Genomic DNA, 115,343 nt, shown 5'->3' on the forward strand with positions numbered 1-115,343 from the left:
GTCGGTCAACCTGGAGATACCTGACAACCCGTCGAAGGCTCGGCTCTCCGGTGGTTCGACGATCGAGACCGAAGACGTCGTGGTGGAGCTGAACACCATCTACCAGCGGCTCGTCGACGTGCTCGCCGAGGTGCAGCCGGAAAAGCTCAACGCGACGATCGGTGCCATCGACACCGCGCTGTCCGGACGCGGTGAGCAGATCGGCCAGGGCTTCGCCGACCTGTCGGATCTGCTGCGTAAGACCAATCCGCATCTGGATGCGCTGAGCCGAGACATCGAGGCGGGCGCGGAGTTCACCAACGTCTACGCCGACGTGATGCCGGATCTGCTCAATGTCGTCGACAACTTCACCTTCACCGGAAACACGCTGGTGGACAATGCGTCCGATCTCGACGCACTCCTGATGAACGTCACCGGCATGGCGGACACGATCAACGGGGTGATCGCGCCGTCGAAGGCCGACATCATCTCCACGCTCGCGAACCTGAACCCGACTGCGCGATTGCTCGGCTACCAGTCCCCGGGGCTTGCGTGCTTCATCGAATCGACGGCGGCCGCCGGCCAGAAAGCCTTGCCGGTCTTCGGTATCGAGACCGGATACGTGGCCCTCAACGCAGGCCTGCTCCCGGGTAAAGAACCGTACAGGTATCCCGAAGACCTGCCGCGTGTGAACGTCGACGGACCACCGACGTGCCAGGACGGCCTGAGCGATCCGGACTCGGCTGTTCACACCGACTTCTACGTCGGCGACAATGCCGCGTACCCGTACCAGCCACGGACCACCCCGAAAGCCGACCCGACCAAGCTGTTCCAGGTCATGTTCGGGCCTGCGCCGCGGGGATGAGAACCAGGATGACGATCAACATGCGAACGGAGGTGTGAGATGGCAGTCTCGAGGGAGCGCGCGTTTCGCGCCACCGTCATCAAGCTGGGCACCTTCGCAGTGGTCATGCTGCTGATCTTCGTGGCCCTTGTCGTCGTGTTCAGCCAGTACCGCAGCGGGTCCACCTACGGCTACCAGGCGACTTTCACCAGTGCGTCCCAGCTCAAGTCGGGTAGCAAGGTGCGAATCGCCGGTGTCGAGGTCGGCAAGGTGGGCTCTGTCGGTCTCAACCCCGACAACGAAGCCGTGGTCGAGTTCGACGTCAGCGAGAAGTACCGGCTCCCGAAGGCTGCCCGAGCGCTCATCCGTTACGAGAACCTCACCGGCGATCGGTTCCTGGAATTGCAAGAGGGGACCGGGGATCCCACCGATCTCATCGGCGACGGCGGGTCGATCCCGATCACCCAGACTGAGCCGGCGCTCGACCTCGACAAGCTCCTCGGCGGTTTCAAGCCACTGTTCCGCACCCTTGATCCGAAAGAGGTCAACGAGCTGTCGGCATCTCTGGTCCAGGTGTTCCAGGGACAGGGACCTGCGTTGAACGAGTTGCTGCGCAACACAGCGACATTCACCGACTCTCTGGCCGACCGCGATCAGTTGATCGGCCAAGTGATCGACAACCTCAACACCACGCTCGGCATCATCGACGCCGACAACGCCGGATTCGACAGTTCGCTCAATCAGCTGCAGTTGCTGATCTCGGGGCTGGATTCGCAGCGGGACGTCATCGGAGAAGCGGTCACCAACACCTCTGAGGTCACCAACGACCTGACCGACGTACTGGCCACCAATCGGGCGGACCTCAAGTCCATGATCACCGCGACCGGACAGGTCTCGAGTGAGGTCCTCAAAGGCGAAGACTACGTGCGCGGTCTGATCAGCAGGCTGCCCGGCGACTTCAAGACGCTGTCGAATCTCGGTAGTTATGGCGCGTGGCTGCAGATTTGGCTGTGCCAGGTCAACATCATCTTCACCGCCCCCGGTGGCCAAGAGATCGTGTGGAACAACATCGACACCACCGGTGTCAAACAGAATCCGGGCGGGAGGTGTGATCCCAAATGATGGCCGCTCTGTTCAAAGGACAACGCACGGCGACCGACGAGGCCGATGACGCCCGCCGGCGCAAGCGCGGGGAGCCCGATCGGGCTCGCGTCGGTTTCATCGGAGTCGTCATCGCCGCCCTGGTCGTCATCGTCGCGCTGCAGATGGACAAATTGCCGTTCCTGGCAAACGGCAGTGTCTACACGGCCTACTTCGATGATGCGGGCGGTCTGGCCAGCGGTGACATCGTGGTCGTCTCGGGAGTGAACGTCGGTACCATCCAGGGGATTTCACTGGCGAGCACCGACAACGGCACCAAGGCCAAGGTCACCTTCAACATGAGCGACACCGTGCGGGTCGGCAAGAACAGCGAAGCTGCCATCAAGACCGAGACCGTGCTCGGCCGTCGAAATTTGACGTTGATACCCCGCGGAACCGGCCAGCTGAAGCCAGGTGATGAGATCGGCAGCCAGAACACCGTGGCGCCCTACTCTCTCACCGATGCGCTCGAAGGCGCGACCGATACGATCGAAGAAACGGATACCGATCAGCTCAACGACGCGTTGAACACGCTGTCGGACACGTTCTCCGACACTCCGACGTCGGTGCGCTCGGCCGTCGACGGCATCGCACGGCTGTCGAAGGCGATCGCTGACCGGGACGAGTCGCTGGAGCAACTCTTGAGCCGGGCCAGCAACGTCACCGATGTGATCGCCAAGCGCAGTGGACAGATCAACACCCTGCTGCTGGACGCGAACTCGTTGCTCGGCGAGTTGCAGGCCCGTCGATATGCACTCGGACAACTGATCTCGGGCACCGAGAACGTCACGGCTCAGATCAGTGGCTTCATCGCCGACAACAACGCTCAACTCAAGCCGGTCCTGGAACAGCTGAACGGTGTCCTCGCGATCCTGCAGGACAATCAGGTGGAGCTGGGACAGACCCTCGATGAATTGGGACCGTACGCAAACACTCTCGGTGAAGCGGTGGCCAGTGGTCCGTACTTCTCGTCGCTGGTCGGCATCGCCACCTTTGGCGACTACACGGACGTCTTCTTGAACATCATGCAGCAGAAATATCCTGAGGCGTACCGGGCATTCCAGTTCGCATTCCCGATCCCGCCGGCGATCACGACCCGACCGGATGCGGCCAACGATCCGAACTCGACGATCGCGCCCGCCCCGGCACCCCGCTATCCAGGACCGAACGGGTGATGGGGATGGGACGACTGAGCAAGCGTTTCTGGATGTCGACCGCGATCGTGGTGGCCGTGGTCGTGGCACTCGCTGTCGTGTATGTCGGCTACCAGAAGGTCAGCTACAAGACGTACAACGCGTATTTCTCCACCGTCAACGCGATGTACGAGGGCGACGCCGTCAAGGTTCTCGGTGTCACGGTGGGGACGGTCGGGAAGATCACCCCACGCGACGGCGACGTGAAGGTGGAACTCAAGGTCGATCGCGATCAGGAGATTCCCGCCGACGCGGAGGCGGTCGTGGTCGCGCAGTCACTGGTGTCCGGCCGGTTCGTCCAGTTGACACCGGTGTTCGAAGGCGGTCCCGCTCTGAAGGACGGTGGCTCCATCCCCATGGAGCGGACCGCGGTTCCGGTCGAATGGGATGAGGTCAAGGCCGAGTTGAGCAAACTCACCGAGGCCGTCGGCCCCGATGGCGCCGATCCCGGCTCCGTCGCGAACCTCGTCGACGTCGCCGACGAGAACCTGAACGGGAACGGCACGGCCATCCGGCAGTCACTGCAACAACTCTCGGACGTGACGAGCACGTTGGCGGACGGTCGCGACGACCTGTTCAACTCCATCCGGAACCTCCAGGCGCTCACCGAAGCGTTGTCGAAGAGCTCCGAGCAACTGGTCCAGTTCAACGGCCGAATCGCGTCAGTCAGTCAGGTTCTGGCCGACAACACCGACAGTCTGAACGGCGCGCTGACCAACCTCGACACCGCGTTGACCGACGTGAAATCGTTCATCGAGACCAACGGCGCCACCCTCAGCGACTCCATCGCCCGACTCGGCGACGCTACGAACGTGCTCGCCCAGAAGGACCAGGAAATCCGGGGATTGCTCCACTCCGGACCTACTCAGCTGTCGAACTTCTACAACATCTACAACCCGCTCCAGGGCTCGCTCTCCGGCATCTTCGGACTCGGTATGGGAGGCAACCTGATCAACCTGTTGTGCGGGTCCATCCAGGCGAACGATCGTCCCGGCCAGGAAGCCGACGTCGAGAAGTGCGTCGACGTGCTCGCGCCGGTACTCGCGTCCATCTCGGTCAACTATCCGCCGGCCCTGATCAACCCGGTGTCCGGCATCGACGCCAGGCCCGACCAGATCCAGTATCAGAACGCCAGTGTGAAAGCCCGCGCGCAGCAGAGCATTCGCGATCAGGACGCGGAGACCCGCAAGAAATACAACAACCCGGGGCTCGCGCAGTTGCTGGTGCCGTTCGGGGGTGAGGGCTGATGCGCGGGATGTCGCGTCGCAGCAGCGCTCTGCGCAACGTGATCGGTGCAGTGGTGGTCAGTTCCGCCCTCGTCGTCACCGGCTGCTCCTTCGACGGTCTCAACTCTTTGCCCGTCCCTGGGGCCGAGGGCACGGGCGACGGTTCCTATGAACTGATGGCCATGATCCCGAACGCTGCCAACCTCGTTCAGAACGCACCGGTCCTGATCAACGACGCCACCGTCGGCAGCGTCGGCAAGATCGAGGTCAAGAACTGGCAGGCAGAGCTGACCCTGCGACTGAACAAGGGCACCCAGGTCCCGGTCGGCTCCTATGTCATGGTCGGCCTCACCAGTGTGCTCGGGTCCTTGAACCTGCAGATCGTGCAGCCCGAGAACGCGGACAAGGGCACCATGTCGCCGGGCGAGCAGATACCTGCGACGAGTTGTCCCGAGCAGGACAACATCGCCCCGCCGACCAACGAGGAGCCGATCCCGGACATCAACTCGGCGCAGCAGGTCGCCGCATGCACGTACCCGACCACTGAGCAGGTTCTCAGCTCGCTGTCGGTCGTTCTGAACGGTGGCGGGCTGGCGCAGGTCGGCGACATCGTTCACGAGATGAACGCCGCCCTGGCCGGGCGGCAGGATGTATTGCGGGATCTGGTCCCACGCTTGAACACCCTTGTCGGCGAGCTGAACGACCAGCGCGAGAACATCATCCGAGCGATGGAGGGGCTCGACCGGCTGACGGGAAAGATCAACGAGCAGGCGCCTGTCGTCGAGAAAGCGCTGGCCGACGGGCCGAAGATCCTGAAACTACTCGTCGATCAGCGGGTGCATTTCACCGACGCGCTGGGCGCATTGAGCCGGATGAGCCGCACCACCGATGACATCCTGCAGGCGAACTCCGAGGACATCGAGGTGCTCACCAGCAACCTCGTCCCGGTTCTCGATCAATTGCAGTCCACAGGGCCGTCGTTGACCCAATCCCTGGGCATCCTGCTGACCTTCCCGTTCGCGGAGCAGGCCATCCCGCAGGTTGTCCGCGGTGATTACCTCAACGCCGTCATCAACCTCGACCTCACGTTCGGACGCCTGCAACGCGGCGCCCTCGCCAGCGTCGGGGTGGCCAGCCAGTTCTACGGTCCAGAAGGCATGTTCGGCAAACCCGCCGGCGCCGCGGGCCGAGGCGACAACCCGTTCACCGGACCGTTGACCGATGATCCGCCGCCCCAAACTCCAGCGCCTGTAGCAGGAGCGCAACCGACAGGGGAGGAAGGCCCATGAGAATCACGCCTTTCGTCCGCATGCAGCTGATCATCTTCTCGATCGTCACCGTGATCGCGGTGATCGCGGTTGCGGTCTTCTACATTCGCGTCCCCAGCATGGTGGGTGTCGGGGAATACAACGTCGAGGTCGAACTCCCCAGCACCGGTGGGCTGTACCAGAACGGAAACGTCAGTTACCGCGGCGTGGACGTGGGCAAGGTGCAATCGGTGACGCTGACCGAAGAGGGAGTGGTGGCGAAGCTGTCGATCAACTCCGACACCAAGATTCCGAACAATTCGATTGCGTCCGTGCACAGCGTCTCCGCGGTCGGCGAGCAGTACCTCGAGTTTCTGCCAGACCCGGAGACTGAGGCCACTGGCAACATCAAGAACGGTGCGGTGATCGAGAACGGCACGGTGCCGGTCGAGGTGGGCACCTTGCTGGATCAGACCAACAATCTGCTGGAGCAGGTGCAGGATACGAAGCTGCGGCGGGTGATGGACGAGGCGTTCAACGCGTTCAACGGCACCGGCGAGGACCTGCAACGGCTACTCGACTCGATGGCGTTGCTCGTCGGCGACGCGAACGAGAACTCCGAGGCGATCGTCAAGTTGATCGAGCAGGCGGCTCCCTTGCTCGAGTCCCAGACCGCAACCGTCGGAGACATCCGCGCGTGGACGGCGAACCTGTCCGCGGTGACCGATCAGCTGCGGGCCAACGACCCACAGCTCAAGGACATCCTGAACAAGGGCCCGGGTGTTGCGAAGCAGACCCAGGAGCTGTTCGCGTCGATGAATCAGACGCTGCCGCTGCTGTTCTCGAACCTGAATACGGTTTCTCGGACCCTGGCCATCTATCACCCGAATCTGCGCCAGATCGTGGTGATCTACCCCCGGCTGATCGCGGCGCTGATCACCGCGCTCAACTCGGAAGACGCCCGTAACGGCGCCAACGTCGACTTCGCGCTCGGATTCCAGGATCCGGGTACCTGCACGGTCGGATTCTTGCCGATGACCTCGGACCGCAACGCGTCGGCACAGACTCCTCGCGATCTACCGCCCGGAATGCTGTGCCGCGTGCCGCAGGACTCCAACCTCGGGGTTCGCGGTACCCGAAACTACCCGTGTGTCGAACTCCCCGGCCGTCGTGCATCGACCCCCGCAGAATGTGAGACCGGCTACGTGCCACTCGGCGAGAACGTTCCGCTGCCACAGGGACTCCCGGGAATCGATGTCCCGCAGGGATTCTTGACCAACGCGAATCCTGGAGCGGACGACGGCAGCCCATCGGTGTACGCGACCACCTACGACCCCGTCAGCGGCGATTACATCGGTCCCGACGGCAAGACCTATAACGCTGGAACGGGGTCTGCGACGACTTCTGGTACGAGTGGTGGGACCGGTGCACCACGTTCCGGAACCTCCGATCCCGGCGCACAACCTCAGGAAGACAACAGCCAATGGCAGAGCCTGATCACGGGGACCGTGAGGTGACTCGCCCGTCGACGCAGCGTCGCCGGGCTCGTCGCCCCGCGGGTCCACCGGAAGACGCCCAGCGCAGCAGGTCGACCCCTGCCGGTAAATCGAGTCCCACAGGGAAGCCCAGCCCCTCAGGTAAACCGAGCCCCTCAGGTAAACCGAGCCCGACAGGTAAGCCGACTCCCGCCGGTAAGCCGGTCAAGTCGGCGCCGCTGGGCCGCAAGCGCAAGCCGGCCCCGAAGTCCGAGCCGGCGGCGACCACTCCTGTGGTTCCCGCCGTGGACTTGAACAAAGCCAATGAGCCGGTACCGGAGTCGGCGTCGGAGAGCGATGACGCCGCAATCGTCGCGCCCGGAGTTTCGTACCGGGAACGTCGATCCGCGGGCCGTGGGCCCAGCGACGACGGGCCGCGCAAGAGCAGGGGATCCCTGCGCAGGGGCAAGACCGGACCGGGGAAGAAGCGAGCGAGGGTTCGTGGACTCGGAGTGGTGGTCGCGGCGGTGTCCGCCATCGCGCTCATCGCCGCGATGGTCGTCGCATCGACGTTTTTCGTTTTGGGCACAGACAAGATCGACGACCGCAACGATCTGCGGGCCGGGTATTCGGCGTTCGCACGGCAGATGGTCACCAACCTCACGACACTCAACCCGGAGAACATCGACGCCTCGATCAAGTCGTTCCAGGACGACACCAGCGGCAAGGCGATGGAGCAGGTCGGACAGTCGGTCGAGCAGACCGTCAACATGATCAAGTCCGAGAACGTCTCGACCAGGGGTGCAGTGATCTCCGAGGCCGTCACCGCAAGTGACGCCGACACTGCGACCGTCATCATGGTCTTCAGCTGGGAGATGAACCAGCCCAACGTCCCAGAGCAACAGACCGTGTTGCAGGTCTTCCGGTGGAAACTGGAAATCACCATGATCAACGGCGAACCCAAACTCACCAACGTCGAGTGGGTGACCTAGATGTCGCGTCGATTCTGGATGTGGACCGTGTCCGTGCTGACCGTCGCCTTGCTGGTGGCCGGAGCGATCATCACGACGATCGTGGGTCTCGACTACCGCGACACCAAACTGGCCGAGGATGCGCGCGGCGAGGCGCTCGACGCCGGGAAGCAGACCGCGGCAGTGATGTTCGGGTATCAGCCCGACAACGTCGAGCAGCATGTGGCAGACACCAAGAAGTCTCTGTCGGGCGCTGCCGAGCAGCAATACGACGAGATCATCAAGGAGTCGAACCTCGTTGCCGAAGTGCAGAAGCAACAGGTCAAGTCGGAGGTGTCCATCCAGGACGCCGGCGTGGTCACTTCCACCCGCGACACAGCACTGCTGCTGATCTTCATGAACCAGTCGGTCACCAAAGGCGGCAAGGACCTGGTTTCGGTCAATGCGAGCCGGTTGCAGTACTCGATGGAGCGGTCGGGTGATCAGTGGAAGGTCACGAACATCGACATCCTCACCGATGACTCGGTGAAGGCCCGCCTTGCGGAGGAAGCCGACAAGCCCGGTGCGTCCACCGTCCCGGCCCCGGCACCCGCGTCGTCGGCCCCGGCACCGGCTCCCACGCCTGAGCCGGTTCCCACTCCCTGAGTGCGATACCCCCAGACACCAGTCAGGCCCTCCGATCGAAACCGGAGGGCCTGACTGCAGTCGGAGGAGATGCTGACTACGCGTTCGGGTCGTATCCCATCGGCAGGATGACCGACTTGTGCTCGAGGTAGGACTCGAGGCCCTCGGGTCCGTTCTCACGTCCGATGCCGGAGTTCTTGTATCCACCGAAGGGGGAGCCCGGATCGATTGCGTACCAGTTGACGCCATAGGTTCCGGTGCGGATCTGGGCGGCGATCTGCAGTCCGCGTTCGACGTCGGCGGTCCACACCGTACCTGCGAGACCGTATTCGGAATCGTTGGCGATCGCGACGGCCTCCTCTTCGGTCTCGTAGTCGATCACCGAGATGACCGGTCCGAAGATCTCCTCCCGGGCGATGGTCATGTCATTGGTGACGCCGGTGAAAATTGTTGGGCTCAAGTAGTATCCGGATTCCAGGCCTTCCGGCCGGACGCTGTCGAGGACTGCGGTGGCGCCGGCTTCCTTGCCCTGGCGGATGTAGTCCTCGACCTTGGTGCGCTGCTTCTCGGTGATCAGGGGTCCCAGCTGGGCCTCGGGATCGTCGGGCAGTCCCGGCTTGAGGAGTTTGGCTGCCTCGATCATCGCGGCGACGATCTCGTCGCGCTTGGCGCTCGGCACCAGGACGCGGGTCTGGGCGACGCATGCTTGCCCGGTGTTCATCAGGCCGGTGAACGTCAACATGCCTGCGATCTCGGCGGGATCGGCGTCGGCCAGCACGATGGCGGCAGACTTGCCGCCCAACTCCAGGGAGCAACGCTTGAGCTGCTCACCACATGCTGCGCCGATCGCACGGCCGGCTGCGGTCGATCCGGTGAAGGTGATCTTGTCGACGTCGGGGTGTGCGACGAGCGCCTTACCGGTGTCGGGGCCGCCGGGGATCACCGACAGAACCCCTTCTGGCAGGCCGGCTTCGGTGAACAGTTCCGCGATGAGGTTGGCCGACAACGGCGTTTCGGGGGCAGGCTTGAGCACCACGGAACAGCCCGCGGACAGGGCGGGGCCCAGCTTGTTGCAGATGAGGAACAGCGGTACGTTCCAGGCGGTGATCGCGCCGACGACGCCTACCGGCTCGCGGGTGATCTGAGTCTTGCCGAAGAGGCCGTCGCGATACTCGTGCCAGGTGTAATCAATTGCAGCCTTGGCATATTCGCGCAGGACACCGGTCGCCGGTAGCTGCTGCAGGGTTGCGACCGCCAGTGGGGGAGCGCCCATCTCCGACGACACCAGCTCGGCGATCTCCGCACCGCGCTCGTCGATCAGATCGGCCACCTTCGCGACAACTGCGGCCCGATCCTGCGGCGAGGTGTTCCGCCAGACGCCGGATTCGAAGGCGGCTCGAGCGGTCTGCACTGCGGTGTCGACGTCGGTGGCGTCGGCCGGTGGAGTGCTGCCGACGCGCTGCCCGGTGGCCGGAGAGTAAACCTCGAGGACGTCGGACGAATGCGGGGCGACCCAGGTGCCGCCGATGTAGAGCTGAGAGAAGTCATGCGAGGTCGTGGGTGCGGCGTGCGCAGTGTCCGTCATTGGTCCTCCGTTGGGTTATTGCGTTCCCGCCAATGTTAGAACACGTTCCAGTTCTGGGGAATGGAGTTGGCGGCACCCACATGCGCTACCTTCGGGTGAATGACGGAAACCGCCAGGTCTGAGGCGTTGTTGGCAAGTCTTGTCGCTCGTCTGCGAGCGGCCGGCTGCGTCTTTGCCGAGGATGAAGCACAGATCCTGCTCGCCGCCGCCGCGGATCCGGTGATCCTCGAGCAGCTGGTGCAACGCCGCATCGCAGGCGAACCGTTGGAGTACATCGTCGGAGCGGTCCAGTTCGGCGGACTCCGGGTGTCGGTGATGCCCGGGGTGTTCGTGCCGAGGCAGCGGTCGGTGCTGCTGGTCGAGATCGCCACCGAACTCGCTGCCCCGGCGGGGACGGTGGTCGATCTGTGTTGCGGTTCCGGGGCCCTCGGGACGGTACTCGCCGCCCGGCTGCCTGACGCGGCGATCATCGCCGCAGACATCGACCCGATCGCGACGGAGTGCGCCGGCGTCAACCTGGCCGGCCGCGGCCGGGTCTACCTCGGCGATTTGTTCGAGGCGCTACCGCAGACCATGCGGGGCCGGATCGATCTGGTCGTGTGCAACGCACCGTACGTCCCGACTTCAGCCATCGCGACGATGCCGCCCGAGGCCCGCGTTCACGAACCGCAGGCGACTCTCGACGGCGGTGCCGACGGGCTCGATCTGCTGCGGCGGGTTGCCGATGAATCGGCGCCGTGGATGGCCCGGCCGTCGCACCTGGTGATGGAAATCGGTGAGAGCCAGGCAGATACGGCGCGGCAGATTTTTGAGGTCGCCGGGTTCGAGGCGTCGATCCGCCGCGACGACCACAGAGGGGCCGTCGCCGTCGTCGGGACCCGCGACGCTACTGGCCGGGCTTGACGTCCAGTACGACTTCGAATTCGAGCAGGTCGGCGCCGCTGGAGACAGGCTTGGCGCGTTCCCCGGCGTGTGCTTCCCGGGCGGGTCCGGCGGCCCAGGCAGCGAAGGCCTCTTCCGACTCCCATTGCGTCACGACGAAATAGCGATCGTCGCCCTTGACCGGACGCAGGAGCTGAAATCCGAGGAACCCCGGCGACCCGTCCACCGAGTGGGCGCGATGGGCGAACCGCTTCTCCAATTCGGGTCCGGAACCTTCCGGAACTGAGATCGCGTTTATCTTCACAACAGCCATGCGCGTCACATTACCGCCGCGGGCGGCGCTCCCGACGCCTGCTGCAAGGTGCGATGGGCGATACCGTCCCGTCCGGATAACGTTCTACCTCGTGAGTGCGGACACGGGATTCATCGACTACGGCGGGATGCCAGATCAGCCGCCGATCGTCTTGGTGCACGGGCTGATGGGTCGCGGACGGACGTGGCGGCGGCAGATCCCGTGGTTGCGGCGGTACGGCCGGGTCTTCACCTTTGATGCGGCCTGGCACACGGGCCGCGACGTCGCACCGCCCACATCGCCCGAAGAACTCTCCACCGAACGGTTCGTCGCCGATCTCGCCGAGGTGCTGACCTGGATCGACATGGGGCCCGCGGTCCTCATCGGCCACTCGATGGGCGCATTGCATTCGTGGTGCGTGGCGGCGGAGTATCCGGAATTGGTGTCTGCGCTCGTGGTCGAGGACATGGCGCCTGATTTCCGGGGTCGCACCACCGAGGGCTGGCAGCCCTGGTTCGACTCCTGGCCACCTGAGTTCACGTCCCTGGAGCACGCGCAGACGATGTTCGGCGACATCGCCGGGCGCTATTTCTACGAGGCGTTCGACGACGGAGTCCTGCACGGCCGCCTCGACATCTGGGCGCACATCGCCGAAGAGTGGGGCCGGCGGGAGTTCTGGGACCAGTGGCGCCAGGTCTCGGCGCCGAGTCTGCTGATCGAGGCGGGCAACAGCGTCGCACCTCCGGGTCAGATGGAGGCCATGGCAGCAGCGAAAGAGGAATCGATCTACATCAAGGTCGCGAACGCGAGCCATCTCGTGCACGACGATGCCCCGGACGAATACCGCGGCGCTGTCGAGGCATTCCTGTGTGGGCGTCCCGCCCCCTGGCGGAACAAGTACTTCAAACCCTGATCGCGCAGATCACCCCTCGCCCGCGAGCGCGAATCGGCCGTCGGCAGTGATCTCGGCGAGGCCGTCGACGAGCAGTGAATCCAGTGCGCGGTCGCGCTGCCCGGTGTCCTTGGTCCACACCACGTCGAGCTGATCTCGCGGGACGGGGATGTCGCTGCCGCGCAACACATCGAGCAGTAGACCACGGACCTGTCGATCGGTGCCGGCGAACTTCTGAACCTTGCGGGCCGGCCCGGAATGCGCAGGCGACCCCGCTGCCACCCACCGGCAGTCCGTCAGTGGACAGCGCTCGCACCGCGGATTCTTCGCGACACACACGAGTGCGCCGAGCTCCATCAAGGCGGCCGAGAAACGTGGGGCCCGAGAATCGTCGGGCAGCAGCAGTTGGGCGTCGACGAGATCAGCGCGGGCCGGATTGCCTGGTTCGGCGCGGGCATGAACTGCCCTGGCGATCACCCTTCGCACATTGGTGTCGACCACCGGAACGGACTGTCCGTATGCGAAACAGGCGATTGCCCGTGCTGTGTAATCGCCGATTCCGGGCAGGGTCAGCAGCACGTCCACGTCCGAGGGCACCACGTCGCCATGGTCGGCGGCGAGGACCGCGGAACAGGCGTGTAGCCGCATCGCCCGCCGCGGGTAGCCGAGCTTGCCCCACGCGCGCACCACCTCGCCGACCGGCGCAGCCGCCATGGCCGACGGCACGGGCCACCGCTCGACCCATTGCTCCCAGATGGGCGCCACCCGCGACACGGGGGTCTGCTGCAGCATGATTTCGCTGATCAAGATGTGCCAGGCGGTCACGCCGTCCCGGCGCCACGGCAGGTCTCGCTCGGCGACGTCGAACCAGCCGAGGAGCTTGCCCGGCGCGACCGGATCGGGACGAGGCACAATGTCACCCATGGCTCAGACAACTCCGGCGCAGGCGTGGACACAGCTGCGCGAAGGCAATGAACGTTTCGTGGCAGGCAAGTCGGCTCATCCCAGCCAGGGTATCGAGGACCGCCACCGGCTCACCGGCGGCCAGCACCCCAAGGCGGTGCTGTTCGGTTGCGCCGACTCGCGCGTGGCGGCCGAGATCATCTTCGATCAGGGACTCGGCGACATGTTCGTCATCCGCACGGCCGGTCACGTCATCGACTCGGCGGTGCTCGGATCGATCGAGTACGCGACCGAGGTGCTCGGCGTGCCGCTCATCGCGATCCTCGGCCACGACAGTTGTGGTGCGGTGCGCGCGACACTCGACGCACTCGACGACCTCCAGATCCCCGGCGGCTTCATCCGCGACGTCGTCGAACGCGTGACGCCGAGCATCCTCGCCGGCCGCAGTGAAGGGCTCACCCGCGTCGACGAGTTCGAGGCGCGCCACGTGAAAGAGACCGGGCGGCTGATGGTCCAGCGCAGTCGCTTCATCGCCGACCGGGTCGAGAAAGGTGAGGTCGGCATCGTCGGCCTGACCTACGAACTGGCCGAGGGCAAGGTCCGTCTCCGCGGCACCCTGGGCGACGTCGGCGAAGACACCAGCGACCCGGATACGCCCAGCATCAACGCGTGAGCTGAGACGCCTGACACTCGCCTAATTGCGACACGCCGCGCGTGGTCAGCCCTTGGGTGACTACCGGCCACTAGCGTCAGGGTGTGCTAGATCCTCAGGGCCCTTTGCCACCGGAAATCTACTGGCGCCGACGCGCACTGGCGGTCGGCGTCCTGGTGGTCGTGCTCGCAGTGATCATCGGCCTGATCTTCTGGGTGACCAGCGACGGCGGTGGCAAGAACACCGCGAACTCCACTGACCTCTCAGGCACCCCCAGTTACGCGCTGCCCTCGGCATACAGCGATCCGTCGGCATCGGCGTCGGGTGTGCCCGGGGTCAGCGGCGGTTCCGGCGGTGGCGGCGGCGGCGATGTCGCGGCCCCCGGTGAGTCCCCTGCAGCAGGTGAACCGGGCATCCCCGGCGGCACCCCTGCCGGTGAGACACCGCAACCTGTCCCCGCAAGCGGACTGTGCCCCGACCAGAACATCTCGGTGGTGCTCTACACCGACAAGCCCGCATACACAGAAGGTGAACAGCCGATCTTCACGATCGCCGTCACCAACGCCGGGCTCTCCGAATGCACGCGGGACGTCGGCAAGGCGATGCAGAGCGTCACGGTGCTCAACCTCGCAGGCGACCGCCGCATCTGGGCCTCCGGCGACTGCGCACCTGTCGAAGGTGTGAACAACCAGCTGCTCAAACCCGGACAACAGGTCAAAGACACCATCGACTGGTCCGGCACCACGAGCACCCCCGGTTGCGAGACCCCGCGGCAGCCGGTCGCGCCGGGTTCGTACCAAGCCATTGCGAGGATCGGCGAAAAAGCCAGCGCACCCATCACATTCAACGTGGACCGCCCCGCCGCGCAGTAGTGTTGGCTCGCTCCGCTCGCTTGTCGGTGTGGCCGCCGATCGCGAGCTCTTCCTACGTCGACTCAGTCGCTGCGCTCCATCGCTCCTCCGTCCAGAGCACGCGGGCCACACCTCCCAGGTCCTCGCGTCGCTGCGCTCGCTCTGACCTTCGGGCGTCTCAGTCGAAGCGTTCGATGCTCAGCTCGGCCAGGCGGGAGAGGCCCTCACGGATGTGGCGGGCCCAGATGCTGCCGATGCCTTCGACGGCTTGTAGATCAGCCGCGGTGGCCGCCAGCAACGCTTGCAGCGTCCCATAGCTACGCACCAGGCGGTCGATGTGCGCGAACTGCAGCCGGGGGATCCGTGCGAGCAAGCGGTAGCCGCGGGGGCTCATCGCGATGTCCTGGGCGTCGATCGTGTTGGGATAACCAAAGGCCCGGGCGAGTGCGGTCAGGTCCAGCAGGTCTTCGTCGGTGAGTTCTTCCACCGCGGCCAACGCCTGCTCGACTTCTTGCGTACTGGCGGGTTCAGGGCTCGCGAAGTAGTCCCGGACCACCAGCTCTCGCTGAGAGTCGTTGTCGCCCACCAATTCCTCCAGCTGCAGACTGAGCTGACGGCCGTTGACACCGAGTTCGAGGACGTAGTGCTGGATCTCGTCGCGAACCCGCCGGACCATCTCCAGGCGCTGCACGACGGTCATGGCGTCGCGCAGCGTCACGTAGTCCTCGATCTCCGATCGCGACAGCTGTGCGCTGACCTCGTCGAGGCGGGTCTTGTACCGCTCCAGGGTTGCCACCGCCAGGTTCGCGCGGGAGAGGATCGCGTCCGAACCCTCGACGACGTAACGGATCCCGGCGACATAGGCGCTCACGATCGACATCGACGCGCTGACCGAGATGACGGGATAACCGGTCTGGATCGCGGTCCGCTCGGCCGATCGGTGCCGGGTTCCGGACTCCTCGGTGGGAATTGACGGATCGGGGACGAGTTGCACGTTGGCGCGCACGATTCGGCTCCCGTCGGTGGACAGCACCACCGCACCGTCCATCTTCGAGAGCTCGCGAAGCCGGGTCGGGGCGAACGCGACGTCGAGGTGGAAGCCGCCGGCGCAGATGCGTTCGACCTCGGGATCGTGTCCGATGACGATCAGGGCACCGGTACGGCCGCGCAGGATACGTTCGAGGCCGTCTCGCAACGGGGTGCCGGGCGCCAGCCGGGCAATCGTCGTGCGAAGCAGGTCCGAGGCCGGAACCTCAGCCATGAGGCGCCTTTCTGTCATGAAGCAGGTGGAGACTAGATTAGCTGTCTGTGAAAACCTCTTTCGTGTTGCCCGACGACCTGGTCCCCTCACAGCGCTCGCCGAAGGCTCCTGCGGCGGGTGGGGCAGTGCGGGCGCACAACCCGATGTGCTTCGGATGCGGAGAGGATGCGCCGACCGGTCTGCAGCTCAAGGCCGTTGCAGGCGAAGGGGTCAACCTCACCGCTCGCATGCAGGTCGAGGCACGTTTCGAAGGCGGACCCGGGGTGATCCACGGCGGCATTCTCTCGACCGCGTTCGACGAGGCAATGGGCCTGGCGCAGTGGATGGTCGGCGCAATCGCGGTGACCGCCCATCTCGAGATCGACTTCGCGAAGCCGATACCGATCGGCAGCGAGCTGCGCATCGAGGCCGAATGCATCGGTGAGGTCCGTCGCAAGCTGTACACCCGCGCGGTTGCGTACCTGGGCGACGACACGGAACCGGTCGGGGCCGCCCACGCGCTCTTCATCAAGATCAAGCCACTCGAGCACTACAAGGACAGTTTTGCCGCCAGCAGTGCCGCGGACTTCTATGCCGACAAGGTGGCCCGCAGAGAACGAAGCGGCGGAGCCTAGAGGAAGCCACACACTAGAACGAGTAGGGGCTCGAGGGGCCCCTGAGGGCGACGCGCATAGCGGTCTGCAGATCAGCGACCTGGGTGATCTTTATGCCGGAGGGAAGATCGAGTGATCCGGCCGGGACGATGGCGTGTTTGAAGCCCAGCCGCTTCGCCTCTGCCACCCGCCGACCTACCCCCGCGACGCGGCGCACCTCACCGGCGAGACCGATCTCGCCGAGCGCGACCATCGACCCGGGCAGTGACCGCTCGGCGAGGATGGAACTGAGAGCGAGCGCGACGGCGAGGTCTGCGGCGGGTTCGCTGATCTTCATGCCCCCGACAGTCGCGACGTAGACGTCCTGATCGAACGTCGGGAGATTGGCGCGGGCGGCGCAGACCGCCAAAATCATTGCCACTCTTGCCGAATCGATACCGACGACGGCGCGGCGCGGGTTGGCCAGGCTCGACTTCGAGACCAGCGCCTGCACCTCTCCGAGCAGTGGCCGCTTGCCGTCCATCGCCACGGTGATCGCAGTGCCCGCCACACCGATGTCGCGGTGGTGCAGGAACAATTCGGACGGATCTGTGACCTCGTGGATGCCGTCTTCGCGCTGTTCGAAACAGCCGACCTCATCGGCCGACCCGAACCGGTTCTTGATCCCGCGGACCATCCGCAGGGTCGAGTGCTTGTCTCCCTCGAAGGACAGGACCACGTCGACGAGGTGCTCGAGGGACCTCGGCCCGGCTACGGTGCCGTCTTTGGTGACATGCCCGACGAGGACGACGGCGATACCAGAGTTCTTCGCCAGTGACGTCAGAGCGGTTGTGACAGCGCGGATCTGGGTGACTCCACCGTTGACGCCATCGACGCTCTGCGCGACCATCGTCTGGACGGAGTCGACGATCATCAGCGAGGGCATGACGGCCTCGGCGTGGCCGAGGACAGCGCCGAGATCGGATTCGGCGGCGAGGTAGATCTCGTCGTGGACGGCTCCGGTGCGTTCGGCGCGCAGACGCACCTGTCCCGCGGATTCTTCGCCGGTGACGTAGAGGGCGCGCCTGCCCTGTAGTGCCCACTGCTTGACCGCCTCGAGCAGCAGCGTGGACTTGCCGACACCGGGTTCCCCGGCGAGCAGTAGCACCGACCCGGGGACGATCCCTTTGCCCAGAACACGATCCAGCTCACCGATACCGGTGGAGAAGGCCGCCGCATTGGTGGCGTCGATCTGGGACATCGGCCGCGCAGGCGTGCCGGGAACCGTTGCAAGCGTGGGCGATTTGCCGCCGCCGATCCCGGAGGTACCGGCAGCGATGGTCGCGACCTCGCCTACCGAACCCCACTCGCCGCAATCAGGGCAACGTCCAAGCCATTTCGCGACCTGATAGCCACACGCGCTACACCGGTACGTTGCTTTGGTCTTGGCCACCGGGCAACTCTAGCGGCGCCGTCCGACAACCCGGAAATGGTGGCTTCTGGCGACACCCACCTGGGGAAATAATCGCCAGAACCCACCAAGATCGGAGTGCTAGTGGGCTTCGCCCTCAGCCTCTTCGACCCCGCGCGGATGGTCCTGGCGCGGGAGGATGGCACCGGCGTCGACCGGGACGGAGATGGTGGTCTCGCCGGCCTTCTCGAAGTCGAAGACCATCGGGACGGTCAGGCCGGGCGTCAGGCTCGGCGGTGCGCCGGTCACGGTGACGGTGATGCGCTCTTCGCTGGGGTCTGTCGGCTCGTTGCTCGTGGTGAGCAGCAGCGCGGGCTCGCCGGCGCGCAGGGACTGGTTGGGTCCGATCGTCCTGCGGCCTTCGATCTCGACCTGACCGCTGCCGTCGGCGAACGAGATGCCTTCGAGCGTGTCGGTGGTGTCGGGGCTGCCATTGGAGATCAGGAAAGCCATCTCCAGGGGTCCGCCGTCGACGAACGCCTGAGTGCTGCCGTCCTTCGGGAAGACGATGTGTACATCACGGAGTGCCAGAGGTCCGGCGTCGATTTCGTTGCCGTTGATCGCGGGGGCCTGGTCGGCCGTCTGCGCGATCTGCCCGGCGCCGCACGCGGTGGTGCCGATCAGCAGGCCTGACGCGATGGTTGCGGCGGCCACTGCCGAGACGAATCGACTGCGCCGGACGTTCCGCAGCGACCGAGAACCCGTGGGTTGGGCCGAAACTTTCTGCACTGACACCGGTTTTCCTCCGAGGTAGGTCCTGATGCAACGCGCGCCCTGTCCCGGTTCGGTCGCCGGGAGATCCCGGTGCGTCCGAACACACAGTGCGTGCACTACGGAGCGTAGTGGGCGTTGCCCGGGAAAGTCTGTCCGGGTCGTGAAATCGATGCATTTTCGTCTTTCGCCCGGTCTGCGGCTCGTTGCTGACCTCGGTTGGTTCGTTCTCCGACCGAAGAGGCATGATGATTCTCATGAACGAGAATGTCACTACCGAGATCGTGTCGTCGTCGCGCGTGACGTTGAGCAGCCGCAGCTTCGCCTCCGACTTCGGTCTCGCCTCGTTCCAGCCGACCCGTGAGCGCTCGTTGATGCGCAGCGAGTTCACCGACAAGATGCGGTCGCCGGCCGGCACCGCCTCGCTGGGCTTCCTGCTGACGTTGGTCGACTACGTGACCTCGGATCCGGCATTGTCGGTCTCCGCACCCGATTGGACTGCCACCCAGAATCTGTCGTTGCACGCTTCGGAAGCTGTGCGGAAAGGTCCGGTCCTGATCGACAGCAACCTCGTACGGGTCGGCAAGAAGGCGGTCGTGGTGTCCGCCGACGTGTACGACGGACGCGGTATGACCGATCTCGGTGAGTTCGCGCGGGCGATCGACGGCGCTGCAGCGTCGGGGGAGGGGCCGGTTCTCGCCGGCCGGGCGCTGGTGACCTTCGTCCGATTGCCTCGGACCGCGGCGACCGGCGCCGACGACTACAAACCCGAGGAATGGATCGGCAAACTCCGCGAGCGCGACATCGAACCTGTTGAAGGGGACATCTACTCCCGTCTGGGGATGCGGGTCGTCGACCCGGCGGCCGGGATCATCGAACTCGACCTCTCGCCCTTTGTCGCCAACATGATCGGCACCATCCAGGGCGGTGCTCAGGCGCTGCTCGTCGAGGCGGCAGCGCACGCGATACGCCCGGGATTCGTCGCGACGGACATGCAGTTGCACTACCTCTCACAGGTGCGGGTCGGACCGGCGAGGTCGTACGCCGACGTGGTCCGTGACGCGAGCGATCACTGCGTCGTGAACATCGGTCTGGTCGATGCCGGCGACGGCGGCCGGCTACTCGCGTTGACGACGGTCACCATGCGGGGTTCAGCGGGCTTGGACAAGCGTGTGGACAGGTGACCGATCGACGACCGGCGCCTAGCCTCATCCGGTTCGTCGGCGGCTTGGTTCGGGCTATGTGCCAGCACACTTTTCAGGTGCCGTCAAGGTTTGCGAAACCGCTGGTATGCCGCTGACCTGCACCGTTGGCTGATGACTTGGAACGTCCCGTGCTAGACTGGGCAAATCGAAAGGGGCATGGAACATTGAATTTCAAAGTTGGTGACACCGTTGTCTACCCCCATCACGGTGCCGCACTGGTCGAAGACATTGTGACCCGAACCATCAAGGGCGAGGCCGTCGAGTACCTCGTTTTGAAGGTGGCCGATGGTGACATGACAGTTCAGATTCCATCCACGAAGCTCGAGTACGTGGGTGTCCGCGACGTCGTCGGGGAAGAAGGACTGGGCAAGGTCTTCGACGTCCTCCGGGCGCCGCACACCGAGGAGCCCACGAACTGGGCGCGTCGGTTCAAGGCCAACCAGGAGAAGCTCATCTCGGGTGACATCATCAAGGTGGCCGAGATCGTGCGTGACCTGTGGCGTCGCGAGCAGGATCGGGGATTGTCCGCAGGTGAGAAGCGGATGCTGACCCGCGCTCGCCGTGTTCTGGTCGACGAGCTCTCGTTGGCACAGAACACCAACGACGAGAAAGCCTCCATCATCCTCGATGAGGTTCTCGCCGCCGCTTCCTGACCGAAGCAGCAAGGTTCTGGTGTCTACAGTCGCGTTGATCCCGGCCGCCGGCCGCGGAGAGCGGCTCGGCGCGGGACTTCCCAAAGCTTTCGTCGACCTCGCCGGTCACAGCATGTTGCATCACGCAGTGCGTGGTGCGCAGGCCAGCGGGGTCGTCGACGCATTGGTTCTCTCTGTACCGCTCGACCTCGTCGAGCAGGTGCAATCTCAATTCCCCGAGGTGATCGTGGTCGCCGGCGGTGCGGAGCGCTCAGACTCCGTACGTGCGGCCCTGGCTGCGGCACCTGCGTCCGACGTGGTGCTCGTCCATGACGCTGCCCGCGCTCTGACCCCTCCTTCTCTTTTTGCCGACGTCGTTGCGGCCGTGACGGCCGGCGCCCCCGCGGTCGTGCCCGGGTTGCCCGTCGTCGACACCATCAAGTCCGTCGATCCCGCAGGTGCGGTGACCGGCACGGTGGACCGCGGCCCTCTCCGGGCAGTACAGACGCCGCAGGGGTTCGACGCCGCCATGCTCGACGCCGCATACGCCGCAGCGAGTGCCGACTTCACCGATGACGCCGGTCTCGTCGAGGCGCAGGGCATCCCGGTGCAGGTCATCCCCGGCGATCCGCTGGCGTTCAAGATCACCACGCCGTGGGACCTGCGGCTCGCGACGTGGCTGCTGCACGAACGGGCCCGTGCATGAGGGTTGGTATCGGGACCGACGTGCACCCGATCGCCGTGGGCAAACCGTGCGCGATGGCAGGGTTGTTGTTTCCCGACGACGACGGCTGCGAGGGCCACTCCGACGGCGACGTGGCTGCTCACGCCCTGTGCGACGCGCTGCTCTCCGCTGCCGGACTCGGCGACCTTGGGTCGGTGTTCGGTACCGGCAGGCCGGAATGGGACGGGGTCAGTGGCGCCGCGATGCTCACGCACGTCCGGGAGCTCTTCGACGCAGCCGGATTCAGATTGGGTAACGCTGCTGTCCAGGTCATCGGTAATCGCCCCAAGATCGGCCCTCGGCGCGCCGAGGCCCAGCACGTTCTCGGGGAGTTGCTCGGCGGACCGGTTTCGGTATCCGCCACCACCACCGACGGTCTGGGTTTGACCGGCCGCGGTGAGGGGATCGCTGCCGTGGCCACAGCCCTGCTACTCGACAAGTAGGATTGCGGATCGTGACCCTGCGCCTTTACGACACCGCCACCCGAGACGTGCGTGAATTCACGCCGTTGCGTCCCGGCCATGTTTCGGTGTACCTGTGTGGCGCCACCGTCCAGGGGGTCCCGCACATCGGGCACGTCCGCAGCGGTATCGCTTTCGATGTGTTGCGGCGCTGGTTGGCGTACAAGGGCTTCGACGTGGCATTCGTGCGCAATGTGACGGACATCGACGACAAGATCCTCCGCAAGGCCGCCGACAACGAGCGTCCCTGGTGGGAATGGGCGGCGACTCACGAGCGCGAGTTCAACTGGGCCTACGACCAATTGGGTGTCTTGGCGCCGTCGGCCGAACCGCGGGCCACCGGGTTCATCACCCAGATGGTCGAATACATGGAGCGGCTCATCGAGCGCGGGCATGCGTATGCCTCCGACGGCAATGTCTACTTCGATGTGCTGAGCCTGCCCGCGTACGGGTCCTTGTCCGGGCACCGCCTTGACGATGTCCATCAAGGGGAGAGTGCCGGCACCGGTAAGCGCGATGCCCGCGACTTCACCCTATGGAAGAGTGCGAAGCCCGACGAGCCCTCGTGGCCGACTCCGTGGGGTCGCGGCCGGCCGGGCTGGCATCTCGAATGCTCGGCCATGGCGACGTCGCTGCTTGGTCCGGAGTTCGATATCCACTGTGGCGGAATGGATCTCGTCTTCCCTCATCACGAGAACGAGCTGGCGCAGAGCCACGGGGCCGGGGATCCGTTCGCACGCTACTGGTTGCACAACGGCTGGGTCACCATGGGGGGCGAGAAGATGTCGAAGTCCCTCGGCAATGTCGTCGCCATTCCCGCCATGTTGCAACGCTTTCGGGCAGTCGAACTGCGGTACTACCTCGGTAGTGCCCACTACCGGTCGATGCTCGAATACTCCGAACATGCCGTCGAAGACGCTGCACGAGGTTATCGCGGCTTGGAATCGTTTGTGCAGCGCACCGTTTCGCGAGTGGGTGCGGTTCCGGTCGGTGACGTGCCCGCGGAGTTCGCGGCTGCGCTCGACGATGACCTCGGGGTCCCGGCTGCGCTGGCGCACATCCACGGCACGGTCAAGACCGGCAACATCGCGCTCGAGAACGGCGACCATGCGACCGCGCTCGAATCGGCGTCGTCGGTGCGGGCCATGCTCGACATCCTCGGGGTCGACCCGCTGGCCGAGCACTGGGCCGATGGCGGCAGCGATACCGACCTGACCGAGGCGCTCGACGTGCTGGTGCGGGCCGAGCTCGATCGGCGCACCACCGCGCGTTCTGAGAAGAACTGGGCGGTCGCCGACGAGGTGCGAGATCGGTTGGCACGGGCGGGCATCGATGTCATCGACACCCCGGATGGCCCGCAGTGGTCGTTGACCGAGAAGAAAGACAATCCAGAGGCAGGCCGATGATCGGCGGGCCACAGGGCACATTCAGCGGAAGGTGGTTGGCTGATGGCCGGCAATTCACGACGTAAGGGCGCGGTCCGTAAGGACGGCACCAAAAAAGGTCAGTCAGTGGGCTCGGGCGGTCAGCGCCGCCGCGGCCTCGAGGCCAGGGGTGCAACCCCGAAAGCCGTTGACCGGACCTATCATCAGGCCCACAAGAAGGCCAAGGCCGCCGCCAGGAGCAATGCGACCTCCGGAGGACGGACGCCGCGCGGCAAGACCCTGACGGAGCAGCCCGAGTACGTGCTCGGCCGCAACCCGGTGGTCGAATGCCTGCGCGCCCAGGTGCCCGCGACGGCACTGTACGTCGTCCTCGGTGGCGACGCCGATGAACGCGTCTCGGAGGCCGTGCAGCTGGCCGGGAACATGGGTATCTCGATCCTCGAGGTACAGAAGCCCGAACTCGACCGGATGAGCACCAACGGCATGCACCAGGGCATCGCGCTGCAGGTGCCGCCGTACCGCTACGCCCACCCGACAGATCTGATGCAATACGCGATCGATTCGGGTCAGCCCCCCTTGCTGGTGGCGCTCGACAACATCACCGACCCCCGTAATCTGGGCGCGGTGATCCGTTCGGTGGCTGCGTTCGGTGGACATGGAGTGGTGATCCCCGCTCGCCGCAGTGCGTCGGTGACCGCCGTCGCGTGGCGGACCAGCGCGGGCGCCGCGGCCCGGCTGCAGGTGGCTCAGGCCACGAATCTGACCCGCACCCTGAAGGAATGGGCTGAAACGGGTGTTCAGCTCGTCGGCCTGGACGCTGACGGTGATGTGACGCTCGACGACTACGACGGCTCCGGCCCGACGGTCATCGTCGTCGGCTCCGAGGGCAAGGGGCTCTCACGCCTGGTGCGTGAGTCCTGCGACTCGATCCTGTCGATCCCGATGGCCGGCGACGTCGAGAGCCTCAACGCCTCCGTCGCAGCCGGGGTCGTCCTCGCGGAGTTCGCGAGACAACGCCGCTCCTAGCTCCCGCCCAAAATGGGTCCTTCTGGCGAACAAAGCCGCAGGTCGGCTTCGCCAGAAGGACCCATTTCCGGATAGACGGGAGTCAGGCGGGGGTCTTTTTCGGCGTCGGCCAGATCCTGCCCATGACGACTTTGATGATGATGCCGACGACGATGATGACGATGCCGGTGACCTCGTGCAGCGAATCGGTGACCAGACCCGCGATGCCGGTGACGATGACGAAGATGGGCACCCAATCCCACAGGCGGGCCAGGGACTGCGGACTTACGTCCTCGCCTGCCTTCTGCTGTGCGCGGTCGGAGGCGTAGTCGGGATAGAACTCGGTGAACGACAACGCGAAAACCGTTCCCGCGAGCTGGATGATCCAGGCCGTCCAGAAGTTGTTGTTGTCGTCGAGAACCGCATCACCGTAGAGACCGGCTGCTGCAGCGACACCGAAGCCGAACACCCATGACCAGGTGATCATGTAGTTGATGTGGCGGAACAGTGGGTGGTCCCACACTTCCTTCGGCGCTTGCTCCTTCGCGTACTGCAGCGTGAACGGCTGCCTGATGATGATCGACACGAGCGCAAACGAGACCAGGGCGATGTTGGTCATCTCGCCGCCCCACTTCTCGAGCCAGTCGATGATGTCTGCCGATGCGAACTGGGCGAGCAGCACCATGGCCGCGAAGTAGGTGACGTCGAAGACTTCGAGCAATTTGATCTTGCTGCCTCGTCGATGCCCGCCGATGACGAACAGGAGGGAAAGGCCGAAGGCTGCTGCAGCCGCTTCTTCAAAGCGCCCGGGTCCATTGAGGAAGGCCATCAGGATCCAAGGCGCAAGACCGGCAAACGGCGAATTGAGGAACGCCGAGAGAATACGACGACCTTTCGACTGTTCGACGATATGGGTCTCGTTGGTTGTGGAATTGTCTGTCACGGCTACGGGGGCCCCATCTCGGGTCGATACTCAGGCAGTTCGGATGTCTGCTCAGGTGATCGTAGCGGGGTGGGGCACCCGTTACCGGGCAAAGGCGTTAGGCCGGATCACCATTGAGGAAATTGATGATGACCGGATTGACAACGCCGGGGGTTTCGATCGGTATCAGGTGTGTGCCAGGCAAGACCGCGAGACGCGCGTTGGGCAATACCCCGACGATTTCCGCGCTGTGCTCGAGCGTCACCTCGTCGTGATCGCCCTGCATCACCAGAGTCGGTGCGGTGATCACACTCAGATCTGAGAGCGCGATTTCGGGTTCATTCGCGATCATCGTGGTGGTCTTCTCGAATACGACAGGGAAATGGTCGTCACCCTCGGGTGCGGCCGCGGCGTAATCAGGGCGGAGGAATTGCACGATTTCGGAGTCGATGTCGTCGATGCTGTCGAGGAGTCCACCGGCAGCGCGGCCGGATGAGTTCAGGTATTGCCCGAGCACGACCATGCGATTCACCAGATCGGGTCGTTTGAGAGCAACCAGGAATGCGATGACGGCGCCGTCGCTCCAGCCGACGAGGTGAGCCGGACCGCCCACGACCTCATCGAGATAGACGATGGTCTCGTCGGCCATCGCCTCGTAGTGGAACTCGTCCATGACGTCCGCGCTGTGTCCGTGGCCGTGGCGCTCGGGTACGTACACCTTGAAGCCGGCGTCGACGATCGGTCGGTACTGGCCGCCCCAGTCGGCTGCCGCGGAGAACGCGCCATGCAGGAGGACCACGGGGGCGCCGTCGCCGTCGACCTGGTGCCAGATCTCCGTGTCGGGAACGGGATGGTTGATTTTCACGTATCCGGTGTACTCGGTGCTCATGTCGTCGATCTTTGCAGAAAACCGGACAGTCGACCTCGCAAATCAACCCGTAGCGGGCGAGCGTCCGCTATCAGACCGATAGGGTCGAAAACATGGTGAGTGCAAGCACGAAGGTGATCCTGTCCGACGGAGTCGTCGAAGGTGTCCGAGACGGGGATTTCATTCGCTGGCGAGGCATCCCCTATGCCGCGCCTCCCGTGGGTGAGCTGCGATTCCGATCTCCGGAACCGGCGATTCCGTGGAGTGGGGTGCTGGCCGCCGACAGCTTCGGCAACGCTGCTCCGCAGAACCCGAAGTACGCCGTCGTCGAGCGCGGCAAGCACCAGCCGGTGAGTGAGGACTCGCTGATCATCAACGTGGTGGCGCCTGGCCGGACGTCGGAGAAGCCGCGCGCGGTGATGGTCTTCATCCACGGCGGTGCGTACATCCTGGGCTCCACCGCGACTCCGCTCTACTACGGTCACGACCTGGTCAAGCGGGGGGACGTGATATTTGTGTCGATGAACTACCGGCTCGGGCCGCTGGGTTACGGCGACTTCACCCAGTTCTCCACCGAGGACCGGGTCTTCGAGTCGAATCTGGGTCTGCGTGATCAGGTCAAGGCCCTCGAGTGGGTACGCGACAACATCGCCGATTTCGGGGGCGACCCCGGCAACGTGACGATTTTCGGTGAGAGCGCGGGAGGCAACGCGGTCACCACGCTGATGGCGACCCCGGCGGCGGGTGGACTCTTCCATCGAGCCATCGCCGAGAGTTCGGCCCCGATGCTCACCCTGCACAAACATTATGCAGATCGTTGGGCCCGCAAGCTCACCGAATTGTTGTGCGCCGATATGGGTGTCGACGATGTGGTCACGGCGCTGACCACGGCGTCCCTCGCGCAGATGGGTCGGGCCGGGCACCGGCTCGCGCGCTGGGTCACCAAGGACACACCGGGGTTGCTGCCGTACGGGCCGGTCGTCGACGGTGACTACCTTCCGGTGGCCCCGGTGGAGGCGTTTGCGGAGGGGACGGCGCATCAGGTCCCGATGATCATCGGGACCAACCGAAACGAGGGCACACTCTTCAAGCGGCTCCCGGACGGGATGTTGTCGACAGAGGAATCGATCTCGGCGATGTTCGCGAACACCGAACCAGATGCACAGGAACGGATCACCGGTTCCTATGGGGAGAAGCTCACCTCCCGGAAAATGGTGCAGTTCGGCGGCGACTACATCTTCTGGGTCGGCACGATCGCGGTCACCCAGGGCCACTCCGAGCATGCCCCGACGTACGCCTATCGATACGATTTCGCGCCGCGTCTGATGAAGTGGCTGGGTCTCGGAGCCACGCACGCTTCCGAGTTGTTGGCCGTTTTCGGTGTCTACCGGGGGCGGGCCGGCCGGTTGCTGACCGCGGTCGGCGACCGTCGTGATGCCCTGCGGGTCACCTCGGAGATGCAGGACCACTGGCTCTCCTTCGCCAAAACCGGTGAACCGCTGGCGAGTTGGCCCAGGTACACTCCGAAGGTCCGGGCTACCCGGATCTTCGATCGGCATTCCTATGTGGAGGTCGACCCGTGGCGGGCACGTCGCGAGGCGTGGTCCGGGTTCGGCGATTATGCCGCCAAGATTCCCGGTGCGGAGAAGGCAACCGAGGAGATGGAGAACGTCTGATGCGGGTTTTCACGTCGGCTGAAGAAATCTTGGCCGCTGTCGGGACCGAGATCGGCAAGAGCGAGTGGCTGACCATCTCGCAAGAGCGGGTCAACCAGTTCGCAGAGGCCACCGGTGATCACCAGTGGATCCATCTCGACGTCGACCGGGCCAAGAAGGAGAGTCCGTACGGCGGGACCATCGCGCACGGTTTTCTGACCCTGTCCCTCGTCCCCTTCCTCAGTGCCCAGATCTACAAGTTCGAGGGCGTCAAGATGGGCATCAACTACGGCAGCAACAAGGTCCGCTTCCCGTCGCCGGTGCTCGTGGGTTCGGCCATCCAGCTGACCAGCACCCTGTCCGAGGCGACCGACCTCGGAGACGGTGCGCTGCAGAACACCTTCACCCAGACCATCGCGGTCGAGGGTGGCAGCAAGCCCGCGCTGGTCCTGGAGATGGTCACCCGGGTCATCTTTTGAGACGTGGCGTGGTTGCCGTGGGCCTCGTCCTCGCGGTGCTGACAATCGGCGGGTGCGGCGACGAGACCGCGTCCGCCGGTCGTTCGACCATGAACACGACCACCACCCCCGCGACCACCAGCTCCACGACCACCGCCTTCACACCGACGCCGGCGGAGCCGGTCTACGGTGCACCGTTCATCGACCGCGTCGAATGGACGGCCACCGAGCAGGGCCCGAGCCTGCAGGTCTTCCCGACCGAGGCGGGCCGGAACGTCCAGGGCGAAACCGAACTCGATCCCGCCTGGGCGGAAGTGGTGGCACTCGATCCCACCGCCGACAGTCCCGGGATGCGCGAACAGTTCGCTTGTCATTGGCGGTTCGCGAGGATCGTCGCGCCGGACAAGACGAGCTGGAACCTGGAACCGTGGCGTCCGGTGGTCACCGACGAAGAGATGATCGCCTCCCGCTGCAATCCCGGCGGCGCGGAAGAACAGATTCCCTGAACCCCGGCGGGACGCGGGCGCGGTCAGGCAGGAGTGATCGCCCGAACCACCTGACCGACGCGCAGGACGCCTGCCGGATCGTGCTGGTCGGCGAGCGCACTGAGCCAGGCGAGGGTGTCCTCGTCGTAACAGCGGGCGAGACGCGCAGGATCGCTACCGGGTGAGAAGTTGGGCAGCTGACCCACCGACCACGGGGCGACGGAGTCCATGATGGCAGCCGCATGGGGCGCGACATGCTCGGCGATCGGCGGCGCCAGAACGCCGATCGTCACCAGGTTGTAGGCGGCTCCGCGATGGCAGAAGGCGCTGCGCTGCGCTGCCGGCCGTGACATCGCCCCACCGAGCAGCCGCACCTCGACGACGACCTGAGGTGACTGCGAGTTCGGGCCAGCCAGGGCGAGCAGGGCTTCGACGGCCTCGTCGCCGAGCTCGCCGAGCAGGGTGCTGTTCTCGTGTACGGGCATCGGGTCCACCGGGTCTGCGTGGATCGCTCCCATCGCTGCGTAGGGCATCGGGCCGACGATGTCGATCAACGGCTCGGCGATCGCGCGGATGGGCGCGATCAGCGCTTCCGCCTCCGCATGGTCGGCCAGGGAGGCGTAGCGGACGGCGAACGTGAGCTTGCCTGCCAACAGAGGTGGAACGTCCGGGAGTGGCGGCAACTGCAGGAAAGCGATGGATGTCGTGGCATGTTCGGGCAGGTCGACACTCCACTCGCGCCACGCCCGCAACACGGCCGGCGCATCGGATCCGTCAAAGTAGATTGCCCCGCCGTAGATCTCGGAGATGGGTAGCAGGTCGATCTCGACCGACGTGACGATGCCGAGAGTGCTCTTGCCGCCGCGCAGTCCCCAGAAGAGTTCGGCGTGGTTCTCCGGGGACACGAGCAGGATCTCGCCCTGTCCGGTGACGAGCTCGAAGGAACGGACGTGGTCGGACGAGAGCCCGACGCTGCGGACGAGGGGTCCGATGCCCCCTCCGGTGAGGAAGCCGATCACCCCGACGCCGGGTGCCGAGCCGGCGAGCGCCGCGAGCCCGTGCGGGGCGGCCGCGTCGATGACCTGCTGCCAGCGCACGCCCGCGCCGACTCGTGCGGTCCTTGCCTCGACATCGATGTCGAGGCCGCCGAGGCCTGCGGTGTGCACGAGGATGGTGCCGTTGTCGATCGGCAGCGCCCCGTGCCCGGTGGACTGTACCCCGACGGTCAGGCCGTGGCGTCCGGCGATCCGGAGCGTCGCAGCGACGTCGGCCGCGGATTCGGGGAACACGATCGCGCAGGGATCGACCGGAACCGCGACGTTGAAGGGGATCGCGCGCTCGGATCCGGGTTCGCCCGGGCGGGTGACCAATCCGGCCACTGCTGCCTGCAGTTCCGCAGTGGGGTCTGCATTGGTGCTGTTGGGGGTCGGGGGCGAGATGGTCATCGTCGGTGGGCCTTTCATCAATGGTCTGCGAGCTGGTGAAAGCCAGCATGCGCCGAGGCCCTTGGCGGGTTCTTGGTCTGCTCATCCAAGAATGTTTCAAGAAAGCGGGCGCCTTCACGCCGGGTGCGTGATTCGCTGCACCTCAGTGACCAGGCCATTCATGCCCAGTGCAAGGGCGGCCCGCGCGATCTCGTCGAGTTCGCGCGTCCGCGCATCCGACGCTGGACGCAGCGAGCAGTCGAGTAGCCGACATCGCAGCACCGAGGGGGCCCCGCCGGTGTCCATCGCGAGGGTGCGAGCCTGATCGTTGAACCGGTGGGCGAGGTCGTCGTCGCCGGCGCAGGCGTGCAGGCGCGCGAGCGCGAGTGCGACCGGTCCGACGACCCCCACCTGACCGATGATCGCGATCCGATCGGCGAAGGGCTCGAGTTCGGTCCGGAATGCGTCGGCGTATTCGACGAGTCCGTGGTCGGCGACGAGATGGGCCAGCAGGACAGTGTGCCCGAGTGTGGTCCAGACATGGGCGGTACGCGCGCCGAGCCACTGCCGGATCATGGCGTCGGCGAGGTCGCGTTCGACCGGGGTGCCGGTCGTGGTCGCCGCGCCGGCGGCCACCACCCCCGCCAGCCCGGTGTCGCCGCCGGTGGCTATCAGCCCCCGAATCCATTGCAGCAGTTCGGATTCGTCAGAGGCGGGACCGATGGTCACCAGACCCTGATCGCGGGACAGGGTCATCGTCGCGACCATGCCGCTGCCCGCTACATACAGTTCGGTCTGTTCGTGGACGTGCGCGGCGATCTCGTGGTGGCGGCGAGCTTCTGCGAAATCGCCGCGCCAGAAAGCGATCACCGCCTCCATCCACCGGAGTTGTGCTCGCAGCACCGGAAGGCCCAGGTCTTCGCTGCCCTCGATGCCGTGCCGCAGATGTCGGGCGGCGGCGTCGACATCGCCGAGATTCATCGTCGCCATGGTGGCGATCGAGTGGGCGATCACCGTGTCCACCCGGGACTGCCGATGACCGAGGGCGAAGAGTTGCTCGATCAGTTCCGGCACCTGGTGGCTGTGGGTCGCGACACCGGAGTAGGTGATCAGCCGGGCCATCAGCACCTCTGCGGCGACGTCGGGATCTCCGAGTTCGGCTGCCAGATCCATTGCCCGGGTCAGGTATCCGGCTGCAACGTCGGGGTCGGGGTTGTAACAGTGACCGACGCTGAGGGCGCCGAGGACCTGGGCGTGGGCGACGGGGTCGTCGGCGACGAAGCCGTCGAGTTGTTCGAGGACCGCCAGCAGCGAACCGGGATCTTCGCTGGGTGCCAGCCAGGGCCATCCACCACTCGAGCGCAGGAGTGAGCCCGCCAGCTTGCCCGCGGTCGCAGTGCGGCCGGCTCGCATCGCGGCGACCAACTGCGACTCGACGGTGTCGAGGACGGTCTGTCCCCGGCCGGCGCGAGAGAGGGCCTCGAGCAGCGCGAGCATCAGATCGTCGCGTTCGATGTCGACCGAACGTTGGTGGGGCAGCAAGTCATGGGCGTCGAGAGCTCGTTGCCACCAGAGAGCCGCGGTTTCCGAGCTCCATCGATCGGCCGCGTCCTCGGCGGCGGCCCGGCAAGCCCGTACCGCCTCGTCGGCGTCCACCAGCGGTAGTGCGGCCAGCAAGTGGGTGGCACGACGGCTGAGCAGGTCGGTGCCGACGCCGCCACTGTCGAGGGCGGCCGCAACCCGGGCATGGGTCCGCTTGCGCTGTAGCCCCGGCATGCTCGCGAGAATCTCTTCGCGCAGCAGCCCGTGGGCGAAGGTGTAACCATCGGCTCCGGGCGCGGGCACGATGATCCGGTCGTCTGCTGCGGCGTCGAGGTGGTCGGCGAGCTCGTCGATGTCGAGTTGTGTTGTGGCAGAGAGTAGACCGATGTCGATGTCGTCGCCGATCACCGCCGCGGTTCGCAAGATCTTCAGGACCTCGACGCCGAGCCCGGCAAGTCGGCGGCCGAGCACGGAGCGGACCGCGAGCGGGATCTCGCCGCTCATCCGTTCGTGGCTCGACAGCCGGGCGTATTCAGAGATGAAGAGGGGGTTGCCGGCGGTGCGCGCTGCCAGCACCTCGATCTCACGTTCACCGATGGCGTCGTCGGCGACCTGGGTTGCCAGCGCTGCGATGTCGCCGGGGCCCAACGCCGGCACCACGATCTGGCGGTTGCCCCCGCCTCGGGCGACCGCGCTGCTCAGCCTGCCGAGCGCCGCGCTGCCCTCGCCCTCACGGATCGTGACCACCACGGCCACCCGATGCCCGCGCAGGGCGGTGGCCATGAAGGCGAGTGCCCCGAGCGACATCGGATCCGCCCACTGGGCATCGTCGATCACGACCATCAACGGCGCCGACGCAGCTGCGTCCTCGATGAGACGTTGCACGCGTTCATAGGTGGTGAAGCGCGCGGTGTCGGGATCGACGTCGGTGGGGATGGACAACACCTCATCCGGGTCGCCGCCCAGCGCGCTGACCAGCTGTCGGGCCGGCCACCAGGCCGGGGCGCCTTCCTCTGGGCTCCGCGCCCACACGTCGCGGCCACCCATCTGGCGGAGCCGTGCGGCTGCTTCCTCGGCCAGTCGTGTCTTCCCGATCCCGGGCGGTCCCATCAGGATCATCCACCGGGTGCCGCCTGCCACGACATCGTCGAGCAGGTGATCGATCTGCTCGATCTCGCGGCCGCGACCGACGATCGAGCTGCTGCGTGGTGCTGCACTGACATCGACGGCGGTCTCCCCGGCGGGACGCACGGCACTCGGCGACTGGAGTTCGGCCGCACCGGACCAGCCGGGCCTGCGTGGCCACGCAGCCAGTTCCGGATCGTGTCGCAGGATCGCCGTGTGCAGCTCACGTAATTCGGTGCCCGGTTCGAGACCGAGCTCGGCGTCGAGGCGATCGGAGTGTTCGGTGAAGATCTCCAAGGCCTCCGGGGAGCGGCCCGCGCGGTGCAGGGCGAGCATGTGCAGCCAGCAACTGCGATCACGGAAGGGGTGGGCATCACGCAGGGTGGCCACCTCGACGAGTGCGTCGGCGATCCGGTTCACCGCAAGCAGCGCGGTGATCCGGTTCTCACGGCAGTCGCTGCGGATCTCCTCGAGTCCGCGGGCCTCGAGGATGACCCATTCTTCATCGGCCATGCCGCTGAGCAGTGGCCCCCGCCAGAGCGACAGCGCGTGGTCCGCCGCGTCGAGGGCATCCTGCCAGTCATGGGCGAGGGCGCATTTGTGCGCGGTGGCCGCGGCGTCGGTGAACTCGGCGACATCGACGTCGTCGGCGGGGACGTCGAAGACGTATCCGGGCGTCTGCCTGCGAATGGGAGACGAGCCGGCAGAGTCACTGCGCAGAGCGCGCCGTAGGTTGGAGATGTACGCCTGGAGGCTGGAGGCGGCGCTCGGTGGGGCACTCTCACCCCAGAGTGCATCGGTCAGTCGGTCGGTGGACACGACGGTGCCGCGGTGGATCAGCAGCTGCGCCAGTACCATTCGCTGTTTCGGTGAGCCGAGGTCGACCGACTCGCCGGAGTCGGTGCGGACCGCGGCGAGTGGGCCGAGCAGCTGATAGCGCATGATTTTTTCGACTTTAGCCCGCGGGCGTGCCGTCTGCCCTTGCGTTGTCGTTCGAACGGATGTCCGCCGTCAGAACGGTGGTGGCGGGCCGTCATCGTCGGTTGATGGTTTCGGCGGGGATGTCGGTACATCGAGCATCCGACGATTCAGCCAAGACGATCGAACGTGACTGACACAGGTCTATGTGCAGGCGACGTCAGTCGGTTCGGCGAAGTTGCTCGTCGAGGATCCGGCATCGTTCCATGGTTGGAACGCCGCCGGTTCGCTCGGCTATTCCCCTGGCGGTGGCGACCAACTCCACTGCCACCGCGCGGTTCCCGGTGAGCATGTGAAGTCGTGCCAGGGCAAGGGCGACGGGACCAACGGAGGCCAATTGCCCGACCACGCCGATACCGTCGGTGAACGGCTCGAGTTCGGCGATGAAATCCTGGGCGTGCTCGATCAATCCGAAGTCGGCGACGACGTGGGCCAGCGCCACGGCGTGGCCCAGTGTGAACCAGACGTGCGCGCCGCGGGTGGCCTGCCGTTGCCGGACGAGGGTGTTGGCGAGATCGCGGTCGAGGGGTGCCCCGGGGATCGATGCCAATCCTGCGGCGATGACTCCGAGCATGTTGGTGTCGGTGGGACTGGCGACGACCTCGGTGATCAGTTCGCGGGCCATGACCTTCTCCGACTCCGAGAGGAAACCCTGCTCACGGCGCAGGCCCATCAGCGACATCGTCGACTGGCCGGTCACGTAGAGCTCGGTCTGCTCGTGTACCCGCTTGGCAATGGATTGGTGGTGTTCCGCGCGCTCGAAATCGCCGTGCCAGACCGCGACCACCACCTCCATCCACCGCAACTGCGCACGCAAGATGGGCAGGCTCAGTTCTTCGGCGCCCGCGATGGCTTGCTGTAGATGGTCCTGCACCGCGGCGATGTCGCCCAGGGTGTACGCGGCCATGGTCGCGATCGAATGGGCGATGACGGCGTCGAAGCTGGCCTGGCGGTGCTCGAAAGCCAACAGTTCGCCGATCACCGTGATGACTTCGCTCGCGTGGGTCGATACACCCGAGAAGGTGATCAGCCACGCCATCATGACCTCGGCGGTGATCTCCGGGTCGTCGGCGATCGCGGCGTATTCCTGTGCCCGCCTGATCAGTTCGGGTGCGAGCGTCGGATCCGGATGGTAGCTGTGCCCGACGCTGAGTGCCCCCAGAACCTGGGCCCGGGCTGCGGGGTCGTCGGCGACCACCTTTTCGGCCCTGGCCAGCAGGAGCAGCAGTGGAGCGGGATCCTTGGTCGGTGAGACCCACGGCCAACCGCCCCCGGAGCGCAGCAGCGAGCCTGCGAGTCTTCCCACAGTCGAGGGTTTTTCGGCTCGCACCGCCACCGTCAACGCCGTCTCGACCGTTTCGAGCACGGTTTGCCCACGCCCCGACCGTGAAAGGGCTTCGAGTAGTGCGACGGTCAACTCGTCGCGCTGCTCGTCGATCTGCTCGGCGGCAGGCAATAGTTCGTAGGCTGCCAGGGCCTGCTGCCACCAGTACACAGCGGCCTCGGAGTTCCACCGGCTTGCGGAGTCGGTCGCAGCGCCGGCACAGGCGGCCACCGCATCCCCGGGATCGACGAGAGGCAGTGCGGCCACCAGATGCTGTGCCCGCCTGGTGACTACATCGGCGCCGACACTTTCGGTCAATACTTCGGCAACTCTGGCATGCGCCCGTTTTCGGCGCAGCGCGGGCATCTGGGCCAGCACCTCCTCGCGCAGCAGGCCGTGCGCGAACGCATAACCGCCGCTGCCGGGCGCGGCTGTGATGATCCGCTCGTCGGCGGCCTCGTCGAGATGATCTGCCAGCGAGTCGATGTCGAGATCAATGGTCCGAGACAGCACGCCGATATCGATGGTGTCGCCGATGATCGCCGCCATCCGGAGGGTCTTGAGCACCTCAGAATCGAGACCGGACAGACGAAGCCCGAGCACCGAACGTACCGCGAGCGGCAGTTCGCCTGTGTTGCGTTCTTCGCGGGACAGGCGCGCGTACTCGGACACGAACAGGGGGTTACCCCCGGTCCGGCGTACCAGGCGGGTGACCTCGTCGTCGGTCAGTTCACCTCCTGCCGTCTGCGTTGCCAGGGCAGAGGCTTCGTCGTCGTCGAGGGCCGGCACCACGATCTGGCGGTTGCCGGTGGCACGGGCGACCGCGCTGAGCAAACGTCCGATCGCGGGATGATGCTCGCCCTCGCGGAGCGTGATCACGAACGCGATCCGATGATGGTGGGCGGAGGTCGCCATCGACGCCAGGGCGCCGACGGACATCGAATCGGCCCACTGCGCGTCGTCGACCACCACTGCCAGAGGCTTCGTCGCCGCACCTTCCTCGAGTATCCGCTGGATCCGGTCGTAGGCAGTGAAACGGGCGGTGTCGGCGTCGACACCCTCTGGCGTGGCGAGGATTTCGGCAGGGTCGGTGCCCAACGCGTCCACCAGTTGCCGCGCAGGCCACCACGCCGGTGCCCCCTCCTCTGGGTTCCTCGCCCAGATCGCACGGCCGCCCATCGACTCCAGTCGTCGGGCCGCCTCGTCGGCGAGCCGAGTCTTGCCGATACCCGGCGGCCCGATCAGGATCAGCCAACGCGTGGCTCCGGCGACGACGTCGTCGAGCAGCCGTGCGATCAGCGCTTGTTCGCGGACCCTTCCGACCAGTCCGCCGGGTGCGGGAACCTCAGGTGCCGCAGTCGAATGATCTACGGCAGGATCGGGTTCCGGTGTACGCAGTTCACCCGCGCCCGACCAACTGGGTCTGCGGGGCCAGGCCGCCAGTTCCGGGTCGTGCCGCAGTACCGCGCCCTGGAGTTCGCGGAGTTCGGCACTCGGTTCGAGACCGAGGTCGGTGTCGAGGCGACGGGCGTGATCGGCGTAGACATCCAGCGCCTCAGCCGAACGCCCCGCGCGGTGCAGCGCGAGAATGTGCAACCACGCACTGCGGTCGCGGTAGGGCTGGTCGGTGCGCAGCGCAACGACGTCCGCAAGCGCCTGCGCCAGCCTGCCGAGCGCCAACAATGCGGTGATCCTGACTTCGCGGCACCCGCTGCGAATCTCTTCGAGGCGCGCGGCCTCGGTGTGCACCCATTCCTCGTCGCGCTGGCCGACGAGCAATTCGCCGCGCCACAGCTTCAACGCCCGTTCGGCGGTGTCGAGGGCCAGTGCCCACGCCTCGTCGTCGGACGCCTGCCGGGACTGGTTGGCAAGGTCGAGGAACTCGCTGACGTCGACCTCGGACTCGGCGACATCGAGGATGTACCCGTTCGACTGCCGCCGGATCGGTGAGGTCCCGACCGCGTCATCGCGCAGGGCTCGCCGCAGGTTCGAGATATAGGCCTGCAGACTCGACATCGCGCTCGGTGGTGCCTCCTCACCCCACAACGCGTCGGACAAGCGGTCGGTGGACACGACAGTGCCGCGATTGATCAGCAGAATCGCCAGGATCGTCTGCTGCTTCGGCGACCCGAGATCGACCGACACGGCACCGTCGCCCGCCCCCCGGACAACGGAGAGCGGGCCGAGTAGCTGGTAGCGCATGGCCTGCCTTCCGACCTCGTGTCCCGTACGCGAATCGAGTAAGAGCTTAGGCGACTCGGACGGGATGCGGGATGGATAGACCGCGGGCCCTCTCACCAGGCGATCTTCGCCCCGTCGGGGCTCACACTGTGGAGTTGTCAATGTTCGCGCCGCGCCGGTGTCATCCGGTGCTGCGGTAGTAACTTCGGACTGCGTCGTCGTGGGTAGTTTCTCGTGGATTTGTGGGCGTGTTAGGCGGCGAGTGGTTCGTTGGTCATGGTCCGTCGGGCGTGGGACCGGATTGGTTCGGTCTTCCCGGGCGCGATGAACCAGGGGTGTCCGTCTGCCACATGGGTCGAGCTCCGCTCCGCTTCGTCTGCGCCGATGAGGACGGCCCAGCCTTTGTGGTGGATGTAGTTGCGGTGCCGACGGCACACCGGTGGGGACAGGGCGATAGCCATCTCGTGGGCTCGTCGGCTCACTGCCGCCGGCGTCGACACACGAGCTTCGGTCAACAACCCACGCACGCAGTCGTTGCGGTCGGACTCCGACAGATCCGGATCACGTCGATCGATGTGACCTAGGCCTTTGACGATGGCGTCCACGTGCTCGGCGGATACCGTCGTTGATAGGTGATCGAACAGCCCCCGCAAGTTCATGACTCGAAGCTACCTCAAGACCTGGATTAGCACAAGTGTTCGATAGTAGTTATTTCGCTGTCCGGCAACATGTTTCGCACCATCGACAGTAGGCCGCAACCAGGATATCAGCGCGGTCTGACATCGCCGGAAACGAACCAATAGGGCACAGTCGACGGTCAGAAGGGCACGCTCGGCGCGGGTTTCGGCACGGTCGGCGGCCGGTTCGGCACGGTCGGCGACTGTTTCGGCACGCTCGAGGAGTGCGACCGGTCAGGCGCCGGATGTGAGCAGCGAACCCGTCGTCGGTACGCGACGCCGCCCTGAGGTCTTCGAGCGGCGGGTGCCGACCACGCGGCACACCAGATAGATGGCGAATGAGATCGTGGTGACGAACACCGACGGCGGCAGAGCAGGCGCCAGTGACAGGATGATGCCGCCGACGGCCGCAACCACACCGAACAGGATCGACAACCCCAGTACAACTGTCGGATTCGACGAAATCCTCATCGCGGCGGCCGCCGGCGTGATGAGTAGTGACATCACCAGCAGCGCACCGATGATCTGTACGCTTTGCGCGACCGCGGCACCGAGTAGCACAGCGAACACCACGGACAGCAGTTTCATCGGCACACCGCGCGCCTCGGCGACCCGCGGATCGGTGCTGGCGAACAGCAGCGGCCGGTAGATGACAGCCATCACTGCCACCACGATGACCGTGGTGATCACCACGGCCACAACACCTTTTGCCCCTGCGTTGACGGCCTGGCCGGTGAGGAGGTTGAAGCCGGTTCCGGTTCGTCCGTAGAGCGCGATGAACAGCACTCCCAGTCCCAGACCGAACGCCATCACCACGCCGATCACCGAATCCCGTTCACGCACCCGGGTTCCGAGTAACCCGAAGATCACTGACGCGATCACCGCGCCGATCAGACCGCCGAGGTTGACGCTGAAGCCGAGTAGAAGCGCGGCGGCCGCGCCGGTGAAGGTCAGCTCGCTTGTACCGTGCACCGCGAAGGACATCTGCCTGCTCACGATCATCGGACCGAGCAGGCCGCCGAGGACACCGAGCAGGGCTGTTGCGAGCAGTGCCTGTTGAACGAAGGGGTATCCCAACAGATTGGCGGTCTCACCGAAGTCGAAGAAATCGGACCAGGTGGCGCTCACTCAGCGACCTCTGAGGTGCCGGCGAAGTGCTGATCTGTGAGGTGATGGTCTCCGTGGCACGCGGATTCGTCCGCCCCGACGACTATGAGGCGGCCCTGCACGTGCAGGACGTCGACCCGGGTCTGGTACAGCTCGCTGAGGGTCTCCGACGTCATCACCTCGTTGGGCGTTCCGATCCGGAAGCGGCCGTCGACGAGATAGACGACGCGGTCGACGTACGGCAGGATCGGGTTGATCTCGTGGGTCACGAACAGAACCGCGGTGCCGTGGTCGCGCCGGCGCCGGTCGATCAGCGCAGCCACCCGGCCCTGGTTGGCGGGATCGAGGCTCAGGAGTGGTTCGTCGCACAGGAGCACTGTCGGATCTCCGGACAGCGCCTGAGCCACGCGCAGTCGCTGCTGCTCACCGCCACTGAGCAGGCCCAAGGGTGCGTCAGCGAAGTCGCGGGCGTCCACCTGGGCGACGGCGTCGTCGACAAGCTTGTTGCGGCGCTTCCGATTTCGCCATCCCAAACCCCAGGTCTGACCGTCTACCCCGAGGCCGACCAGATCCCGACCCCGCAGCGGTACGCCCTCATCGTGGGTCTGCTGCTGCGGGATGTATCCGATCGTGCTGTCGCCGCGACGGAGCGTACGACCGGCAACCGTCACCGACCCGGCATCCAATTCATATTGACCCAGCAGGGTTTTCAGCAACGAGGTCTTGCCGGAGCCGTTCGGCCCCAGGACCGCGACGAACTCTCCACGAGCGAGGGTCAGGTCGAAATCGTCCCATAGCACCCGTTGCCCGAATGACAGCCGGGCGCCGCTGATGGTGACGGCAGCGGGCCGCTGCTCGCCGAGAACGGGTGCCGGTACGGGCTGGGTCATCTGTTGGGCTGCCTACATCGGGTGGTGCTGGACGGATCAGGGCTGGCTGGATCGATCAGGGGGTACTGGGCGCGCCGGACGCCAGGGCGGACGTCAGCGTCTCAACATTAGCCCGCTGCCACGCGATGTAGTCGGTGACTCCGACAGGAAGGGTCTCGGTGAAGTCGACGACGGGCACGCCTGCGTTGCTCGCGATGTCGAGTAGGGCTTTCGCGCTTTCATCGACCGCCTGGGTGTTGTAGACGAGCGCCCGCACCGAGCGGTCGCGGAGCAGATCCTGGGTGGCGGCGACGTCGCGCGCCGACGGCGACTGCCCGGCTTCGACAGCGTCCTGGAATCCGGCAGGGGTGACGTCCTCGAGGCCGGCTTCTGCGAGCAGATGGCCGGCGAGGGGTTCGGTCTGTGCCACCCGCGCACCGGGATTTGCGGCCTTGATGGCGGCGAGTTCGGTCTTGAGTTGCGCGATCTGCTCGTTGAACGAGCCCGCGTTGTCGCGGTAGTACTGCTCATTCGCGCTGTCTTTCTCGGACAGCGCGTTCGCGATCTTGTTCGCGACCTCGCCGACGACCGTCAAGTTGTAGAACACATGCTCGTTGACCGCGCCGGGCGCATGGTCGTGGCCCTCTTCTTCGTGGGACTCACCATCTGCGTGCTCGTGACCCTCTTCCTCGGAGTGCTCGGTGCCCTCCATCAGATCGAAGGCGTTGACGACGATGGCGTCGGGACCCTTCGGGGCCTCTTCCATGTAGGCGTCGTAGTGACCGCCGTTGAGCACCACCACGCCGGCGTCGGAGACCCTGGCCGTGTCCTTCGCGCTGGCCTCGAACTCGTGCGGGTCGCCGTCCGGCGAGGTGTAGATCGATGTGACCTGAGCGTGCTCGCCGCCGATCGCCGAGGCGACCGCGCCCCAGACGTCGGTGGATGCGACCACGTCGACCTTGCCGTCAGAGGTGGTGCCCGCGTCGTCGGAGGAGCATCCGGCTACCACCCCGGTGGCCAGGGTGAGGGCCGCGGTGACCCCCAGGAATCGGGTCCAGGTGCGCATCGGGAAGAACCTTTCACGTCGTGTGTGGGCGATTCGCGCATGGGCTCGCTGCGAACTCCGCCGAACAGACGCTAATGATAACCGTTACCGACAGGGATGCGAAATCAATTCGACCCGAGGACTGACGGGGTGACGAAACGCCGTACGAGCTCTCGCTCTTCGGCGGCGTCGGCGCCCGGAGTCATCAGCAGCGACAGGATGATTCGCACCATGAAACGGCCTTGCAGGTTCGATTCGGCCCCGGGATCGTGTTCCTCTCCGTGTACGAATGCGACCGCGATGCGGTTCACCAACTCCGACGAGGTGCCGATCGCTCCTGTCAACGCGGCCGATTCGGGGAGGAACCAGGTCCGCAGCACCGGATCGGATCTGACTCCGTCGACAGCAGCCAAGATCGCCTCGGTGACCTGTTCGTGTAGGTCGGGAATCTCTGCGACCTGGTCGGCGATCTCCTTCGACAGGGTTCGCGTCTCCCGGTCGACAAAGGCCATGTAGAGGTCGCTCCGAGAGGCGAAGTAGCGGTAGAGGGTCGCACGAGAACATCCGGCAGCGGCTGCGATCTGATTCATGTTCACCGGCGCGACGCCGTGGGTGAGGAACAGGTCGGCGGCTACGTCGAGGATGCGATCGGCCGCCATGGCGGAACGATTGCTGCCTAGCCAGGAGGGTGCCTCCGGAGTCATCGACCCACGGTGGAGTTGGGTGGCGACGGGTGAAAACCCAGGGTCAGGGGACGCCGGACGTAGTTGCCCTGGGCGTAGGTGACCGACTCCGGATCGATCGTGTACTCGGGGCATCGCCTCAGCAGCTCTTCGATGGCGACCCTGGTCTGCATCCGGGCTGCGGCGGCGCCAAGGCAGTGGTGACCGCCCCGGCTGAAGGTCATGATGTAGCGGGGGCGTCGACGGATGTCGAGTACATCTGCGTCGGGGCCGTACGCTCGCGGATCCCGATTGGCCGAACCGTAGGCGAGCAACACCTTGCGGTCGGCCGGGATGGCGCCGCCGTCGAACTCGACGGGCGCTGTGGTGGTGCGGGCGAGGCCCTGAACGGGAGAGGTCAAACGCAGGAACTCATCGACCGCGTCGCCGATCAGGGCTGGATTGGCAGCGAGTTCCGCCCGCTGGCCGGGGTTCTCGGCGAGCAATTGTGTGGCGCCGCCCAAAACGCCGGTGGTGGTGTCGTTGCCGCCGGCAACCATGGTGAAGGTGAAGGCGAGGATCGACAACAACCCCTCAGTGTTGCCGTCCTCCGCAACTCCCGCCTTCACCAGATGCGACACGGTGTCGTCGCCCGGATGCTCGCGTCGGTACGAGATGAGTTGACCGAAGTAGGCCATCATTTCCATGATCGCACCGGTGGCGGCTTCGCCTGCTTGCGCGAGATTCGAGGTGTCTGCACCGACCACGGCCGCGGTCCACCCGTCGAACGCCGTCCGATCCGACTCTGGCACACCGAGATAGTGTGCGACGACCATCGACGGGAGCGGCTTGAAGAGATCGGCGACGATGTCGCCGCCGTTCGATTCGATGAGCCGATCGAGCCGCGCGGTGACGAACTCCCGGACTGCGGGTTCGATGTCGACGACCTGCTTGGGGGTGAAGCCCCGCGCGACGAGCTTCCGGAAATCCGTGTGCTGTGGCGGATCCTGCATGACCATGGGCGGGTTGTCGGCGAGGCCGATGCTCTCGAGTTCGCCGTAGGTGACGGTCAGCCCCTTGGTGGAGGTGAACGTGCGCCAATCGTCAGCTGCCCGGCTCACGTCTGCGTGTCGCGTGAGGACCCAGAAGTCCTTGTCGGGATGGTCGGTGTGTACGCGGTGCACGGGGTCGTGGTCGCGGAGATCTGCGTACATCTGCCACGGCTCGCGCCATGACTCGCCGGAAAGCAGATGGAACTGCGCGCGGTGGGACAGATGAGCTGTCATGTCTCAAGAATGAGACAGATTGGCACCTGTGTCAATGCCCCGCGGCAGTCAAGCCTTGACTGCCGCCGACAGTGAATCGTCGAGAATGCCCATCGCGCGGTCGAGGTCGTCGTCGCTGATGGTCAGCGGCGGCGCCAATCGGAAGATGCCGCCCATCCCGGGCAGCTGGACGATGTTCATGTGTAATCCGCGCTCGAGGCATTCGGTGGTGACCTGTTGTCCGAGCTGGTCGGCGGGCGCCTTGGTCAGCCGGTCGGATACGAGTTCGATGCCCTGGAACAGGCCACGGCCCCTGACGTCGCCGATCACGTCATGCCGGGACTGAAGGTCGAGGAGGTGGTCGCGCAGTCGCTTTCCGGATCGGGCGGCACGACGGACGAGATCGTCGCGCTGCACCACGCGCAACACGGTGGAGGCGACGGCGCCCGCGAGAGGGTCGGAGACATGCGTGGTGAAGAACAGGTAGCCGCGCTCGTGGCAGCGTTCCTCGACCTCTGCCGACGTGACGACCGCGGCGACCGGGAGTCCGGCTCCCAGCGTCTTGGACAGGGTGATGATGTCAGGGGCCGCACCGTCGCGCTCGAACGCATACATCGCTCCGGTGCGTCCGAGTCCGGTCTGCGCTTCATCTGCGATCAGGAGCATCTCGCGCTCGTCGCACTTGTTCTTCAACGCGGCCAGGTACCCGACAGGCAGATCGATGAGGCCGCCCGACGACACGATCGGCTCGATGATGCACGCGGCCAGCGACCCCGCGGACTGCTGGTCGATGAGATCGAACCCGTAATCGAGTTCGCCCTGCCAATCGTGGTCGCCGCCGGCCGTGCGAAACGGTGACCGATACGCGTTGGGCGTTGCCAGGGTGAAGTTGCCGGGCGGAGGCGGCCCGTAACCCTTGCGGCCCGCCGAATAGGTGGCCGCAGCAGCACCCGATGTCATCCCGTGCCAGGAACGGTCGAACGAGACGATCTCGTACCTACCCGTATAGAGCTTGGCCATCTTGAGTGCGGCCTCGTTGGACTCGGCGCCGGTCGACAGGAGCATCACCTTGTCCAGCCCGGCGGGCAGGGTCGCAGACAACGCACGGGCGAACTCGACGACGGGCCGACTGAGCATTCCGCTGAAGAGGTGATCGAGGTTTGTCATCGCGGTGTGCACGGCGTCGACGATCTCTGGATGGCCATGGCCCAGAATCGAACTCATCTGTCCCGAGGTGAAGTCGAGGATGGGGACGCCGTCCGAGTCGTAGACGTGGGAACCACTCGCGCGCTCGATGATCCGGGGCGTGAACGTGCCGCCGTAGCGGATGAGGTGGTCACGGGCGGTCGACCAGAACTCCGAATTCGTCACGGTGGACTCCTGTTGATGGTTGGCGTTTGACCAACGATCTCAGGTGCGCGCCGACTTTGTCCCCTGAGAGGTCGCCGATGGAAGATTCCCCTCGGCGGCCCTCGCGGGGGACGAAAATCGCCGAACTCAGACGGTGTGTGGCATCAGCGCGCCGGGCGGGATCTGACCGAACCTGCCCGCATTGAAGTCTTCGACCGCCTCGACCAGCTCGGCCTTTGAGTTCATCACGAACGGTCCGTACTGGAAGACCGGCTCGCGGATCGGCTGTCCGCCGAGCAGCAGTACCTCGAGGGCAGGACGATTGGAGTCCTGGTTCTGGGCCGCCGCCAGCGAGATGCGGTCACCGGGCCCGAGCACTGCGAGCTGTCCCTGCTGGATCGGAGTGCCGACCGGGCCGACCGTCCCGCGTCCTGACAGCACGTAGACGAGGGCGTTGAAGTCGCGATTCCACGGTAGGTCGAGAGCGGCCCCCGGCTGAACTGTGGCGTGAGCCAGGGTGATCGGGGTACGGGTCGAACCCGGGCCGCGGTGGTCGCCGACGTTGCCGGCGATGATGCGGACGAGTGCGCCGCCGTCAGGGGAGCTGACCAGGGTTGCCTGGTTGCCCTCGATGGCCTGGTACGCCGGGTCGGTGAACTTGTCGCGCTTCGGCAGGTTGACCCACAGCTGCACGCCGTGGAAGAGGCCGCCGCTCTCGACCAGCTCGGCCGGCGGTGTCTCGATGTGCAGGATGCCCGAACCGGCGGTCATCCACTGCGCGGCGCCGTCTTCGATCATCCCGCCGCCGCCGTGGGAATCCTGATGGGCGAAGCGGCCGTCGATCATGTACGTGACCGTCTCGAAGCCGCGGTGCGGGTGCCAGCTGGTGCCCTTCGGCTCGCCGGGCTCGTACTCGACCTCGCCCATCTGATCCATGTGGACAAAGGGGTCGAGAGCAGTTGATGGCACGCCGGCGAATGCGCGAACCACGGGGAATCCCTCGCCCTCGTGACCGCGTGGGCCGGTGGTCACCGTGCGAACCGGGCGCTGGGTGTCGGTGGCCACCGGACCGGCGACGCGGGGGAGGGTCAAGGTATTTGCGCTCACAGCGGGCATGAGGTGCTCCTTCGAGGCGGGAAGTTCTTACGACCAGTGTAACCGGACCGTGGTCCGATTTGTTCCGGTCGGGTGCCGGACGTCGGGCCACCGGTGCTTTCGGCCCACAGGATTAGTGTGGACGCATGGGCACCTTCACGCGCCAGGTCGCCGCCGGCGACGGTACGGACATCGCTTACCGGGTCACCGGCCCGGCCGACTCGGTGGACGACACCGCAAGTGCGGGCGATGTCCCGACATTGCTGTTGATCCACGGTTGGGCGCAGACCGGCGACTGCTGGGGGGATGGCCTGATCGGCGACCTCGCGGCGCGGTACCGCGTGATCGCGATGGACCTGCGTGGCCACGGTGCTTCGGGAGTGCCGACAGTCGATCGGTTGACCTCTGAGGACTTCGGCGGCGACGTCGCCGCGGTCCTCGCCGCGGAGGTGCCACCCGGCGGACCGGTGTTCTTGCTGGGTTGGTCCTACGGCGGCCTGGTGATCGGTGACTTCCTCGCCCGCGCCGGGGAGATCGTCCCCGCTGGGCTGATCTTTGTCGGTGCCATCACGTCGATCGGACGCGGACAGGCAGGGGGCAGGGTGGGGCCACAGATGCGGGCCGCGCTACCCGATGCCTACTCCGAGGACCCCGCCACAGCGGTCGCTGCGCTGCAATCATTCGTCGGCGGACTGGCCCCCGCCGGACAGGGTGCGTGCGCTCAACGCCTTCTGGGTACCTCTCTCACCGTGCCCCCACAGATCCGCGCCGGGTTGTTCGCGCGGGAAGCCGCGAACGACGCGTTGTTGGCGCAGGCGGGACTGCCGATACTGCTGATCCACGGGACCGCCGACGGCGTCGTGGACATCTCCAGCGCCGAACACCTCGCCGGACTCGTCCCGGGCGCGCTGACCCGATTCTGGGACGGCGTCGGGCACGCACCCTTCCTGGACGACCCGCGTCGCTTCGTCCGGGAGGTCGACGACTTCCTGGTCGGCGCGACCGTGCCCGGCGGTGTGCGATGACCGGTTCGCCGCCGCGTCGCGTTGCGCTGATCTCGGTACACACCTCGCCGCTGGCCCAACCCGGGGTAGGAGACGCGGGTGGGATGAACGTGTACGTGTGGCAGACGGCGAAACGGTTGGCCCAACGCGGAGTGGAGGTCGAGATATTCACCCGGGCAACCTCTTCCACAGACGAACCGGTGGTGACGGCGGCGCCGGGGGTGACCGTCCGCAACGTGGTCGCCGGGCCCTTCGAGGGACTGGACAAGCGAGACCTACCCACCCAGTTGTGTGCCTTCACGGCCGGCGTCCTGCGCGCCGAGGCGGGGCGGCCGGTCGGCTACTACGACCTGGTTCACTCGCACTACTGGTTGTCCGGCCAGGTCGGCTGGCTGGTGCGCGACCGCTGGGCGGTGCCGTTGGTTCACACCGCCCACACCCTTGCCGCGGTCAAGAACGCATCGCTTGCCGCGGGCGACACCCCGGAACCGCCCATGCGGCAGGTCGGCGAACAGCAGGTCGTCGATGAGGCCGATCGGCTGATCGTGAACACCGAATCCGAGGCGCAGCAGTTGATCTCGATCCACGGAGCCGACCCCCGACGGATCGACGTGGTCACTCCCGGCGCCGATCTCGATTGCTACACCCCGGGTTCGCGGACCCAGGCGCGGCTCGAGTTCGGCCTCGACCCAGACGAGGTCGTGGTGACGTTCGTCGGGCGCATCCAGCCGCTCAAGGCCCCCGACGTCCTGCTCCGGGCAGCGGCGCCGCTGATCAGGCGTGGCCTCGCCGACGGTAAGAAGCTGCGGTTGCTGATCGCCGGCGGGCCGTCCGGATCGGGCTTGGACAGACCCTCGTCGTTGATCGACCTGGCCAGGGAACTCGGGGTCGAATCGTCGGTGACCTTCATTCCGCCGCAGTCGCCGCAGCGACTCGTCCAGGTCTACCGCGCATCGAATCTGGTTGCAGTCCCCAGCTATTCGGAGAGTTTTGGACTGGTCGCGATCGAGGCGCAGGCGACCGGGGTGCCGGTGCTCGCGGCAAAGGTCGGCGGGTTGGGTGTCGCGGTCGAGAACGGGGTCAGTGGCATACTGGTCGACGGGCACGACATCGACGACTGGAGCGCGGAACTGGACCGGTTGCTCGGCGACCTGCCGAAGCTGGAAGCCATGGGCGCAGCGGCTCACCAACATGCGCAACACTTCTCGTGGGATCACACCGCAGACCAACTGTTGGCCGGCTACGGCAAGGCGATCGAGACCTTCCGCAGCCGTATCGCGCCGCGGGCCGGCGCTTCGCCCGTCGTGGCCGCCAACGGGACAGATACCGAAGACGATCGACCATTGACGCGGATCGCCCGCCGATTCGCAGGACGACGGAATGGAGTACGTACGTGACCACACAGGTGACCACAGACCTGAGCGGCATCATCGAGGACTTCCTCGGTGAGCGTGAATTGACTTACAGCCGCAAGGACTCCGGTGGAAAAGACGCCGATTACTTCGTGATCGAGCTGCCGGGTGAAAAGAAGCTCAAGACCACAGTGCTGCTGACGGTGGGTCCACACGGACTGCGTCTGGAAGCATTCGTCTGCCGCAAGCCCGATGAGAATCACGAGGGTGTCTACAAATGGATGCTCAAGCGAAATCGTCGGCTCTACGGGGTGGCATACACCCTCGACAACGCCGGGGACATCTATCTGGTGGGCAGGCACTCGGCCGACTCCATCACTGCAGCCGAACTGGACCGGCTTCTCGGTCAGACGCTGGAAGCAGCCGACGGCGATTTCAACGTGTTGCTGGAGATCGGGTTCATCACCTCGATCCGCAGGGAGTGGGCATGGCGGGTCTCGCGAGGTGAGTCGTTGAACAACCTCAAGGCGTTCGAGCACCTCATCGAGGGGCATGAACCCGGGGGTGTTCGGCCGGATGATGCCGGCGCTGGCAGAGCGGACGGAACCGGCGCTCCACAGGCCGGTGGCAGCAGGGCGGGGTCCGTGGTGCAAAACGGGGTGCCGCGTCGCGATCTCGGCGATGATGAGGGTGATGTGTCCGATTCTGCGGAAGCCTGACAACAATCATTGGTATGTTCTGCTGCAGAAGCAACCCACGATGCCGGAGGTCAGTCAGTCATGAGTTTCACGAGTCCGTATCCCCCTGTTGAGATACCCGACGGCTCGATCTACGAGACGCTCTTCGGCACGATCAGCGAGGAGGACCTCGAGCGGGTCGCCGTCATCGACGCCGGCGCCACCGAGGGCACGTCGTACCGGGAATTGATCGGACGGATCAACGCGTTCGCCGGGGCACTGGCCGCACGTGGTATCGCGGTCGGCGACAAGGTGGCGCTGCTGTCACCGAACACGTCGGCGTTCGCGTTCGTGTTCCACGGCATCCTGCGGGCCGGTGCGACGGCGACCACGGTCAATGCGCTGTTCACGGCGCCCGAGATCGCCAAGCAGCTCACCGACTCCGGTGCCAAGATGCTGATCACCATCACCCAGCTCGCCGACGGCGCGAAGGCCGCAGCAGAGAAGGTGGGTCTGCCCGAGAGCGCAGTGATCATCCTCAACGGGCCCGGTGAGGGCGAGAGTCCCAATCCGAACGCCATCGATCTGTTGGCCCAGGGCCTGCCCGCTCCCGACGTGAGCTTCGACCCCGCGACGCATCTCGCCGTGCTGCCGTACAGCTCGGGCACCACGGGCAATCCCAAGGGTGTGATGCTCACCCATCGCAACCTCGTTGCGAACGTCGCGCAGATCCAGCCGCTGCTCAACATGTCGGCGAGTGATGCGGTGCTGGCCGTGCTGCCGTTCTTCCACATCTACGGCATGACGGTGTTGCTCAACGCGGCCCTGTACAACCGTGCCCAACTCGTGGTGATGCCGCGTTTCGAACTGGTGCAGTTCCTGGAGTCCATCCAGCAGTACAAATGCAGCTACGTGTTCATCGCGCCGCCGGTCGCCGTCGCGCTGGCCAAGCATCCGCTCGTCGACGACTACGACCTCTCGTCGATCAACACGATCATGTCGGGCGCGGCACCGCTGGACGAAGAACTCGGCAATGCGGTCGCCAAACGTCTCGACACCCAGGTGATCCAGGGCTACGGCATGAGCGAGCTCAGCCCGGTCAGCCACGTCATCCCGACCAACCCCGGCGACGGACCCCAGGCGCCGCTGAGCTCGTGCGGCTGGCCGATCCCGAACACCGTCAACAAGATCGTCGACCCCGCCACCGGCGAGGACATCGGAATCCCGGCCGAAGGTCTGAGCGAGCCGGGCGAGCTGTGGGTGTCCGGACCGAACGTCATGGTCGGGTACCTGAACAACGACTCGGCGACCAAGGAGACCATCGACGGCGACGGCTTCCTGCACACCGGGGACATGGCGAAGGTCGACTCGGATGGCTTCGTCTACATCGTCGACCGGCTCAAGGAGCTCATCAAGTACAAGGGCTACCAGGTGCCGCCTGCCGAGCTCGAGGCATTGCTCCTCACCCACGACGACGTCGCCGACGTCGCGGTGATCGGCGTGATCGAGGCCGACACCGGTGAAGAGATCCCGAAGGCTTTCGTGGTCAAGCGTGAGGGCGCGGACCTCACCGGTGAGCAGGTGATCGAGTTCGTGGCGTCGCAGGTGGCTCCGCACAAGAAGGTCCGTGAGGTCGAGTTCATCGACGCGATTCCGAAGAGTGCCGCCGGCAAGATCCTTCGCAAAGATCTGCGCAAACCGGTCGCCTGACCCAAACGATCCACATATACGAAGACGATCCACCTACAGGTGGATCGTCTTCGTGTATCCGGCGCGTGTGCAGGCTTAGGAGACGGCCTCGGCGTTGTCGTTGGCCTCGATTGCGCCGAGCGACTTGGGCGGCCGCACGTATTTGTTCGGGATGCTCAGTGCTAGGAGCGCTGCACCGATCGCCGCGATGCTGCCGACGATGAACACCAGGCGGAAGCTCGACTCCGAGGGCACACTCTGGCCGCCGCCGAGGTCGATCACCGAGCTGGCGAGGATGGTCGCGAGCAGCGCCGAGGCGATCGCGGTGCCGATCGAGCGCATCAGGGAGTTGAGGCTGTTCGCGGCGGCCATCTGATGCAGCGGAGCCGCGGACATGATGAGCGCGGGCATCGCCGAGTATCCGATCCCCACACCCGCGCTGACGATGACGTTGGCGACGAGGATCTGCCATGGTTCGGCCATCAGGAAGACCGATGTCACATATCCGGCCGCGATCACCGAGGCGCCGATCAGCAGCGTGAACTTCGGGCCGATGACGATGTTGAGCCGCGCGGACACCGGGGAGAGGAACATCATCATGAGTCCGCCCGGAGCCAGGATGAGGCCGGTGGCCAGGATCGTCTCACCCATGCCGTAGTCGACGACCCCGGGGATGTTCGGGATCTGCAGCAGCTGCGGCGCGGACAGGCCGATGGCCATCAGTGAGAAGCCGATGAGCACCGACGCCGCGTTGGTCAGGACGATGATCGGCTGCCTGGACGTGCGCAGATCGACCAGTGGGGTCTTCGTACGCAGTTCGAACCAGCCCCAGATGGCCAGGATCGCCAGACCGGCGACGGTCAGTCCCAACGTCATGGCGCTGGTCCAACCCCAGGTGGCACCCTTCGACAGCGCGAGCAACAACGCCACGAGCGCAGTGGTGAGCCCGACGGCGCCGATGATGTCGAAGGTGCCCGGCGACTTCACTTGCGACTCGCTCACGAGTGTGAACACCAGGATGAACGTGAAGGTGGCAAGGCCGGCGGACGTCCAGAACAGCACGTGCCAATCGAAGGTCTGCGTGATCCACGCCGCCACAGGCAGGCCGATCGCGCCGCCGACACCGAGGGTCGCCGACATCGTGGCGATGGCGCCGGGGATACGAGCCGGATCGAGCTTGTCCCGTAGAAGGCTGATGCCGCAGGGGATCAGGCCCATCGCCAGCCCCTGCAAGCCACGCCCCACGATCATCGGAACCACCAGCGACGTCAGCGCACAGATGACAGAGCCGACGATCATCGCGGCGATACATCCCAGGATCACGGCGCGTTTGCCGAACATGTCGGCGAGGCGCCCGGCGATCGGCATGCCGACCGCAGCGGCCAGCAGGGTCGAGGTGATGACCCACGAGGCGTTGTCGGCGCTGGTGTCGAGGTATTCCGGCAGTTTGCCGACGATCGGGATCACCAAGGTTTGCATGAACGACGCCAGTAGACCGCCGAAGCAGAGCACAGCGATCAGCAATCGCGGGTTCGGGGACTTCTCAGGCGCGGTAGTCATTACTTGCATCATGCATGCAAATGCGCAACGCAACAAATCAGACAGGGCTGTGACCTGCGGGGCTGTGCTGCTGTGCTGGTCTGGCTCGCTCCGCTCGCGGGCAGCTCGGCCCTTCAGCGCGCGCTCTTCCTTCGTCGACTCAGTCGCTGCGCTCCCTCGCTCAGACCTTCCGCCGACCGTGCCGATAACGACGTCGACCGTGCCGATAACGCCGCCGACCGTGCCGAAGATGACGGTGCGAAACGGCCCTCAGACCAGGAGGCGGGTCCTCAGGCGCTCGAGATCTTCCTCGGTCACTCCGCAGGCGGCCAGGTAGTCCTCGAGCGACCCGTACTTCTCGAGCATCGCTCGTTGCGCGGAGGCCAGATATACGTCATTGACCCCGAGCAGGTCGTCCGAGATCTCGATGGGCTCGCCGCCGGGCTGACCATAGATCTTCTGCATATGGGCGCGCAGAGGCCCGATGCTCGCGTTGCTTCTCAAGTAGTCCTGCAAGACCTCGTCCTGGGTCACGCCCAGGGCGCCGAGCACCACGGCGACCACCCAGCCGGTCCGATCCTTCCCGGCGGCGCAGTGGACGAGCACGCGCCGATCAGGGTCGCCGAGCAGTCTGACGACCTGTTCGATGCAGTTCATCGCTCCTGGCAGCGTCGGCATCGTCGCGTACACCTCGGACAGGTACCTGGTGCGGTTCGCCATGTACTCCTCCCGAGAGATTTCGTGTGGAGCCTTACCGTCCGGGCGCAGGTCGAAGGGCAAGACGTGAACCTCGATGCCACCCGGCACCTTGTCCGAACCACTGCGCTCGATCTCGGCGTGGTCCCGAACATCGAAGACGTCGGTCACGCCGAGGTTGACGAGAGCTTGCTTGCCGGTGTCGTCCAGGGAACTCAGTTCTGAACTCCTGAAGAGGAAACCTGAAGCGACGCAACGCCCTTCGGTTGTCTTCAGGTCGGATACATCACGGAAGTTCCAGGCGCCGGACAGCATGGCGGTCAGTGTATGTGGTCACGGGCGCAGCCGCCGGGGTCGGCCTGTGGAAAACTATTGCCTCATGAGCAACGGAACCCTGATCCTGATGCGGCACGGCGAGAGCGCATGGAACGCGTCCAACCAGTTCACCGGCTGGGTCGACGTTGCGCTCACCGACAAGGGCAGGGCCGAGGCCGTGCGGGCCGGCGAGCTGCTCGTCGAGCACGACGTTCTGCCCGACGTCCTCTACACATCGCTGCTGCGGCGCGCGATCACCACCGCCGAGATCGCGCTGAACGCCGCCGATCGGCACTGGATCCCGGTGGTCCGCGACTGGCGACTCAACGAGCGCCACTACGGCGCGCTGCAGGGTCTGAACAAGGCGGAGACCAAAGAGAAGTTCGGTGACGAGCAGTTCATGCTGTGGCGCCGCAGCTACGACACCCCGCCGCCCCCGATCGAAAAGGGTGCCGAGTACAGCCAGGACGCCGACGTCCGCTACGCCGACCTGCCCGAGGTCCCGCTGACCGAATGCCTCAAAGACGTTGTGGTCCGACTCATCCCGTACTTCGAGGACGCCATTGCCGCGGATCTCAGGGCAGGCAAGACGGTGCTCGTCGCCGCGCACGGCAACTCACTGCGCGCGCTGGTGAAGTACCTCGACGGCATCTCCGACGACGACATCGCCGGCCTGAACATCCCGACCGGCAATCCGCTGCGGTATGACCTCGACGAGAACCTGAAGCCGCTGAATCCGGGTGGAGATTACCTCGACCCCGAGGCCGCCAAGGCGGGTGCAGCCGCCGTCGCCGCTCAGGGCGGCAAATAGTTCGAAATCACGCGCCCAAGAGGGCCTAAACGACGGAATCCGCAGCGCTCGCAGCAACCACTGCTGGTCGCCGCAGGTGAGGTCTACCCTGGTTCCATGGCGGGAGAAAACACATCTGGGACCGGGACCGACACGCGGGATTCCACGATTCGGGTGAGCCATTCACTCGCGCAGGAACGGTACGAGATATTTGTCGGCGACGATTACGTCGGGTATCTCGACTATGTCAGCGAACCCGAACAGGTGCTGCTGACCCACACCGTGGTGCACAGCCAGTTCACCGGCCACGGATATGCCGCTCACCTGGTCAAATACGTGCTTGACGACATCGCGCAATCGGGCAAGCAGGTCGTGCCACTGTGCTCCTATGTCGGGTATTTCATCGACAAGAACCCCGAATACGCGGGTATGGCCACCGAAGTGACCCGCTGAGCGACATCGAAAACGGTCACGGTTCGAAACGAATGCGCCACCGGGGCCATTCTGGCGACAATCGGGTGAACAACGTCCCAACTCTGGCGCGCTGACTTGTTACCGGCACCCGATGCCGAGCATTCTGCATAGGTGTCATGTTCAGCTGCCCGTAAGATTTGTCTGTGACCGCATTTGTTGTCGCGGGTGTGGCGTTGCTGGCGCTACTGATCGGCGCGACGGCCGGATGGTTCGTCGGCCGTCGCAGAGACCTGTCTGAAACGTTCGAAGCGGCCGAGATCGTCGCGCCGGCGGTCCCAACAGTTCTGCAGGCGACACCGCCGCCCCAGGCCGCCACCCGCATGACGCGCGCGATGCTGCTCGACCTCATCGTCGAAGGCGGCGAAACCGGCGTCGCGGTGGTCGACGACGTACGCGACGTCGTCTTCTACAACGAGCGGGCCGTCCACCTGGGGATGGTCCACGATCACCTGCTCGACGATTCTGTCTGGGACCATGCCCGCTGCGCCCTGGAGAGCGGCGACAACGGCCGGTTCACGTTCGTGCCGCCGCAGGGCACGGGCGCCTTCGTGTCGACCGGTCGCGCGCCGGGTCGCAAGATCCAATCGGTGTCCTGCCTGTCCGAGCTGATCGCCGACGGGGACGAGAGCTATGCGGTGATCTACGGGCAGGACGACTCCGAGCACATCCGCGTCGAAGAGACCCGCCGCGACTTCGTCGCCAACGTCTCCCATGAGCTGAAGACCCCCGTCGCCGCGATCGGGCTACTGGCCGAGGCGCTGATGGAGTCGTCCGACGACCCGTACTCGGTGGAGCACTTCGGTGAGCGGGTCCGGATCGAGGCGATGCGCCTGGGCAACATGGTGTCGGAGCTGATCGCGCTGTCCCGCCTGCAGGGTGCCGAGCGACTGCCGGATCTCGAGGACGTGGAGGTCGACGTCCTGATCGACGAGGTGCTGGACCGGGCCCAGATCAACGCGGAGGCCGCGGGTATCAAACTCACCACCGACGACGACTCGGGCCTGCACGTCCACGGCGACCACACCCTGCTGCTGACAGCGCTGAACAACCTGGTGGCCAACGCGATCGCCTATTCACCCAGCGGGACGGCGGTGTCCATGAGCAGGCGGGTGATCAACGTCGACGGCCGGCCGATGGTGGCGATCGCCGTCACCGACCGCGGCATCGGCATCGCGCCCCAGCATCAGTTGCGGGTGTTCGAGCGTTTCTTCCGAATCGACAAGGCCCGCTCGCGCGCCACCGGCGGCACCGGCCTGGGACTGGCGATCGTCAAGCACGTCGCCAGTAACCACGGCGGTGCCATCGAACTGTGGAGCAAACCCGGAACCGGCTCCACCTTCACCCTCACCATCCCACTCGCCGCGGCGGCCCGACCGTCGGCCGCCGCAGCCAGAGAATCAGACAAGACCGCAATCGTGGTCCACGAAGAGAGAGAACTGAGCCGTTGACACATGTGCTGATCGTCGAGGACGAAGAATCCTTGGCCGACCCGCTCGCGTTCCTGCTTCGAAAAGAGGGTTTCGAGGCCACGATCGTCACCGACGGCAACTCGGCGCTGCCTGAGTTCGAGAGGGTGAGCCCGGACATCGTGCTGCTCGACCTGATGTTGCCCGGAGCCTCGGGTACGGAGGTGTGCAAAGCCATTCGGGCCCGTTCGTCGACCCCGGTGATCATGGTGACCGCGCGCGACAGCGAGATCGACAAGGTCGTCGGACTCGAACTGGGCGCCGACGACTATGTGACCAAACCCTATTCGGCTCGTGAGCTGATCGCCCGGATCCGGGCGGTGCTCCGCCGCGGTGGTGATGCAGGCGAAGCGATCGATCTCGACGGCGGGCTCATCGAGGCGGGTCCGGTGTCGATGGACGTCGAGCGCCACACGGTGTCTGCCAGCGGACAGTCGATCACGTTGCCGCTCAAAGAATTCGATCTCCTCGAATACCTCCTGCGCAACGCGGGGCGGGTGCTGACCCGGGGGCAGCTCATCGACCGGGTCTGGGGTGCCGACTACGTCGGGGACACCAAAACCCTTGACGTGCATGTGAAGCGGTTGCGGTCGAAGATCGAATCCGACCCCGGCAACCCCAAGCACCTGGTGACCGTGCGAGGACTCGGCTACAAGTTCGAGCCCTGAATCTCGCGATCGGGAGCCTCGCCCCCAACCGGGATCGGGGGCAGTAGCGCCTAGGCCTCTTCCGGGTGCTGGGTGTACTTGATGTCGCCCTCTTGACGTTTGGTGGCAGCGGCGGTCGCCGGGTGGATCGCGATGAGCCCGAGCCCCTGGCGACGTCGGCAGGCCTTCGCGAGTTCCTCGTAGGCGGGCTCGCCGAGCAGCGCGATCAACTCGGGCCGGTAGGACTCCCAGACCTGCTTCGCGCCGATGTGTGCGTCGGGGGATCCGGAGCAGTACCACTCGAGGTCGGCGCCGCCGGACCCCCAGCCGCGCCGGTCGAACTCGGTGATGGTGGTCTTGAGGACCTGCTCGCCGTCGGGCCGTTCGACCCACTGCTGCTCACGTCGCACCGGGAGCTGCCAGCACACCTCGGGTTTGACCTCGAGTGGCTCGATACCTTTGCGCAACGCCATCGAGTGCAGGGCGCAGCCCTGACCGCCGGCGAAACCCGGTCGGTTCAGGAAGATGCAGGCACCCTTGTGCTTGCGGGTCTTGAGCGCGAGCTCACCGTCGAGTTCGTCCTCCTCGAGGTATCCGCGCTTGCCCAATGGGTCTTTGCCCGAACCCTTTTCGTAGAATTGCCAATCATCCGGCGTCAGCATGGCCACGCCCTTGGCAAGGGTCTTGCGATCATCGGAGTCGGAGAGGTACGCCCCGTGACTGCAACAGCCGTCGTTCTCGCGGCCTTCGATGATGCCCTGGCAGGCAGGGGTGCCGAAGACACAGGTCCAGTGCGACAGCAACCAGGTCAGGTCGGCGTTGATGATGTGTTCCGGGTTTTCGGGGTCGGCGAACTCATACCACTCGCGCGGAAAGTCCAGAGGAACTTCCGGGGCCGGGTCGATTTTGGAGGCTGCGTGCACAATCACCAACGGTAGACGCACTAAGTTGTAACCCGTGCGTTTAGGAGTGCTTGATGTCGGCAGTAACACAGTCCACCTGTTGGTTGTCGATGCCCACCGGGGCGGTCACCCGACCCCGATGAGTTCGACGAAGTCGACACTGCGCCTGGCCGAGCAGATCGATGCCGATGGCCGGCTCTCGCAGCGCGGTGCGGATGGACTGATCGAATCGGTGGACGAGTTCACGAAGATCGCCTACACCTCGGGTTGCAAGCAGGTCATGGCGTTCGCCACCTCGGCGGTGCGCGACGCTGCGAACTGCGACGAGGTGCTCGAACGCGTCGCCGAGGCGACCGGGGTGCGGGTCGTCGTGCTCTCCGGGGTCGACGAGGCCCGCCTGACCTCGCTGGCGGTGCGCCGCTGGTACGGGTGGGGGTCTGGCCGGATCGTCGCCCTCGACATCGGTGGGGGCTCGCTGGAGCTGTCGAACGGCGTCGACGAGGAACCGGACGTCGCGCTGTCGCTGCCGCTGGGAGCGGGCAGGCTCACCAGGGAGTGGCTCACGGAGGACCCACCTGGCCGGCGGCGCGTTGCAGTACTGCGGGACTGGCTCGATGCCGAGCTCGCGGCGGGCGCCAAAGAACTCATCGCAGCGGGCTCCCCGGACCTGGCGGTGGGCACGTCCAAGACGTTCCGTTCGCTGGCGCGACTCACCGGCGCGGCCCCTTCCAGCGCAGGACCCCGAGTCAAGAGGACACTGACCATCAGTGGTTTGAGACAGCTGATCGCGTTCATCTCCCGGATGACTGCAGCGGATCGAGCCGAACTGGAGGGGGTGAGTGTGGACCGCGCAGGACAGCTGGTGGCGGGCGCACTCGTCGCGGAGGCGAGCATGCGCGCGCTGTCGATCGATACTTTGGAGATATGCCCATGGGCCCTACGCGAAGGTGTCATTCTGCGCAGACTGGATCTGGAATCCAGCGATACCGAGTTGCCGGCGGGCGAACGCTAAGGATGGTGAACTAACTCATGGCCAGAGGATCGGATCCCGATTCACGTCCCATCTCGGTTGCCGAGTTGCTGGCGCGCGCCAAAGAGGCCGGTGCAACGGACGTCGTCGACGCTGCGGCCAACTCCCCGGCAGCCACCGGCCGCCGCCATCGCGGTGGCAAGGACGGCATCTCTGTTGCCGAGCTGACCGGCGAGATCCCGCGCATCGCCGAGCCCAGGACACCGCCGCCCACCCGTGACTTCAACTCAGCTGACGTCTCCGAGCGTGCCGGATCCCCGGCGCCCAAGGCGGATGCCGCCGAGACGAAGCCCGCCCCCGCGGTGACGGCTGACTCGGCAGAGCAGAACCAGACCCCGGCACCCGGGCGGGACGCGGAGCAGGAGCGTGCCGAACCGCAGGTGACGACGCCATCCGCCACTGAGGTCGGCGATCAGCCCTCGGACTCCGAGACCACAAGTGTCATCTCGTCGGTACAGGCGTATTCGGAGGTCGACGACGAGAACCCGAATCGCGACCGCCAGGACGATCATCGGGTGCTCAGTGCCGCCGAGCGGGAACGGGAGTTCGAGGCGTACCGCAACTTCGAGGACGTCGACGACGTCGCGCCGGCGCCCGGTGAGCCGAAGAAGAAACGCGGGATCCTGGGGTTCGGGCGTAAGAAGGCAGCCCCTGCGCCGCCGGTCCCCGCACCCGCGGAGCCCGCGCCGAAGTACCCGGACGAGACCGATCATGAAGTGACGCAGCTCATCCCGACGGTGACGGACTCTGCGCCACCCACGGATTCCGCGTCACCGACCACCAGCCAAGGCTCTGCGGAGCACGGCCCGACGACGCCGGCTCCGGTCGAGGTGCCCGAGCGGGCTCCGTCGACCCCGCCCGGGGTCGCGCAGGCCGATACGGGCAGATACCTGCGTTTCGACGTCGACGAGGACGCGTCGTCCCGCGTCGACATCACGAAGCGTGCGAGCGCTGATGGACCGGAATCCGGATCGGCACAGGCGGATGCCCGTGGATTCGGGGCGTTTGCGAGCGCGACCCCAGCCGCGGCACACCCGGCCCCCGAGGCCCCGGCCGAAGGGTCGTTGTCGGCAGACACTTCGGCCGACGCTGCGAACTCCGGCGGCGATCCGGTGCGGACCCGGCTGACCGGTTCCGCCGCCGCACAGGACCACCCGCCCGTCGGTGACCTCGCCCACGAGGACGCGGCGCCCGAGGAATCCGCGGACAAGTCACCGTCGATCCAGTGGCTGTTGCTCATCGGCCAGGTGCTGGCCGGATTGGCCGTCGGCGTCGCGCTCTTCTGGGGCTTCACCGAATTGTGGCGTTGGAATGTGTATTTCGCACTGATCCTCGCGGTCGCGGTGATCTTCGGGTTGGTCACCCTGGTGCATGTCGTGCGGCGCAGCCAGGACCTGATCAGCACCCTGCTGGCATTGGGTGTCGGCTTGCTCGTGACGATCGGTCCGCTGGTGCTGCTGCTCGTCGCCGGAGACTGAGGAGTCGGTGTCCGAACAGAGTCCCGACGACTCCGCGGCGACGTCGCAGGATCGGTCGCTTCGCGGTGAGATAGCAGTCGGGTTGTCGACGGCATCGGTCTACCCGCAGAACACCGAGGCGGCCTTTCAGTACGCCAACGAACTCGGCTATGACGGCGTCGAATTGATGGTCTGGGCAGAGCCGGTCAGCCAGGACATCGATCGGGTCGCGATGCTGTCGGACCGTTACCACCTTCCTGTCCTGTCGGTGCACGCACCGTGTCTGCTGATCTCGCAGGGGATATGGGGGCGCGACCCCATCGCGAAACTGGCGCGGGCGGTGACCGCTGCCGAGGATCTGGGCGCGGACACGGTGGTCGTTCATCCGCCATTTCGGTGGCAGCGCAGGTACGCGCGTGAGTTCTCGGTGCTCGTCGCGACCCTGGAAGAGGACTCCGACGTCGCGGTGGCCGTGGAGAACATGTTCCCTATCCGCACCGACCGGTTCTTCGGGAAGTACGAGGGTGCGGCCGACCGGATGCGCAAGCGCGGCGGACCCGGGGCCGCGGTATCGGCGTACGCCACCTCGTTCGACCCCACCGACGACGGGTATGCCCACTACACCCTCGACATCTCGCATGCTGCGACCTCCGGCGTCGACGTGCTCGCGATGCTCGACCGGATGGGCGCCGGACTGAGTCACCTGCACCTGACCGACGGGTCGGGGGCGGCCGTCGACGAACATCTGGTCCCCGGTGATGGGTCGCAGCCGTGTGTGCAAGTGTGTAACCGTCTCGCCGACAGTGATTTCTCTGGTTCGGTTGTGCTGGAAGTCAGCAGCAGCGCGGTCAAAACCAAAGCTGAAAGACTCGAAATCCTTTCCCGCTCATTGGATTTTGCACGTACACACCTAGAGCGGCCTTGACTTACAGGAGCACCGGAAACTTGTCTGCGCCCACTCTCGACCAACTCAACACGCTGCGGACCGACGGTCCCAGTGGTCCCGATCACATCGAATACACCGCTGTGATCGACCCTGTGTTCACCATCGGGCCGAAGGTTCACGGTGGGACCACCCAGATGCTCTCCGCGAAGGCGGCGTTGGCAGGTTTCGTCGCCACAGCCCCCGAGGGCGCACCCCCCGCCACCGGCCTCGCACCGGTGGCGATCTCCACCAACTACCTCGGCGCCCCTGACCCGGCCGAGATCACCCTCAAGGTGTGGGTCCGCAAGCGCGGCCGGACCGTGTCACTGGTCGACGTCGAAGTGCACCAGAACGGTCGTAACCTGATCCACTCGACCGTGACCATCGGCACCCTCGACACAGACGGTCACTTCTCGGCGCCCACCCCGTTGACGGCGCTGCCGATCGAACCCCCGGACGACGTGATCTGGGTCGACCAGAGCCCCATGGGCGACGTCATGCACCTGTCGGCATCGATCGACGTGGCGATCGAGGCCGACTCGCTCGCCTTCATCAAGGGGGAGAAGGCCGACCCGGTGTTCCGGATGTGGGCTCGCCCGAAGGAGGGCGTGACCGATGAGCTGTTCGCGGTCCTGAGCGGCGATCTCAGCGCCCCGGTCGTGATGAACCTGCACCTGTTCGGCTGGGCGCCGACCGTTCAGCTGACGACGTATCTGCGGCGCTTGCCCGCGCCGGGATGGCTCCGTATCCAGGCTTCCAGTACCGAGGTCGGGCACGGGTGGTTCGAAGAAGATCATCTCGTCATCGACTCCGCGGGCGACGTGATCGTGCAAACCCGGCAGCTCGCTCTCATACCGGCGTCGGGCTGACAAGCACCCGCCGGCATCCCGGCGGGCTGACGACCTCCCCTTGTGAATGACCCGTCCAGAAACGAGAAAGTGAACTCATGACCCAGCGAATCGCAATCATCGGCGGTGGAAACATCGGGGAGGCATTGCTCGCCGGCCTGATCGGATCCGGCAAACCGACCAAGGACCTGGTGATCGCGGAGAAGTCGCCGAGCCGAGGCAAGGAGCTCGCCGAGGAGTACGGCGTCCGGGTGACCGACATACCCGACGCCGTCGAGGGCGCCAACATCGTCGTGTTGGCCATCAAGCCGGGCGACGTGGACGCGGTGCTGGCGGTGATCGCCGACGTCGAGGATGTCGGTGAGGTCGAGCGCCTGACGGTCACCCTCGTCAGCGGACTGCCCACCGCCAAATACGAGAACACGCTGCCCGCAGGTGCGCCCGTGGTACGGGTGATGCCGAACACGCCCATGCTCGTGGGAGAGGCGATGAGCGGTGTCACGGCCGGACGTTATGCGACCGAGGAACACGTCGCGACGGTGGTCACGCTGCTCGAGACGGTCGGCAAGGTTGTCGTCGTGCCCGAAAAGCAGATCGATGCGATCACCGCGCTGTCCGGGTCAGGACCGGCATACCTGTTCCTGGTGGCCGAGGCGATGATCGACGCCGGGGTCTCACTCGGGCTCACGCGTGCGCTCGCCACCGAGTTGGCAGCGCAGACCGTGCGCGGTGCTGGTGTTCTGCTGACCGACTCGGGACTGTCGCCGGTCGACCTGCGGGCTGCGGTCACCTCGCCTGCCGGGACGACCGCCGCAGCGCTGCTGGAGATGGAAAAGCACGGCGTGCGGCACGCGGTCGCCGAAGGTGTTCGCGCGAGCGCGGCCAAGAGTGAGGCGATCGGGCGAGTGGTGTTGTCGGGGATCGAGTCGTCCTAGGCCTCGGCCGACCTCTGGTCGGCCACTCGTCCACCCGTTTTCGCGCCGTCCCCCTGTCGTAGCCGGTGGGTGGCGCAAAAACGGGTGGGGCAGTGCAGTCCGTGGATGTCGCGCCACCATCCGCCATCACCCACCCGTTTTGGTACCGCCCACCGGTTGTAGCCGGTGGATGGCGCAAAAACGGGTGGGCGGACGGCGCGGGTGGGCCTGATTTCGCCAAGAAATCCGAATCAGTTGCCCACTCACGTCGCTTTAACCCCACCCGCCACGCTAAGCTTCGCTGAGCACGTGCGTGTCTGGAGTCCGCCGGAGGGGAAGCCGAGCGGCCGCGACGCGTGCCCCGGAGGTATGGAATTTTCATGGCATCTGCAAGTAAGCCAGGTGACAACGCCGGTGGTGGAACTCAGTTCCTGACCGTCGCAGAGGTCGCATCCCTGATGCGCGTCTCGAAGATGACCGTGTACCGCTTGGTGCACAATGGAGAACTGCCCGCAGTACGCGTGGGTCGGTCCTTCCGCGTGCACGCCAAGGCAGTGCACGACTATCTCGAGACGTCCTACTTCGACGCCGGATAGAAATCCCGACTGACAAACTCAGAATCGCCTCCGAGTTCGGCATGTCGACCGCACCACGCGGTCGATTGATCGAGCGGGCGATTTCGTCACCGGTGCGCCGGGCGGTAAGGTTTGCAGTCGACCCGTTCGCCGGTGCTCTGGCGCGCGAAGTAAGTGAGCCAGCCTGTGTGGACGGCCAAAACCTGTAGGACCATCCGGTCAGATCGTGAGGAAGTTCCCAGATGGGTTCAGTGATCAAGAAGCGCCGCAAGCGCATGTCGAAGAAGAAGCACCGCAAGTTGCTGCGTCGCACGCGAGTGCAGCGCAGGAAACTCGGTAAGTGAGTTTTCTTTCCTCAGAACCCGCCGCTTGTCGGCGGGTTTTGTTTTGTCAGGACGCGGGTTTGAATTGGTGGAACCCGAATCCCCGTCTCACTGGGTGAACCGGGGATCGAGTCCGTACGCTGGTCGCCATGGTCGATGGTGAGGGAGTGGTGCAGCAGGCGCCACGGGTGGTTCTGGTCACCGGCGCGTCGACGTTCCTCGGTGGGTATCTGACCACGAGGCTCGCCCAGAACCCTGCCGTCGAGCGGGTGATCGCGGTGGATTCGCTGGCCCCCTCGAAGGACATGCTGCGGCGGTTCGGCCGCGCCGAGTTCCTCCGCGTCGACATACGCAGGCCCACCATTGCGAAGGTGATCGACCAGGCGGGCGTCGACACGGTCGTCCATGCCGCGACATCGGTGATGGACACGGTCGGACATTCGCCCGCGATCAAAGAGTTCAATGTCATCGGGACGATGCAGCTGTGTGCCGCATGTCAGCGCAGCCCGACCGTCAAACGATTCGTGATGCGCTCGACCGGCATGGTCTACGGTGCGAGCTCGGCGGATCCCGCGCACTTCTCGGAGAACACCTCCGCGCGCCGGGAGCCTACCGGCGGGTATGCCCGGGACCTGATCGACGTCGAGGGCTATGCGCGTGGTCTCGGACGTCGCCGCCAGGACATGGCCGTCACCATCCTGCGTCTGACCGCGATGCTCGGTCCGCAGATCTCGAGCCGGATGAGCAAGTACTTCTCGTCGACGATCATCCCCGTCGCCATCGGGCACGAGCCGAGACTGCAGTTCCTGCACGAGGAGGACGCCCTGTCGGTGCTCGAACATGCGACGCTCGCCGGCCGGTCCGGCATCTTCAACGTCGCGGGTGACGGGGTGCTGACGCTAAGCCAGGCAGTGCGCCGTGCCGGGCGGATCGCGCTGCCGGTGCCGTCGTCGATGCTGGGCACGGTCGCCGGGGTCTATCGCGGAATGCGCGTGAGCACGATGCAGCTCGATCAGATCGACTACCTGACGTTCGGGCGCGTGCTGGACACCACTCGGATGCGCACCGAACTCGGTTTCCGCCCGAGGTACACGAGCATGGAGACGTTCGACGACTTCCTTACTCGAAAACCCTTGGCGCCGGTCGTCTCTCCGGCGGCGTGGCGCCGGGTGGAGGATTGGACGAGGCAGGCCGCGAAACAGCTGACATGAGAAAATGACCGTCAAGATCTAATTTTGAGGGTGCCGAGTGACGAAGAGGTCACCGGGGCGGGGACAATCAGGATGCGAGTGCGCGAGAAGCATCACGAGCGGGGAGTCAGGCTTCGGCTTGAGGGAGGTGTGCGCGGTGCCTAATCGGGACCAGACGTCCGATGCACGGACAGCGAAAGTGATCCAGCTCTATTCGAGTTCGCCGGGTCCGGATGGTCAGCCGCGTCGCAGACATCCTTCGCAAGGCTATGGGCCCCAGGCGAGGTCGGCGGCGGCTCAGCAGAATCCGGTCGGGCATCCGAACACCGATGATTTCGACCAGGCAGCGGTCACCCCGATCAGCGACGACGTCCGCGCCCAGATCGAGGCCGGCCGGTACGCCGAGGCGGCCAAGACATCGTCGTCCTTCCTGAACCTCGACGGAGTGCGCCACGCGCTCGCGGACACCCTGACCGGCGCGGCCGGATACCTGCGGCAGCGCGTCACCGGCGACTACGAGGTCGACGACTTCGGCTTCGACCCGCACTTCACCGAATCGGTCTGGCTACCCGCGATGCGCGTGCTGTTCGACAAGTGGTTCCGCGTGGACGTGAGTGGGATCGAAAATCTCCCGCTGGAGGGTGGCGCGCTCCTCGTCGCCAACCATGCCGGCACGATCCCGATCGATGCCCTGATGACCTCGGTCGCGGTCCACGACTATCACCAGAATCGGCGCCACCTGCGTGTGCTCGCCGCCGACCTGGCCTTCGACACCCCTTTCATCAGCGAGGTCGCCCGACGTACGGGGTCGACCCTGGCCTGCACCGCCGACGCCCAGCGGCTGCTGCGCGGCGGAGAACTCACGGCTGTCTGGCCAGAAGGGTTCAAGGGCATCGGCAAGCTCTACAAAGACCGCTACAAGCTGCAGCGCTTCGGACGTGGTGGCTTCGTGACCACCGCGCTGCGGGCGGGGGTCCCGATCATCCCGGTCTCGATCGTGGGGTCCGAGGAGATCTATCCGATGCTCAACGACCTCAAGCCCATCGCGCGCCTGCTGGGACTGCCCTACATCCCCGTCACCCCGACGTTCCCCCTCCTCGGGCCGCTCGGCCTGGTGCCGTTGCCGTCGAAGTGGCAGATCCATTTCGGGACTCCGATCGCCACCGACCATTTCGACGAGCAGGCGGCCGACGATCCGATGGTTGTCTTCGACGTCACCGATCATGTGCGTGAGGAGATCCAGCAGACCCTGTTCCGGATGCTCAGTCGCCGCTCCAGCGTCTACTTCGGCTGACCGGGACCCACTGGCATGAGCGCTGTCATCGAGGAGGTGGACAGGCGACTGATGCCGTGGCGTCAGGAGCTCGGCGCCGACTGGGACGCCTATCGCAATCACGTCCGGCGCGTGCTGGCCTTTTGCGACGAGTTGCACGCGATCTCGTTCCGCGCACCGCATACCCCGGTCCCCAGTACCACCGAGGAGTTTCTGACTGCCGCGGCCTTCCACGACCTCGGGATCTGGTCGGCGGGTGCCTTCGACTACGTGCCACCGTCGGTGGAGCTGGCGCGGCAGTGGTTGCGTGAGCAGGACCGGGGAGACCTGAGAACCCTTGTCACCGAAATGATCTCGGATCATCACAAGGTGCGCAGGGCGGGTCCGCCGGCATCGCCCATCGAGGTGTTCCGGCGCGCCGACACGATGGACGTCAGCTTCGGTCTCGTGCGCTTCGGGGTCACGCGGCAGCGATATTCGGCGGTCTCGAAGCAACTGCCCGACAACGGTTTTCACCGCAGACTCGTCAGTCTGACCATCCGGCGCACCCGCGAACACCCCACCTCGCCGCTGCCGATGTTCAAGTGGTGACCTGACCCCCGGAATTGGTGGGTTCTGGCGGTTCCCACCTGGGGAAACGCTCGCCACAACCCACCAAGATGGGGGAGTGCTGGCGTCAGCGGCGGAGGTGTTTGACGGCTGCAGCGGCGCCACCGCCTGCGGCGCCGAGTAGCACCGCCGTCGGGACGCCGATCCTCGCGGCCTTCCGTGCCGTCCGATAGTCCCGGACCTCCCAGCCGCGCACGCGCGCGACATCGCGTAGGTCGGTGTCGGGATTGATCGCGACGGCGGTGCCGACCAGCGACAGCATCGGGACGTCGTTGTGGGAGTCGGAGTAGGCGGTGCAGCGTTTGAGATTCAAGCCCTCACGGATCGCGAGTGATCGGACGGCGTGGGCCTTGCCGAGCCCGTGCAGGAGGTCGCCGACCAGTCGTCCGGTGAAAACCCCGTCGACGCTCTCGGCGACCGTGCCCAGAGCGCCGGTCAGCCCGAGCCGCTCGGCGATGGTCTGGGCCAGTTCCACGGGCGTGGCGGTGACGAGCCACACCTGTTGGCCGGCGTCGATGTGCATCTGGGCCAGTGCGGCGGTCCCTGGCCAGATCTTGTCGGCGATGAACTCGTCGTAGATCTCCTCGCCCACGCGGACCAGCTCCGCGGTGGAGCGGCCCGCGATGAACGAAAGGGCCTTCTCCCGGCCTTGCGCGACGTCTTCGGAGTTCTCGCGTCCGGTGATCCGGAACTTCGCCTGCGCCCAGACGAACTCCATGATGTCGCGGTAGCTGAAGTAGTCCCGCGCGGCCAGACCTCGGGCGAAGTGGATCATCGACGACCCCTGGACCAGGGTGTTGTCGACGTCGAAAAAGGCGGCAGCGGTGAGGTCGGGCGGTACGACGGTGGGGCGGCCGGGTTCGTCCACGTCGGCATCGCCCTGGTCCAGGCGCGGATCGATGAGGGTGTCGCCGCCACCGGGCAGCGCACGCTCCCGGAGTTTCGCGTAGGCGGCGTGGGCGCTGGCCTCACCCGCAAGTGACTGACGGAGTTCCCCCGCGGACTGACGGAACCTGCCGACACGGCTGGTCAGGGGCGACAGTGGGCCGGATGCGGTCGCGGGCCGGGCTTCGGCTTCCTCGGCGTCGGCTTCCTCGTCGTCGAGGTCGTCGCCGTCGAGGTCGTCATCATCTGGGGCGTCGTCATCGGGGGAATCGTCGTCGACGAGATCGTCATCGTCGAGCGCAGGATCAAACTGGTCTTCGGGTTCGTCGAGGCGGGATCGGTCTGCGTCACCGGCGTTGTCGTCGCCCGGAGTATTTGTCACTCGCATCGCCTCCTGTGGGTCTCGTTCAGCGTAGTCGGTGCCCGGGCGATGATCGGAGGTCCCGCCGCGCGTGCGCCTGTGAGTCCCGCGGAGCGTGCCTGGCACCCACGTGGAGCGTGCCCGGCACCCACGCGGAGCGTGCCCGGCACCCACGCGGAGCGTGCCTGGCACACTGGGAGGGTGATGATCACGTTGCTCACCAGGGCGGGGTGTACCGCCTGCGCGCGGGCCCGCGCCGACCTCGACCCGCTCATCGCCGACTTCGCGGTCGAGTTCGAGGAAATCGACGTCGATGCCATCGCCGACACCGACCCGGGCGTGCGCGCCGAGTTCGGTGACCGGTTGCCGGTCATTCTCCTCGACGGTCGTGAGCACAGCTATTGGGATGTGGATATCCCCAGGTTGCGAGCCGATTTGCAGGCGTCATCTGGACAGTAGTCCAGACGGTTGATCAATTATCGGGGGGCCGAGTTTGTGAATCGATTCACAAGCGGTAACGTGATAGCGCGAGTCAGTGCGTTCGCGGTGCTTTTCGCAAGCATCATGCCTGCTCCGCGACCCGCAGAAACCGGGGTCCGCAGAGCCGCGGACGGTGGCGCCCAATGAGGAAGACGGTCGGCATGGGGAAGAGTCCTGCAGATGCGGGAGACAAGGGGAACGCGGGTTCGGCCGGTGGCCCACAACCCGACATCCCGAGCGCTGCCGTTGCCCGGCTCGCCACCTACCTGCACGTGTTGCGTTCGATGAGCGAGACCGGCGCCATGGTCGTCTCGTCCGGACAACTCGCAGCGGCCGCAGGGGTGAACTCCGCAATACTTCGAAAAGACCTCTCCCACGTCGGTTCGGGTGGAGTGCGCGGCGTCGGATACGACGTCAGTCGCCTCGTCGCCCGCATCGCGTTGGCGCTCGGAGTCGAGCACAACCACAACGTGGTGCTCGCCGGCGCCGGCCATCTCGGCAAGGCCCTCATCAACCGCGTGGGTTTCGATCGTCGCGGTATCAAGATCGTCGCCATGGTCGAAGCCGACCCGCAGTTGGTCGGCACGTCCATCGCCGCGGCCGAAGGTGAACTCCGGGTCCGCGGCCTCGCCGAGATCCCGGCGATCTGTGCGGAACACCGCGTCGAGATCGCGGTGCTGGCGACATCGGACGAGCACGCCCAGATCACGTGCGACAGCTTCGTCGCCGCCGGTGTGCAGCAGATCCTCAATTTCACGTGCGTGGCACCCCGGGTGCCCGAGCACGTCTACGTCAGGCCAGTCGACTTCGCTCTGGAGTTGCAGGTGATGGCGTTCAACGCAGCGCGCAGGCATAGCGCGGAAGCTCAAGTTGTGCAGCGTAATTCGACCCCAGGTGGTCGGACGCAATCGAAACAAAGGTCGGTGGGCGTGTGAGTATCTTCCTGTTCGGCATCTCGCACCGCAGCGCGCCGGTGCCGATACTCGAGCGGCTCGCCGTCACCGACACCGATCGTCCGAAGCTGATCGAGGATCTGCTCGACAGTCCGCAGATCAGCGAGGCGATGATCGTCTCCACCTGCAACCGCGTCGAGGTCTACGCCGTGGTCGACGCCTTCCACCCCGCGCTCGAGGCGGTGGGCGAGGTGATGGGCAGGCATTCGGGCATGACGGTCAACGAGATGACCAAGTACGCCTATGTCCGGTACTCCGAGGCCGTGGTGGAGCATCTGTTCTCGGTCGCCGCAGGCCTGGACTCGATGGTTGTCGGCGAACAGCAGATCCTGGGCCAGATCCGGTCGTCGTATGCCAGCGCTGATGCCAACCGCTCTGCTGGCCGGGTGCTGCACGAGTTGGCTCAGCAGGCGCTGCGGGTGGGCAAGCGGGTCCACAGCGAGACCGGTCTCGACCGCGCGGGCGCCTCGGTGGTGTCGGTGTCCCTCGAGCGCGCCAAGGGCGTCCTCGGCGGTGAGATCGGTTCGGCCGTCGTGTTCGGTGCGGGCGCCATGGGCGGACTCGCTGCCGCGCACCTCGCCAGGGCAGGTGTCACCGACCTCAGGGTGGTGAACCGGACGTTCGAGAAGGCGCAGCACCTCGCGGCCAATGTCACCAAGAATCACGGCGTGAACGCCCGCGCGGTCGAGATGGACGACCTGACGGACGCCCTCGCAGGCGCCGACGTCCTCGTCACCTGTACGGGCACCATCGGCACCGTGGTCGGCGTCGGCGAGGTGCATTCGGCACTCGCCCGGCGGACGGCCCCGGGCCCGCTGGTCATCTGCGACCTCGGGTTGCCTCGCAACGTCGATCCTGCGGCCGGGCGGTTGCCGGATGTGCACATCATCGACATCGAGGGTCTGCGCGGCGATGAGGGCACCAAGGCGGCCGACGCCGACGAGGTCGCGGCGCGCGACATCGTCCTGGCAGAGCTCGCCGATTACCTCACGCACCAGCGCCAGGCCGAGGTGACGCCCACCGTGACGGCGCTCCGGCAACGGGCGGCCGAGGTGGTGCAGGCCGAGATGCTGCGTCTGGAGAGCCGGCTCCCCGGTCTCGACGACCCCCAGCGCGACGAGGTCGCCAAGACCGTGCGGCGCGTCGTCGACAAGCTGCTGCACGCGCCGACCGTGCGCGTGAAACAACTCGCCAGCACCCCGCAGGGCGATCATTATGCCGAGGCCCTGCGCGAACTCTTCGAACTCAAACCCGGTGCGGCGGAATCGGTTTCTGCGCCCGAGGTCGGTCTCGGCGAGACCGACACCCATGGAAAGGCCCGGTAGCAGCAATTGAGTGAGTCCAGTCCGAATCCGATCCGGATCGGCACCCGTGGTTCTTTGCTGGCCACCACCCAGGCCGGCACCATCCGAGACGGTCTGATCGCGGCAGGCCATCCCGCTGAACTGGTCATCATCAAAACTGCCGGCGACCTGTCCGCGGCTCCGGTCCAGCAGATCGGGGTCGGTGTCTTCACGACCGCGATTCGCCAGGCGCTGACCAACCGCGAGGTCGACGTAGCGGTGCATTCGTACAAAGACCTGCCGACCGCACCCGAGCCAGGCCTCGAGATCGCCGCCATCCCGCCCCGTGAGGATCCACGCGACGCACTCGTCGCCGCGGGTGGAAAAGTGCTGGGTGAGCTGCTGCCGGGCGCCACGATCGGTACTTCCGCGCCGCGACGGGCAGCGCAGCTTAGAGCATTGGGTCTCGGTTTGGAAATCCGCCCCCTACGAGGCAACCTTGATTCTCGGTTGGGCAAAGTCGCCAGCGGGGAACTCGACGCGGTGGTAGTGGCCCGGGCCGGACTCGTACGAATCGGACGGACCGATGAGGTCACCGAAGCGTTGGATCCGGTTCAGATGCTACCGGCGCCTGCACAGGGCGCCTTGGCCGTGGAGTGCCGCGCAGACGATGCCCAACTGGTGAGCATTCTCGCCGAGTTGGACGATCCGTCCACCCGTGCGGCGATTGACGCCGAACGTGCGGTGCTTGCGGCCCTCGAGGCCGGATGCACGGCGCCGATCGGTGCTTTGGCCGAGGTGGTCGAGTCGATCGATGAGGACGGACGCGTTTTCACCGAGCTGTCGCTCCGCGCGACGGTCGTTGCCGAAGATGGTTCGGACGCGATCAAGGCCTCGGTGGTGGGTCCGACCGAACGAGCGACCGAACTCGGCCGAGAACTTGCCGCAGAACTGCTGGATCAGGGAGCAAAAGAGCTCCTCTAGAGCCAGCGGGCCGAGCTACAGCCCCACGGGGCAGGAGTGCTGAGCATGAGCCGTACCAAAAAGGCCGTTACCCCTGGTCGCATTCTCTTTGTCGGGGCAGGCCCCGGCGACCCGGGATTGTTGACCGTCCGCGCCCGCACCGCGATCGAGAACGCCGTCACGGTGTTCATCGATCCCGACGTGCCGTCCGCGGTCGTCGACCAGATCGGTGTCAAACCCGGGCAACAGGCCGAGTCGAGGACCGGTTCCTCGCGGACTGTCAAACCGAGCAAACAAGACCCTAGCGCCGCGGCAGACGGCTCCGAGCATCAGGGTGGGGAACAAGACACCCCCGCCGCCGACGCCCCTGTTTCCGACGAGCCGCTGAGCAATGTGCGTCCGGCACTGGGCGATCCGAACGAGGTGGCCAAGACGCTGGTCGCGACCGCCCGCGAGGGTGAGGACGTGGTCCGGCTCGTCGCAGGCGACCCGTTGACCACCGATTCCGTCCTCGCCGAGGTCAACGCGGTCGCTCGCACGCAGGTGCAGTTCGAGGTCATCCCCGGACTGCCCGCCACGGCCGCTGTGCCGAGTTACGCGGGTATGCCGCTGGGTTCGGGGCACACCGAGGCAGATGTCCGCGGAGAGGTCGACTGGGCGGCTCTGGCCGCCGCGCCCGGACCGCTCGTCCTGCACGCGACGTCGGGGCATCTGGCCGAGACCGCCAGCGCGCTGACCGAGCACGGGCTGGCCGCGCAGACGCCTGCCGCGATCACGGTCAACGGCACCACCTGCCAGCAGCGCACCATCGAGGCGACGCTGGCCACCCTGAACGAGAGCGGCAGCGCCCTGACCGGGCCGCTGATCGTCACCATCGGCAAGGTCGTCACCCAGCGCGGCAAGCTGAGCTGGTGGGAATCACGCGCCCTGTACGGCTGGACGGTGCTGGTGCCGCGTACCAAGGATCAGGCCGGCGACATGTCTGACCGTCTCGTCACGCACGGCGCCATTCCGATGGAGGTTCCGACGATTGCTGTCGAGCCGCCCCGCAGCCCGGCGCAGATGGAACGCGCGGTCAAGGGTCTGGTCGACGGTCGCTACCAGTGGGTGGTGTTCACCTCCACCAACGCCGTCCGCGCGGTCTGGGACAAGTTCGCCGAGTTCGGTTTGGACGCACGGGCTTTCAGTGGCGTCAAGATCGCGTGCGTCGGTGAGGCCACCGCTGAGAAGGTCCGCGGATTCGGGATCAATCCCGAATTGCTGCCCTCGGGGGAGCAGTCCTCACTGGGACTGCTCGAGGATTTCCCGCCATACGACGACGTCTTCGACCCGGTGAACCGGATCCTGTTGCCGCGCGCCGACATCGCCACCGAGACCCTGTCCGAAGGCCTGCGCGGCCGCGGCTGGGAGATCGACGACGTCACCGCGTACCGCACGGTCCGCGCGGCTCCGCCGCCCGCCGAGACCCGCGAGATGATCAAGACCGGTGGTTTCGACGCGGTCTGCTTCACCTCGAGCTCGACCGTCCGCAACCTGGTCGGCATCGCCGGCAAGCCGCATGCGCGCACGATCGTGGCCTGCATCGGACCGAAGACCGCCGAAACCGCAACCGAGTTCGGCCTGCGGGTCGACGTGCGGCCGGAGAACGCGTCGGTGCCGGAACTGGTGGACGCGCTCGCCGAGCACGCCGCTCGGCTGCGCGCCGAAGGCGCACTGCCTCCGCCGCGTAAGAAGGCTCGTCGGTCGCGCTCGTAGGCTGGCGGTATGACCGCACCTCTCAACCGTCCGCCGTTCGACCGTCCCAGGCGACTTCGCAGCACTCCGGCGATGCGTCGGCTGGTTGCCGAGACATCGCTGGAGCCGCGGCATCTGGTGTTGCCGATGTTCGTCGCCGACGGCATCGACGAACCGCGTCCGATCAGCTCGATGCCCGGCGTCGTCCAGCACACGCGGGAGTCGTTGCGGCGTGCGGCGGGTGACGCTGTCACCGCAGGTGTCGGTGGCCTGATGCTGTTCGGTGTCCCGGCCGCCGCCGACAAGGACGCCGTCGGCAGTGCCGGTACCGATCCCGATGGGGTGCTCAACGCAGCTCTCCGGGATCTGCGCTCCGATCTCGGCGACTCCACGGTGATCATGGCCGACACCTGCCTCGACGAGTTCACCGATCACGGACACTGTGGTGTGCTGCGCGACGATGGCGTCGTCGACAACGATGCCACCCTGGAGCGCTACGCCGAGATGGCAGTGGTGCAGGCCCGGTCGGGGGCACACGTCGTCGGCCCCAGCGGGATGATGGACGCCCAGGTCGGGGTGATCCGCGCGGCTCTTGACGCCGCCGGGTTCTCGGACACCGCGATCCTCGCCTACACAGCCAAGTACTCCTCGGCCTTCTACGGCCCGTTCCGTGAGGCCGTCGGTTCGTCGCTGCGGGGTGATCGCAAGACGTATCAGCAGGATCCGGCCAATGCGCGTGAGTCCATGCGGGAGCTGGCCCTGGACCTCGCCGAGGGCGCCGACATGGTGATGGTCAAGCCGGCGATGTCGTATCTCGACGTGCTGAGCAAGGTCGCGGACGCGGCCGATGTACCGGTTGCGGCCTATCAGATCTCGGGTGAGTACGCGATGATCACCGCCGCCGCCGAGCGTGGCTGGATCGATCGCGATGCGGCGATCCTCGAGTCCCTTCTCGGTATCCGCCGCGCCGGAGCTGACATCGTGCTCACATATTGGGCCCACGAGGTCGCAGCTGCGCTACATTGAACGTCACAGATGATTGGTGATCGTTCATTGGTGGGGGCTGATGATGCGAATGGGGTGCTGGGGGAACTGCCGTGTCGGATGGATCGAATCGCGTCGAGCACGTCTTCTCACGCTCGATCAGGCGACGGTGGAGCGCGCAGGGTGACATCGCGACGCGAGATGACCTGTACCGCTTCGTGAAACAGCTGCGCGACGACGGTATTCCGGTGGAGGCGTCGGCGGCGGTCCTGGAGTTCGATGCGGCAGATTTCCGGCGGTGGCTGGCCGGGGATCAGCCGGTCCGGGTCTTCGAGGCAGAGACCGCGGCGCGCGTGGAGCGTTCCCGCCAGCAGCTGAGCGGCTCGGAGACACGGCTGCGCGGAGCCGGACGCCGACCCGTGGAGCCTGTCGAAGACTGTGACAGTTTGATGCGTGCTTTTGAGAGTACGGTCCGCCTCCGCGCCCGGGAACTGGTCGCCGATCCGCCCCTGCATCAGTCCGGTTGGTTCCCCCTGATGCGGCTGCTGGCAGGCGAAGGGGTGCCCGTCGAGGTCAGTGCGACGATTCTCGGGGTCGATGTGGTGGCCTACCGGGACTGGATCTGCGACCACCGGATGCAGATCGACTCGTCGAGGGATCGGTAGTCGGGTCGGACGTCGATGGCCGGCCGAACGCCGGGAGACAACTCAAGGCGTCGGGCCGGAGCCACTAGGCTGGTGCCCATGTCCGTGACCCCGCAGCAGCCAGAGCGGCCGCCGCTCGCCAGTTCTCTCGCGATCGCCACCGAACTGTGGGTCCTGGTGACCATCGCGCAGATCGTGGCCGTGTGCGGTCAGTTCACGATGGCCTCCGATCAGATCGATCAGGTCCGCGATGACATGGCGCGTCAAGGTCAACCGGTCTCCTACGGTCTCGTCGTCACGATGGTGATCGTGATCTCGATCGTGATGATCGGCGGCATCTGCGGGACGTTGACCTGGTTCGCGCGTTCGGGACGGAACTGGGCCCGGCTCGGCCTCGGGTTCCTCAGCTTCTACCTGGTGGTGCAGACCGTCTACGCCTTCTTCGTCGCAGGGGCAGACCACTGGACGATGATCCCGACGGTGATCGGTGGCGTGGGGGCACTGGGCGCGGGGGTGTTGCTCCTGCACCGCGACTCCGATCAGTACTGCAAGGACATGGCTGCGTGGCGGGCAGAGAAGAAACGGCCGACGTCGACGTACCCGCCCGGCGGATATCCCCCAGTCGGCGGATATCCCCCGGTGGGCGGTTATCCCCCGCCGGGGCAGTATCCAGGTCAGAACCCGGGGCAGTATCCGGGTGCCGGACAACACCCGCAGTATCCGCAGTACGGTCAGCCCGGGTATCCGCCGCAGCAGTATCAGCCGCCGGGTCCCCAGAACTCCCAGCAGTCCCAGAATGAGCCCGACACAGGAGAACGCAAGTGAGCGCTACGCCCGTCGATCCGGCGGTCCCGCCGAAGCTGGTCACCAGGGCCTATTGGCTGTGGATGGCCGCAGGCGTGCTGCTGGCCCTCTACGGCGTGGCCATCATCATCGTGAGTCTGGTCGCGAATGGCGCAGGGTTCGTCATATTCGGGGTGTTCTTCGCGGCCATCGGTGCTGGTCTGATCGTGCTCGCGCGAAAGGCCTTCCCCGGTGACCCACGCTGGCGGTCGGCGTTGGCCGTCTTCACCCTGGTGCTGGTCGCGCTCGGAGTGCTGGCATCGCTGCTGGTGGCCCAGGTCGCCGCGGCGCCGCTGCTGTTCAGTCTTTGTGCATTGGTCGGGTCGATGATGGCTTACCGACCCTCGGCGGATCCGTGGTTCGCCGAGAAATGAGCGAGGAGTACCCGGACGACGATGACGTCGTCGCCGACGACGAGAGTGTGGACGAGGGCGAGGTCCTCTACGCAGAGTCGGGTGGCGCGTGGTGGGTGGTCGCTATCGGTCCAGTGCTGTGTCTGATCGTGCTGATCACCGAAATCATCGGCGGCGGCAGGCTGCATTGGCCTGCCCTGCTCGTGTTCGCCCTCGTCATCGGCGGTTTTTCACTGGTGCAGGTCTACGCGGCCAGAACCCACGTGAGCATGATGCTGACCGAGCGGTCGCTGCGGCAGGGCGCGCAGACCATTCTGCTCGACGAGATCGCCGAGATCTTTCCCGAGAACAACAGCCCCGAACCCCAGAAGTGGGAGAGCGCGCCCGCGCTCGGTGAACTGTCGGCGGTACCCCGTCGTCGTAAAGGCGTCGGGATCAAGATGACCAACGGGAAGCTGGCTCAGGCCTGGGCCCGGGACGTGTCCGTGTTCCGGTCAGAACTCGTGCAGGCCCAGCAGGCTGTCGCGCTGGGTCTGGGGCCCAAGCGCAAACCGCGACCCGACGACGACTGACAACAAAAGCACACTGTTCAGCCATTTGCACACGTTGCAACATGTGCTTTTGACTGAACAATGTGCTTTTGCGTTGGTGAGACTACTGCGCTTCCTGGTCCCCAACCATGACCGTCTTCAGCAACTCCTCGGGCACTGCAAAGGCGTCGACGAGGGTGCGGGCATGTGGCCGCAGGTCGCGGCACAGTTCGTTCACGCCGCGGCGGATGGCCTTGGCGCGTTCCACCGAGATGTGCCGGTGCATCAGGAACCAGTCGAGGTCGTCGTCGAGCGCCGAGTAGACGAACAGGTCGCACACCTTGCCCAGCAACTCGGTCCCGGCCTTGCTGTCGCACCGGTCGATCGCGTCGACGAACGCCTCGAGGACCACGCGTTCGGTGTGGGCTGTTCCGACCTTGAGCAGGTGATCTTGGGCGCCGTTGAAGATCTCGAACGGATCGTTGTCGTTCTCGGTGGCGCGCCGCAGCCGGTTGGCGCACGTCCGCAGCAGATGGTCCTCTCGGTTGCGGAAGAGCCGGATCTGCGTGCCGCGGTTCGTGAGTTCGGACTCTTCGGGATCCTCGTCGGAGCCGTCGAGCAGCGTCTGCACGACCTGGCGGGCGGCAGACTTCTCGAGGATGACGTCGCGGGCCATCCCGGCGATGAACCGGGCCCAGCCGACCGTGTTGAGACCGCGGACATCTTGCGCGTACGCCGACAGGAGCTCTTTCGCCACGAGCTGGGTCAGGACGGTGTTGTCGCCTTCGAACGTGGTGAACACATCGATGTCACCGCGCATGATCGAGAGCTGGTTCTCGTCGAGATATCCGGCTCCGCCGCACGCTTCGCGACACACGTTGATCGTGTTGGACGCGTGCCAGGTGGTCATCGCCTTCAATCCGGCTGCGGCGCTCTCGAGTTGACGCTGACGATCTTCGTCGAGGTCCTCCGCGGACTGGAGTTCATGCAGTTCCTCGATGATCTCGTTCTGCGCGAAGGTCAGCGCGTAGGACTTCGCGATGAGGGGCAGCAGTTTTCGCTGGTGACCCAGGTAGTCCATGATGGTGATCTCGTCGTCGGAGTCGGGGGACTCGAACTGCTTGCGCGCCAGCCCGTATCGGGTGGCGATCGTCAGGGCCTTGCGGCCTGCGGCGCCCGCCGTGGCGGCGACACTGACGCGGCCTCGGATGAGGGTGCCGAGCATGGTGAAGAAGCGGCGGTTCTCGTTGTCGATAGGTGAGCTGTAGGTGCCGTCTTCCGCGACATCGGCGTAGCGGTTGAGCAGGTTCTCCCGCGGGATCCGGACGTGATCGAATTCGATACGCCCGTTGTCGACTCCGGCCAGACCACCCTTGTATCCGTCGTCGCTCGTGGTGACGCCGGGCAGGTCGTTGCCCTCGTCGTCACGCAGCGGCACGACGAAACAGTGGACGCCGCGACTCGTGGGCTCCTCTCCGGGGCCTGCGGTGACCAACTGCGCGAACACCGCGGCAACCTTGGCGTGCTGCGCAGCGCCTCCGATGTAGTCCTTGCGGGCGAGATGGGATTCGGAGTGGATGACGAACTCGCCGGTCGCCGCATCGTACGTGCCGGTGGTCTGTAAGGCCTGCACGTTGGAGCCGTGGCCGGTCTCGGTCATCGCGAAACAGCCGAGTAGATCGAGATTGATGAGCCCGGGCACCAGCGTCTCGTGGTGTCGGGCAGTACCGAGATTCTCGACGGCACCGCCGAACAGTCCCCACTGCACGCCCGCCTTGACCATCAGGGACAGATCCGCGTAGCCGAGGAGCTCGATGGCGCTGATCGATGCGCCGATGTCGCCCGTGCCACCGTGCTTTTCCAAGAAGCCGGACCGCGGGAACCCGTGCGAGGTCAGCTCTTTCATGAGCTCCAGCATGCGGGCACGTGCCTCGTCCAGCGTCCGGGACGGATCAGGGAGGTACTCGGCGTGGTTCAGCTGCCCGCGTACCGTCTCACGGGTGGTGCGCCAGCGGCCGTCGAGGGCAATCCGCAGATTGTCGATCAGCAGCTCGAGATCGTCGTCAGGCGTCGCACTCGACAGGGCATCTGGTTCACCGGGAGCGGGCAGATCCGCGGAACTGGCTTCGATGGCAGTCATGATTCGAGAATACCCAGCGCTTCGCGCTGCAACCCCGGATACGTGTAGATACGCGTCACACTCAGTAGGTCGGGTTACGGCAATGGCTGACGCCCATGGTGACAACTCGTCCGGTCACGTCGAGGCGGGTGCACCGATTGTGATCGCGTCGAGGCGTTCGCCGATGAATTCGCCCGAGACGACAGGCGGTCGACCGGCTTCGACGCCGACCGGGGGCTGCAGCGGGACGACCTCCGCGTCGTGGTTGAGCTCATAGAAGAAGATCAAGGAGACGAGGTCTTCATCAGGAGCCTGGGACGGCGGTGGTAGGACCCGATGTCGACCCGCACGCCAGCGGCCGGCAGTCCAGTACTCGAGCAGATCACCGATGTTGATGGTCAGCGCAGCGGGGTCGTACGGCGCGTCGGCCCAGCCCCCCTCGTCGCTGTGGACCTGGAGTCCGCCGGCACCGGGTTCGCGGTCGAGTACCGTGACCGTGCCGAAGTCGGTGTGCGGCCCGATCCGGAACTGGCCGTCCTCGACCGGACCGGTCTGGGTCAATGCCGGATAATGATTGATGTTCGACGTCCACGTCGCATTGTCGGCAAGTCCCAGAAAGGGATTGGCCGAATCGGTCAGTCCGAGGGACGCCGACATCAGCGCAAGGAGGTCGTCGGAGAGCGACTTCATCTGGCGGCAGTATTCGATGAACAGGTCGCGCAGCGCCGGCACCTCCGCCGGCCACACGTCGGGCGGGAACCACAGGGCGTCCACGACGGGGTCGCCGACGGGTGTCTGGGCGCCGCAGTTGTACGTCTCTTTGAGATCGGGTGGGGTCTCGGTTCCCTCGGAATAGCCGTTGGCCTCCATCCCCGGGCCGATCCAGCCGCGGCCGCCGACGGCCACCGCGTACTTGTCCTTCACTTCCGTTGGTAGCGCGAAGAACTCGCGTGCAGCGGCGCGCAGGGCGCGGGGGAGTTCGGGATCGATGCCGTGGCCGGTGACCAGCAGGAACCCGGCCTTCTGCAAGCTCTCGTCGACGGCAGCACAGAGTGCCGTGGCCGCATCGCCACCGGCGCGCCACTGCGAGATGTCCACAGTCAGAACAGGACTGCTCATTCTGCCACCGCCTGGTCGAACTCCGACTCTGCGGCGACACCGATGTCCTCATTCCACAGGCGGGGATTGAGGTCGATGAACGAGGACATCATCGAGATGCAGCGCGGGTCGTTCAGCACGGTCACCGAGACGCCCAGGTCGCTGAGCCAGTTCTCGCCGCCCTGGAAGGTGGTGTTCTCGCCGACGATCACGGAGCCGATGTTGAACTGCCGGATCAGTCCGCTGCAGTACCAGCACGGCGCCAGGGTGGTGACCATGATCGTCGATCGATAGTCGGTCTGGCGGCCGGCGTTGCGGAAAGCGTCTGTTTCACCGTGGACCGACGGATCGTCGTTCTGGACCCGGCGGTTGTGGCCACGGCCGAGGAGCGTGCCGTCCGAGGCGAACAGGGCTGCCCCGATCGGGATACCGCCCTCAGCGAGGCTTTGTTGAGCCTCGGCGTACGCGATCTCGAGGAGCGTGGTCGGTGGCACATCGGTGGATGTCGTCATGCCCACAACGGTGCCCGTCTCGCGGACATGCGGCAACTGACATAGTGTCGCGGGGCAACCGGAATCCGGCGTGCAATTCGTCGGGCAATCGTAGGAGGGCCGTCGCCAGTGGTGCTGACTTTGCGTGACGTGCTGGATCGGCATCTCACGGCGGCCGACCCGCAGGTGCTCAGCGGACACGATGGCCTCGACAACGAGGTCCGTTGGGTGCATTCCAGCGAGATCTTCGAGATCGGCCCGCTTCTCTCTGGTGGGGAGTTGCTGCTGACAACGGGTCTCGGGCTCGCAGGGGTTGATTCCGGGACGCGCCGGCATTACATCCGCGAACTCGCCCAGCGTGGTGTCGCGGGGGTGGCCGTGGAGTTGGGTCGTACCTTCGACCAGGCGCCCGGCGAGATGGTGCGAGAGGCGTCGTCTGCGCGATTCCCGTTCATCGTGCTGCGTAAGGTGGTTCCGTTCATCGACCTGTGCCGGGCGGCGAACACCGATCTGGTGTCGCGGGAGGTCGGCGCCCTGCGCAGACGGAGCGAGCTCGATGCCGCGCTACATGCCGAGATGGCGGCCGGTACCGGGGCACCCGCGATACTCAAATGTATTGCGGCTGCTGTGGGTTGCCCGCTGGTGCTGTTGGGCAGGGGCAATGCGCTGATGGCTGCCGAGGGCCTCGACGACGATCACTCGGCGTGGCAGGCGGTGGATGCACAAGCGGCATCGGTGCCTGTCGGGATGCGCGGTGAAGTGATCGCGACCCTGGTCGCCGGTCCGGGTTCGCCGCTCGATGCCGATGACCTGCTGACGTTGCTCGAGGTCGGGGCGGGCCCGCTCGGTGTCACGCTGTCGTTGACCCGCGAGCTCGCCGGATTGCCACATCGCGCGGCGTCGTCGTTGGTGTCAGATCTGTTGGAGCGCCGTATCGATCGCCGATCAGATCTGGTGATGCGTCTGGGTGCGGCTGGATTTCGACCGGCCCGAACTTCGCAGATCGTTCCGGTGGCCGTCGACGTCCCGACGCCGCGGATGGCCTCTCGGATCACCGCGTCTGTAGTGAAAAACCTTGCTGCGCATTCCATGCACGCGCAGGTCCACGCGACGTCGTACGCATTGATCTCGACGGGCAGGCCCGGTCACGACGATGTGACCGTGATCGCCGATGCGTATCGGGAGTTCGCTGACGAGGCGACGGTTGTCGTCGGCGACCCGGTACAGATCGATGCGCAGGAGTTGTCGACGTCGCTGCTGCGGGTGAGGCATGCGCTGTCGTTGGCGGTGGCGGATCGACGTGTCGCTGCCGGGTCGGCTGACGCGGTGACGTCGACACGCGCGCTGGCCGCGGATCTCGCGATGGAGACGCTCGACGCCGCAGTGCGCGCCGACCTGGTGGCCGCCATCGCTCCGGTCATCACCTGGGATGCCGAACACGGCTCGGAGCTGACCCGCACACTCGAGGTGCATCTGCGGCACGGATGCAGTGCCACCCGATCGGCCGCGACGCTGAACATCGGCCGGCAGAGCCTCTATCAGCGTCTGGAACGGATCCGTGGGCTGATCGGGTTCGACTTCGCCGCTGCTCAGACCTACCCGGGACTGTTGCTGGCCCTGTGCGCACATCGCGCACAGGGCCGCAGCGGAGAATGAGGATCAGATCTGCGAGTACTCCCTGTTCAACTTGTTGCGGGACAACAGGATGTACCCCCCGAACGCGATGAGGAAGCCGATGAAGAAGGCGATGTCGCCGAGCTCGGGGACGGCTTCGGCCACCCACCCCACATAGCGCTCCTGGTTGGCGAACAACGCGACCGAGACGACGAGTGCGATGACGAACGAGAGCAGCCCACCCCAGTTGGTGTACTTGGTGTCGTAGAGCAGATCCGCAACCGGACGTCCGCGCCGGAGTAGTTGGTCGGCCAGGACGATGCCGAGCCACGGACCGATCCAGTAGGCGACGATCAGCAGGAACGTCTCGTAGTTGGCGGCCGCGTCGGCCAGTGCCCACCAGGCCACCAGGAACCCGACGACGCCGAAGACCGCGGTGACCACCGCGCGCTGGATGCCGACCGACATCTTGAAGCCCATGGTCACGAAAGCCATTGCGCCCGAATACAGATTGATGGCGTTGGCAGCGACCGCGCCGATGGCGATCGCGAGCAGGGTCAGGTCGGCGACCCACGACGGCAGGGATCCGGTGAATGCGTCGGTGGGGCTGAGGTCGGCGTCGGCGCCGATGGTGACCGACGCCGCGCCGATCGCCATCAGCGCGGTGGTCGACACGAACAGGCCGGAGGAGGCGAAGAACCCCGTCTGGAACTTCGACACGTTCACAGGCAGGTACCGGGTGTAGTCCGCAGCATAGGGCGTCCACGCGGCGGTGTAGCCGAATGCTGCACCGAGGGTGAGCAAAAAGCCGCCCAGACCGGCTCCGCCGTCGGCTGCGGCCATCCCGAGGTCGGCATCACGGAAGATGAACACGCCGGCCAGCACGAACACCACAGCCAGCACGGGTGCGGCGAGCCGTTCGAAGCCCTGGACCAGGTTGTGGCCACAGAACGCGAAGGCGGTCTGCGCGAGCACGATGATGATCAGCGCGAGTACCGACGGCAGTCCGAACAGGGTGTTGAGCGCCAGTGCGCCGCTGACGCTGTTGGTGGCGAACCAGCCGACACCACACATCACCGTCATGAAGGCGGCCGGAAGGATGTTGCCGCGGTACCCGAAACCGAGGCGGCCCAGCACCATCTGCGGCACCCCGTGCAGCGGTCCGCGAGCGGACAGCACGTAGTGTGCGAGCGCTCCGAGCAGATTGCCGATCGCCATCGCGGCGATGGCCTGCCAGAAGCTCAGGCCGAAATACAGGACCGCGATGATCCCTAGGAAGATCGTCGCGAACTCGAGGTTGGGGGCGGTCCAGGTCCAGAACAGCCCGCGGGGTTTGCCGTGCCGGGCTTCGGGTGGGATGAACTCGTTACCGCCCGGCTCCACTGCGAGGACTTTGTCGCCGTAATTGCCCAGTGCTGCCTCCGGGGCGTCCGGCGATGCGGTGCCGTCCGGGGTCGTGCGGGGAGTCGTCGATGTCATGGCGCAACGGTCCCTTGTCGCAGGCGCCCGGGGCAACTGACAGATCGTCTGCTGCGAGAGACCTCCGACGCGTCGTTCTGTCCGAAAGTGGTGGGTTCTGGCGACGGCGACCTGGGCGTTTGGTCGCCAGCACCCACCATCATCGGGCGGTGGGTTGGTTCTGGGTGATGCAGTGGATGCCGCCCCCGCGTTCGAACAGGGGGCGCGCGTCCACGGCCGTCACGGTGCGGCCGGGGTAGACCTCGGCGAGGATTGCCGCGGCCCGCGCATCGTTGGGGTCGTCGTAGCTGCAGGCGATGACACCGTCGTTGACCACGAGGTGGTTGATGTAGCTGTAGTCGACGGGACCTTCGTCGTCGGTCAGCACGGTGGGTGCGGGGACCCCGATGATCTCCCAGTCCGGTTCGGCGTCGGCGAGGAGCGCCTTGATCCGGGCGCTGACCGCGAAGTCGGGGTGATCAGGATTCTGCTGATCGTGCACCAGCACCACCCCCGGGGACGCCATCGCGGCGACGATGTCGACGTGCCCGCGAGTACCGAACTTCTCGTTGTCGCGAGTCAGGCCGTGCGGCAGCCAGATTGCCCGCTCGGCGCCGATGGTGCGCGCCAACTCGGCTTCGACCTGGGCCTTGGTCCAGTCTGAGTTTCGTCCTTCGCCGAGTTGCACCGACTCGGTGACCAGTACGGCGCCTGCGCCGTCGACCTGGATGCCGCCGCCCTCGTTGATCATCGGCGACTCGATCAGTTCGGCTCCGGACAGCTCGGCGATCAGCTTCCCGATGTGCTGGTCCTTGTCCCATCGCGCCCACGATGCGGCACCCCAGCCGTTGAAGATCCAGTCGACGGCGCCGAGGCGGCCGTCCTCGCCGAGCACGAAGGTCGGCCCGATGTCACGGGCCCAGGCATCGTTCAATGGCGCTTCGACGATCTCGATGTCGGCCGAAAGATACTGGCGTGCGGTCGAGATCTCTTCGGGGTCGACGATCATGGTGACCGGTTCGAAGTCGAGCACGGCGTGTGCGACGGCTGCCCACGTCGCTCGTGCCTCGTCGCGCGCGGCGGCGGTGTCGCCGAGGGAATACCCCTCTACGGGGTAGGCCATCCAGATCTTGTCCTGCGGTGCGCCCTCGGCGGGCATCGTCCAGTTGCTCATGTCAGGGCGATGTATTTCGTGGTGAGATATTCGTAGATGCCTTCGGAGCCGCCTTCGCGGCCGATGCCCGATTGCTTGACGCCACCGAACGGCGCCGCGACATCGGAGATGACACCGCGGTTGATACCCACCATCCCGGATTCGATCTTGTCGGCGACTCGCAGTGCCCGATCGAGGTCCTGAGTGTAAAGGTAAGCGGCCAAACCGTATTCGGTCGCGTTCGCGGCAGCGATTGCCTCGTCCTCGGAGGCGAAGGTGCTGATCACAGCGACGGGGCCGAAGATCTCATTGCAGACGATCTCGGCGTCGGACGGAACCTGATCGAGAACGGTGGCGGGGTAGAAGCAGCCCGCGTCGTCGGCGGGGTCGGCGCCGAGGCGAACACGCGCGCCGTCGGCAACCGCCTTCGACACCGCCTTCGCGATCGACGTCTGTTGCTTGACGCTGACCATGGGCCCGAGCGTGGTGTCGGAGTCGTACCCGCGGCCGAGCACCATGGCCTTCATCTTCTCGGTGAGCGCGGCGGTGAACTCCTCGGCGACACCTTCTTGCACCAGAAAGCGATTGGCCGCAGTGCACGCTTCCCCACCGTTCCGGGTCTTCGCCGCGAAGGCACCTTCGACGGCCTTGTCGACGTCTGCGTCGTCGAACACCAGGAACGGGGCATTGCCGCCGAGTTCCATCGACGTGCGCTGGACGTTTTCGGCCGCCTGACCGATCAGCGTGCGGCCGACGGGTGTCGACCCGGTGAAGCTGATCTTGCGGACGCGTGGGTCAGCGATCAGCGGGGTGCTGACCTCGGAGGATTTGCTGGTCGGCAGCACCGAGAGCACGCCTGCCGGCAATCCGGCCTCGCCGAACAGCTTTGCCAGGTAGAGCATGGTCAGCGGCGTCTCGTGCGCGGGTTTGACGATGATCGTGCAACCTGCCGCCAGCGCGGGGCCGATCTTGCGGGTTCCCATGGCCAGCGGGAAGTTCCACGGCGTGATGGCGAAGGCCACCCCGACCGGGGCATGCGTGACCATGATGCGGCCGGTACCACCCGGTGACTTCGTGAAGCGGCCCGCAACCCGTACCGCCTCTTCGGCGAACCAGCGCAAGAACTCACCGCCGTAGTTGATCTCCGCGACCGAGTCGGGCAGGGCCTTGCCCATCTCGAGCGTCATGATCATCGCCATGTCGTCGGCGTGCTCGCGGATGAGCTCGAAGGTGCCCCGCAAGATCTCCGATCGGGCCCTTGGTGCGGTGTCTGCCCATTCGTCAGCCACGGCGAGAGCGCTCTCGAGTGCGGTGTTCGCGTCGTCCGGCGTTGCGTCGGCGATGTGCAGCAGCGACGTGCCGGTCGCCGGATCGTCCACCGAGAAGGTCTCTGTGGAAGACGCCGCCACGGAGTCCCCGTTGATCCACAGCCCGGTGGGCACCGTCGCCAGCAGGTCACGATACTGCGCGATCGGGTCAGTGGAGGTGTCAGTCATGGCAGTGTCCTTTCGGATCAGGAGTGTCGTGCCCGGTTGAACCGGAATCATCGTGCCCGGTTGAACCGGAATCGTCGTAATGGCAGTGAGAACTCGGGCTCGGTGCCACGTCGAGGGAGGGGTTGCGGTCGAAGAATCCGAAAGGCTTGAGCCAGAACGACACGGTGTCGGCAGGCATGATGGGCCAGTCCTCGGGGCGGGTGATGTGGTGGACGCCAAAGGTGTACCAGACGACGACATCGGTGTTGTCGATGCTGCGGTTGGCTTTCGTCCACTCGCCGAGCCCCGTGTCGACCGATGACTGGTTGACGAACTCACCTGCCGGCCAGCGTTCGTCGGGACTGTTCGGCGTGACCCAGACGGTGTGCCCGATCACCTGTGCGCGCTGGAAGATCGGCGAGGCAGGGTCGAACATGGACGGGATGGCATCACCGGGAACGAGTTTGTAGGACGGGTTGGTACCCAGACCATTGGTGGTGTTGGTGTTGACCACCTTCCAGGCCCGCTGGGTGGCCCAGTTCATGTCCTGCTTGCCTTCTTCTTCGGTGCGCAGAGGAGTGTTGCGCTGCACGAGGGACAGACCGTAAGGGTTGTTCGGTCCCATGGGCTCGATCTCGGTCTCGCTGGCGTACACGGTGTTCTGGGTGCCGTCGACGTCGAGATCGAGGCGGGCGACCAGGAAGTGTTGGTGGTAGGGGGCATACGTGCGTTCGTCGACCAGCGTTCCGTGAGGGTGGGTGCCGCCCGGCGCAAACGGGGTGGTCACCATGATGCCGGTGGCCCGGACCTCGCATTCGATGTTGCCGTCCTGGTAGAAGCGCCAGTAGACGAGGTATTCGTAGTTCGCGACGGTGACGTGGAACGAGACCGTGAGGCGGCGCATCCGGCGCACCTCGGCGCCGGCGTCGTGGTCGACATGCTTCCACAGGACCGCGTTGTCCTCCTCGTGGATGCAGATGGCGTTGGTGATCGTGTAGGGCTCGCCCTTGCTGTTGTGGAGCACGGCATCGAGGTAGCGGATCTCGCCGAGGCAATCGCAGCCGAGTTCCAGCGAGGTGGTCATGAAACCCAGACCCCACTCGCCGATGTCGAATGCAGTTCTGCGGTAGTGGTCTTCGCAGTGATCGCGGTAGGGGACCATCATCTCTGCGAACGACAATTTGTGCGCGACCGAACGCTCGCGACCGTCGTCGTTGTAGCTGATGGTGTGCAGGGTCATGCCCTCGCGGTGATTGAAACCAACCCGCAGTGACCAATTCTGCCAGGTCAGTTTGTTGCCTTCGAGGGTGAATGACGGTCCCTCAGGCTGGGTGATCTCCAACGGTTTCAGCGGTTCCCGGCGGGAGGCGTTGCGGATCCGTTCAGGGATGCGGGCCGGTACGTATTCGCCCATCACCTCCGGGGGTTCGACGCCACCGGTGTCCTCGATCTCGAGCAGTTCCATCGTGTTCAGGTCGATCACACAGTGCAGTCCGCTGACCGGATGCGCATAGGGATTGGCGCCCGCCTCGCCCTTGACCCAGGTGTCCGACCAGCCGATGCGCCGGTCGCGGTACTTCTCCGGTGCCACCGCATCGCCGTAGGTCCAGGTGTCCATGAACACCAGTTCGAGGTCGGTTATGCCGCGTTTGGCCAGGGCCGCAATCACATCGGGGTGCCCACGCAGCACCTCATCGCATTCCTCGAACTCGTCGACCGTGAAGTTCGCCTGCACGCCGGGGATGTGATCGAAGGACTCGACGGTGTCCTCCGACAGCGACACCACCGCCTTGTAGGTGGCGTTACGACTGGAGTCGAGGCAGGTGACGACGCCGCGGCGAGGTGGCTCGACGCCACCTGCGGCGTAGTCGGCCAGTTCGGCCTTGCTCGGCTCGAGCAGCTCGATGGAGTTGAATCGCCACCCCTCGCCGACCCCGTGATCACGCAGCATCAGCGCTGCGGTGGCCCGGAACTCGTCGGCGGAGAAGGGATCGAGGGGATGGAACGTCGATGCAGTGGTCACGCGTGGTCTCCTACCGGCCGGTGAGATCGTTCAGGGCGTTCTCGAGTACGTCGAGGCCGTCGTTCAACAGGGCGTCGTCGATCACCAGCGGCGGCAGCAGTCGGATGACGTTGCCGTACGTCCCGCAGGACAGCAGCACCAGACCTTGGGTCAGGCACGCGGCGACCAGAGCCTTGGTGAGCTCCGGATTCGGTTCTGTGCCGCCGGGTTTGACGAGTTCGATGGCGAGCATCGCGCCCCTGCCGCGGACCTCACCGATCTCCGGCGTCACCGACGCCATCGCGCGGAGGCGGCCCCCGGCGAGCTCTTCGATGTGGCGGGCGCGGGCGGGCAGATCGAGTTCGGTCATCACGTCCATGGCGGCGAGAGCGGCGGCACAGGCCACCGGGTTGCCACCGTAGGTCCCACCGAGTCCACCGGCGTGCACGGCGTCGAGCAGGTCCGCACGACCGGTCAGGGCAGACAGCGGCATCCCGCCGGCGATGCCCTTGGCCATGGTCACCAGATCGGGCACGATGCCCTCGTGGTCGCTGGCGAACCAGGCGCCCGTGCGGGCGAAACCGCTCTGAACCTCGTCCGCGATGAACACGATTCCGTTGGCTCGCGCCCAACCAGCAAGTGCCATCAGGAATCCCGGCGCGGGGACGATGAAGCCGCCCTCGCCCTGGATTGGCTCGATGATGATCGCCGCGAGCTGGTCGCCGCCGATCTGCTTGTCCATCATCGAGATCGCGCGCTTGGCCGCTTCGGCACCGTCGAGTCCGTCGCGATAGGGATACGACATCGGGATCCGATAGACCTCCGGCGCGAACGGGCCGAAACCATACTTGTACGGCATCGTTTTCGCGGTCAGCGCCATCGTCAGGTTGGTGCGACCGTGATAGGCGTGATCGAACGCCACCACCGCGTCGCGGCCGGTGGCCAAGCGCGCCACCTTGATCGCGTTCTCCACGGCCTCGGCGCCCGAGTTGAACAGCACCGTGCGCTTCTGATGGTCGCCAGGTGTCAGATGGTTGAGTCTTTCCGCGACTGCGACGTATCCCTCGTAGGGAGTGACCATGAAGCAGGTGTGGGTGAAGTGGCTCGCCTGCTCGGCGACAGCGGCGGCCACGGCGGCGTTGCCCGCTCCCACCGTCGTCACCGCGATGCCTGATCCGAAGTCGATCAACGAGTTGCCATCGACGTCGACGATGACTCCACCGTCGGCGTCTGCGGCGTAGACCGGGACACTCGACCCGACTCCGCCGGCGACGGCCATCGCTCGACGGCCCTGCAACTCTGAGGATTTCGGACCGGGTAGGGCCGTGACCAGGTTTCGCTGCTGAGGCAGCCGGTACTGGGGCGCTGTCACGGCGGTCATTCGATCGAGCTCATGACGTGCTTGATGCGGGTGTAGTCCTCGACGCCGTACGACGAGAGGTCCTTGCCGTAGCCCGAGTTCTTGAAGCCGCCGTGGGGCATCTCTGCGACCAGCGGGATGTGGCAGTTGACCCACACGCAACCGAAGTCGAGGCCCGCGGTCATCCGGCCGACGGTGCCGTTGTCTGTCGTCCACACGCTGGAGGCCAGGCCGTAACTGACATCGTTCGAGAACTCCAGTGCCTGCGCCTCGTCGTCGAACGCCTGCACCGTGACGACGGGCCCGAAGGTCTCGTCCTGCACCAGCGAGTCGCTTTGACGGACCCCGGTGATCACGGTCGGTTCGACGTAGAACCCCTTGTCGCCCTTACGCTTGCCGCCGGTCACCACCGTGGCGTGGGATGGTACCGAGTCGAGGATCGAGGTCACCTTGGTGAAGTGGTTGATGTTGTTGAGCGGCGGCACGGTGGTGTCCTTGGCCTTCTCGATCAGGGCGTCGACGAACTTGTCGTGGATCGAGGAATGCACGAGGATCCGGGTGACCGCAGTGCAGTCCTGACCCGCGTTGAAGAACGACGCGTCGCCGATGCCGTCGACGGCCTTGTCCAGGTCGGCGTCGGCGAACACCACTGCGGGCGCCTTGCCGCCGAGTTCGAGGTGGGCGCGCTTGAGGTTCTGCGCCGCCGACACGGCCACCGCGATCCCTGCGCGTACCGAGCCGGTGATCGACACCATGCTCGGCGTCTTGTGTCCGACGAGGGCCGCTCCGGTAGCGCCGTTACCGAGCACCACGTTCAGGACGCCGTCGGGCAGGATGCTCTTGGAGATCTCCGCGAGCACGAGCGTCGATTCCGGGGTGGTGTCCGACGGTTTGAGGACGACGGTGTTGCCCGCGGCGATGGCGGGGCCGATCTTCCACAGCGCCATCATCAAGGGGTAGTTCCACGGCGTCACCTGAGCGACGACACCGACCGGCTCACGCCGGACGTACGAGGTGAAACCCTCCATGTACTCGCCGACCGACTTGCCCTCGAGCAGGCGGGCGGCACCCGCGAAGAAGCGGATCTGGTCGGCGCCGACGGTGACCTCCTCGTCGGCGATCTGATCGTCCGGCTGGCCGGTGTTGCGAGCCTGCGCCGCGACCAACTTGTCCGAGCTCGCCTCGATGGCGTCGGCGAGCTTCAGCAGCGCCGTCTGCCGTGTCTTCGGCGTCGTCTTGCCCCAGGTCTCGAATGCCTTCGCGGCGGCGGACATGGCGGCGTCGACATCGGCGTCCGACGAGATGGGTGAGGTGCCCACCACCGATTCGTCGGTGGGGTTGATGAGGTCCAACGTCTCCGTGCCGGTGGACGCCACGAACTCTCCGTTGATGTAGTTCTTCAAGATCTGATTGGCCATAACACCAGGTCACTCTCGGTTGGGGGCGGTTAGTGGCAAGCGATGGTCTCAGTCTTCGCCGACGAGCCCGTGTGCGGACCTGACAGAACGTCCAGTGATGCCGCTCAGGCACTACTATTTGTCCAATGCGAACCAAGTCTGTGCAGGTATACGCCGCCGTGAATGGGCTCAGCAAAGTCGCGATGCCGTGACGACCACGGTGCGCTGGCTGCTGGCCCAGCGCGATCTGCAGCTGACCCTCCTCGGCGGCGCAGCCGGTCAGGATCGCGACATCGACTGCGCTCTCAGTTCAGAGCTGCCGGCGCCGCACGAGTGGCTGGCAGGCGGGGAACTGTTACTCACCACCGGGTTGCGTCTCCCGGAGTCGACGCGGGATCGGCGCACCTATCTGACGCGCCTTGATGAGACCCGGATCGCCGGCGTCGGGTTCGGTGTCGGCCTGGGGTTCGACGACGTCCCCGAGGATCTCGTCGAGATCGCCAACGATCTCGGATTGCCGCTGATCAAGGTGCCCCTGCCGGTGCCGTTCTCGGCGATCGCTCGCACTGTGCTCGACCGCATCGCTGCGCAGCGGTTCGACCAGTTCGTGCGGGCGTCGCATACCCAGCCACGGATCACCCGGGCGGTGATCGCAGGCGGGATGCCGGCTGTCGTGCGCGAACTCGCCGACGCGATCGAGCAGACTGTCGTGCTGCTCGACCGCGAACAGCAGGTGGTCAGTGCGCGACCGCAGGCCGTGTCCGCCGACGAGCTGGCAACGGTGCGCGCCCAGATCAGCCGTGATCCCGCCGCATCGAGCGGCGTCACGATGACCGACGAGCACGTGATCACGGTGCAGCGAATCAGTGTGTCCGGCAATGTCTTCGGTCATCTGGTCGTGCTCGGAGATACCCCGCTCGGCGACCTCGAACGGGTGCTGGTGGGTCATGCCACGTCGCTGCTCAGTCTCGAACAAGCGAAGCCGGGGCAGGTCCTGCGCGATCAGCAGGCGCTGCACGCCGACGCGCTGACGATGGCCATGGCCGGCCCGCCTCCTGCCGCGGCCCGCAACATCGTCTTGCGAGCCGCAGACCGCGAGGGTCGGGTTCGGGCCGCCGTCGTCCAGTACTCCGGTGTCGGCGGTGCCCAGCGGGCCGCGGCGTCCATCGCCGTCGAACTCCAATCGCGTTGGCGTCCGGTCTTTGTCGAGCAGAGTGGTAGCGAGGTGGTCGTCTTGTTGCGGGGGGAGGACCAGCGCGGGTTCGCCGAATCGGTGCTCGGCATGGTGGGGGTCCAGGGGGCGCGAGGCGGTCTCGGGACCGTGGCGTCGGTCGACGAGATCGCCGACTCCGTGCGGCAAGCCCGGCTCAGCTGCGTGGTCGCGGCGGAAGGCGAGGTGGTCGATCTGCTTGCGCAGGGGTCGGTGCTGTCCCTCGAACCGGTTCGTCGGGCCTTCAGCGGTGCCCACGACACTGTCCTCGGGCCGCTACTCGAGTACGACCGCACCCACGAGGGTGGTCTCGTCGCGACCCTGCGCGGTTACCTGCTGGCCAATGGCCACTGGGAGACCGCCGCTGCGACGGTAGGGGTGCATCGGCACACGCTGCGCAACCGGGTCGACCGCATCGAGGGTTTGCTTCGGGTTGACCTGACCGATGCCCGTACCCGAGCCGAGCTGTTGCTGATCATCCTCGCCGACCCTCGTTGACCTACTGACCGGTCGGAGGCGGGTGGTTCGGGACGACATTCACTGCCGAAGTCGGAGGTAGTCACAGTTCCTCCGACTGTCGTCAGGTCCTCCGGTTGCAGTCGGAGGATGTGGCTGGTGTCGGAGGAAGTATCGAATCCTCCGGTTTTGGCAGTGTCTCTCGAGCCCTAGACGCGTTGTCCCGGATGCCCGGTGGGCGCGGTGCCAGTCACAAGGTTGGTAATCACAAGCCCACGCCGGGCCAGCCAGGGGACGGCGGCAACGGTGGAACTGGTTCGGCACGTGGATACGGTTCTGCTGGAAGAGTTGGTAGTCCTGTGAGATCGTGGTCGCATTGCTGGCTGAGGGATGGCTGGCCGTCAATATCGTCCGCGAAAAGGTCGAATACGGTCACTTTCCAATCGCCGAAGACGTCCGTTGTGGGTGCCCGAAATCGTCCGCGCTCACCTTCGGGCGGCGGCGAGCCGCCGGTCTCGAATGCGATGAGCACTGGTTGAGGTGCCCAGGCTCCGTGTTCCCACCCCTCTTTCTGCCGAATGCTTGCTTCGCCATAGCGGCACAGTGTGATTCGAGTGGAATTACTGCCTGATTGGCGACGGAGCAGGCGGTAATAGACTGTGCTCTTGAACGTCAGTGCCAATTGGTCGAGCTTGAGCATCATGTCGATGTTGGGCGGGGATGCGTCTGCGAAACCGGGATAGCCCCATTCGGTGCCGATCCCGTCGCGTGCCAACTCGTAGGATTCGACGCAGGCACGTACGAAGGTTCCTTCTGGGCTCAGTGGGTCGAACTCCGGGGTGGTTATCCATCGGAATGAGAGATCGATCCCACGTGGCTGCCTGTGCTCGGCTGGGCTGAGCATAGTGGGTGGGCTCGGTATCACTGCTGAACCGCAGGCTGTCAGCGTCAGAACGATGAGAAGACTCAACGCTCGCAGCGTTGGGGTTCTGGTAACCGACTTAGTCACGGCGCTACGCGCATGAGACTGGTAGTTCACAAGCTTGCGTCCGGCCATCCGGGGGATGGTGGGAGAGGTGGAACAGGTTCTGATCGCTGTGCAGGTTCGGTGGGAAGAGGTGGAATGCCGGATAGAGTGGCGGCGCAGAGTGAATAGTCCGGCGTCTTGCCAATATGGGGGTCGGTCGGAACGAAATCGATCTCGGTAACCTTCCAGTCGCCGAATACGTTTGTGACAGGTGCGCGTCGGGGCCCGCGTTGATGGGCTGGCGGTTGCGCACCAGTCGTGTTTACGTTCAGCAAAACTGGACGTGGAGGCCAGTCGTCGAACGTCGAACCGTTGCCTTCTGGGAAGGTCGCGTATCCGTACCGGCAGAGGGTGATTTTCATCGACGAGACTTCATATTTGCGGTGGAGGAGTCGATAGAAGAAGGTCCCTGTGAATCGGAGGCCGAGATCGTCGTTCGCGAGCACTGAATCGATGTCGGGAGGAGATGCTGCCGCGAAACCGGGGTAGCCCCAGGTAGTGTCTTGACCGTTACGCGCGTGCTCGTACGATTCGACGTAGGCTCGTACAAACAAGCCCTCGGGACTCATCAGGTCGAAGTCGGGGGTTGGTAGCCATTGGAAAGTGGTGTTGATCCCAATGGGCTGCGACTGTTCGGGCGGTGTCTGCGTTCTGGACGCGTCTAGCGATCTGGGAGCAGCTGTACTGCAGGCAGCCAGGACGAATGCAACTGAAATTATTGCCAGACTTGGCCCCACCGAACGCGATCTGCCCACCCTCATTCGCTTCATGTTTCGAAAATTGCTATCGACATTCTCGCCGACCCATTGACCTGTTCTGCTCAATCCAACTGCAATTATGGGTGGACGACGCGAAACGGTTGGGCGAACGTGGAAGTCGTTAATTCTGCCGTCCGGGCCATTAATCCGCAGATTGTCAAAGTACAACATAGGGTCTTGCGAACGTACTGCTCTTGACGGCGATTGGTCCCGCATATCTCTGCGCGGCAACAATATGTTCATGGATGGTGAGACTTGGTGGTTCATAGTCCTGTGCCTGGCCAGCCCGGCGACGGTGGCAACGGTGCAATCGGGTGGTCCTGATAGGTGTGCTTGAGGGCGGGGAGGCGCGGGATACCGGTGAGGTCGGTTTCGCACGACGCGTAGTCAGGTGTGTCTCCACCGATCGGGTCTCGGGGGACAAAGTTGAACTCGGTAACATTCCAGTTGCCGAAGACGTTCGAGCCAGGCGCTTTGTGGGATCCGCGCTGCCCGACGGGCGGCGGGGGGCCATTGGTTGCGAATGAGACGAGGAGTGGGTGTGGGTTGAACGAACGCACCCCCCACTGCGGCCCCGCCGTAGAAGCGGTCTCTTGCGGCCGGGTGCCGTAGGACCAGTCCCCGGTGGAAGAAGCATAGCCATATCGGCAGAGTGTGAGGGTGACGACGTTGCCGTGCATTTCGCGGCGGAGTGTTCGATAGAAGAGGGTTCCGGTGAACTTGAGGTTGGACGATTGGCGCTGGATCAGCCAGCTGATGTCCGGTAAAGATGCTGCTATAAAGCCCGGATAGCCCCAGGCGATGCTGCCTCCGTCGCGGGCAAGTTCGTGCGATTCGATGTAGGCGCGCACGAAGGTGCCCTCAGCGCTCATCGGGTCGAAAGTGGCTGTTGGGATCCATTGGAAAGTGATGTCGAAACCGGGAGGCTGTTCTGGGTGGCTGAATGGGGACGATCGGACCGGAGGCCCGGGTTCTTCAGAGCAACAGGCGGTCGAGAATATCGAAATGATGACCGCGAGGAGCAAGAGAGCCTGTCGTCGCTGACCGCGCATTTTCGCTACCATTCTTTTGGCTCCAGGCCGTTCGATCGAGCCTGCTCGAACTGTAGAAGGGAAAGCCCGAGGACCGCCGTCGTATCCTGCTCGAAGATCAAAGAGTCCTTGCCTTCGAGGTTTATCGTGCCATCCGTTCCGAAGTACGAAGCCAACCCAGGGTGTGAACGAATGTCCGGGTTGTGAACGGCATACCTGTTCAGTATGTCGACATACCGGTCCGTCGTCGTTGTCGAGCTGTCGAGCTGTGCCTTTATCAGGTCGAAGCTTTTGTCTGCGCCGATCTTGCTGACGTCAGGCGGATCGCCGATGGCCTCGAGTTTCACCCAAGGTGCGGCAGTGTCCATCACGGCTTTCGCTACAGCAGCCATTGGAATGGAGCCGACAACTGCTTTTCCGGAGTCGAACAATCCGCCCTTGTTGGCGTAGTCGACAGTCGCAGCGTACCTTTCGCCAGCCGCGTCCTCTGCTTTCTGCGCTTCGAGTCCCGAGTACATCGCGCCTTCGATACGCCCTGCCACTGCACCGAGGTTGCTCTGACTCAAGTCTTCACCAAAGGTCGATTCCGCGTAGCTGATGGTCTGGGCGGCAGCAGTATTGAATGTACGACCAGCGTCTGCGTCCGTGTCCATCACCTGGAACAGTTTTGACATCTGGTCGGCGTGCTCAAACACGTCCGCTCCATTTGTTGTGAACAGCCCGTCGGGTGCGCCGGCCAAATCACCGATCTGAGGAGCGATCGCATCAGCCAGGGTGCGAGTCAGCTCAGGGTTCACCTCACCCAGGGCCGCGGTCCCGATGACCTCCACCAGGGAGTCCCTGTTCTCCGCGATTACTCTGGCGAGTTCACTGCCGGATTCACCGGCCCGCCAGGACTCCGCGACGGTATTCGCCGTGGAACCTTCGGGTGCGGCGGCGGAATCGCCGATCCACTTGAAAAGATTGTTGGGTCCGGAGTCTTCGCCGCCGGCCCCATCCGCCCAATCAAAGGTCATAAGATTGGCCATAGCCTTGCTCGCGTTGTAATCGCTAGTTGTACCGTCAATGTTGATGGTGTCCGGCATGGCGGATGTGACCCCAGGTCCTCCGCTGCGGCCAGTCATCAGGGCATCATGCACTGCGATGTGGTCGTTACCGGCGACGGAGGTAGTCTTCGTCAGCACGTCCTGCACGTCTGCAAAGCTGGTGAAGTCTCTGCCGGTTCCGTACAGACCAGCCGGATTGTCTGCGGCACCGGCTATTTCGCTACTGCGAACAATGAGTGCGCGGTCGATATCGCTGCCGAGCTGCACGTTGGGGTCCCCGTGGCCAAGGACGTCCGCAATTGTCTCGAGTTTGGTCAGTGTGGGAAAGTCGCGCGCCTGGAATGAAGTTGTGCTTGTTCCTGCATGCTGAGTGATCAGGGTGCTCCGAACCGGGTTCTGCGTCAACGGATCCCGAATAGCACTGGGCACCTGCGTCAGCCCGCCACGAATGTAGGAGGGCGGCGCAGGCTGACCGGTGACGTTGCTGACGATCGGACCGAACCAGTTGTCCACCCGTTGATCCGTCCGCACATGGGGGTTCGACAGCAGCTGTAGCCCGTCGGCCAGTGCGGCTTTCATCGCCGGATCATTGCCGCCAAAGGCGGTGAACCCCTCCAGTCCTTGCTTGTTCAGCTCACCGTAGAAGCCCTGTAGGTACTCGAATTGGCCTTTGGTGATCACCGCATCATTGCCCTGGATCAAGGCATCTCGCTGCTCGAGGGAGAGGTCCGTCGCGGCCTCGAACCTGGCCTTCTGTTGCGGGGTGGCGGTGCCGCCTGCGATTGCCGCGACATCGCGTGCCGCCTGCTGCCTCGACATCCCCGCGGTGAGCGGAGCATTGACTTCGGCATTGCTGAACGCGTCGGCCAACGCCGTCGCACCGGCCTGATCGTCGATGCCCATCTGATCGGCGAGGGCCTGCAGCGAAATCGTCGAATTGATGGCGTCGTTGACTCGCCGGTCACGCTCGGCGATCAGTTTGTTGTACTCGGCGCTGCCCTGCTCGGCTGCTGCAATGGCGCCCGCGTAGTTTCGCGTCTCGTGGACGGACCAGTCGTCGTCGACGCGGAAATCGTCTTGCTCGAGACCATCGACGCGCGACAACGCGGTGGATCGGTTCGGTGAGATCGCGTTGGCGGTGTTGTTCAAGATGTTGCCGGCGCGGTCGATGTCGGAGCCGAGTTTGTTGATCTCCGCCTGGTCGGACAATGCACGTTCCTCACAGGCACGCTGCGATTCACCGACCCATTTCCCGGCCGCGTCCTGTGCGGCGTCGAGCATCGTCTGCGTCTGGGTCCGCAGATCGGACGCACCGTCGATGAGGCCGGCAGCCTGTGTCCGCAGCGCCGACAGGTTCCATCCGGTCACGGTGGACTTGGAGGGACGCCCCATCAGAAGTCGCCCAACGCGCGGAACCCGCTCGCCGACTCCTCCTCGGTATCGATCAGGTCGATGCCGGTATCCGTGCAAGCATTGCCGATCTGCTCGACGCGGCCCGCAGCCCTGCTCAACAAGTCGACCAAGAGATCGTCTTTACCCGCGCACGCGCCCGCGAGGGCCGACCCGGTCATCGCGCTCGCCACTGCTGCAAACCCGGGTGCCACCGTGATCCCTCGGACCTCACCGGCGATGGTGGTCATCTTGGTGCCGACCCCGTGAATGGTGTCGACCTCGTCAACCGCGAACAGTTCCCCCACAACAAGCCCCCCGGCCTCGATTGTCTGCACGGATCGTAATTCATGCCGCCCACGAACGTGTTGCCGGCGACCCCCGCCCACCCGTTTTCGCGTGCCCCACTCGAAATTACTGGTGGGCGGCGCAAAAACGGGTGGGTGAAGGCGGCGATGACGGGTGGTTCTGGCGACCCCCACCTGGGAAAACGTTCGCCAGAAGGGCACATCATCGGAAGGGCGGGGGTTGCATGGGACGGGTCACATCGCAGCGTTTGCCACACTGGAGGTCGTGTCGTATGCCACCGATCGTTCAGCGCAACTCTTCGAGCGCGCCTCCCGCGCCATTCCAGGCGGCGTCAACTCGCCCGTTCGAGCCTTCAGTGCCGTCGGAGGGACCCCACGGTTCATCTCCAGCGCCTCGGGTTACCGCCTGAACGACGCCGATGGCAACAGCTACGTCGACCTCGTCTCCAGCTGGGGGCCGATGATCCTGGGCCATGCCCACCCCGCGATCGTCGAGGCGGTACAGCAGGCCGCGACCACGGGTCTGTCGTTCGGTGCACCGACCGAGGCAGAGATCGACCTCGCCGAGGAGATCATCAAGCGCGTCGACCCGGTGGAGCAGGTTCGGCTGGTCAACTCTGGAACCGAGGCGACGATGTCGGCGGTCCGACTCGCGCGTGGATTCACCGGCCGCACGAAGATCATCAAGTTCTCCGGCTGCTACCACGGCCACGTCGACGCCCTGCTCGCCGACGCGGGCTCCGGCGTCGCCACGCTGGGCCTGCCGACCTCGCCCGGCGTCACCGGCGCCCAGGCCCAGGACACCATCGTCCTGCCGTACAACGACCTCGATGCCGTCCGTGAGACGTTTGCGACCTACCCCGGTGAGATCGCCGCGATCATCACCGAGGCCGCCGCGGGCAACATGGGCGCGATTGCCCCGCGCGACGGCTTCAACCAGGGCCTCAGAGACATCACGTCCAAAGACGGCGCACTTCTGATCATCGACGAGGTGATGACCGGCTTCCGCGTGAGCAAGGCGGGCTGGTTCGGACTCGAGGGTGTCGCGGGCGACCTCTACACCTTCGGCAAGGTGATGAGCGGTGGCCTGCCTGCCGCTGCGTTCGGTGGCCGCGCCGACATCATGGCCTACCTCGCTCCGGCCGGTCCGGTCTACCAAGCAGGCACCCTGTCCGGAAACCCCGTTGCGGTCGCCGCCGGACTGGCGACCCTGCGACACGCCGACGACGCCGTCTACGCCGCGCTCGACGCCAATTCCAAGCAACTGGGCGACCTCATCGGCAAGGCTTTGACGGCCGAGGGCGTCGGCCACCGGGTGCAGTACGCCGGGAACCTCGTCAGCGTGTTCTTCACAACTGACCCGAGCACGCCCATCACCGACTACGCGGGCGTCAAAAACTCCGAGACCTGGCGTTTTGCGCCGTTCTTCCATGCCCTGCTCGACGCGGGGGTCTACCCGCCGCCGAGCGCCTTCGAGGCTTGGTTTGTATCCGCGGCGCTGGACAGGGATGCTTTCGGTGTCATCGCCGATGCACTTCCGGCGGCTGCGACCGCAGCTGCACGTGCTCGGAAGGAGAATTGATGCAGCAGCGCACCATCGTGCACATGATGCGGCACGGGGAAGTACACAACCCCGACGGCATCCTCTACGGTCGCCTTCCGGGTTTCCACCTGTCCGACCTCGGTGCCGCGCAGGCCCAGAAGGTCGCCGACGCGCTCGCCGATCACGACATCACCCACGTCTTCGCCTCACCGCTGCAGCGCGCCCAGGAGACGGCGACCCCGGTCGCGACGTCCCACGGACTCGAGATCATCACCGACGACGGGCTCATCGAGGCCGACAACACCTTCGAAGGACTCCGGGTCTCGGTCGGCGATGGCGCTCTGCGACGGCCCAGGCACTGGGCCAAGCTCCGCGACCCGTTCACCCCGAGCTGGGGCGAGCCGTACATCCAATTGGCCCATCGCATGCTGGCAGTGGCCAACAAGGCCCGCGAAGAGGCCAAGGGTCACGAGGCGATCTGCGTGAGCCACCAGTTGCCTGTCTACACACTGCGCAGATTCCTTGAAGGACAACGTCTCTGGCACGATCCGCGTAAGCGGCAATGCTCGCTCGCCTCGTTGACGAGCCTGTTGTACGACGGAGATGCACTGGTCGACATCGTGTACTCCGAACCGGCCGGTGCCTCGGATCCGCTCGCCACGGGAGCCTGAGGGAGCCCGGTAGATTCTGATGGAGCAGTAGATCTTGATGGAGTCCGGCCGTGAGCGCAGTGGTACGCGCATGTTGGCCCCTTTGGGTTGGCGACTGTGTTGGTTGATCGTCCTCGCCGTCGCCACGCTCGTCGTGATGACCGCGTGCAGCACAGGTGACGACGCTGTGCGACAGGGCGATACGTTCGAGTTCGTCTCGCCGGGCGGCAAGACCGTGATCTTCTACGATCCGCCTGCCGAGCGCGGCACCGTGTCGAACATCTCGGGGCCGGATCTGCTCGACGACAGCAAGACGATCAGCCTCGACGACTTCGCCGGTCAAGTGGTCGTGATCAACGTATGGGGGTCGTGGTGTGGGCCTTGCCGGGGTGAGGCAGAAGCACTCGAAGAGGTCTACGCCAACACGAAGGACTCCGGGGTCGCGTTCCTGGGAATCGATTTCCGTGATCGCCAGGACTCGGCCCGCGACTTCGTCGAAGACCGTCAGGTCACCTACCCGTCGATCTTCGACTATCCGGGACGCACACTGGCCAAGCTGACGACCCCGACCTCGGTGGTTCCCACCACGCTGGTCCTCGACCGCGACCATCGGGCCGCAGCAGTGTTCCTCAAGGCGATCACTGCCGAAGAGTTGCAGCCGGTTGTCGAGCGGATCGCCGCCGAGAAGAGCTGATTGCGGTGATTTCGGCGACGACGAACCTGGCGGGTGTGGGAGAGAGCTTCTCCGACACCGTTTCCAGCGGTCCGCTGTTGCTCGCCCTGGGTGCCTGCATGCTCGCCGGTCTGGTGTCGTTCGCCTCACCGTGCGTGGTCCCGCTGGTGCCCGGATATCTGTCGTATCTCGCCGGATTGGTCGGTGCGGAGGCGCCTGCCACCTCGGCGCAGGAATCGCGAAAGGCCGGCAGGCTCAGGGTCACCGGTGCGGCGTTGCTGTTCGTGCTCGGGTTCACGGTCGTCTTCGTACTGGCGACCGCGTCGGTGTTCGGTATCACCACCACGTTCATCCTCAATCGTGAACTGCTGCAACGGGTCGGCGGAGTGATCACGATCATCATGGGTCTGGTTTTCATCGGACTCATCCCGATCCTGCAACGCGACGCCAGGTTCCATCCTCGGCTGGTGTCGAATCTTGTCGGTGCGCCGATGCTCGGCGCGGTCTTCGCCCTCGGGTGGACGCCGTGCCTGGGTCCGACGCTCGCCGCGGTCATCACCACCGCCAGCGGAACCGAGGGCGCCACCGCGGCCCGCGGGGTGACGCTGATCATCTTCTACTGCCTCGGCCTGGGGTTGCCGTTCGTGCTGCTCGCCTTCGGTTCGGCCTGGGCTCTGCGGGCCGTGGGCTGGATGCGGAACCACGCCCGGGCCATCCAGATCTTCGGAGGTGTACTACTGGTTGTCGTGGGAGTGGCACTGGTGACCGGACTGTGGGATCAGTTCATCGTCTGGGTCCGCGACGCGTTCGTCACCGACACGGTGTTGCCGATATGACGGCCACCGCGACTCGCTCGCCGCAGCCGGGCAAGCTCCCGCGGCCCAACCCGATCAAGCGATACGTCCTCTGGCCTGCACGTAACCTGTGGCGCTCGCTGACATCCATGCGCACGGCGCTCGCGCTGCTGTTCTTGCTCGCCTTGGCGGCCGTGCCCGGCGCGCTGCTCCCACAGCGATCGCTGAACGAGACCAAGACCGAGCAGTACATCGCCGATCACGGTGTCGTCGGAGAGTTCTTCGACAAGATCGGCATGTACGAGGTCTTCTCCAGCATCTGGTTCACCGCCATCTATGCGCTGTTGTTCATCTCACTCGTCGGCTGCCTGACGCCGCGCATGATCGAGCACGCGAAGTCCCTACGCGCTCGACCCGTGCCCGCCCCGCGCAACCTGGCGCGCCTGCCGCGCCACGAGAGCCACGAGATCGATGGCACCCCCGATGAGATCGCCGCCAAGATCAACGGCGGGCTGCGCGGCTGGCGCAAGACCACCCGCACCGTCGAACGCAAGCAGGCCGACGGCACCGTGGTCACGGTCGTCGAGGTCTCCGCCGAAAAGGGATACCTGCGCGAATTCGGCAACCTGGTGTTCCACTTCGCGTTGCTCGCACTGCTCGTCGCAATAGCGGCCGGCAAGATGTTCGGCTACGAGGGCACCCGAATCCTGGTGGCGGACGGTCAGGAAGGCCTCTGCAACACCTCGACCGCGGTGTACGACTCGTTCCGGGCAGGCAACCTCGTCGACGGCACCAACCTCAACGAGTTCTGCATGCAGATCGACTCGTTCGACGCCGACTTCCTGCCCAGCGGCCAGCCCGACATGTACAGCGCGAAGATCCGCTACCAGGTCGGCGAAGACATCGACAACAACGAGTGGCAAGAGAGCGATGTCCAGGTGAATCATCCGCTGCGCATCGCGGGTGACCGGATCTACCTGCTGGGCAACGGTTTCGCACCGACGTTCACGGTCACGTTCCCGAACGGGGAGACCCGGACCCAGACCGTGCCCTTCCAGCCCAACGAACTGCAGACGATGATGTCGAGCGGCGCCGCCCGCTTCGACACCCCTGCCGGGCTCTATCCGAACGAGGACGAGCGCCGCAAGCATCAGATCGCCCTAGAGGGTCTTTTCGCGCCGACCGCGGTGTTCCACGGCGGGCTGATGACGTCGTCGTTCCCGCTGCCGGAGAATCCCGCCGTCGCGATCGACGTCTACCAGGGCGACACCGGCCTCGACACCGGCCGGCCACAGAACGTCTTCAGTCTCGACGTCAACTTGATCAATCAGGGTCGACTCCTCAAGAAAGAGCGCGTCAACCTGCAGCAAGGTGAGCAGACGCGACTGGAAGACGGCACCACGGTGCAGTTCGACGGGTACCAGCGGTGGGTCTCGCTTCAGGTGTCGCACGACCCGGCGCAGAACTGGGTGCTGGTGTCGGCAATTGCGATGCTGGCCGGTCTGCTGGTCTCGTTGCTGATCAAACGGCGTCGCGTCTGGGCCAGGATCACGCCTCTGACCGAATCGCGGTCCGGGGATGCCGCGCCGCGGGCCCCGACGTCTGCGGAGGAACCGGCTTCTCACGGCCTGGTCGATCCCTCTACTCTGGGTGTGCGACGGTCTGTAGTAGAGATGGCTGGACTCGCCCGCACCGACCAGGCCGGCTGGGGTGAGGGGTTTCCCGACATGGTGGCCGATCTACTGGGCCTCGAGCGCACGAAGACCCCGAGCGGCACGAACACGAAGTGAGTGAGGACGCACGAGATGAATGACTGGGAGAAGGTGACCGATGGACGTCGATGAGACCCTGTCCCGGTATTCGGATCTGTGTTTCGGCACAGCGCTGACCGTCTACGTGCTGGCGATGGTCATGTTCCTGGCTGCGCTCGCGAGCAAGCGGCAGGTCGTCGAGAAGGCCGACCAACTCGTCGCCGCGGGTGGCCCCGCGCCGGTGATGACCGACGACGTCCGGACCCCGGGCAAGCTCGAGTCTTCCGGCAAGGCACCACTCGGCGACCGCCTTGCGAAGATGGCCTACGGCGTCGTCCTGCTTGCCACGGTGTTGCAGATCAGCTCGATCGCGTTGCGCGGCTTCGCAACCGGGCGCGCTCCGTGGGGCAACATGTACGAGTTCGTCTCGATCGCGTGCGCCGCGGGTATGGTGGCCGCCCTGGTGGTCTTGCGCAAGCGGGAATACCGCCCGCTGCTCGGTTTCGTGTTGCTGCCCGTGGTGGTGCTGCTGTTCGTCGCCGGCACCTACCTCTATACGAACGCGGCACCGGTGGTCCCGGCGTTGAAGTCGTACTGGCTGGCGATCCACGTCTCGATCGTCGCGGTCGGCTCCGGGGTGTTTCTCGTCTCCGGCGTGGCGAGCATCCTCTACCTGCTCAAACTGAAGTACCCGAACCCCAGTGACAAGTTCTGGGGCCGGGTACTGCAACGGGTCCCGTCGGCGCAGACCCTCGATCGGTTGGCCTACAAGACCGTGGTGTTCGCGTTCCCGCTGTTCGGCCTCGGCGTCATCTGCGGTGCCATCTGGGCCGAAGCCGCGTGGGGCCGATTCTGGGGTTGGGATCCCAAGGAGACGGTGTCGTTCATCGCCTGGGTGATCTACGCCGCATACCTGCACGCCCGTGCGACCGCCGGATGGCGGAACACGGCCGCGGCATGGATCAACATCGCCGGTTTCGTGGCGATGTTGTTCAACCTGTTCATCATCAACCTGGTGGTGTCCGGCCTGCACTCGTACGCCGGACTGTGAGCTCGACGGGCTCTACGACAACCGGTCGTTCTGCTGCTTCTTGACGACCTTGAGAAGTTCGATCACCACGTCGAGGGTGTCGGTCGAGATCGCTTCGTGCCGGAACGCGGCGAGGTGGGCGCCGGTCTCGGCTGCCATCTGTACGTACTCGCGTTGCTGCTCGACCCTCTTGAGATCCTCGTCCGGGTCGGTGAGGAAGTAGGTCACGCTGATCTCGAACGCGCGGGAGATCGCTTCGACGGTCCGGAACGACGGCGTCTTCGCCTTCCCGGTGCGCAACTGCGAGATGTAGGCGTCGCTCAGCGTGTATCCGAGCTGGTTGGCCTTCAGCGCAATTTTCTTGCCGGTGTAGGGGATTCCGTTTTCGTCGCGAACTGTGTTGAACAGTTCGTTCAGGTGGTCGGCAAAGCTTTTTCCGTCGTGTACAGCAGCCACTTCTCTAACTCCCAGACCTCTGATTTGACTGCGGCGGTGTGCCACGGTCGAAGTAGATTGAGACTCTACCTTTAAAGGTAGCAAAGTGGCTACCGGGATGACCCAACTTATGTTGGGTTGTCAAAGTTAATCCGAAGTCGGCTTATAGTGAACTTTTTTGGCAAACTCGCCCGCCGAACATTGGACGTCGGGTCAGGGTTATCTGGACGGTTGTGCAGGTCAGTCGGTAGAACTGGGTCGATCGTCACCGTCTGCCCGATATTTTGGATCTTTATCGCGTGCCTTGCGGTCCAGGTCATTGAGAAATTCGAGATCGTCATCCGGACCAACCGGTCCACGAGGCATCTGGCGACGCGTCGGACGGGTTTCACCCTCGCCGCGCCCTGCCACGGCGTCTGGGCCGAAAGCGCGCCAGGCCAGGTACGTCAGTGCCAACAGACCGATGATGGCAAGCAGGTAGATCATTGCGGCACCTCCAGAATCAAAGCCGACAAACCCAGGCTACGGGAGCCGACGAGAGCACATACGCGAGCACGCCGACCGCGATGTGCGGTCGGCGTGCTCGGTGCCAGAAAAGCGGCGCTCGATGGGTGAGAGAAGGTGCGTTCTCAGGCCCCGTGCGCGGGGGTGCGGCGATTGAGTAGTTCGACGACGTCGGCTTCGCGGAAGCGACGGTGACCGCCGGGCGTACGGATGGCGCCGAGCAGGCCGGAGCTGGCCCAGCGTGCGACGGTCTTCGGATTCACGTTGAACATGGCGGCGACCTGGCCAGGCGTCAGGGTGTGCTGGCTCGCTGTCTGCGGACTGAGGGTCTGGGAACTGAGCGTCTGAGGGCTCAGCGTCTGAGGGCTCAGTGGTGAGGCGCCGGGGGCGCCGGCGCTGGGAATTCTCGGTCCAAGGGGGCTTGCAAAGGTCATCGCTGCTCCTATCGAGTCTGGCCTTTCGTGCTGCGCCGTGACACCTGACGGCGTCCGTCGATGGCGCATCGTGTTGCGTGCCGCTCCTGCAGGGCTGCGGGAGACCGCGACTCATGGTTACACCCAAATGCCCAGGTATTCGAATAGTTAGCTGTTCGTAAAGGGATTGCAAAGGCGGACGTTTCGGGCTCTCCCCGTGGTCGAAGTAAGGTCATGGGCGTGAGCGGACACGAGGTCGGTCCCTCGAGGCATGAGTGAGAAGGCATGAACCCAGAAGGCGTGAATCCGGAAGGCGAGAAACCAGTGGCCAAGAAATCATCGGCGAAGAAGCAGGCTCCGGCGGCGCCTGTCGCGCCGTCACCGGGAGCCGGCCGTCGACTCGCGGCGGACTTGGCGTTGTTCACAGGAGCGCGGATCGCTCTGGTCATAGCCCTGGCGGCCGGCATCTACCTGCTCGGGAAGGTCGTGGGCATCGATGTGCCGGTCCTCGTCGCCGCATTCTTCGCGGTGATCATCGCGCTGCCTCTGGGGATGGTGCTCTTCAAAGGCCTGCGTGATCGCGTGAACCTCGGCATCGCCACCGTGGACGCCGGCCGCAAGGCGCAGCGCGAGAACCTCACCGCGCGGTTGCGCGGACAGGACTCATCCACGCCCGAGGGCAACGACGAGACCAAGGGTTCTGGCAAGTCATGACAGCCAGGGGCGGGCCGGTGGACACAGCAGGAGCACCTCGCACACTCGATGTGGATCACCGGTTCGACCGCGGCTGGGTGGACAACGCGGTCCGCCTGATCGACGCCGACGCCACCCGAAGCGCAGATACGCATCTGTTGCGGTACCCACTGCCCGACTGGTCGCGGTGGGACACCGACGCGGGCGAGACCGGCATCTCGCTGTACTTGAAAGACGAGAGCACCCACATCACGGGATCGCTCAAACATCGCCTCGCGCGGTCCCTGTTCCTCTACGCCCTGTGCAACGGCTGGATTCTGAAGGGGACCACGGTCATCGAGGCCTCGTCGGGGTCGACCGCGGTGTCCGAGGCGTACTTCGCCCAGTTGATCGGGGTGCCGTTCATCGCTGTGATGCCGCGAACCACGTCGCCGGCGAAAATAGCGCTGATCGAGCGTCGCGGCGGTCGCTGCCACTTCGTCGACCGCTCGGACGAGGTGTACTCGGAGGCTCAGCGGCTCGCCGACGAAACGGGCGGGCACTTCATCGACCAGTTCACGATGGCCGAACGGGCCACCGACTGGCGCGGCAACAACAACATCGCCGAATCGATCTTCACGCAGCTCGCACAGGAGGAGTTCCCGGTGCCCACCTGGGTCGTCGTCGGTGCGGGCACCGGTGGCACCTCCGCGACGATCGGGCGTTTCATCCGATACCGCAGGCACGAGACCTGGCTGTGCGTGGTCGACCCGGAGAATTCGGCTTTCTTCCCGGCCTACCGGGACGGAGATCCCGATGCCGGTTCGGACACGGGGTCACGTATCGAGGGCATCGGCAGGCCGCGCGTCGAACCATCCTTCATCTCGCAGGTCATCGACCGCATGATGTCGGTCCCCGACGACGCCAGTATTGCGACCGCGCGCCGGGCCGGCGAGACCCTCGGCAGACGGGTCGGCGGCTCAACAGGCACCAACCTGTGGGGCGCGCTGCGGCTGATCGCCGAGATGCGGGCGCAGCGTCGACCGGGCAGTGTTGTCACACTGTTGTGCGACGGCGGCGATCGCTACTCCGGAACGTATTACAACGATGAGTGGGTCGCCGGTAAAGGCCTGGACCTCGGTCGTGCAGAGGGGATGCTGGATGAGTTCTTCACCACCGGAGAGTGGAGTGAGTGAACAGGCGCAGACCGTCGGGGCGCACGCGGCCGGCGCCGGTCCCATGGTCGAGGCGGTCGATCTGGTGCGCGGGTACCAGATGGGCGAGCAGCGCGTCCGCGCGCTCGACGGCCTGAACCTGACGCTGCAGGCCCGGCAGTTCGTCTCGATCGTCGGACCGTCCGGGGCGGGTAAGAGCACGCTGCTGCACGTGCTCGGTGCGCTCGACGTGCCGGATTCGGGCTCCATCGTCGTAGACGGACTCGACCTCGGGTCGCTGTCCGAAGAGCAGCAGTCCGAGTTCCGCCGACATCGGGTCGGATTCATCTTCCAGTTCTTCAACCTGATCCCCACCATGTCGGCGTGGGAGAACGTGGCCCTGCCGCGATTGCTGGACGGAAAGTCGTTGCGGTCGGCCAAATCCGAGGCCATCGCACTGCTCGATCGGGTGGGGCTGGGCGACCGGGAGAAACACCGTCCGTCGGAGCTGTCCGGTGGACAGATGCAGCGGGTGGCGATTGCCCGCTCACTGATCATGAGTCCGCGGATCGTGCTCGCCGACGAACCGACCGGCAACCTCGATTCCCATACGGGCGAATCGATCCTGGAGCTGTTGACCGAGGTGAGCCGCGAAGGCGACGGCAGGCTCGTGGTGATGGTCACGCACGACAACAAGGCGGCCGCACACGCCGATCGGACGATCACCGTGCGGGACGGGAAGATCGAGGAGTGAACCTGCCACGGCCACTGGGATCGCTCGGTGCGGGGTTCACCAGGATCAGGCTCGTCAACATCCGCGAACTGCTCGGTCATCGTCTGCGGGTCACCACCTCGCTGCTCGTCGTGGTCGTCTCTTCTGCGCTGCTGGTGGCGGTGCTGGGCACCTACGGCTCGCTGACGTCGTCGGTGCAGAAGCTCAGCGCGACCATCTCCGGTACGGCCGACCTCGAGATCGCCGGCATCGTCGACTCCGGGGTCAGCGACGAGCTGCTGGGCGAGATCCGTCGGGACGTCCCTGCGGCGAGAAGCGTTGTGCCGCTGATCAACAGCCCCGTATTCGTCGACGGTGAGCGAACCACGGTGCTCGGCAGCGACAACAACATCACCGCCATCAGCGGCGGCCTGCGCGATGCGGTGTCGGAGGCGGCGGGCGGCGAAGGGGCCGATCTCACCACGCTGATGTCGGGCATCAGTGTCGGCAAGGCCACCGGATTGCAAAAGGGGCAACAGGTTTCGATCAACGGGGTCGATACCACGGTCACCATGGTGATCGACGCCCCTGAGGCAGACACCATCAATGGTGGCCGGTTCATCTTCGCCTACCTCGGATTGGCGCAGGAATTGACCGCCCACGAGGGCAGCGTCGACTCGATCCTGGTGACCAAAGAACCCGGGACCACCACCGACCAGTTGCGGGAGCAGCTGAACTCTGTGGTCGATGGCCGCGCCGTCGTCGTCAATCCCGATTTTCGGGCCAAACAAGCGGAGACCGCGAGCTCGGTGACGCGGAACTCGACGTTGCTGGTCTCGCTCATCTCCCTGGTCATCGCAGGGTTCCTGGTGTTCAACACCATGAACATGGCCGTGGCATCGCGGCGGTCGTCCATCGCGATGATCCGCGCGCTCGGTGGCAGACGCGGTCCGCTGGTCGCCGATCTGATCGGGGAGGCCGCGTTGTTCGGTCTGGTGGGTGGCCTGATCGGGGTGCCCGTGGGCGTCCTGGCGGGCCGCTGGGCGATCGGGCAGCTACCGGACGCCTTGTCGTCGTACGGCGCCACGGTCGAGTTCGCACTGCCGGTCTATGCCGCCCCTGCCGCGGTCATCGCGTGCGTGCTGGCCTGTTGCGGCGCGAGCGTGCTGGCCGCTCGGTCGGTGTTCACGGTGTCGCCGATCGAGGCGATGTCCAGTAGCGCGGCCGCCGACGCGCGGCCGGGGCGCGGGGTCGCGGTGAAGGTCTGCGCGGTCCTGGGTATCGCGCTGATCGTCCTCGGCTGGATCATGGCGAACACGATCAAGGGGCAGGTCGTCGCGACCGCCGGCATCGTGTTCTGTATCGGCATGCTGCTGGTCGCCTTTGCCATCACGAAACCTCTAGTCGCCGCAGTCAGTGCATTGGCCGGCCGGCTCGGTGGGCCCGGCACCCTCAGCGCCGTCAACACCGAACGGGCGCCGCGTCGGGCGTGGGCGACCCTGATGACGGTTGCCGTCGCGATCACGGTGGGACTGTGCACCTCTGGTGTCATGAACAACCTGGTGTCGTCGATCACCGCTTCGTTGGACGGGCTCGCCGACACCGACTTCTACGTGTCGTCGCAGGAGAAGTCGTCGATACCCGACGGCCCGATCATCGATCCGGCGGTCACGGCCGCGGTTGCTCGGGTACCCGGGGTCGAGCGGGTGGTCGGCGGACAGTGGGCATCGATCAACGTCGGTGAGTCCCGGGTGATGTTCCAGGGCTTGAGTCCCGGTACCACGGCACCGTTCATCCGTAAGGGCTCACCGGAAGTGATCGATGAAGTGCTCGCCGGTCGCGGCATCATCATGTCGCGAACCCTGGCGAGCAACCTCGGGGTCACCACCGGTGACGACGTCGAGATCGCCTCTCCCACCGGCTATCACACGCTGCCCGTGCTGCAGCTGGTCGACTACGTCACCGTCAACTCCGGCACCGCCGCGATCTCCCACGAGCTGCTGTCGGAGTGGTTCAACCGGCCGGGCGACACCTACTTACAGGTGACGGCAGCGCCTGGCGTCGACAAGGAGCAGCTGCGGGGCGCACTCGAAGCGGCCGCCGCGGGGGCCACGACGATGCCCATCAACGTGTACACCGGCCAGGAGGGCCTCGACGCCACCAAGGCATCGGTCGAACAGTCCGGTGCGTTCGCCATCGCCATTCAGTGGATCGTCGCGGTGGTCGCGGCCATTGCCCTGCTGAACACGTTGCTGCTGTCGGTGATCGAGCGCAAACGCGAGTTGGGTGTGCTGCGCGCGATGGGGGCGTCGCGAAAGTTCGTGCAGCGGATGGTGCTTGCGGAAGCGGCGGCGGTGGCTGCGATCGGGTCTCTGCTCGGGGTCGTGATGGGCACGGGGCTGCACATCGTCGGCAACAAGATCCTCACGCAGACCACGTCGGTGCAGGTGCAGTATTCGCCGCAACTGGTGATCGGTCTGTATGTCGTCACAGCTTTTGCCCTCTGTTTCGCCGGAGCCTTCTTCCCCGCCGCCCGCGCCGGCCGGATGAACATCAGCGAAGCAATCCTCACCGAGTAATCCCGATCCCCCGAAAGTGGGCCCTTTTGGTGAACGAAACCCCAGGTCGGCTCCGCCAGAACAGCACATCTTCGGGGGTCGGGGCTGTGGATAACCCGATTATCGCTGGCCTGTCGTCTTCGGCGGTCCGGTCAGAATCGCCCTATGGGGGATTTTCCGACGGGTCCGTTGCGGGTGGAAATGTTGTTGGCGATCATGTCGCGCTATCAGTTGCGCGAGAACTACCGTCTGCTTTTTCGCGGCGTATGGGTTCGAAAGGACCAGATAGTCGACTTCACGATGTCGAGCTACGCGGCCGGCCTGGCGTACCCGGGCAGCGACGTCAACTTGCCTGGGATCCTCTGCGGGTGGTCAGCTGCTGACCTCTGGGGTAACGCGTACCGTCCGGCCGATGCACTTCCCGAGGTCATCGTCCCCATTGATGGACGACGGTTCCGTGGAGTGACTGTGAGGCGGGTGCAACTCGAAGCGGACGAGTACACGGTGCTCGGCGACTCACTCGTGACGACTCTTCCGCGAACCGCGATCGACCTCGGGCGCTTCAATTCTCGAGATGACGCAGTGTCCGCCCTCGACTCGATGATCCGCGCACACCCCTCTCTCGTCGATGATGTCGAGCGCGTGCTGAAGCGGTGGGAACGGCACTGGGGGATCGGTAAAGCTATCACCGCGCTGAAACTCGCAGATCCGCTGTCGGAATCTCCGTGGGAGACACGGGTGAGGTTGATCCTCGTCGACGAGGACTTTCATGGATTTACCCTGCAGTACGAGGTGATGTGCGGTAGATATCGGCTTGACGCGGCATGGCCGCATCTCAAGGTGGCTGTCGAATACGACGGAGAGCACCATCGATCTGCCCAGCAGCATGCCCGTGACCTCGAACGCTGGAATCGCTTGCGCGCTGAGGGCTGGGTCGTGGTCACGGTGACCGCCTCGAATATCCGACGAGGGCGCGACGAGTTCGTTGCTCAACTGCGTCGAGAACTGCTACTTCGCGGCTGGCTACCCCGATGATGGGTTGTTGGCGTCGTCGACCTGGGGTTTTGTTCGCCAAAAGGGCCCACTTTCGGAGGGCGGGGGATAGCTGTGTCAATAAATGTTGACAGGGAATCGGTGTCAGGGTAACTTGACAATCGTGCAAGACGAACAGAACGACATCACCACCGCAGTTGCAGATCGGGATCCGGCGAAGGGGCTGGCCGCGGTCAGGGCGCTGCGAACACTGGCGGACCGTCTCGAAGACGTGCAGGTCGCACATGCCCGACAACAGGGTTGGAGCTGGCAGGCCATCGCCGACGTCCTCCAGGTGAGTCGACAAGCCGTGCACCAAAAGCATTCACGCGGCGAGTAACAACCCGCCGCTCATACACGGAAGCGGGACAACATGTTTCACCAGTTCACTCGCGAAAACAGGATGACCCTGGTTTTCGCTTATCAGGAGGCAGCCGACCTCGGACACACCACTCTCGGCAACGATCACCTCATCCTCGGCATGCTCTGCAACGCCAGGACTTCGGTGTTCAACACACTCGGTGAGCAGGGCTTGACCCTGGCTCAGGCCCGCGAGGTGGTGCGCAAGTATCACGACTCTCACGAGGTCGATCCGGATAAAGAACAGGTCGCCGAAGACAAGGACGCGCTGGCGGCCATCGGTATCGACCTCGACAAGGTTCGGGAGGCGGTGAAATCCGCATTCGGCGAGGACATAACGGACAACTGGGGCAAACGCCGCGGTGGCCGGGGTGGACTCGGACGAGGTGGTCCGGGTGGCCGCGGCGGACCGGAGGGTCGTGGCGATCGTGGCCACCGGCACGGGGGCCCGCGTGGTCGCCGGGGCGAGGGGCCATGGGAACGACCGTCCGGTGACGGACCGTGGGAACGGCCCGAGGGCGACGACGGTGCTCCGTGGGAGCGCGGCGGACCCTGGGAAGGCGGCCGTGGCCGCCGTGGACCGCGGGGTGGCGTACGTCGGCCTCGGTTCTCCAAGGACGCGAAGACCGCGATCTCGCATGCGGCGCTCATCGCCCGCGATGCCGATCGCGAACTGATTGCCGAGGACGTCCTTCTCGGAATCCTCACGACCGGCGATGCCGCCTCCAAGGCACTCATCGAATCGGTGACCACCGCCGAGGCGATCCGGGACGCCGTGCAGCGGGCCGAGGCCCAGTAGCCCTCCGAAGATGGGTCCTTTTGGCGAACAAACGCCCAGGCGAGCAACGCCAAAAGGGCCCACTATCGGGCTAGGCCAGGAGTAGGCCGACCGCGGTGCCGATGGACCACAGGAGCATCGCGAGGCCGGTCAGGGCGAGGGCGGGAATCAATGCCGGACCGCCGGCACCACCCCGCACCGGCGCGTTGGCCTTGAACGCCAGCGGCGCCGCCACCAGACCGAGCAGCGCCCACGGCGTCGCGGCGATCAACACCAGTGACACGACCGATGGAACGATGACGAGGACCGCATGCAGAGTTCGGGTTTGCTTGTCGCCCAGTCGAACTGCCAGGGTGATCTTGCCCGACTCGGTGTCGGTGGGAATGTCGCGCAGATTGTTGGCGACCAGAACTGCGCTGGAGTACGAGCCGACGGCCACCGCGGACAGCAGCCCGACCCAGTCGATGGTCTCGGCCTGGACGAACTGCGTACCGCACACCGCGACCAATCCGAAGAACACGAACACCGCGACCTCACCGAAGCCGCTGTAACCGTACGGGTTACGGCCCCCGGTGTAGAACCAGGCCGCGGCGATGCACCCGAGCCCCACCAGGATCAGCCACCAGGCACTCGTCACCGCGAGAGCCAGGCCGGCGATCCCGGCGACGGCGAAGGCGGCAATCGCCGCGGTCTTCACCGACTGCGGGGTCGCGACCTTCGACCCCACGAGCCGCATGGGGCCGACGCGGTCGTCGTCGGTGCCGCGGATGCCGTCGGAGTAGTCGTTGGCGAAGTTCACACCGATGATCAGCGCCACCGACACCACCAGCGCCAACACCGCCTTCCACAAGACGATGTCGCCGAGCCAGCCGGCGGCGCCGGTGCCGGCGATGACGGGTGCGATCGCGTTCGGATAGGTACGAGGACGCGACCCTTCGAACCACTGCGCTGCGGAAGCCATGTCAGTATCCTTCCGCACGTGCCTCCGGCGCCTGATCGCCGCACCCGATAGTGTGTAGAGACCATCCCCTGACCTGCAGAAACCACTCAACAGCAGCGAGGACGCCGTGCCCGTTCAAGTAGCGCCGATCGTCGGACTACTCGGACCGGTGTCGATTGTGGACCGAAACGGGCAAATGCGACCCGTCCCCGGAATCCGCGCCCGGCGTCTGCTGGCCCTCCTCGCACTCACGCCCGGGAGCCAGCGCTCGCAGTCGACGCTGATCGACGGCGTCTGGGGTGACGACCTCCCGCGATCCCCGCAGTCGGCGCTACACACCCAGATCTCGCGGCTGCGGCCCCTGCTGCCCGACGGCGCGATCGAAGCCGGCCCCCTGGGGTACCGGTTGACGCTGCCCGCGGACGCCATCGACGTATTCGCAGCGCAATCCCTGCTCGCCGAGGGGTCGGGCGAGTCCTTGAATGCGGCGTCGGGGCTGTGGCGCGGAGAGCCCGGTGACGATCTCGGCGACGACGATCTCGCCCGGACCGTTCGGCAGACCGCAGCCCGCGTCGCCGGCGACCTCGACGACCATCGGTCACGAAAAGCATTGGCCGACGGTGATTTCGAAACGGCGCGGGCACTGGCCCAGGCGCGCTGTGACGCCGATCCGCTGGACGAGGCGGCGCACGCCACGCTGATCCGTGCGCTGTCGCAGCTGGGACGCGGCGGGGAGGCCCTGGCGGTCTTCGCGCGACTGCGTCGGACGTTGTCGTCCGAACTCGGTGCCGACCCCGGTCCCGAACTGCTCGAACTCCACCAAGAAGTGCTCGATCAGAAGGGGCCGATCAGATCGGCGTCACGTCCGACGGTCAAAGCCATCGGGTTGTCATCCGAACCCAACGCCCTCCTCGGCCGCGACATCGACGTCCAGAACGTGTGTGATCTGCTCAAGAAGTCCCGGGTGGTCACGGTGCAGGGGCCGGGCGGCGCCGGAAAGACTCGTATTGCCAATCGAATCGGTCATCTGGTCGCCGATGAGGCTGTACAGGTTTATTTCGTCGAACTCGCGTCGGTCCGAGGTGACGACGACGTACTGGCGGCGGTTGCGGCGACGCTCGGGGTCGGCGAGTCGGAAGTCTCTGCGGGCGGTCGGCCGAAGGCGGTCTATTCCGACCTGCGTACGCGTCTGGCCGACGCGCTCATCGGCGACACCCTCGTGATCCTCGACAACTGCGAGCACGTCATCGACGCCGCGGCAGCCCTGACGGCCGACTTGATCGCCGCCGTCGACACCGTGCGCGTGCTGACGACGAGTCGTTCGCCGCTGGCGCTCACCGCGGAAGCCGTGTACGAGTTGCCTCCGCTGCGTATCGACGAAACTGGCTCGGCGGCAACAGATCTCTTCGAGTCCAGAGCGCACGCCATCCGCCCTGGCGCGGTCACCGAAACCGCGCTGGTCGCGAGGCTCTGCCGGTCGCTCGACGGGCTGCCGCTGGCCATCGAACTCGCGGCCGCGCGGGTGCGCACCCTGAGTGTCCAGGAGATCTACGACGGACTCAGCGCCCGGTTCACCCTGTTGCGGGGAGGCGGCCGGTCGTCGCCGACGCGACACCGCACGTTGCACGCGGTGATCGAGTGGAGCTGGGCGTTGCTGGACGAACCTGCTCAGGTGGCCCTGCAGCAGCTGTGCCGCTTTCCTGGCGGGTTCTCCCGCGAGGCCGCGGCGGCGGTGACGGGCCTGTCGGGCCCGGAACTCGACGACAACCTCGAGGCCTTGGTCAACCAGTCGCTGCTCAGCGTGGTCGAATCGGGAACTGTCCGCTACCGCATGCTCGAGACCGTTCGTGAGTTCGGCGAGGAAAAGCTCACTGCCGCAGGGATGAGCAGCGTCATCGATGCGGCGATGACCCGCTGGGCCACCGACCATGCGCTCACTCTCCTGTCGCCGTTCCTCACCGGTCGGCAGGCGCTCGCGATGTCGGCGCTCGCCGCTGACAGCGATAATTTCGTATGGGTCTTGCGGCGG

105 protein-coding genes and 1 pseudogene (2 of these 106 running past the window's edge) are annotated in these 115,343 nt (G+C 65.5%); 66 read left to right on the forward strand and 40 right to left on the reverse strand.

The window, feature by feature from the left end; translation table 11 throughout:
- The 8 genes in view from J3S28_RS03580 to J3S28_RS03615 are tightly spaced (at most 39 nt apart) and all read left to right on the forward strand, a layout consistent with a single transcriptional unit that may run on beyond the window.
- Positions 1-844, forward strand: the 3' portion of a protein-coding gene (locus J3S28_RS03580; RefSeq protein WP_207837621.1) for an MCE family protein. Its footprint begins 335 nt before the window's first position; only the last 844 of its 1,179 coding nucleotides appear in the window; its start codon lies off the left edge, out of view; it ends in the stop codon at positions 842-844.
- Between the two features lie 39 nt (positions 845-883).
- The gene (locus J3S28_RS03585; protein ID WP_207837624.1) at positions 884-1,945 is read left to right on the forward strand and encodes an MCE family protein; all 1,062 of its coding nucleotides are present in this window, start codon (positions 884-886) and stop codon (positions 1,943-1,945) included.
- The gene (locus J3S28_RS03590; protein WP_207838174.1) at positions 1,945-3,138 is read left to right on the forward strand and encodes an MCE family protein; all 1,194 of its coding nucleotides are present in this window, start codon (positions 1,945-1,947) and stop codon (positions 3,136-3,138) included. Before J3S28_RS03585 ends, J3S28_RS03590 begins: the two co-directional genes overlap by 1 nt.
- The gene (locus J3S28_RS03595) at positions 3,138-4,403 is read left to right on the forward strand and encodes an MCE family protein (RefSeq protein WP_207837626.1); all 1,266 of its coding nucleotides are present in this window, start codon (positions 3,138-3,140) and stop codon (positions 4,401-4,403) included. The genes J3S28_RS03590 and J3S28_RS03595 overlap by 1 nt, the downstream gene beginning before the upstream one ends.
- Positions 4,403-5,671, forward strand: coding sequence for an MCE family protein (locus tag J3S28_RS03600; RefSeq protein WP_237340939.1), 1,269 nt, complete (start codon positions 4,403-4,405; stop codon positions 5,669-5,671). The genes J3S28_RS03595 and J3S28_RS03600 overlap by 1 nt, the downstream gene beginning before the upstream one ends.
- On the forward strand, positions 5,668-7,146 hold the full coding sequence (locus J3S28_RS03605) for an MCE family protein (protein ID WP_207837627.1): 1,479 nt from the start codon (positions 5,668-5,670) through the stop codon (positions 7,144-7,146). Before J3S28_RS03600 ends, J3S28_RS03605 begins: the two co-directional genes overlap by 4 nt.
- A complete protein-coding gene (locus J3S28_RS03610; RefSeq protein WP_207837629.1) occupies positions 7,113-8,096 on the forward strand; it encodes an Rv1363c family protein in 984 nt (327 codons plus the stop codon). Before J3S28_RS03605 ends, J3S28_RS03610 begins: the two co-directional genes overlap by 34 nt.
- The gene (locus J3S28_RS03615; protein WP_207837631.1) at positions 8,097-8,720 is read left to right on the forward strand and encodes a hypothetical protein; all 624 of its coding nucleotides are present in this window, start codon (positions 8,097-8,099) and stop codon (positions 8,718-8,720) included. It begins immediately after the preceding gene.
- A 76-nt stretch (positions 8,721-8,796) separates the two neighbouring features.
- On the opposite strand, the gene J3S28_RS03620 is transcribed toward J3S28_RS03615, so the two are convergent.
- Positions 8,797-10,284 (reverse strand): aldehyde dehydrogenase, encoded by a 1,488-nt coding sequence (locus J3S28_RS03620; RefSeq protein ID WP_207837633.1) that lies wholly within the window; start codon positions 10,282-10,284, stop codon positions 8,797-8,799.
- 99 nt (positions 10,285-10,383) lie between these two features.
- Here J3S28_RS03620 and J3S28_RS03625 point away from each other — a divergent pair, with 99 nt between their 5' ends.
- Entirely contained in the window at positions 10,384-11,187 is an 804-nt protein-coding gene (locus J3S28_RS03625; RefSeq protein WP_207837635.1) for a putative protein N(5)-glutamine methyltransferase, read from the forward strand.
- Here the strand turns inward: J3S28_RS03625 and J3S28_RS03630 are convergent.
- A complete protein-coding gene (locus J3S28_RS03630) occupies positions 11,171-11,479 on the reverse strand; it encodes an antibiotic biosynthesis monooxygenase family protein (RefSeq protein ID WP_207837637.1) in 309 nt (102 codons plus the stop codon). The two genes, J3S28_RS03625 and J3S28_RS03630, sit on opposite strands and share 17 nt — an antisense overlap.
- Positions 11,480-11,606: 127 nt before the next feature.
- Here J3S28_RS03630 and J3S28_RS03635 point away from each other — a divergent pair, with 127 nt between their 5' ends.
- Positions 11,607-12,371 carry an alpha/beta fold hydrolase gene (locus J3S28_RS03635; protein WP_207838178.1) on the forward strand — a complete coding sequence of 255 codons (765 nt, stop codon included), beginning with the start codon at positions 11,607-11,609 and terminating at the stop codon, positions 12,369-12,371.
- Positions 12,372-12,380: 9 nt separating this feature from the next.
- Here the strand turns inward: J3S28_RS03635 and J3S28_RS03640 are convergent, their stop codons facing one another.
- Positions 12,381-13,274 carry an iron-sulfur binding domain-containing protein gene (locus J3S28_RS03640; protein ID WP_207837640.1) on the reverse strand — a complete coding sequence of 298 codons (894 nt, stop codon included), beginning with the start codon at positions 13,272-13,274 and terminating at the stop codon, positions 12,381-12,383.
- Here J3S28_RS03640 and J3S28_RS03645 point away from each other — a divergent pair.
- On the forward strand, positions 13,273-13,926 hold the full coding sequence (locus J3S28_RS03645; protein WP_207837643.1) for a carbonic anhydrase: 654 nt from the start codon (positions 13,273-13,275) through the stop codon (positions 13,924-13,926). The two genes, J3S28_RS03640 and J3S28_RS03645, sit on opposite strands and share 2 nt — an antisense overlap.
- Before the next feature lie 83 nt (positions 13,927-14,009).
- The gene (locus J3S28_RS03650; RefSeq protein WP_207837645.1) at positions 14,010-14,777 is read left to right on the forward strand and encodes a hypothetical protein; all 768 of its coding nucleotides are present in this window, start codon (positions 14,010-14,012) and stop codon (positions 14,775-14,777) included.
- Positions 14,778-14,934: 157 nt separating this feature from the next.
- Here J3S28_RS03650 and disA read toward each other — a convergent pair whose 3' ends face one another.
- Positions 14,935-16,017 (reverse strand): DNA integrity scanning diadenylate cyclase DisA, encoded by a 1,083-nt coding sequence (gene disA, locus J3S28_RS03655; protein WP_207837647.1) that lies wholly within the window; start codon positions 16,015-16,017, stop codon positions 14,935-14,937.
- Positions 16,018-16,064: 47 nt separating this feature from the next.
- Between disA and J3S28_RS03660 the strand changes: the two genes are divergently transcribed.
- Positions 16,065-16,631, forward strand: a complete 567-nt coding sequence (locus J3S28_RS03660; protein WP_307796802.1) for a PaaI family thioesterase — start codon at positions 16,065-16,067, stop codon at positions 16,629-16,631.
- A gap of 13 nt (positions 16,632-16,644) precedes the next feature.
- Here the strand turns inward: J3S28_RS03660 and radA are convergent, their stop codons facing one another.
- Together radA and J3S28_RS03670 are read right to left on the reverse strand one after the other, a co-directional pair.
- The gene (gene radA / locus J3S28_RS03665; protein WP_207837648.1) at positions 16,645-18,042 is read right to left on the reverse strand and encodes a DNA repair protein RadA; all 1,398 of its coding nucleotides are present in this window, start codon (positions 18,040-18,042) and stop codon (positions 16,645-16,647) included.
- A gap of 99 nt (positions 18,043-18,141) precedes the next feature.
- Positions 18,142-18,795, reverse strand: a complete 654-nt coding sequence (locus J3S28_RS03670) for a copper chaperone PCu(A)C domain-containing protein (RefSeq protein ID WP_207837649.1) — start codon at positions 18,793-18,795, stop codon at positions 18,142-18,144.
- 233 nt (positions 18,796-19,028) lie between these two features.
- On the opposite strand from J3S28_RS03670, the gene J3S28_RS03675 reads away from it, so the two are divergent.
- The 6 genes from J3S28_RS03675 to rlmB all read left to right on the forward strand — a co-directional run bounded on the left by J3S28_RS03675 (position 19,029) and on the right by rlmB (position 24,204).
- Positions 19,029-19,955 (forward strand): hotdog family protein, encoded by a 927-nt coding sequence (locus J3S28_RS03675; protein WP_237340940.1) that lies wholly within the window; start codon positions 19,029-19,031, stop codon positions 19,953-19,955.
- A 185-nt stretch (positions 19,956-20,140) separates the two neighbouring features.
- The gene (locus tag J3S28_RS03680; RefSeq protein WP_020107769.1) at positions 20,141-20,629 is read left to right on the forward strand and encodes a CarD family transcriptional regulator; all 489 of its coding nucleotides are present in this window, start codon (positions 20,141-20,143) and stop codon (positions 20,627-20,629) included.
- A gap of 19 nt (positions 20,630-20,648) precedes the next feature.
- Positions 20,649-21,314 (forward strand): 2-C-methyl-D-erythritol 4-phosphate cytidylyltransferase, encoded by a 666-nt coding sequence (ispD, locus tag J3S28_RS03685; RefSeq protein ID WP_372435928.1) that lies wholly within the window; start codon positions 20,649-20,651, stop codon positions 21,312-21,314.
- Positions 21,311-21,775: a 2-C-methyl-D-erythritol 2,4-cyclodiphosphate synthase gene (gene ispF, locus J3S28_RS03690; protein WP_207837655.1), complete on the forward strand. Its 465-nt coding sequence runs from the start codon at positions 21,311-21,313 to the stop codon at positions 21,773-21,775. Before ispD ends, ispF begins: the two co-directional genes overlap by 4 nt.
- An 11-nt stretch (positions 21,776-21,786) precedes the next feature.
- Positions 21,787-23,199, forward strand: a complete 1,413-nt coding sequence (cysS, locus tag J3S28_RS03695) for a cysteine--tRNA ligase (protein WP_207837657.1) — start codon at positions 21,787-21,789, stop codon at positions 23,197-23,199.
- 42 nt (positions 23,200-23,241) lie between these two features.
- Positions 23,242-24,204 (forward strand): 23S rRNA (guanosine(2251)-2'-O)-methyltransferase RlmB, encoded by a 963-nt coding sequence (gene rlmB / locus J3S28_RS03700; RefSeq protein ID WP_084892453.1) that lies wholly within the window; start codon positions 23,242-23,244, stop codon positions 24,202-24,204.
- An 82-nt stretch (positions 24,205-24,286) separates the two neighbouring features.
- Here the strand turns inward: rlmB and J3S28_RS03705 are convergent, their stop codons facing one another.
- Positions 24,287-25,126, reverse strand: coding sequence for a hypothetical protein (locus tag J3S28_RS03705; protein ID WP_207837659.1), 840 nt, complete (start codon positions 25,124-25,126; stop codon positions 24,287-24,289).
- Positions 25,127-25,223: 97 nt separating this feature from the next.
- Positions 25,224-25,994 carry an alpha/beta fold hydrolase gene (locus J3S28_RS03710; protein ID WP_207837661.1) on the reverse strand — a complete coding sequence of 257 codons (771 nt, stop codon included), beginning with the start codon at positions 25,992-25,994 and terminating at the stop codon, positions 25,224-25,226.
- A gap of 92 nt (positions 25,995-26,086) precedes the next feature.
- On the opposite strand from J3S28_RS03710, the gene J3S28_RS03715 reads away from it, so the two are divergent.
- Genes J3S28_RS03715 through J3S28_RS03725 form a run of 3 tightly spaced genes read left to right on the forward strand, consistent with a single transcriptional unit; the run spans position 26,087 to position 28,592 of the window.
- Positions 26,087-27,649, forward strand: a complete 1,563-nt coding sequence (locus J3S28_RS03715; protein ID WP_207837663.1) for a carboxylesterase/lipase family protein — start codon at positions 26,087-26,089, stop codon at positions 27,647-27,649.
- The gene (locus J3S28_RS03720; RefSeq protein ID WP_207837665.1) at positions 27,649-28,107 is read left to right on the forward strand and encodes a MaoC family dehydratase; all 459 of its coding nucleotides are present in this window, start codon (positions 27,649-27,651) and stop codon (positions 28,105-28,107) included. The genes J3S28_RS03715 and J3S28_RS03720 overlap by 1 nt, the downstream gene beginning before the upstream one ends.
- Before the next feature lie 8 nt (positions 28,108-28,115).
- The gene (locus J3S28_RS03725) at positions 28,116-28,592 is read left to right on the forward strand and encodes a DUF2599 domain-containing protein (RefSeq protein WP_307796804.1); all 477 of its coding nucleotides are present in this window, start codon (positions 28,116-28,118) and stop codon (positions 28,590-28,592) included.
- Between the two features lie 23 nt (positions 28,593-28,615).
- Here J3S28_RS03725 and J3S28_RS03730 read toward each other — a convergent pair whose 3' ends face one another.
- The 11 genes from J3S28_RS03730 to J3S28_RS03780 all read right to left on the reverse strand — a co-directional run bounded on the left by J3S28_RS03730 (position 28,616) and on the right by J3S28_RS03780 (position 45,236).
- Complete coding sequence (locus J3S28_RS03730; RefSeq protein WP_207837667.1) at positions 28,616-30,016, reverse strand: FAD-binding oxidoreductase; 1,401 nt, start codon at positions 30,014-30,016, stop codon at positions 28,616-28,618.
- A 114-nt stretch (positions 30,017-30,130) separates the two neighbouring features.
- The gene (locus J3S28_RS03735) at positions 30,131-33,604 is read right to left on the reverse strand and encodes an ATP-binding protein (RefSeq protein ID WP_207837670.1); all 3,474 of its coding nucleotides are present in this window, start codon (positions 33,602-33,604) and stop codon (positions 30,131-30,133) included.
- 196 nt (positions 33,605-33,800) lie between these two features.
- Positions 33,801-37,166 carry an ATP-binding protein gene (locus tag J3S28_RS03740; RefSeq protein WP_207837673.1) on the reverse strand — a complete coding sequence of 1,122 codons (3,366 nt, stop codon included), beginning with the start codon at positions 37,164-37,166 and terminating at the stop codon, positions 33,801-33,803.
- Positions 37,167-37,396: 230 nt separating this feature from the next.
- Complete coding sequence (locus tag J3S28_RS03745; protein ID WP_207837675.1) at positions 37,397-37,804, reverse strand: hypothetical protein; 408 nt, start codon at positions 37,802-37,804, stop codon at positions 37,397-37,399.
- A gap of 252 nt (positions 37,805-38,056) precedes the next feature.
- Positions 38,057-38,950: a metal ABC transporter permease gene (locus J3S28_RS03750; protein WP_207837677.1), complete on the reverse strand. Its 894-nt coding sequence runs from the start codon at positions 38,948-38,950 to the stop codon at positions 38,057-38,059.
- Positions 38,947-39,819: a metal ABC transporter ATP-binding protein gene (locus J3S28_RS03755; protein WP_207837679.1), complete on the reverse strand. Its 873-nt coding sequence runs from the start codon at positions 39,817-39,819 to the stop codon at positions 38,947-38,949. The genes J3S28_RS03750 and J3S28_RS03755 overlap by 4 nt, the downstream gene beginning before the upstream one ends.
- Positions 39,820-39,874: 55 nt before the next feature.
- Complete coding sequence (locus J3S28_RS03760) at positions 39,875-40,864, reverse strand: metal ABC transporter solute-binding protein, Zn/Mn family (protein WP_207837682.1); 990 nt, start codon at positions 40,862-40,864, stop codon at positions 39,875-39,877.
- Positions 40,865-40,968: 104 nt separating this feature from the next.
- Positions 40,969-41,502, reverse strand: a complete 534-nt coding sequence (locus tag J3S28_RS03765; RefSeq protein ID WP_237340941.1) for a TetR/AcrR family transcriptional regulator — start codon at positions 41,500-41,502, stop codon at positions 40,969-40,971.
- 41 nt (positions 41,503-41,543) lie between these two features.
- Positions 41,544-42,791 (reverse strand): cytochrome P450, encoded by a 1,248-nt coding sequence (locus tag J3S28_RS03770; RefSeq protein WP_207837686.1) that lies wholly within the window; start codon positions 42,789-42,791, stop codon positions 41,544-41,546.
- A gap of 48 nt (positions 42,792-42,839) precedes the next feature.
- Positions 42,840-44,141 (reverse strand): aspartate aminotransferase family protein, encoded by a 1,302-nt coding sequence (locus J3S28_RS03775; RefSeq protein ID WP_207837689.1) that lies wholly within the window; start codon positions 44,139-44,141, stop codon positions 42,840-42,842.
- A gap of 126 nt (positions 44,142-44,267) precedes the next feature.
- Complete coding sequence (locus J3S28_RS03780) at positions 44,268-45,236, reverse strand: pirin family protein (protein WP_207837691.1); 969 nt, start codon at positions 45,234-45,236, stop codon at positions 44,268-44,270.
- Positions 45,237-45,361: 125 nt separating this feature from the next.
- Between J3S28_RS03780 and J3S28_RS03785 the strand changes: the two genes are divergently transcribed.
- The 4 genes from J3S28_RS03785 to J3S28_RS03800 are packed head-to-tail and all read left to right on the forward strand — an operon-like array spanning position 45,362 to position 49,958.
- Entirely contained in the window at positions 45,362-46,240 is an 879-nt protein-coding gene (locus J3S28_RS03785; RefSeq protein WP_207837693.1) for an alpha/beta fold hydrolase, read from the forward strand.
- Positions 46,237-47,616, forward strand: a complete 1,380-nt coding sequence (mshA, locus tag J3S28_RS03790; RefSeq protein WP_207837695.1) for a D-inositol-3-phosphate glycosyltransferase — start codon at positions 46,237-46,239, stop codon at positions 47,614-47,616. Before J3S28_RS03785 ends, mshA begins: the two co-directional genes overlap by 4 nt.
- The gene (locus J3S28_RS03795) at positions 47,613-48,290 is read left to right on the forward strand and encodes a type III secretion system chaperone family protein (RefSeq protein WP_207837697.1); all 678 of its coding nucleotides are present in this window, start codon (positions 47,613-47,615) and stop codon (positions 48,288-48,290) included. Before mshA ends, J3S28_RS03795 begins: the two co-directional genes overlap by 4 nt.
- Positions 48,291-48,350: 60 nt before the next feature.
- Positions 48,351-49,958 carry an AMP-binding protein gene (locus J3S28_RS03800; protein ID WP_207837699.1) on the forward strand — a complete coding sequence of 536 codons (1,608 nt, stop codon included), beginning with the start codon at positions 48,351-48,353 and terminating at the stop codon, positions 49,956-49,958.
- Positions 49,959-50,033: 75 nt separating this feature from the next.
- On the opposite strand, the gene J3S28_RS03805 is transcribed toward J3S28_RS03800, so the two are convergent.
- Positions 50,034-51,497 carry an MFS transporter gene (locus J3S28_RS03805; RefSeq protein ID WP_207837701.1) on the reverse strand — a complete coding sequence of 488 codons (1,464 nt, stop codon included), beginning with the start codon at positions 51,495-51,497 and terminating at the stop codon, positions 50,034-50,036.
- Between the two features lie 249 nt (positions 51,498-51,746).
- Positions 51,747-52,487: a tyrosine-protein phosphatase gene (locus tag J3S28_RS03810; RefSeq protein WP_207837703.1), complete on the reverse strand. Its 741-nt coding sequence runs from the start codon at positions 52,485-52,487 to the stop codon at positions 51,747-51,749.
- Between the two features lie 64 nt (positions 52,488-52,551).
- Between J3S28_RS03810 and J3S28_RS03815 the strand changes: the two genes are divergently transcribed.
- From J3S28_RS03815 to J3S28_RS03830, 4 genes are all read left to right on the forward strand, one after another.
- On the forward strand, positions 52,552-53,298 hold the full coding sequence (locus J3S28_RS03815) for a phosphoglyceromutase (protein WP_207837706.1): 747 nt from the start codon (positions 52,552-52,554) through the stop codon (positions 53,296-53,298).
- 96 nt (positions 53,299-53,394) lie between these two features.
- On the forward strand, positions 53,395-53,730 hold the full coding sequence (locus J3S28_RS03820; protein ID WP_207837707.1) for a GNAT family N-acetyltransferase: 336 nt from the start codon (positions 53,395-53,397) through the stop codon (positions 53,728-53,730).
- 164 nt (positions 53,731-53,894) lie between these two features.
- Entirely contained in the window at positions 53,895-55,199 is a 1,305-nt protein-coding gene (locus J3S28_RS03825) for a sensor histidine kinase (protein ID WP_307796806.1), read from the forward strand.
- A complete protein-coding gene (locus J3S28_RS03830; RefSeq protein WP_084893375.1) occupies positions 55,196-55,885 on the forward strand; it encodes a winged helix-turn-helix domain-containing protein in 690 nt (229 codons plus the stop codon). Before J3S28_RS03825 ends, J3S28_RS03830 begins: the two co-directional genes overlap by 4 nt.
- 50 nt (positions 55,886-55,935) lie before the next feature.
- Here J3S28_RS03830 and J3S28_RS03835 read toward each other — a convergent pair whose 3' ends face one another.
- Positions 55,936-56,769: a DUF3109 family protein gene (locus J3S28_RS03835; protein ID WP_207838186.1), complete on the reverse strand. Its 834-nt coding sequence runs from the start codon at positions 56,767-56,769 to the stop codon at positions 55,936-55,938.
- Between the two features lie 52 nt (positions 56,770-56,821).
- Between J3S28_RS03835 and J3S28_RS03840 the strand changes: the two genes are divergently transcribed.
- The 10 genes and pseudogenes from J3S28_RS03840 to J3S28_RS03885 all read left to right on the forward strand — a co-directional run bounded on the left by J3S28_RS03840 (position 56,822) and on the right by J3S28_RS03885 (position 65,892).
- Positions 56,822-57,778, forward strand: coding sequence for a Ppx/GppA family phosphatase (locus tag J3S28_RS03840; RefSeq protein ID WP_207837709.1), 957 nt, complete (start codon positions 56,822-56,824; stop codon positions 57,776-57,778).
- Positions 57,779-57,795: 17 nt separating this feature from the next.
- A complete protein-coding gene (locus J3S28_RS03845; protein ID WP_207837710.1) occupies positions 57,796-59,274 on the forward strand; it encodes an Rv0497 family membrane protein in 1,479 nt (492 codons plus the stop codon).
- A gap of 7 nt (positions 59,275-59,281) precedes the next feature.
- Complete coding sequence (locus tag J3S28_RS03850) at positions 59,282-60,178, forward strand: sugar phosphate isomerase/epimerase family protein (RefSeq protein ID WP_207837712.1); 897 nt, start codon at positions 59,282-59,284, stop codon at positions 60,176-60,178.
- Positions 60,179-60,198: 20 nt separating this feature from the next.
- Entirely contained in the window at positions 60,199-61,047 is an 849-nt protein-coding gene (locus tag J3S28_RS03855; protein ID WP_207837714.1) for a thioesterase family protein, read from the forward strand.
- A gap of 68 nt (positions 61,048-61,115) precedes the next feature.
- A pseudogene (gene proC, locus J3S28_RS03860) lies at positions 61,116-61,961 on the forward strand (pyrroline-5-carboxylate reductase); the annotation flags it as partial.
- Positions 61,962-62,320: 359 nt separating this feature from the next.
- Positions 62,321-62,536 (forward strand): helix-turn-helix domain-containing protein, encoded by a 216-nt coding sequence (locus tag J3S28_RS03865; RefSeq protein ID WP_084837273.1) that lies wholly within the window; start codon positions 62,321-62,323, stop codon positions 62,534-62,536.
- A 221-nt stretch (positions 62,537-62,757) separates the two neighbouring features.
- Positions 62,758-62,859, forward strand: coding sequence for a 30S ribosomal protein bS22 (locus tag J3S28_RS03870; protein WP_003402602.1), 102 nt, complete (start codon positions 62,758-62,760; stop codon positions 62,857-62,859).
- A 128-nt stretch (positions 62,860-62,987) separates the two neighbouring features.
- Positions 62,988-64,049 (forward strand): NAD-dependent epimerase/dehydratase family protein, encoded by a 1,062-nt coding sequence (locus J3S28_RS03875; protein ID WP_207837718.1) that lies wholly within the window; start codon positions 62,988-62,990, stop codon positions 64,047-64,049.
- A gap of 136 nt (positions 64,050-64,185) precedes the next feature.
- Positions 64,186-65,322, forward strand: a complete 1,137-nt coding sequence (locus J3S28_RS03880) for a lysophospholipid acyltransferase family protein (protein ID WP_307796808.1) — start codon at positions 64,186-64,188, stop codon at positions 65,320-65,322.
- A 15-nt stretch (positions 65,323-65,337) separates the two neighbouring features.
- Positions 65,338-65,892: a hypothetical protein gene (locus J3S28_RS03885; protein WP_207837720.1), complete on the forward strand. Its 555-nt coding sequence runs from the start codon at positions 65,338-65,340 to the stop codon at positions 65,890-65,892.
- Between the two features lie 85 nt (positions 65,893-65,977).
- On the opposite strand, the gene J3S28_RS03890 is transcribed toward J3S28_RS03885, so the two are convergent.
- Positions 65,978-67,183 (reverse strand): HAD family hydrolase, encoded by a 1,206-nt coding sequence (locus J3S28_RS03890; RefSeq protein ID WP_207837722.1) that lies wholly within the window; start codon positions 67,181-67,183, stop codon positions 65,978-65,980.
- Positions 67,184-67,360: 177 nt separating this feature from the next.
- Here J3S28_RS03890 and J3S28_RS03895 point away from each other — a divergent pair, with 177 nt between their 5' ends.
- From J3S28_RS03895 to mce1N, 10 genes are all read left to right on the forward strand, one after another.
- On the forward strand, positions 67,361-67,615 hold the full coding sequence (locus J3S28_RS03895; protein ID WP_207838192.1) for a glutaredoxin family protein: 255 nt from the start codon (positions 67,361-67,363) through the stop codon (positions 67,613-67,615).
- A gap of 164 nt (positions 67,616-67,779) precedes the next feature.
- Positions 67,780-68,571, forward strand: a complete 792-nt coding sequence (locus J3S28_RS03900) for a redox-sensing transcriptional repressor Rex (protein WP_237340943.1) — start codon at positions 67,780-67,782, stop codon at positions 68,569-68,571.
- The gene (locus J3S28_RS03905; protein ID WP_207837724.1) at positions 68,568-69,914 is read left to right on the forward strand and encodes a glutamyl-tRNA reductase; all 1,347 of its coding nucleotides are present in this window, start codon (positions 68,568-68,570) and stop codon (positions 69,912-69,914) included. The genes J3S28_RS03900 and J3S28_RS03905 overlap by 4 nt, the downstream gene beginning before the upstream one ends.
- 6 nt (positions 69,915-69,920) lie before the next feature.
- Positions 69,921-70,856 (forward strand): hydroxymethylbilane synthase, encoded by a 936-nt coding sequence (gene hemC / locus J3S28_RS03910; protein ID WP_207837726.1) that lies wholly within the window; start codon positions 69,921-69,923, stop codon positions 70,854-70,856.
- Between the two features lie 45 nt (positions 70,857-70,901).
- Positions 70,902-72,590 (forward strand): bifunctional uroporphyrinogen-III C-methyltransferase/uroporphyrinogen-III synthase, encoded by a 1,689-nt coding sequence (locus J3S28_RS03915; protein ID WP_207837728.1) that lies wholly within the window; start codon positions 70,902-70,904, stop codon positions 72,588-72,590.
- A 9-nt stretch (positions 72,591-72,599) separates the two neighbouring features.
- On the forward strand, positions 72,600-73,595 hold the full coding sequence (hemB, locus tag J3S28_RS03920) for a porphobilinogen synthase (RefSeq protein WP_207837730.1): 996 nt from the start codon (positions 72,600-72,602) through the stop codon (positions 73,593-73,595).
- A 71-nt stretch (positions 73,596-73,666) separates the two neighbouring features.
- Positions 73,667-74,218, forward strand: coding sequence for a hypothetical protein (locus tag J3S28_RS03925; protein WP_207837733.1), 552 nt, complete (start codon positions 73,667-73,669; stop codon positions 74,216-74,218).
- 78 nt (positions 74,219-74,296) lie between these two features.
- Entirely contained in the window at positions 74,297-75,022 is a 726-nt protein-coding gene (locus J3S28_RS03930; protein ID WP_207837736.1) for a hypothetical protein, read from the forward strand.
- A complete protein-coding gene (locus tag J3S28_RS03935; RefSeq protein ID WP_207837739.1) occupies positions 75,019-75,414 on the forward strand; it encodes a hypothetical protein in 396 nt (131 codons plus the stop codon). Before J3S28_RS03930 ends, J3S28_RS03935 begins: the two co-directional genes overlap by 4 nt.
- On the forward strand, positions 75,411-75,965 hold the full coding sequence (gene mce1N / locus J3S28_RS03940; protein ID WP_207837742.1) for a transport-regulating membrane protein Mce1N: 555 nt from the start codon (positions 75,411-75,413) through the stop codon (positions 75,963-75,965). Before J3S28_RS03935 ends, mce1N begins: the two co-directional genes overlap by 4 nt.
- A gap of 82 nt (positions 75,966-76,047) precedes the next feature.
- Here the strand turns inward: mce1N and J3S28_RS03945 are convergent, their stop codons facing one another.
- The 3 genes from J3S28_RS03945 to J3S28_RS03955 all read right to left on the reverse strand — a co-directional run bounded on the left by J3S28_RS03945 (position 76,048) and on the right by J3S28_RS03955 (position 79,652).
- Positions 76,048-78,063: an acyl-CoA dehydrogenase family protein gene (locus J3S28_RS03945; RefSeq protein ID WP_207837745.1), complete on the reverse strand. Its 2,016-nt coding sequence runs from the start codon at positions 78,061-78,063 to the stop codon at positions 76,048-76,050.
- Between the two features lie 114 nt (positions 78,064-78,177).
- Complete coding sequence (locus J3S28_RS03950) at positions 78,178-79,161, reverse strand: isopenicillin N synthase family dioxygenase (protein WP_207837747.1); 984 nt, start codon at positions 79,159-79,161, stop codon at positions 78,178-78,180.
- A complete protein-coding gene (locus J3S28_RS03955) occupies positions 79,158-79,652 on the reverse strand; it encodes a nucleoside deaminase (RefSeq protein ID WP_207837750.1) in 495 nt (164 codons plus the stop codon). The genes J3S28_RS03950 and J3S28_RS03955 overlap by 4 nt, the downstream gene beginning before the upstream one ends.
- 108 nt (positions 79,653-79,760) lie before the next feature.
- On the opposite strand from J3S28_RS03955, the gene J3S28_RS03960 reads away from it, so the two are divergent.
- Positions 79,761-81,287 carry a PucR family transcriptional regulator gene (locus J3S28_RS03960; protein ID WP_207837752.1) on the forward strand — a complete coding sequence of 509 codons (1,527 nt, stop codon included), beginning with the start codon at positions 79,761-79,763 and terminating at the stop codon, positions 81,285-81,287.
- Positions 81,288-81,290: 3 nt separating this feature from the next.
- On the opposite strand, the gene J3S28_RS03965 is transcribed toward J3S28_RS03960, so the two are convergent.
- The 6 genes from J3S28_RS03965 to J3S28_RS03990 form a co-directional block, all read right to left on the reverse strand.
- Positions 81,291-82,724 (reverse strand): purine-cytosine permease family protein, encoded by a 1,434-nt coding sequence (locus J3S28_RS03965; protein WP_207837754.1) that lies wholly within the window; start codon positions 82,722-82,724, stop codon positions 81,291-81,293.
- Positions 82,725-82,863: 139 nt separating this feature from the next.
- The gene (locus J3S28_RS03970) at positions 82,864-83,877 is read right to left on the reverse strand and encodes an agmatine deiminase family protein (RefSeq protein WP_207837756.1); all 1,014 of its coding nucleotides are present in this window, start codon (positions 83,875-83,877) and stop codon (positions 82,864-82,866) included.
- Positions 83,874-85,352, reverse strand: coding sequence for an NAD-dependent succinate-semialdehyde dehydrogenase (locus J3S28_RS03975; RefSeq protein WP_207837758.1), 1,479 nt, complete (start codon positions 85,350-85,352; stop codon positions 83,874-83,876). The genes J3S28_RS03970 and J3S28_RS03975 overlap by 4 nt, the downstream gene beginning before the upstream one ends.
- Positions 85,345-87,354 (reverse strand): primary-amine oxidase, encoded by a 2,010-nt coding sequence (locus J3S28_RS03980; RefSeq protein WP_207837760.1) that lies wholly within the window; start codon positions 87,352-87,354, stop codon positions 85,345-85,347. The genes J3S28_RS03975 and J3S28_RS03980 overlap by 8 nt, the downstream gene beginning before the upstream one ends.
- Positions 87,355-87,364: 10 nt before the next feature.
- Entirely contained in the window at positions 87,365-88,714 is a 1,350-nt protein-coding gene (gene gabT / locus J3S28_RS03985) for a 4-aminobutyrate--2-oxoglutarate transaminase (protein ID WP_207837763.1), read from the reverse strand.
- Positions 88,711-90,111, reverse strand: a complete 1,401-nt coding sequence (locus J3S28_RS03990; protein ID WP_207837766.1) for an aminobutyraldehyde dehydrogenase — start codon at positions 90,109-90,111, stop codon at positions 88,711-88,713. Before J3S28_RS03990 ends, gabT begins: the two co-directional genes overlap by 4 nt.
- A gap of 187 nt (positions 90,112-90,298) precedes the next feature.
- Here J3S28_RS03990 and J3S28_RS03995 point away from each other — a divergent pair, with 187 nt between their 5' ends.
- Positions 90,299-91,798, forward strand: a complete 1,500-nt coding sequence (locus tag J3S28_RS03995) for a PucR family transcriptional regulator (protein ID WP_307796813.1) — start codon at positions 90,299-90,301, stop codon at positions 91,796-91,798.
- Between the two features lie 223 nt (positions 91,799-92,021).
- Here the strand turns inward: J3S28_RS03995 and J3S28_RS04000 are convergent, their stop codons facing one another.
- The 4 genes from J3S28_RS04000 to J3S28_RS04015 all read right to left on the reverse strand — a co-directional run bounded on the left by J3S28_RS04000 (position 92,022) and on the right by J3S28_RS04015 (position 97,345).
- Positions 92,022-92,813 (reverse strand): hypothetical protein, encoded by a 792-nt coding sequence (locus J3S28_RS04000; protein ID WP_207837772.1) that lies wholly within the window; start codon positions 92,811-92,813, stop codon positions 92,022-92,024.
- Between the two features lie 991 nt (positions 92,814-93,804).
- On the reverse strand, positions 93,805-94,413 hold the full coding sequence (locus J3S28_RS04005) for a hypothetical protein (RefSeq protein ID WP_207837774.1): 609 nt from the start codon (positions 94,411-94,413) through the stop codon (positions 93,805-93,807).
- 185 nt (positions 94,414-94,598) lie between these two features.
- Positions 94,599-97,010, reverse strand: coding sequence for a TPR repeat domain-containing protein (locus tag J3S28_RS04010; protein WP_207837776.1), 2,412 nt, complete (start codon positions 97,008-97,010; stop codon positions 94,599-94,601).
- Positions 97,010-97,345: a hypothetical protein gene (locus J3S28_RS04015; protein ID WP_207837778.1), complete on the reverse strand. Its 336-nt coding sequence runs from the start codon at positions 97,343-97,345 to the stop codon at positions 97,010-97,012. The genes J3S28_RS04010 and J3S28_RS04015 overlap by 1 nt, the downstream gene beginning before the upstream one ends.
- Positions 97,346-97,571: 226 nt before the next feature.
- Between J3S28_RS04015 and hemL the strand changes: the two genes are divergently transcribed.
- From hemL to ccsB, 6 genes are all read left to right on the forward strand, one after another.
- The gene (hemL, locus tag J3S28_RS04020; RefSeq protein ID WP_207838197.1) at positions 97,572-98,897 is read left to right on the forward strand and encodes a glutamate-1-semialdehyde 2,1-aminomutase; all 1,326 of its coding nucleotides are present in this window, start codon (positions 97,572-97,574) and stop codon (positions 98,895-98,897) included.
- Positions 98,897-99,529, forward strand: a complete 633-nt coding sequence (locus tag J3S28_RS04025) for a histidine phosphatase family protein (RefSeq protein ID WP_084837300.1) — start codon at positions 98,897-98,899, stop codon at positions 99,527-99,529. The genes hemL and J3S28_RS04025 overlap by 1 nt, the downstream gene beginning before the upstream one ends.
- A 70-nt stretch (positions 99,530-99,599) precedes the next feature.
- Positions 99,600-100,202, forward strand: a complete 603-nt coding sequence (locus tag J3S28_RS04030; RefSeq protein ID WP_207837780.1) for a TlpA family protein disulfide reductase — start codon at positions 99,600-99,602, stop codon at positions 100,200-100,202.
- Positions 100,203-100,207: 5 nt separating this feature from the next.
- Entirely contained in the window at positions 100,208-101,017 is an 810-nt protein-coding gene (locus tag J3S28_RS04035; protein ID WP_372435929.1) for a cytochrome c biogenesis CcdA family protein, read from the forward strand.
- Positions 101,014-102,765 carry a cytochrome c biogenesis protein ResB gene (gene resB / locus J3S28_RS04040; RefSeq protein WP_207837782.1) on the forward strand — a complete coding sequence of 584 codons (1,752 nt, stop codon included), beginning with the start codon at positions 101,014-101,016 and terminating at the stop codon, positions 102,763-102,765. The genes J3S28_RS04035 and resB overlap by 4 nt, the downstream gene beginning before the upstream one ends.
- A gap of 40 nt (positions 102,766-102,805) precedes the next feature.
- Complete coding sequence (gene ccsB, locus J3S28_RS04045) at positions 102,806-103,777, forward strand: c-type cytochrome biogenesis protein CcsB (RefSeq protein ID WP_207837784.1); 972 nt, start codon at positions 102,806-102,808, stop codon at positions 103,775-103,777.
- 12 nt (positions 103,778-103,789) lie between these two features.
- Here ccsB and J3S28_RS04050 read toward each other — a convergent pair whose 3' ends face one another.
- The 3 genes from J3S28_RS04050 to J3S28_RS28545 all read right to left on the reverse strand — a co-directional run bounded on the left by J3S28_RS04050 (position 103,790) and on the right by J3S28_RS28545 (position 105,051).
- Complete coding sequence (locus J3S28_RS04050; RefSeq protein WP_207837786.1) at positions 103,790-104,212, reverse strand: helix-turn-helix domain-containing protein; 423 nt, start codon at positions 104,210-104,212, stop codon at positions 103,790-103,792.
- A gap of 219 nt (positions 104,213-104,431) precedes the next feature.
- Entirely contained in the window at positions 104,432-104,677 is a 246-nt protein-coding gene (locus J3S28_RS04055; RefSeq protein WP_084837306.1) for a hypothetical protein, read from the reverse strand.
- 143 nt (positions 104,678-104,820) lie between these two features.
- Positions 104,821-105,051: a BldC family transcriptional regulator gene (locus tag J3S28_RS28545; RefSeq protein WP_207838201.1), complete on the reverse strand. Its 231-nt coding sequence runs from the start codon at positions 105,049-105,051 to the stop codon at positions 104,821-104,823.
- Between the two features lie 342 nt (positions 105,052-105,393).
- Here J3S28_RS28545 and J3S28_RS04065 point away from each other — a divergent pair, with 342 nt between their 5' ends.
- The 7 genes from J3S28_RS04065 (at position 105,394) to J3S28_RS04095 (ending at position 112,395) form a co-directional block, all read left to right on the forward strand.
- The gene (locus tag J3S28_RS04065) at positions 105,394-105,822 is read left to right on the forward strand and encodes a DUF4229 domain-containing protein (protein WP_207837788.1); all 429 of its coding nucleotides are present in this window, start codon (positions 105,394-105,396) and stop codon (positions 105,820-105,822) included.
- Positions 105,819-106,976: an L-cysteine desulfhydrase Cds1 gene (gene cds1, locus J3S28_RS04070; RefSeq protein WP_207837791.1), complete on the forward strand. Its 1,158-nt coding sequence runs from the start codon at positions 105,819-105,821 to the stop codon at positions 106,974-106,976. Before J3S28_RS04065 ends, cds1 begins: the two co-directional genes overlap by 4 nt.
- Positions 106,977-107,019: 43 nt before the next feature.
- The gene (locus tag J3S28_RS04075; RefSeq protein ID WP_207838203.1) at positions 107,020-107,688 is read left to right on the forward strand and encodes an ABC transporter ATP-binding protein; all 669 of its coding nucleotides are present in this window, start codon (positions 107,020-107,022) and stop codon (positions 107,686-107,688) included.
- Positions 107,685-110,225: an FtsX-like permease family protein gene (locus J3S28_RS04080; RefSeq protein WP_307796815.1), complete on the forward strand. Its 2,541-nt coding sequence runs from the start codon at positions 107,685-107,687 to the stop codon at positions 110,223-110,225. Before J3S28_RS04075 ends, J3S28_RS04080 begins: the two co-directional genes overlap by 4 nt.
- A gap of 144 nt (positions 110,226-110,369) precedes the next feature.
- Entirely contained in the window at positions 110,370-111,239 is an 870-nt protein-coding gene (locus J3S28_RS04085) for a DUF559 domain-containing protein (protein WP_207837793.1), read from the forward strand.
- A gap of 121 nt (positions 111,240-111,360) precedes the next feature.
- Positions 111,361-111,576, forward strand: a complete 216-nt coding sequence (locus tag J3S28_RS04090; protein WP_207837795.1) for a helix-turn-helix domain-containing protein — start codon at positions 111,361-111,363, stop codon at positions 111,574-111,576.
- 63 nt (positions 111,577-111,639) lie between these two features.
- On the forward strand, positions 111,640-112,395 hold the full coding sequence (locus tag J3S28_RS04095) for a Clp protease N-terminal domain-containing protein (protein ID WP_307796816.1): 756 nt from the start codon (positions 111,640-111,642) through the stop codon (positions 112,393-112,395).
- 70 nt (positions 112,396-112,465) lie between these two features.
- Here J3S28_RS04095 and J3S28_RS04100 read toward each other — a convergent pair whose 3' ends face one another.
- Positions 112,466-113,335, reverse strand: coding sequence for a 1,4-dihydroxy-2-naphthoate polyprenyltransferase (locus J3S28_RS04100; protein ID WP_207837799.1), 870 nt, complete (start codon positions 113,333-113,335; stop codon positions 112,466-112,468).
- A 106-nt stretch (positions 113,336-113,441) separates the two neighbouring features.
- Here J3S28_RS04100 and J3S28_RS04105 point away from each other — a divergent pair, with 106 nt between their 5' ends.
- Positions 113,442-115,343 carry the 5' portion of an ATP-binding protein gene (locus J3S28_RS04105; protein WP_307796818.1) on the forward strand. The gene runs 1,332 nt beyond the window's last position, so only the first 1,902 of its 3,234 coding nucleotides appear in the window; the start codon lies at positions 113,442-113,444; its stop codon lies beyond the right edge, outside the window.

Source organism: Williamsia soli (genome assembly GCF_017377795.1).
Taxonomy (GTDB): domain Bacteria; phylum Actinomycetota; class Actinomycetes; order Mycobacteriales; family Mycobacteriaceae; genus Williamsia; species Williamsia soli.

Bases quoted from the DNA above. Each gene is read 5' to 3' on its own strand.
- ispF (WP_207837655.1), top strand. From the start codon at position 21,311: ATGAGGGTTGGTATCGGGACCGACGTGCACCCGATCGCCGTGGGCAAA.
- J3S28_RS03740 (WP_207837673.1), bottom strand. From the start codon at position 37,166: ATGCGCTACCAGCTACTCGGCCCGCTCTCCGTTGTCCGGGGGGCGGGC.
- J3S28_RS03945 (WP_207837745.1), bottom strand. From the start codon at position 78,063: ATGACTGCCATCGAAGCCAGTTCCGCGGATCTGCCCGCTCCCGGTGAA.
- J3S28_RS03970 (WP_207837756.1), bottom strand. From the start codon at position 83,877: ATGAGCAACTGGACGATGCCCGCCGAGGGCGCACCGCAGGACAAGATC.
- J3S28_RS04025 (WP_084837300.1), top strand. From the start codon at position 98,897: ATGCAGCAGCGCACCATCGTGCACATGATGCGGCACGGGGAAGTACAC.
- J3S28_RS03800 (WP_207837699.1), top strand. From the start codon at position 48,351: ATGAGTTTCACGAGTCCGTATCCCCCTGTTGAGATACCCGACGGCTCG.
- J3S28_RS04010 (WP_207837776.1), bottom strand. From the start codon at position 97,010: ATGGGGCGTCCCTCCAAGTCCACCGTGACCGGATGGAACCTGTCGGCG.
- J3S28_RS03900 (WP_237340943.1), top strand. From the start codon at position 67,780: ATGAGGAAGACGGTCGGCATGGGGAAGAGTCCTGCAGATGCGGGAGAC.
- J3S28_RS03600 (WP_237340939.1), top strand. From the start codon at position 4,403: ATGCGCGGGATGTCGCGTCGCAGCAGCGCTCTGCGCAACGTGATCGGT.
- J3S28_RS03805 (WP_207837701.1), bottom strand. From the start codon at position 51,497: ATGACTACCGCGCCTGAGAAGTCCCCGAACCCGCGATTGCTGATCGCT.
- J3S28_RS03990 (WP_207837766.1), bottom strand. From the start codon at position 90,111: ATGGCCAATCAGATCTTGAAGAACTACATCAACGGAGAGTTCGTGGCG.
- J3S28_RS03585 (WP_207837624.1), top strand. From the start codon at position 884: ATGGCAGTCTCGAGGGAGCGCGCGTTTCGCGCCACCGTCATCAAGCTG.
- J3S28_RS03745 (WP_207837675.1), bottom strand. From the start codon at position 37,804: ATGAACTTGCGGGGGCTGTTCGATCACCTATCAACGACGGTATCCGCC.
- J3S28_RS03625 (WP_207837635.1), top strand. From the start codon at position 10,384: ATGACGGAAACCGCCAGGTCTGAGGCGTTGTTGGCAAGTCTTGTCGCT.
- mce1N (WP_207837742.1), top strand. From the start codon at position 75,411: ATGAGCGAGGAGTACCCGGACGACGATGACGTCGTCGCCGACGACGAG.
- J3S28_RS03735 (WP_207837670.1), bottom strand. From the start codon at position 33,604: ATGCGCTATCAGCTGCTCGGCCCACTCGCCGCGGTCCGCACCGACTCC.
- resB (WP_207837782.1), top strand. From the start codon at position 101,014: ATGACGGCCACCGCGACTCGCTCGCCGCAGCCGGGCAAGCTCCCGCGG.
- J3S28_RS03845 (WP_207837710.1), top strand. From the start codon at position 57,796: ATGGCCAGAGGATCGGATCCCGATTCACGTCCCATCTCGGTTGCCGAG.
- J3S28_RS03595 (WP_207837626.1), top strand. From the start codon at position 3,138: ATGGGGATGGGACGACTGAGCAAGCGTTTCTGGATGTCGACCGCGATC.
- J3S28_RS04085 (WP_207837793.1), top strand. From the start codon at position 110,370: ATGGGGGATTTTCCGACGGGTCCGTTGCGGGTGGAAATGTTGTTGGCG.
- J3S28_RS03640 (WP_207837640.1), bottom strand. From the start codon at position 13,274: ATGGGTGACATTGTGCCTCGTCCCGATCCGGTCGCGCCGGGCAAGCTC.
- J3S28_RS03895 (WP_207838192.1), top strand. From the start codon at position 67,361: ATGATCACGTTGCTCACCAGGGCGGGGTGTACCGCCTGCGCGCGGGCC.
- J3S28_RS03965 (WP_207837754.1), bottom strand. From the start codon at position 82,724: ATGACATCGACGACTCCCCGCACGACCCCGGACGGCACCGCATCGCCG.
- J3S28_RS03635 (WP_207838178.1), top strand. From the start codon at position 11,607: ATGCCAGATCAGCCGCCGATCGTCTTGGTGCACGGGCTGATGGGTCGC.
- J3S28_RS03605 (WP_207837627.1), top strand. From the start codon at position 5,668: ATGAGAATCACGCCTTTCGTCCGCATGCAGCTGATCATCTTCTCGATC.
- cds1 (WP_207837791.1), top strand. From the start codon at position 105,819: ATGACAGCCAGGGGCGGGCCGGTGGACACAGCAGGAGCACCTCGCACA.
- J3S28_RS03645 (WP_207837643.1), top strand. From the start codon at position 13,273: ATGGCTCAGACAACTCCGGCGCAGGCGTGGACACAGCTGCGCGAAGGC.
- J3S28_RS03915 (WP_207837728.1), top strand. From the start codon at position 70,902: ATGAGCCGTACCAAAAAGGCCGTTACCCCTGGTCGCATTCTCTTTGTC.
- J3S28_RS03950 (WP_207837747.1), bottom strand. From the start codon at position 79,161: ATGAGCAGTCCTGTTCTGACTGTGGACATCTCGCAGTGGCGCGCCGGT.
- J3S28_RS03930 (WP_207837736.1), top strand. From the start codon at position 74,297: ATGTCCGTGACCCCGCAGCAGCCAGAGCGGCCGCCGCTCGCCAGTTCT.
- J3S28_RS04005 (WP_207837774.1), bottom strand. From the start codon at position 94,413: ATGAGCGCTGAGGGCACCTTCGTGCGCGCCTACATCGAATCGCACGAA.
- J3S28_RS03760 (WP_207837682.1), bottom strand. From the start codon at position 40,864: ATGCGCACCTGGACCCGATTCCTGGGGGTCACCGCGGCCCTCACCCTG.
- J3S28_RS04030 (WP_207837780.1), top strand. From the start codon at position 99,600: ATGTTGGCCCCTTTGGGTTGGCGACTGTGTTGGTTGATCGTCCTCGCC.
- J3S28_RS03770 (WP_207837686.1), bottom strand. From the start codon at position 42,791: ATGACAGCTCATCTGTCCCACCGCGCGCAGTTCCATCTGCTTTCCGGC.
- J3S28_RS03870 (WP_003402602.1), top strand. From the start codon at position 62,758: ATGGGTTCAGTGATCAAGAAGCGCCGCAAGCGCATGTCGAAGAAGAAG.
- J3S28_RS03875 (WP_207837718.1), top strand. From the start codon at position 62,988: ATGGTCGATGGTGAGGGAGTGGTGCAGCAGGCGCCACGGGTGGTTCTG.
- gabT (WP_207837763.1), bottom strand. From the start codon at position 88,714: ATGACCGCCGTGACAGCGCCCCAGTACCGGCTGCCTCAGCAGCGAAAC.
- J3S28_RS03810 (WP_207837703.1), bottom strand. From the start codon at position 52,487: ATGCTGTCCGGCGCCTGGAACTTCCGTGATGTATCCGACCTGAAGACA.
- J3S28_RS04065 (WP_207837788.1), top strand. From the start codon at position 105,394: ATGAACCCAGAAGGCGTGAATCCGGAAGGCGAGAAACCAGTGGCCAAG.
- J3S28_RS04075 (WP_207838203.1), top strand. From the start codon at position 107,020: ATGGTCGAGGCGGTCGATCTGGTGCGCGGGTACCAGATGGGCGAGCAG.
- J3S28_RS03715 (WP_207837663.1), top strand. From the start codon at position 26,087: ATGGTGAGTGCAAGCACGAAGGTGATCCTGTCCGACGGAGTCGTCGAA.
- J3S28_RS04055 (WP_084837306.1), bottom strand. From the start codon at position 104,677: ATGATCTACCTGCTTGCCATCATCGGTCTGTTGGCACTGACGTACCTG.
- J3S28_RS03590 (WP_207838174.1), top strand. From the start codon at position 1,945: ATGGCCGCTCTGTTCAAAGGACAACGCACGGCGACCGACGAGGCCGAT.
- J3S28_RS03815 (WP_207837706.1), top strand. From the start codon at position 52,552: ATGAGCAACGGAACCCTGATCCTGATGCGGCACGGCGAGAGCGCATGG.
- J3S28_RS03890 (WP_207837722.1), bottom strand. From the start codon at position 67,183: ATGCGAGTGACAAATACTCCGGGCGACGACAACGCCGGTGACGCAGAC.
- J3S28_RS03755 (WP_207837679.1), bottom strand. From the start codon at position 39,819: ATGACCCAGCCCGTACCGGCACCCGTTCTCGGCGAGCAGCGGCCCGCT.
- J3S28_RS03955 (WP_207837750.1), bottom strand. From the start codon at position 79,652: ATGACGACATCCACCGATGTGCCACCGACCACGCTCCTCGAGATCGCG.
- J3S28_RS03720 (WP_207837665.1), top strand. From the start codon at position 27,649: ATGCGGGTTTTCACGTCGGCTGAAGAAATCTTGGCCGCTGTCGGGACC.
- J3S28_RS03730 (WP_207837667.1), bottom strand. From the start codon at position 30,016: ATGACCATCTCGCCCCCGACCCCCAACAGCACCAATGCAGACCCCACT.
- J3S28_RS03630 (WP_207837637.1), bottom strand. From the start codon at position 11,479: ATGGCTGTTGTGAAGATAAACGCGATCTCAGTTCCGGAAGGTTCCGGA.
- rlmB (WP_084892453.1), top strand. From the start codon at position 23,242: ATGGCCGGCAATTCACGACGTAAGGGCGCGGTCCGTAAGGACGGCACC.
- J3S28_RS03675 (WP_237340940.1), top strand. From the start codon at position 19,029: ATGAACGAGAATGTCACTACCGAGATCGTGTCGTCGTCGCGCGTGACG.
- J3S28_RS03615 (WP_207837631.1), top strand. From the start codon at position 8,097: ATGTCGCGTCGATTCTGGATGTGGACCGTGTCCGTGCTGACCGTCGCC.
- J3S28_RS03710 (WP_207837661.1), bottom strand. From the start codon at position 25,994: ATGAGCACCGAGTACACCGGATACGTGAAAATCAACCATCCCGTTCCC.
- J3S28_RS04100 (WP_207837799.1), bottom strand. From the start codon at position 113,335: ATGGCTTCCGCAGCGCAGTGGTTCGAAGGGTCGCGTCCTCGTACCTAT.
- J3S28_RS03610 (WP_207837629.1), top strand. From the start codon at position 7,113: ATGGCAGAGCCTGATCACGGGGACCGTGAGGTGACTCGCCCGTCGACG.
- J3S28_RS03820 (WP_207837707.1), top strand. From the start codon at position 53,395: ATGGCGGGAGAAAACACATCTGGGACCGGGACCGACACGCGGGATTCC.
- disA (WP_207837647.1), bottom strand. From the start codon at position 16,017: ATGGCTGAGGTTCCGGCCTCGGACCTGCTTCGCACGACGATTGCCCGG.
- J3S28_RS04095 (WP_307796816.1), top strand. From the start codon at position 111,640: ATGACCCTGGTTTTCGCTTATCAGGAGGCAGCCGACCTCGGACACACC.
- J3S28_RS03865 (WP_084837273.1), top strand. From the start codon at position 62,321: ATGGCATCTGCAAGTAAGCCAGGTGACAACGCCGGTGGTGGAACTCAG.
- ccsB (WP_207837784.1), top strand. From the start codon at position 102,806: ATGGACGTCGATGAGACCCTGTCCCGGTATTCGGATCTGTGTTTCGGC.
- mshA (WP_207837695.1), top strand. From the start codon at position 46,237: ATGACCGGTTCGCCGCCGCGTCGCGTTGCGCTGATCTCGGTACACACC.
- J3S28_RS03785 (WP_207837693.1), top strand. From the start codon at position 45,362: ATGGGCACCTTCACGCGCCAGGTCGCCGCCGGCGACGGTACGGACATC.
- J3S28_RS03765 (WP_237340941.1), bottom strand. From the start codon at position 41,502: ATGGCGGCCGATCGCATCCTCGACGTAGCCGCCGACCTGTTCCTCACC.
- J3S28_RS03885 (WP_207837720.1), top strand. From the start codon at position 65,338: ATGAGCGCTGTCATCGAGGAGGTGGACAGGCGACTGATGCCGTGGCGT.
- hemB (WP_207837730.1), top strand. From the start codon at position 72,600: ATGACCGCACCTCTCAACCGTCCGCCGTTCGACCGTCCCAGGCGACTT.
- J3S28_RS03780 (WP_207837691.1), bottom strand. From the start codon at position 45,236: ATGCCCGCTGTGAGCGCAAATACCTTGACCCTCCCCCGCGTCGCCGGT.
- J3S28_RS04000 (WP_207837772.1), bottom strand. From the start codon at position 92,813: ATGGCCGGACGCAAGCTTGTGAACTACCAGTCTCATGCGCGTAGCGCC.
- J3S28_RS03620 (WP_207837633.1), bottom strand. From the start codon at position 10,284: ATGACGGACACTGCGCACGCCGCACCCACGACCTCGCATGACTTCTCT.
- J3S28_RS03975 (WP_207837758.1), bottom strand. From the start codon at position 85,352: ATGACTGACACCTCCACTGACCCGATCGCGCAGTATCGTGACCTGCTG.